This window comes from Bradyrhizobium sp. LTSP885 (assembly GCF_000938305.1).
In the GTDB taxonomy this organism is placed as follows: domain Bacteria; phylum Pseudomonadota; class Alphaproteobacteria; order Rhizobiales; family Xanthobacteraceae; genus Bradyrhizobium.
This window is the reverse complement of record NZ_JYMT01000031.1, coordinates 57,672-173,014: the sequence shown is the minus strand read 5'-3', so window position 1 is coordinate 173,014 and position 115,343 is coordinate 57,672. Positions and strand designations below refer to the sequence as shown.

Here is a 115,343-nt window from a genome sequence, read left to right as displayed (position 1 = left end):
GCAAGGCCGTGGTGGTGATCTCGTCGTATCTGCCGGAGATCCTGGCCGTGTCCGACCGCATCCTGGTCGCCCGCACCGGCCGCATCGTCGCCGAATTCGACGCCGCTGATGCGACGCAGGACAAGATTTTATACGCGGCGGTGCACTGATCTCTCCCCTCGTCATTCCGGGCTCGCGCCAAGAGGCGCGCCCCGGAATGACGAGGGGATAGCCCTGTGCCGCTGATTGTCAGTCGCCGCTGGTCGCCTTGAGGCACTTCTCGCCGGTGATCAATCCGCCAGCGCCGCCCGCAGCGCGGCGTTGAATTCCGCCGGGCGCGTCAGGAACGGCGCGTGGCCGGCGCCCTCGATCCATGCCACCGGGTGCGTGCAGCCCGGGATGTGCGCGGCGAGGTACGTGCTGGCGGCCGGCAGGCATATGCTGTCGTCGGCGCCCGCGATCACTGCCGTCGGCGTTGTGATCCTGGGCAGCAGGTCGATCAGGCTGCGCGGTCCCGAACTGGCAAAGGCGGCGAGCGCGATCGCCGGCGAGGTGGCGGCCGCGATCCCGGTGACGAGGCGCGTCGCCTCGGCATCTTCAGGCGCGATCATGCCTGAGAAGGCGGCGCAGCCGTGCGCGAAATCGCTGCTCAGGAGCTGGCCGAGCTGCATCGCCGCTTCGACCGGCAGAGCGTGCGGGAAGCTCTCGCTTGCCAGCAATTGCGGCGTGGTGTCGACCAGCATAAGACGCGCGAGCGTCTGCTGATATGTCGCGGCGAAAGTTTGTGCGATGGCGCCGCCCATCGACCAACCGACCAACGTGACATTCTTCAGGCCGAGTTGCGCGATGAGTTCAGCGAGATCGGCGGCGTGATCCTCGAAGCTGATGTCCGGTGTGCTTGTGGTGGATTGGCCGAAGCCGCGCAGGTCCACGCACACCACGCGATAGTCGCCCGCGAAGGCCGTGGCCTGATGCTGCCACACCGCGTGGCTCATCATGATGCCATGGACGAACAGCAGCGCCGAGCGGTCGCCGCCGCTGTCGGTCAGGAAGATATTGTTGCCGGCAATCTCGAGCATGGTGACCTCTCCCCGAAGGATGAACGAGAGGTCACTACCATCGTCGGTGATATCTGGTATTGCAGCTTCGGCGCAGGCGATTGAACGTTCGGATCACGTCAACGCGCTGCGCCGGAAGGCCGCGGGCGATGCCCCGGTCAGCGCGCGAAAGTGCCGATGGAAGTGGCTCTGGTCGGCGAAACCGAGCTCCAGCGCGAGATCGGCAAAGCTCACGGGCCTTGGCAGCTTCAACCGCTGTTTGGCGATCGCGATGCGATAGTCGATCAAATAGGCATGCGGCGCCTTGCCGAACGCGGCACGGAAACGCCGGGTGAACTGCGCGCGGCTGAGGCCGGTGAGGCCGGCCAGTTCGTCGAGCCCGATCGTCCGGTAATATTCCTGATGGATCAGGTCGATCGCGCGCTCGAGCGCGGGGCCACGATGGTTCGTCGCGGCCGGCAGCGGCAGCGCCGCGCCGAATTCCCGCATGATCCGGTGCGACAGCGCGGTCCCCAGCGCCTCGACATAGAGCGGGCCATTGAGCTCACCATTGGCGAGCTCGAGGGCGAACAGGCGCACCAGCGCCTGCAGCTCGGGCGAGGTGAACTGAAAGTCGTCGCGCAGATCGCTCCGCGCATTCGCGCCGTCCTGCCCGACATTGCGCGCGAACAGGTCCTCATCGATCATCAGGTGGATCGCGCAGGGGCGGCCTTCGCCGAACAGCCAGCGATTGTCCGCACCTGCCGGAATGAAGCTGAGCTCGCCGGTGCGCAACCGCGTCCGCGTCGTGCGGTCGGCGCATTCGTGATGAAACTCACCGTCGAGCGCCCTGGTGTGATAGACCAGAAGATGCGCGTTCATGCCGGCGCAGTTGATGTCGCTCGGCGGCAGGTCCGGATAGTCCTCGACACGCAGGCCGCGCCAGCCGAAGCCGCCGGAATGCGCCGCGCACGTCACCGGCACCATCGCCATGCGCTGCTCCGGATTCAGCAGGTGGCTTCCGCCCGAGCTCAGTCCCGTCATGGTTGTCTCTGCGCAAAGGTCGTCCCGGCGGCAGCACTCTCGCTTGCGGCGGCGACGGAGGCAAGGGGCCGCATCCGCACCATCGGGCGCCAATCACTGATTTGCCCGACGGTGCCACAAACTCGGTGTCGTCCCGGCCTTGAGCCGGGACCCATAACCACCGATGGTTATCGTTACGCAACGCTGGGGCCACAGCCCGCTCCAACAACGCAATCCTGTGGTTATGGGTCCCGGCTTTTCGCCGGGACGACGGTTGTGGGTGAGGCATCTCCACCCTTGACAATTGTTTTAAGTATAAAATAATATCCGGCATCGGCTCGCCGGGAAATGCGCCGTCCGAGCCAAGGGCCCCGGCAGCCAATAACGGGAGATCGCCATGCGTATCGTTTGCATCGGAGGCGGGCCGGCCGGGCTTTATTTCGGCATCCTGATGAAGATGCTGGACCCCGCGCACGAGATTTCCGTGGTCGAGCGCAACCGGCCCTACGACACGTTCGGTTTCGGTGTGGTGTTCTCGGATGCGACCATGGACAACATGCGCAAATGGGATCCGGTCACCGCGGATACGATCGAGCAGGCCTTCAACCATTGGGACGACATCGAGGTTCTGATCAAGGGCCGGCGGATGCGCACGTCGGGCCACGGTTTTGTCGGCATCGGCCGCAAGAAGCTGCTCAATATCCTGCAGGCGCGCGCCGAGGAACTCGGCGTCGAGCTGGTCTTCGAGCGCGACGTTGAGTCCGACCTGGATTTCCCCGATGCCGACCTGATTGTCGCCGCTGACGGCGTCAACTCGAAGATCCGCACCAAATATGCGGAAGAATTCCGGCCGGACATGCTGATGCGGCCGAACCGCTATATCTGGCTAGGGACCAACCGGCCGTTCGACGCCTTCACCTTCGACTTCCGCAAGACCGAGCATGGCTGGTTCCAGGCGCATATCTACAAGTTCGAGGAGGGCGCGGCGACCTTCATCGTCGAGACCACCGAAGAGGCCTATCTCGCCCACGGCCTCGACCGGATGGACCCGGACGCCTCGATCGACTTCTGCGAAAAAGTGTTTTCTGAAATCCTCGAGGGGCATTCACTGGTCTCCAACGCGCGCCATCTGCGCGGCTCGGCCTGGCTGTCCTTCCCGCGGCTGATCTGCGGCAAATGGACCGCGTTCAATGGCAACAGCCATGTCGTGCTGATGGGCGACGCCGCGCACACCGCGCATTTTGCGATCGGCTCGGGGACAAAACTGGCGCTGGAAGATGCGATCGAACTGACCAACCAGTTCAAGATACATGGCGCGAGCAAGGGGAGCATTCCCACCGTTCTCGCCGCCTATGAAGAGCTGCGCCGGGTCGATGTGGCGCGGATCCAGAACGCGGCGCGCAACGCGATGGAATGGTTCGAAGTGGTCGGCTCGCGCTATGCCGATACGCTGGAGCCGGAACAGTTCATGTATTCGCTGCTGACGCGCTCGCAGCGCATCAGCCACGAAAATCTGCGGCTGCGCGACAAGACCTGGCTCGAAGGCTATGAGCGCTGGTTTGCCGGGCAAAGCGGATTGCCTGAGACCAACGACCGGGTCACGCCGCCGATGTTGACGCCGTTCCGGATTCGCGGGCTGGCGCTGCATAACCGCATCATCGTTTCGCCGATGGCGATGTATTCGGCCGAGGATGGCGTGCCGACCGATTTCCATCTGGTGCATTTCGGCTCACGTGCGCTCGGCGGGGCCGGGCTGCTGTTCACCGAGATGACCTGCGTCTCGCCGGAGGCGCGGATCACGCCCGGCTGCTGCGGCCTGTGGAACGACGCGCAGGCATCAGCCTACAAGCGGATCGTCGATTTCGTGCACGGCAATTCGCAAGCGCGGATCGCGATCCAGCTCGGCCATGCCGGCCGCAAGGGCTCGACGCGAGTGGCCTGGGAGGGCATGGACGAGCCGCTGCCTGACGGTAACTGGCCGCTGGTGTCGGCTTCAGCCGTTCCCTATCTGCCCGACGGCCAGGTGCCGGAGCCGATGACCCGCGCCGAGATGGATGAGGTGCGCGAGCAATTCGTCGCGGCCGCCAGGCGCGCGGCGAAGGCCGGCTTCGATCTCCTGGAGCTGCACTGCGCTCACGGCTATCTGCTGTCGAGCTTCCTCTCGCCGCTGACCAACCACCGTACCGATGACTATGGCGGATCGATCGAGAACCGGGCGCGCTATCCGCTGGAGCTGTTCCGCGCCATCCGCGCGGTGTGGCCCGAGGACAGGCCGATGTCGGTCCGGCTGTCCTGTCACGACTGGGCGGAGGGCGGCAACACGCCCGAGGATGCGCTCGCCTTCGCAAAACTGTTCAAGGACGCCGGTGCCGACCTGATCGACTGCTCATCGGGGCAGGTTTGGGCCGACGACCATCCGGTCTATGGCCGGCTGTATCAGACGCCGTTCTCCGACAAGATCCGCAACGAGGTCGGCATCGCCACCATCGCGGTTGGCGCGATCTCGGAGGCCGATCACGCCAATTCGATCATCGCCGCCGGCCGCGCCGATCTCTGCGCCATCGCCCGGCCGCATCTCGCCGATCCAGCCTGGACCTTGCATGAGGCCGCGAAGATCGGCGTCAAGTCGATCGTCTGGCCGAAGCAGTATCTGTCGGGCAAGCCGCAATACGAGGCCAATCTCCAACGCGCCGCGGGAGCGAAGCCATGACGCGGTTCTGGCCTAACGCCCATGCTCTTGTGACCGGCGCTGGTTCCGGCATCGGCGCCGCAACGGCGATCGCGCTGGCAAAGGCGGGCGTGCGTGTCAGCATCGCCGGGCGCCGGATCGAGGCGCTGAAGAGCACCGCCGCATTGCTCGGGGACCGCGCGGGCGCCATCGTCGCGATCGATGTGACCGACGAAGCTGCGGTGGCCGCAGGCGTTACACGGATCGAATCCGAGGCAGGCCCGATCGATATTCTCGTCAACAATGCCGGCAAGGCCGCGAGCGCGCCGTTTGACAAGACCAATGCGGCGCTGTGGGCGGACATGCTTGCAAGCAACCTTTCCAGCGTGTTCCTGGTGACGCATGCGGTGCTGCCGGGCATGGCGCAGCGCGGACGGGGGCGCGTCATCAACGTCGCCTCGACCGCGGGCCTCACCGGCTACGCCTACGTCTCGGCCTATGTCGCGGCAAAGCACGGCGTGGTCGGCCTGACGCGCTCGCTGGCGCTGGAATATGCCCGGCGTGGCGTCACCGTGAATGCGGTGTGTCCGGGTTATACCGATACTCCGCTGGTGGCGGATGCCGCCGCCAACATCGTCGCCAAGACCGGGCGCAGCGAAGACGAGGCGCGCGCGGCGCTGGCCAAGGTCAATCCGATGCAGCGGCTGGTGACGCCGGAGGAGGTGGCCGACGCCATCCTCTGGCTTGCGTCCGAAAGCGCATCGTCAATCAACGGACAAGCCGTCGCTGTTGCCGGCGGCGAAGTCCTCACCGGGTGAAGGAAACATCATGTCCGAGATGAAAGCAAAGCTCCGGCCGTTCAAGGATTATCCCGGAAAGCATTTTCGCTGGGCGACCGACGACAGCGGCCGCGTCGCGACCATCACGCTGAACCGCCCGGACAAAAAGAACCCGCTGACCTTCGAGTCCTACGAGGAGCTGCGCGACCTCTTCACCAATCTCAGGTCCGCGTCCGATGTCCGCACGATCGTGCTGACCGGCGCCGACGGCAATTTCTGCTCCGGCGGCGACGTATTCGAGATCATCGAGCCGCTGACGCGGATGGCGATGCCGGACCTGCTCGCCTTTACCCGCATGACCGGCGAGGTGGTGCGCGCGATGCGCAAATGTCCGCAGATCATCGTCGCGGCGATCGACGGCATTTGTGCCGGCGCCGGCGCGATGCTGGCGCTGGCCTCCGACCTTCGCCTGGCGACACCGCAGGCCAAGACCGCGTTCCTGTTCACCCGCGTCGGTCTGGCCGGGGCCGACATGGGCGCCTGCGGCTTGCTGCCGCGCGTGATCGGGCAGGGCCGTGCTGCCGACCTGCTCTACACCGGCCGCGCCATGAGCGCCGAGGAAGGTTTCTCGTGGGGCTTCCACAATCGCCTTGTGCCGGCGGCCGAACTTTCGAGTGCAGCGCATGAGTTGGCACGCTCGCTCGCTGATGGTCCCTGGTTCGCGCATGGGATGACGAAAACCATGTTCAACCAGGAATGGGCGATGGGCGTCGACGAGATGATCGAGTCCGAAGCGCAGGCGCAGGCGATCTGCATGGTCACGGGTGATTTCCGCCGCGCCTTCGAGGCGTTCGCCGCCAAGCAGAAACCAGTCTTCGAGGGCAATTGAGATGAGCGAGATCCTGCAACCGGACGGATGGGCGAAGCCGAGCGGCTACGCCAACGGTGTGGCCGCGCGCGGCAAATCCATCTTCATCGCAGGCCAGATCGGCTGGAACGGGCAATGCGTGTTTGAGAGCGACGATCTGGTCGCGCAGATCGGGCAGACCCTGCGCAACATCGCCGCGGTTGCTGCCGCCGGTGGCGCCGGGCCTGAGCACATCGTGTCGATGACCTGGTTCCTGCTCGACCGCAAGGAATACTCAGCGCGGCTGAGGGAGATCGGCGGCGTCTATCGCGACGTGATGGGCCGGTGCTTTCCGGCGATGACGGCGATCCAGGTGTCGGGCCTGATCGAGGACCGCGCCAAGGTGGAAATCCAGGCGATCGCGGTGGTGCCGGATTGATGGGGCAGTTACTATTGCCGTTGCCAGACCCGTCATCCTGAGGTGCGAGCTCTTGCGAGCCTCGAAGGATCGACGGCCACCAGCCGGGCCGTCGATCCTTCGAGACGCCGCTACGCGGCTCCTCAGGATGACGGACAAAGAGGGAAAGGTGCTGAGCCGATGTTAAGCCTAAGCCCAAACAGCGCAGGCCGGTCCGAGGCCGGAGCGCCAAAGGCGCTTGCGGCGGGGCAAGGGGCCATGCGACCTTAGGCCCACGTGTAAAAACGTCCTGTTGTCAGTGGAGTAAGGGACGATGAAGGCGATTATCGTCGGAGGCGGAGTAGGAGGCCTCACCACCGCGCTGATGCTGCGCGCACGCGGCATCAGTTGCGAACTGTACGAGCAATCCGACACCATCCGTGAGCTCGGCGTCGGCATCAACACGCTGCCGCATGCGATCCGCGAACTGGCGGGGCTTGGCCTGCTGGACAAGCTCGACGAGGTCGCGATCCGCACCTCGGAGCTGTTCTATCTGACGCGCCATGGCCAGCAGGTCTGGCACGAGAAGCGCGGGCTCGATGCCGGCCATGACGTTCCACAATTCTCCATCCATCGCGGCCGGCTGCAGGGCGTGATCCACCAGGTGGTGATCGACCGTCTCGGCGCGGACGCGATCCGCACCGGCTGCCGGCTCGGTTCGTTCACGCAGGACGAAGGCGGCGTCTCGGCCTATTTCTTCGATCGCAGTGGCGCGCATGTGCACACCGCGCGCGGCGATATTCTCATCGGTGCCGACGGCATTCACTCCAAGGTGCGGCAGACGCTGTTTCCGGGCGAGGGCGGGCCGTGCTGGAACGGGTTGATGCTGTGGCGCGGTGCCACCGATTGGCCGGCGTTCCTGACCGGGCGCTCGATGATCATCGCCGGCGGACTGAATGCGAAGGCGGTGATCTATCCGATCGCGCCGGGGTCGAGCCCGGCGAGTCGCCTCACCAATTGGGCGGTGCTGGTGCGGATCGGCGACGGCTCGTCGCCACCGCCGCGCCGCGAGGGCTGGTCTGTCCTCGGCCGGCGCGAGGAGATGATGCCCTATGTCACTGGCTTCACGATCCCGCAGGTCGATTTCGCCGGGTTGATCGGGGCTACGCCGGAGTTCTGGGAGTATCCGTGCTGCGACCGCGACGCCTTGCCCTATTGGTCGAGCGGCCGCGTCACGCTGCTCGGTGACGCCGCGCATCCGATGTATCCGGTGGGCTCGAATGGCGCGTCGCAGGCCATTCTCGATGCGCGATGCCTGGCAGATGCGCTGGCGCGGTCGGAACATCCGCGCCAGGCGCTGGTCGCCTATGAGCGGCAGCGCCTGCCGATGACTGCCGACATCGTTGCCTCCAATCGCCGCGGCGGACCTGAAGGCGTGATCGATGCGGTCGAGCAGCTCGCACCGCAAGGCTTCACCGACGTCGATACCATCCTGAATTACGATGCGCGTGAGGCGATTGTGCGCGGCTACGCGGCGAAGGCCGGCTTTGCCGCGCGCGTGGTCGCACGGCAGTAACCGAACGAAGGCAATTACGCCGGAGGCGGGGGCAGGAAGTGGATGTTGTGTTCGGCGGCGAGCCGCACCACGTCATCCGGGGTCTGCTCCTTCATGTTGTGGATCGCCCAGAACAGGTCGTAAAGCCTCCTGGTCGGCGACACCCAGAACAGCGTCTTCGCCGGCTGCTGCGACTTGTTGAAGATGCCGTGCGGCTTACCCATCGGCAGGCGCACAAGATCGCCGGGGGTGGCGGATTCATCGGCGCCATCGAGAAAGAAATCGAGCTTGCCCTCGAGGATATAGAGGTACTCGTCCTGGTCGGGATGGATATGCGGTGGAACGAAGGTGCCCGGCGGAAACGTCGCGTGCCACGAGAAGGAATGCTCGCTGCGGGTCTTCGGCACATAGGTCTGGCCGAGGATGTTCCAGGAAATGCCCTGGATGCCCTCATTGGCGCGCGTGATGCCGGCGATTTCGTCTTTCATGACCATGTTTCCTCCTCGATTCTGTTTGACGCGTTTTCTTCACGCGAACCGGTGCCCACTTCGCTTGAAAACGCTTTAAGTGGCTTACTTGGCGACGCAGTCCTTGGCGTAGCGGTCGCCGTAATCCGAAAACACCTTTTCGACGATCTCGGTCTGGTACTTGCCGTCCAGCCGCTTCGCGACCTTGGTGAGATAGAAATCCTGGATCGGATAGCCGTTGGCGCTGAATTTGAAGTTACCGCGCAGCGAGGTGAAATCCGCCTTCTTCAGCGCGGCCGCGACCGCCTCCTTGTTGGAGAGGTCGCCCTTCACCGCCTTGACCGCACTGTCGATCAGCAGCGCCGCGTCATAGGCCTGCATCGCGTAGGTGCCGGGCACGCCGTTATAGGCGGCCTCATAGGCCGCGACGAATTTCTTGCTTTGGGGATTGTCGAGGTTCGGCGCCCAGTTCGCGCCACCGAACATGCCGACCGCGGCGTCCTGCTGCGCGGGCAGGGTGGATTCGTCGACGGTGAAGGCGGACAGCACCGGCACGATGGCGCCGGCCTGCTTGTACTGCTTCACCAGATTGACGCCCATGCCGCCGGGCATGAAGGTGAACAGCGCGTCCGGCTTCAGCGAGGCGATCTTGGAGAGCTCGGGCTGGAAATCCAGCGTGCCCAACGGCGTGTAGGATTCTTCGACGATCTCGCCCTTGTAGTCGAGCTTGAAGCCGGCGGCGGAGTCGCGCCCGGCCTGGTAATTTGGCAGCAGGAGATAGACGCGCTTGTAGCCGCGGTCCTGCGCGACCTTGCCGAGGACCTCGTGGACCTGGTCGTTCTGGTACGACGTCACATAGAAGAACGGGTTGCATTCCTTGCCGGCGTAGCTCGACGGCCCGGCATTCGGGCTGATCAGGAAGGTCTTGTTCTCAGTGACCGGGCGGTGGATCGCCTGCAGGATGTTGGAGAAGATCGGGCCGACCACGAAGTCGACCTTGTCGCGCTCCAGCAGCCCGCGCACCTTGGTCACCGCGCCGTCCGGCTTGAGTTCGTCGTCGGCGTTGACGATTTCGACGTCGCGGCCGGCCATCTTGCCGCCGAGGTCCTTGATCGCGAGCGCAAAACCGTCACGCACCTGCTGACCAAGCGCCGCGGCCGGTCCCGACGTCGTGACGATCACGCCGATCTTGATCTTCTCCTGCGCGGCCGCCGGAGTGATCGCGACGCCAAGCACCGCCGCCAGTCCCGCAAACTTCGTCAATCGTTTCATGTGACTCCCCCAACCACCGCTATGTCCTGGGCTCAGCTTATTCTGACGACCGTGACCGCCGCAAGCGATGTGGCATTGCGTCAGGACGAAGCTTGCGCGCCGTGCAGGCGCCAGCCATGCAAGCGTCGCGCCAATTGCTTGAAGGTTAAAGAAACTGCCAAAACCGGTCCGCAACATTGCTTCGATTCGCAATTGTCCTTGCGGCGCGCCGCAAATTGCTTGAAGCTCAAAGCAATCAACCCGACCAGGGACAGCCGCAAAGGCGCGATTGCCGCATGATCCTCGATTCCGAAACCAAAGCCGTCGAACTGCCCGATGACCACGGCACCGAGCTGCGCCTGTGGCTCCGCCTCCTGACCTGCACCACGCTGATCGAAAGCGAGGTCCGCGGCCGGCTGCGCGAGCGTTTCGATGTCACGCTGCCGCGCTTCGACCTAATGGCGCAGCTCGACAAGGTGCAGGACGGCATGACGCTGTCGGACCTGTCGCGGCGGATGATGGTCTCCAACGGTAACGTCACTGGCCTGGTCGACCGCCTGGTTGAGTCAGGCCATCTCGATCGCCGCACCTCGGAAACCGACCGCCGCGTGCAATTCATCCGGTTGACCAAGCTCGGCCGCGCCGAGTTCCGCAAGATGGCCGCCGAGCACGAGAAATGGATCGCCGATATCTTCGGTGACCTTTCGCCGAAGGATATCCGCGAACTGATGAAGCTGCTGGCCAAGGCCAAGGGCTCGGCGCAGCGGTCCGCCAAGGCGAGGACGACTTAAGCAGATCTAGCGAGCGAGAGGATTTTCCGATTTCCACTCTTGCGCCAAATTATTTTAAGTATAAAATGATTTTCGATCGGAACGCTGCCGGGCGTCCTCGATATTGGTGTTCTCGATTTTGGTCTTGGCCTTTCTGGACGGAAAGCAAGGGGCAATCGAATGTCAGGTGAATTTCCCGGGCTTGGCCCATCGGGGCATGTCGACGATTTCGCACGGCGCAATCTGCCGCCGGCGGATCAATGGCCGCAGCTGCTGCTCGACCGGCCGGAATTCAGATATCCCGACTATCTCAACGCCGCGGTCGAACTGACCGATCGGATCGTCGAGCAGGGCATGGGCGATCGCATCGCGCTGATCGGCAACGGCCGCCAGCGCACCTACAAGGAATTGACCGACTGGTCGAACCGCCTGGCGCATGCGCTGGTGGAGAATTACGGCGTCAAGCCCGGTAACCGCGTGCTGATCCGCTCCGGCAACAATCCGGCGCTGGTGGCGGCGTGGCTTGCCGCGACCAAGGCCGGCGCGGTCGTCGTCAACACCATGCCAATGCTGCGTGCAGGTGAACTCGCAAAAATCATCGATAAGGCCGAAATCGCGCTGGCGCTGACCGACAGCCGCATCGCGGATGAACTGGTCGCTTGCGCCAAGACCAGCAAATTCCTCAAGCAGGTCGTCAATTTCGACGGCACCCAGAACCACGATGCGGAGCTTGATCGGATCGCGCTGAACAAGCCGGTGAAATTCGAGGCGGTGAAGACCGGCCGCGACGATGTCGCGCTGCTCGGCTTCACCTCGGGCACGACGGGCGAGCCGAAGGCGACGATGCATTTCCACCGCGACCTCCTGATCGTGGCGGACGGTTACGCCAAGGAAGTGCTCAAGGTGACGCCGGACGACGTCTTCGTCGGCTCGCCGCCGCTCGCCTTCACCTTCGGCCTCGGTGGTCTGGCAATCTTTCCGCTGCGCTATGGCGCGACTGCGACGTTGCTGGAAAACGCAGCGCCGAGCGAGATGATCAGGATCATCGAAACCCACAAGGCGACGATCTGCTTCACCGCGCCGACCGCCTATCGGGCGATGATGGCCGCGATGGACAAGGGCGCCGATCTGTCGTCGCTGCGGCTTGCGATCTCGGCGGGCGAGACGCTGCCGGCGCCGGTGTTCGAAAGCTGGACGGCGAAGACCGGCAAGCCGATCCTCGATGGCATCGGCAGCACCGAATTGCTGCACATCTTCATCACCAACCGGGTCGGCAGCGCCGTCGGCGGGACGACGGGGAATCCGGTCTCCGGCTATGAGGCCAGGATCGTCGATGAGGACATGAACGAGTTGCCGCCGGGCACGGTCGGCAGGCTGGCGGTCCGCGGTCCGACCGGCTGCCGCTATCTCGCCGACGCCAGGCAGGCGAACTATGTGCGCGATGGCTGGAATATCACCGGCGATGCCTTCGTCAGCGACGAGAACGGCCGGCTGTCGTTCGTCGCCCGCGCCGACGACATGATCATCTCGGCCGGCTACAACATCGCGGGGCCCGAGGTCGAGGCCGCGCTGCTCGGGCATCCCGACGTCGCGGAATGCGCTGTGATCGGTGCGCCTGATGTGGAGCGCGGGCAGGTCGTCTCGGCATTCGTCGTGCTGAAGCCGGGTGCGCGCAACGACGATGTCGAGGTCAAGCTGCTGCAGGATCACGTCAAGGCAACGATCGCGCCGTACAAATATCCTCGCGCGATCGCCTTCGTGGAAGCGCTGCCGAAGACGCAGACCGGAAAGATCCAGCGCTTCAGGTTGCGTGAGGCGAGTTGAGACCCTGGATCAGTGCGCGGCGCCACCGCCCGCGTTGCCTTTGGGCTTGCCCGTGAGCAGGATCGCGATCGCGGCGAAGACCAGCACGATGCCGATCACGGCGAAGGTGTCGCTAAAGCCAAGCACCAGCGCCTGGCGCTTGACGATGCCGCCAAGGGCTACGATCGCCTGTTGATGCGCGGTGGCGGGGTCGGAGATGCCGTGGCTGAGGAAGTAGTTGGTGATCTCGGTGATCCGGCTGCGCACCTCCTCGCGGCCGAGGTCGACGGACTGGCCGATGATGTTGGAGTGGAACTGCTCGCGCTTGGTGACGATGGTGGCGAGCAGCGCGGTGCCGATCGCGCCGCCGAGGTTACGCATCATGTTGGAGATGCCGGAGGCGGCCGCGGCATCCTGCGGTGCGACGCTGCCGAGGCTGACGGCGGACAGCGGCGCCAGCATCAGCGCCTGGCCGATGGCGCGGACGATGTTCGGGACGAAGAACTGGTCGCCGGAATAGTCGAGCGACATCGAGATGTTCATGAAGGATGAGACCGCGAACAGCATCATGCCGACGAAGGCGATGAAGCGGGCATCGAAGCGCTGCATCAGCTTCGGGACCAGCGGGATCAGGATCAACTGCGGCAGCCCGGTCCAGGCCAGCACCTGGCCGATCTGCTCGGCATTGTAGCGCTGCACCTGGCCGAGATAGGCGGGCAGCAGGTAGACCGAGCCGAACAGCGCGAAGCCGACGAACACCGCCGAGATGGTGCCGAAGCCGAAGCTGCGCTGGGCGAGCAGCCGGAGCCGGATCAGCGGCTTCTCGACGACCAGCTCGATCCAGATGAACAGGGTCAGGCTGACCGCGGCGATCACCGCGAGCCTGACGATGAAAGGCGAACCGAACCAGTCGTCCTTGTTGCCCTCTTCCAGCACCGACTGCAGCGCCGAGAGCCCGATCGCCATCGTCACGATGCCGAGCCAGTCGCCTTCGCGGAGCAGCTTGAGCTGCATCGGCTGCCGCTCGATCGTGAAATAGAGCGTCGCGACCATCACCGCGGTCGGGATCACGTTGACGAAGAAGATGGTCTGCCAGCCGTAGTTCTCGGTGAGGTAGCCGCCGATGGTGGGGCCGATGGCCGGGGCAAAGGTCACGGCCAGCGCGAACATCGCAAGTCCGATCGGCTGCTGCGGCTTCGGCAGCTTGGTGAACACCAGCGTGAAGGCCATCGGGATCAGCACGCCGCCGAAAAAGCCCTGCAGGCCGCGCATCGCGATCATCGATGGCAAATCGTGGGTGAAGGCACAGGCCACCGAGAAGATCGCAAACAGTGTGGCGTGGACCAGAATGATCTTGCGGAAGGAGAACACCCGGGTGAGGTAGTCGGTGAGCGGGATCACCACGATCTCGCCGATCAGGTACGACGTCGAGATCCAGGAGCCGTTGTCGACGCCGGTGCCGATGCCGCCCTCGATATTGAGCAGCGAGGCGTTGGTGATCTGGATGTTGAGGATCGCCATGAACGCGCCGATCATGGCCGCGAACACCGAAATCCAGACCACCGGGCTGGCGCGGTTCGGGTCGACTGCTACGGCGGTGGCGCGGGGCAAGGCGGCAGGGGATGAGAGGGCGATATCTGACATGGCATCACCTATTTGGCATTACCTATTTGAACGAGACGACAGCAACCTTCGGCGTGGTGTTGGAGCGCGGGGCGTCAGCCGGATGCGACAGCGTCGCGATGGTCGGGATCACGGACATGCCCGGCCGCAATTCGACGGGGGTGGCGTCGAGTGCGATCTTCACGGGAATGCGCTGCACCACCTTGGTGAAATTGCCGGTCGCGTTGTCCGGTGGCAGCAGCGCGAATTCCTGGCCGCTCGCCGGTGCAAGACTGTCGACATGACCGCGCACGACCTGGCCGGGGAACATATCGACCGCGATCTCCACCGACTGGCCCTTGCGGACGTCGGTCAGCTGGGTCTCCTTGAAATTGGCAATCACATAGGCCCCGGTGGCCGGCACCAGCGACATCAATTGCGTGCCGGCCTGCACGAACTGGCCGGTGCGCAGCGTGCGGTTGCCGACGACGCCGTCGATCGGCGCTGATATCGTGGTGTAGCCGAGATTGAGCTCGGCCTGGTGCTGCAGCGCGGACGACCGAGCAGCCGCCGCTTCGGCCTGGACGATGTCGGCCTTGAGCAATTCCACCTGGTGCAAAGCGGACGCGAGGTTCGCGGTGTCGCGCGCAACCGCGGCCTCGGCGCCGGCGTGACGCGACTGCGCCTGCTGCGCGTTCTGGACGCTGCCGAAGCCGGTGCCGGCGAGGTCGGTGTAGCGCTTGTTCTCCTGCGCGGCGAAGGTCTGCGTCGCATCGTCGACCGCGAGCGTCGCCCGGGCCGCCTCGATCACGGAGTGTTGCACGTCGAGCTGGGCGCGCTTGCTGGTGATCGCAGCCTCGGACGCGGCGACGTCGGCCTTGGCCTGATCGAGTGCGACCCTGAAATCGCGATCGTCGATCCGCGCCAGCACCTGGCCGGCGTGCACATGCTCGTTGTCGCCCGCCAGCACCTCACTGAGATAGCCGGACACTTTCGGCGCGATCGTCGTGTTGTCGGCTTTCACATAGGCGTCGTCGGTCGACACAAGAAAGCGGCCGACGGTCCAGTAATCCCAGCCGTACCAGGCAGCACCGGCCAGCGCCGCCACCGCGGCGCCGGCCAGAAGGAGGCGGCGAAGCTTGCCCTTCGCGTTCGTGGGAGGCGCGGCGGCGCTTTCCGGATTCGCGACCAATTGCTTGGCGGTGTCGGCTGGAACCTGGCTTTCGGCCTTGAATGACGTCGAATGATGGCTCATGGCGGCGCTCCCGGTTGCTGTATCCCGCTGTAAAACCTCGCCAATCTCGGTCGACGGCCACTCGGGATAATTAGGAAACTTGATATTTTCCAAAATAGCGCCTATGTTGGGACTGTCAATAGAATGACAGGCATCATTTAAAAGCATGGCTCGGAAGACAGCATGGGCGTGAAGGGCAAAGAGCAGTCCGGCGGGGACGACACTCCTGATACGGGACGGCGCGGTCGCGGTCGGCCACAGCTGCGTTCGGACGATGAGACGCGCGCCGTCATCTATGATGCTGCGCTGCAGGAGTTCGCGGCCCGCGGTTTCGCTGCGGCCAACATCGCCGACGTGGCCTGCCGCGCCGGCGTCTCGACCAAGACGCTCTACCGGCTTGTCCCAAACAAGATGGCGCTGTTCGAGGCCATGGTGACGGACCGGATGGACTGGTTCGTCTCCAAAGTGAATCTCGGCGCCTGCGACGGGCGCGATATCGAAGCCGCATTGCAGGCGGCGCTGTTGGCCTGCGCCGACCTCGTGCTCGATGGCGACGTCATCGCCATGCAACGCATCATCCTGGCCGAGAGCGACAAATTCCCTGCGGTCGCCGAGATGTTCTACGAGAAGGCGATGCGACGCAGCGTCAGCTCGCTGGCGGCGTGGCTGGGCATCCAGCAGAAGCGCGGACGGATCGTGCTCGACGACGCCGAGTCCGCGGCCGGCATGCTGCTCGGCATGCTCGTGTTCCAGCCGCAGCGCGATGTGTGGTACGGGCACAAGCCGCTGCCGCAGCACGATGAACTCGAAGCACGCGCCAAGAAATGTGCGGCGCTCTTCCTGTCGGGATGTGCGGTGCGTTCCGACCAGGTCACCAAGAGGAGCGAAGGCGCATAATGGCTGAACCGGCCACGACCTACACGATCGAGGCGGAGATCTCGCGCGACGACAAAACCAAATGCAAGGACGTGCTGACGCGCTGGATGACGGCGCTCAATCGCTACGACGCACCGGCCATGGACACGCTGATGCACTTCCCGCATGTGCGGATCGCCGGCGGCGCGGTCACCGTCTATCAGCAAGCCGGCAGCAATCCGATGGACCTGTTCGAGCGGCTGCGGAAGCAGGACGGCTGGCACCACAGCGCGTGGAATGAGACGAAGCTCGTCCAGTCCTCACCGGTGAAGGCGCACTATGCGCTCCGTTACACGCGCTATCGCGAGGATGGCTCCGTGATAGGCGTCTATGATTCCCTTTACGTGCTGAGCCAGCTTGGCGGCGCCTGGAAAATCCAGAGCCGATCGAGCTTCGGACCGTAGGCCAAGGCAGGAGCCGTCACTTGCCTGGTAGTGGCGCAGCAGGCTGGGCCAGGACCTGGCGGATCATCCGCGCCAGGTCGGATTTGCGATAGGGTTTTGGCAGCAGCGTCACGCCGGGATCGAGACGGCCGTGATGGAAGATCGCATCTTCGGTATAGCCTGACGTGAAGAGTACGCGCACCGAGGGGTGCTTCGCCAGAATCGCATCCGCCACCTGCCGGCCGTTCATGCCGCCGGACATGATGACATCAGTGAACAGCACGTCGCAAACAAATCCCTTGTCGACCGCAGCCAATGCCTCGGGGCCGTTGGCAGTGACCATCGTGTGATAGCCGAGCTGCGCAAGCTGCGCACTGACATAGTTGCGAACCAGCGAGTCGTCCTCGACGACCAGGATCGATTCGTTGCCGCCGCGGGCGTCGACGAGGGGAGGCGGCTCGACGTCAATGATGTCGCCGCTGCTGCGCGGCAGATAGAGCTTGATCGAGGTACCGTGACCCTCTTCGGAATAGATCTTGAGGTGCCCGTTGGACTGCTTGACGAAGCCGTAGACCATGCTGAGGCCAAGGCCGGTTCCCTTGCCGGTATCCTTGGTGGTGAAGAACGGCTCGAACACCTTTTCTCTGATGGCCTCGGGGATCCCGGCGCCGGTGTCGCTGACCGCGACCATGACATATTCACCCGGCCTCACATCCACATTGGCGGCGGCATAGGTCTCGTCGAGGATGACGTTGCTGGTCTCAAGCATCAGCTTGCCGCCATCGGGCATCGCGTCGCGCGCGTTGAGCGCGAGATTGAGCAGCGCCGTCGACAGGTGGTTGGGATCGATGAAGGCCGGCCATGCATCGCCCTCGAGCGACGTTTCGATTTCGATCTGCTCGCCGAGCGAGGGGCGCAGCAGCCGCGCGGTGTCCTGCACCAGCGTGTTGAGATCGGCCTCGCGCGGTTGCAGCGGCTGCTGTCGCGAGAAGGCAAGCAGGTGTTTTGTGACCTCGGCGCCGCGTGCGGCCGCATCGCCGATCATGTTGGTGACGGACGTCAAATTCGGATCGTGCGCGACCGCGTCGGCAAGGATGTCGATCAGGCCGGTGATAACAGTCAGGATATTGTTGAAGTCATGCGCGATGCCGCCGGTGAGGTATCCGACCGCTTCCATCTTCTGCACCTGGCGCAGCTTCTGCTCGGCTTCGAGCTGCTCCTTGGCGGCCTCGACCTCGCGGGCCCGCATGAAGATTTCGGCTTCCATCTGCTCGGTGCGCTCGCGCAGCCGGTCTGCCAGCCTGTCCTGTTCGGCGCCGCGCTGCTTCAGCTGGATGAATTCGGTGACGTCCTCGACCCGGTGGATGATGTAGCTGAACTGTCCGCCCGGTCCCAATACCGGTGAATTGCGCGGGCTCCAGAACCGCTCCTCGAAGCCGCCGCCCTCGGCTTCGGGCTTGCGGATGTCGTACTTCTGGACCGGCATCGTATCGGGCCGCCGGAACTGGACCACGCGTTCAAGCGAGGCCCGCAGGTTCCGCACCCCGTCGGCAGCCGGATCGTCGGGATTGTCAGGGAATATCTCGAACAGTCCGTGCCCGAGGATCGCGGCGCGCTCGGTCTTGGTGGCGCGCAGATAGGCGTCGCTCACCGCCACGATGCGAAAGTCGGGTGCCGTCAGCACCAGATAGAGCCCTGGAGCCGCCTCGAACAACGCCTTGAAGTCAGGCATGGGCGGGGTTGGGCTGTGCAGTTGATCCTCCTTCGCAGGAGCATGTCCGACGGCGCGTTGATCGTTGCCAAAAATGTGGCACGCGTCTTGACGAAGCGCAATGGTTGCCATGTATCAACGCGCGGTCTCGCAGGCTTTTCTCACACGATTTGGAAAGGTTAACGGCTACCCCGCGCGCAAGTTCTCCGCGAATGCCACTTTGCTATGGGCACACGCGACGACAACGGGCCAACCATGGCGTTCGGACCTTTCGGCGTCGCCATCTCGAGGCGAATCGCTTCCTACGACGTTCGCGTGAGGGTGACATAGAGTCGCGTCGATGGGTGGCCATCGAAGACCCGGTGTTGCTGTTTGTGTCTCCGTGTACATTCGATCGGGGGGAATTCCGGCACGTTATCCTGCGCAGCAACCGCGATGTGAGAACATGAGCGCCACGGCACGGCATGCGCGCAGAATTCGAGGCTCTCTAAGAGAGTCTCTAAGAGGGCTTCTATTAGAGAAATCTTCATCCCTCGCGTAAGCGTCCCGGCAACGGCACGTCAAACACAAAGGCGTGACAGGGACTCCGTTGCAATTGGGGTAGAGCGCGTTGAATCATCTACGTCTATTGCGGATCGCCGCGTCGGCGACCGCATCCGCGTTGGCATTGCTGCCGCATTCATCCTTGGCCCAGTCGACGACGTCGCCGCCGCAGTCAGGCGCGCAGGCGCTGCCGCCGGTGGTGGTTGCGTCTCCCGAGGCGCGGCGGCGGGCGACCACTGGACCGCAGCGGCGCGTTCAGCGGACCGCGCAGCCGGCCTCGTCGCGAAAACCTCCGCCGGTTCGCAATGTCGGCTTTGTCGAGAGCCCGCGCGGTCCGATCCAGGGCTATGTCGCGAACCGCAGTTCGTCTGGAACCAAGACCAACACGCCGATCATGGAGACGCCGCAGTCGGTGTCGGTGGTTGGCAGTGAGCAGATCCGCGATCAGAAGCCCGGCAAATTCGACGAAATCCTGCGCTACGCGCCGGGCGTGCTCGCCGGCACCTTCGGCGCCGACACCCGCAACGACTGGTTCCTGATCCGCGGCTTCAAGTCCGACGACGTCGGCCTCTTCCTCGACGGGCTCCAGCTTTTCTACACGTCCTACGCGAGCTGGAAGCTGCAGCCGTTCAATCTCGAGCGTGTCGAGGTGCTGCGCGGTCCTTCGGCGGTGCTGTATGGCGGCTCCAGCCCAAGCGGCATCGTCAACGCCATCAGCAAGATGCCGCCGGAGGAGCCGATCCGCTACATCGAGGCCGGCGTCAACAATTTCGGCAATGCCTATGTCGGCTTCGACATCGGTGGACCGGTCGCGACGCAGCCGCAGGACGGCAAGCTGTTCTACCGCGTGGTGGGGCAGGTCCAAAATGGCGGCACCCAGGTCGACTTCACGCCCAACAACAATTACGCCATTGCGCCATCGGTGACCTACAAGCCGGACATCGACACCACCTTCACGGTGCTCGCGTCCGCGTCGCGGAACGAGACGCGCGGCATCAATTTCCTGCCTTATGTCGGCACCGTCACCAACGCGCCATTCGGGCGGATTCCGACCAGCCTGTTCGTCGGCGATCCCTCGATCGACACCTTCACGCGCGAGCAGGAGATGCTCGGTTATCAGTTCGAGCGCAATCTCTCCGACAACGTCACCTTCCGCCAGAATGCCCGCTTCGCCCATGTCGACGTCACCTATCGGGGCCTGATCGGCAACGGCTACACCAACTTGGCCACCGGTGACCTCGGGCGCTACAATTGGTATGCGAAGGACACGGCCAATCAGGCCGATCTCGATAGTCAACTCGAATATCGCTTCGATACCGGCCCGGTCAAACACACGATGCTGTTCGGCGTCGACCTGAAGGATTACCGGATCGACGACTACCAGATCTTCCAGTTCGGCACGACGCCGTCGATCAACGCGTTCAATCCGGTTTATGGCTTGGGAAGCCTGCCGTTCACGACCACGCCTTTCCGCAATTTCGTGATCAAGCAGGAGCAGCTTGGCACCTACGTGCAGGACCAGATGAAGCTGGGCCGTTTCACGCTGGTCCTGAGTGGTCGCAACGATTGGGTGTCGACCAGCCAGGATGATCGGCCGAGCGGCGTCACGCTCACCAATCGCGAAGACAGCAAGTTCAGCGGCCGCGCCGGGTTGATCTACAATTTCGACAACGGCGTCGCGCCCTACGTCTCCTACGCGACGAGCTACAATCCGGTGATCGGCCTCAATGCTGCGAACCAGTTGTTGTTGCCCGAGACCGGGCAGCAGTCCGAGGTTGGCGTCAAGGTCCAGCCGAATGGCTTCGATGGCCATATCACCTTTGCCTGGTTCGACCTGAAACGTCAGAACGCGCTGACGACCGATCCGAACAACCCGCTGCTGCAGAACCAGACCGGCGAGGTCACCTCGCGCGGCTTCGAGGTTGAAGCGGTTGCGAATCCCTTGCCCGGGTTGAAGGTCATTGGCGCCCTCACGGCCTATAGTCTGTTCACCAGCAAGGATCTCAACCCGGCCCTGGTCGGGTTGACGCCGACCAACACGCCGCAGCAGATGGCATCGATCTGGGGCGACTACACCTTCCAGCAGGGTCCGCTGACCGGCTTCGGCTTCGGCGGCGGCGTGCGCTATATCGGCTCGTCCTTTGCCGACCAGGCGAACACGCTCGGGGTGCCATCGGTGGTGCTCGGCGACGCCGCTATCCATTACGAATGGCAGGGCTGGCGCGCGGCGCTGAACGTGATCAACATCGCCGACACCATCTATGTCGCGAGTTGCTCGGGGACGACGGCCTGCTTCTACGGCGATCGTCGTCGTGTCACCGCCAGCCTTGGCTACAAGTGGTGATGGGGAGGCAAAACTGATGGGGAGCGGCAGCTGAAGGCGCGGACCGTCAGGGTCTGGTCACTGGTCCATACCTGGACCAGCCTGATCTCGACCGTATTCCTGCTGTTGCTCTGCCTCACCGGGCTGCCGTTGATCTTCCATCATGAGATCGACGAGGCGCTCGGCTATGCGCCGCAGCCGGAGGCCGCGGGCGGACGGCCGCCGCTGCCGGCGCAGCAGATCGTGCAGGCCGCGCTCGCCGCCGATCCTGGGCGGGTGATGCAATACGTGTCGTGGGACAAGGACGAGCCCGGAATCGTCATGGCGTTCACCAACAATGCGGCAGACGGCAAGCCCGACGACACGACGGTGCGTGCCTTCGATGCGGTGACGGCGAAGCCGCTCGGACTGGTCGGCGTCGGTCCGATGCTGATCGTGCTGAAGCTGCACACCGACATGTTCGCGGGCCAAGCCGGCAAGCTGTTCCTCGGCGCGATGGGCCTTCTGTTCGCTGTCGCGATCGTCTCGGGCGTGGTGCTGTATTGGCCGTTCACCCGCCGGCTGCGCTTTGCCACCATCCGCAACCACTCCGCGCGCCGCGTCGCGTGGCTCGACTGGCACAATCTGATCGGCGTGGTGACGATCGTCTGGGCGCTGGTGGTCGGCCTCACCGGCGTGGTCAACACCTGGGCCGATCTGTTGCTGAATCAATGGAAGGCGACCGAGCTTGCCGAAATGGTGAAGCCCTATGCCGGCAAGCCGCCGCCGGTGCAGTTGGCGCCGCTGGATCGGGTGGTGATGCAGGCAAAGCAGGCCGCGCCAGGCATGGACGTGGCCTTCGTGGCCTATCCGGGAACGCCGTTCACCTCGTCGCATCATTATGCGGTCTTCATGCGCGGTGACACGCCGCTGACGTCGCGGCTCTTGAAGCCGGTGCTGCTCGATGGCGAGACCGGCGAGGTCTCTGACACAAGGGCGTTGCCGACCTATCTGCAGGCACTCTTGATTTCGCAGCCGCTGCATTTCGGAGACTATGGCGGTATCCCGCTCAAGATCATCTGGGCTGTTCTCGACGTGCTGACGATCATCGTGATCTGCAGCGGGCTCTATCTCTGGCTGGCGCGCCGGCGAAAGCGAGGACGCGTGGCGGCGACCAGCCAGGCCGTGTTCGCGCGATGAAGGCCGGCACCGACCGACCGCAGCGCTGGACCCACGTGTTTGGTGCGCCGATCGTCGCCGCCGTGCTGACGATGGGCGGCCTGCTTGCCGCGTTGCTGCTCGGCGATGTCGGCCGCTATTTCTCCTGGCTGACGGTCGCTTCGCCGGCGGCTATCGTCGCGTGGGCGTGGCTGCGCCTGCGGTTTCGCTAACGCGTGTTCGGCAGATAGCGCCAGCCCTCCTTGCCGAGGAAATCCAGCATGGCCTGCGCCGGAGGCAGCAGAACCTTGTCGGCGCGGCGGATCGCGTGCCACTGCCGGACGATGGGCAATCCTTTCACCTTGAGCACCACGAGACGGCCGTCCTCCAGTTCGTGAAACACGGTGTGCTGGGAGATGAAGGCGATGCCGAGCCCGGCCATGACAGCCTGCTTGATGGTCTCGTTGCTGTCCATCGCCATGCCGATCTTCGGCGTCAGCCCGACCCGCTGGAAGAACTGCTCCATCAGCATCCGGGTGCCGGATCCCTGTTCGCGGGTGATGAAGGTTTCGCCCGCAAGGTCGGATATTTCGACGTGCCGCCGTCGTGCCAGCCGGTGATCGGCCGCGGCGACGATGTAGTGCGGATGCCGGCCGAGCGGACGCATCTCGACCTCGACATCGGCCGGCGGCGCACCCATCACCGCGATATCGAGATCGTAGCCTCGCAGCGCGTCGCGGATCTCCTCGCGGTTGCCGATCCTGAGCATGACCTCGATCTTGGGGAAGCGGCGTGAGAACGCCGCGATCGCGAACGGCACGAAATACTTTGCCGTAGAGACCGCGCCCATCGAGACGCGGCCGCCGCTGCGGCCCGCGATCAGGTCGAGCGATTGCTCGCAATCCTTCAGCGCCGCCTCGATCCGCTCGACCAGTGCCAGCACGTGGGCGCCGGCATCCGTCAATGCCATGCCGTCGCCGGTGCGCTGGATCAACGGAAGCCCTGCGAGCGCCTGCAGATTGCGGAGCTGCAACGTCACCGCCGGCTGGGTGAGGTTGAGGCGATTGGCCGCCGAGGTAACCGAGCCGGCCTCGTGCACCGCGGACAGCGCGCGCAGCTGACGGATGGTGAGGTCCCGCGAGAAGTGGCCGGCCATCGAAAGCCCCATAAGAAATACTTTGGCGAGACCAAAGATAATGAAATTTCCCTAATTATGCAATTCGGGTGTTGATGCTGGCGACGGCGACTCCCGGTTGGGTCGTCGATCGAAGCCTCGGCAAAGAGGGCGTGATCAAAGGGAGAGGCCCGTGGACATTCGTCCTGCATTGCATGCCTATCTGGAATGGCCGACGCAGCACAACCCGATGCGTGCGGCGACCGTTGCGGTGGTCGAGGCGCTTGCCCGCGCGGCGGTGGAACTCGCGCGCATCATCGCCGCCGGTTCGCTTGCCGGCATCGGCGGTGAAAGCGGCGGGATCAATCCGGACGGCGACCGGCAGAAGACGATCGACATTGTTGCCGACCGCCTGATGCGCGAGGCGTTGCGGACCGCGCCGGTTGCCGCGGTGCTGTCCGAGGAGGCGGAACTGCCCGAGACGCTCGATCTCGATGCGCCGCTCTGTGTTGCGATCGATCCGCTCGATGGCTCGGCCAATCTCGAGAACAATATCTCGGTCGGCACGATCTTCTCGATCCGGCCGAAAGGGTACGACATCATCTCGACATTCTTCGAGCCCGGCACGGCGCAGTGTGCGGCCGGCTGCTTCATCTATGGCCCGCAGACCATCCTGGTGCTGGCGCTCGACCAGTGCGTCGATTGCTTCACGCTCGATCCGCGAGCGGGCGAATTCGTCCTGACCGGGCGAGACCTTCAGGTGCCGCCGGATACGCCGGAGTTCGCGATCAATGCCTCCAACCGCCGGCATTGGAGCGGCGCGGTGCGCGGCTACGTCGACGAGTGCCTTGCCGGCGTCAATGGTGAGCGCGGGCAGGATTTCAACATGCGCTGGATCGGCTCGCTGGTGGCCGAAGCCTATCGCATCCTGATCCGTGGCGGCGTGTTCCTGTATCCGGCGGATGCGCGCCAGGGTTATCGCGAAGGCCGGTTGCGGCTGCTGTACGAAGCCCATCCGATCGCGCTGATCATGGAATGGGCGGGCGGCGCGGCCTCGAATGGCCGGACGCGGATTCTCGAATTGTCGGCGCGCACACCGCATCAGCGCGTGCCACTGATCATGGGATCGATGCGCGCCGTGCGCGATGTCGATGCGATCCACCAGACCGTCGAGCCGTTGTTCGAGAGCAGCGATGCCCCGCTGTTCGCGCGGCGCGGCCTGTTCCGCTGAGAGGGAATCGTATGTCACGCCGACATCCCATCATATCGATCACGGGCTCTTCCGGCGCCGGTACGACGTCGGTGAAGAAGACGTTTGAGAACATCTTCCGCCGCGAGAACGTGGTTGCGGCCTATATCGAGGGCGATGCGTTTCATCGCTACGACCGCGCCGAGATGCGCAGCAAGATGTCGGAGAAGGCCGAGCGCGGCAACAAGCATTTCAGCCATTTCAGCCCCGAGACCAATCTGCTCGAGGAGCTCGAGCGGCTGTTCCGCGATTATGCCGAGACCGGCACCGGAACGACGCGGCACTATGTGCATGATGAGGAGGAGTCGCGGCTCTATGGCGCGAAGCCCGGCACCTTCACCGAATGGGAAGCGTTGCAAGACGCCTCCGATCTCCTGTTCTACGAAGGCCTGCACGGCGCCGTCGTCACCGACACGGTGAATGTCGCCCAGCATGCCGATCTCAAGATCGGCGTCGTGCCGGTGATCAATCTCGAATGGATCCAGAAGCTGCATCGCGACCGCAGCCATCGCGGCTATTCCACGGAGGCGGTGACCGACACCATCCTGCGGCGCATGCCCGATTACGTGAACTACATCTGTCCGCAGTTCAGCGAGACCGACATCAACTTCCAGCGCGTGCCGACCGTCGACACCTCGAACCCGTTCATCGCGCGCTGGATCCCGACCCCCGATGAATCGATGGTGGTGATCCGGCTGAAGAACCCGCGCGGCATCGATTTTCCGTATCTGCTGTCGATGATCCCGCACAGCTTCATGTCGCGTGCCAACTCGATCGTTGTTCATGGCGCGAAGCTCGACCTTGCGATGCAGCTGATCCTGACCCCGTTGATCCTGCAACTGATCGAACGAAAGAGGCGAACGATATGACCGCACTTGCGTCCCTGGCCAGCCGCACCGACGTCAGCCATGCCGAGATGGCCAATGCCATCCGCTTCCTCGTCATCGATGCCGTGGAGCAGGCGAAATCCGGCCATCCCGGCATGCCAATGGGCATGGCCGATGTCGCGACCGTTCTGTTCTCGCGTTTCCTGAAGTTCGATCCGGCCGATCCGGCCTGGCCAGACCGCGACCGCTTCGTGCTCTCGGCCGGCCACGGCTCGATGCTGCTCTACGCGCTGCTCCATCTGACCGGCTACGAGGCCATGACGCTCGATCAGCTCAAGGCGTTCAGGCAGTGGGGATCGACGACCCCCGGGCATCCCGAATACGGCCATACGCCGGGTGTGGAGACGACGACCGGGCCGCTCGGGCAGGGGATTGCAACCGCAGTCGGCATGGCGCTGGCCGAGCGGCTGATGAACGCGCGCTTCGGCGACGATCTCGTCGATCACTTCACCTACGTGATTGCCGGCGACGGCTGCCTGATGGAAGGTCTCAGCCACGAGGCGATCTCGCTTGCCGGTCATCTGCGGCTCAACCGGCTGATCGTGCTGTTCGACGACAACCGGATCTCGATCGACGGCGCGACCTCCTTGTCCTGCTCCGATGACCAGGCGGCGCGATTCAAGGCGAGCGGCTGGAACGTCTGCAGCATCGACGGCCACGATCCGCAAGCCATCACTGCGGCGATCAGGCAGGCGAAAACGAGCGATCGTCCGTCGCTGATCGCTTGCCGCACCGTGATCGGGTTCGGTGCGCCGAACCGGCAAGGCAGCGAGAAGGTCCATGGTGCGCCGCTCGGGGCTGACGAGGCCCAGAAGACCCGCGCTGCGCTGGGCTGGCCGTATCCGGTGTTCGAGGTGCCGGATCCAGTGCTCGCCGAGTGGCGCGAAATCGGTGCGCGCGGCCGCGACGCACGTCGCGCCTGGATCGAGCGCTCGCGACGGACGTGCAACGGCGAGCGATCTCCGTTCCATGATGCGCTGAACCGAAAACTGCCCTGTGCCTATGCCGAGGCGATGGCGAGGCTGAGGGAGCGTTTCGCGACCGAACGACCGAAGCTCGCGACCCGCCAGGCCTCGCAGCAGGTGATCGACGTCATCGCGGAAGCCTTGCCGAACCTGCTCGGCGGCTCGGCCGACCTCACGCACTCCAATCTCACGCTGGCAAAGACGCAAGTTCCGGTGCGGCCGGAATCGCTTAACGGCAGCTACATCCATTATGGCATTCGCGAGCACGGCATGGCGGCGGCGATGAACGGCATCGCCCTGCATGGCGGGTTCATCCCCTACGGCGGCACGTTCCTGACCTTCGCCGACTACAGCCGCCCCGCGATCCGGCTCGCGGCATTGATGGGCATTCGCGTGATCCACGTCATGACCCATGACTCGATTGGGCTCGGAGAGGACGGGCCGACGCATCAGCCGGTCGAGCATCTGGCTGCGCTGCGGGCGATCCCGAATCTGCTGGTGTTTCGTCCGGCCGATGCGGTCGAGACGGCGGAAGCCTGGGACTGCGCGCTCAAGAGCGAGACCGCGCCGTCGATCCTCTGCCTGTCGCGGCAGGCGCTGCCGACGTTCCGTGACGGCGCAACCCAGGTCAATCAGGTTGCGCTCGGCGCCTATGTCGTCATCGAGCCGGAGGGAGGGCGCGACGTCACGCTGGTCGCCAGCGGGTCCGAAGTGTCCATCGCGCTGGAGGCCGCACAAATGCTGGCCGAGGACGGCATACGGGCCGCGGTCGTCTCCGCGCCGTGCTTCGACCTGTTCCGCCAGCAACCACGCAACTATCGCGCCAGGGTGCTTGGCGCGGCCCCGCGCGTCGGCGTCGAGGCTGCGGTCGAAGGCGAATGGGCGCGCTGGCTCGGCGACGACGGCGAGTTCATTGGCATGACCGGCTTCGGCGCCTCGGCGCCGGCCGAAATTCTCTACCGCGAATTCGCCATCACGCCTGCGGCCGTCGCCGCGGCGGCGAAGCGTGTGACCCGTCGATCGATTTGAAAGGAGCAAGCAGTCATGGCGCGGATAAGTCTGAGGCAATTGCTGGATCATGCCGCCGAGCGCGGCTACGGCGTGCCGGCCTTCAACATCAACAACATGGAACAGGGCCTCGCCATCATGGAGGCGGCGGCGGCCTGCGATGCGCCCGTCATCATGCAGGCCTCGCGCGGTGCGCGCGCTTACACGGGCGACATCATGCTGGCGAAGATGATCGATGCGCTGGAGGAGATGTATCCGCAGATCCCGCTCTGCCTGCATCTCGACCATGGCAACGAGGAATCGAGCTGCGCTACCGCGATCCGATACGGCTTTACCTCGGTCATGATGGACGGCTCGCTCAAGGCCGACGCGAGGACCGCGGCGGATTATGACTACAACGTCGATATCACCCGCCGCGTCGCCGAGATGGCGCATTGGATCGGCGCATCGGTTGAAGGCGAGCTCGGTGTGCTCGGCTCGCTCGAGCATGGCGGCGGCGAGCAGGAGGACGGTCACGGCGCAGAAGGCCAGCTCAGCCAAGACCAGCTTCTGACCGATCCCGACCAGGCCGTCGACTTCGTCCGCGCGACCAAAGTCGATGCACTTGCGATCGCGATGGGCACCTCGCACGGCGCCTACAAGTTCACCCGCCGGCCCGACGGCGAGATCCTGGCGATGCGCGTCGTCGAAGAGATCCATGCCCGGCTGCCCAACACGCATCTGGTGATGCACGGCTCGTCGTCGGTGCCGCAGCCGTTGCAGGACATGTTCAACGCGTTCGGCGGCGAGATGCCGCAGACCTGGGGCGTGCCGGTCGAGGAGATCGTCCGCGGCATCAGGCACGGCGTGCGCAAGGTCAATATCGATACCGATTGCCGGCTCGCGATGGCCGCGGCCTTCCGCAAGGTTGCGACCCAGTCGAGGAGCGAGTTCGACCCGCGCAAATTCCTCAAGCCCGCGATGGATGCGCTGCGCGAGCTCTGCCGGGACCGGTTCGAGCAGTTCGGCACGGCCGGCAATGCCGGAAAGATCAAGGTGGTTCCGCTGTCGGAGATGGCGCGGCGTTACCGTGCCGGCGCGCTCGACCCACAGATTGGAAGCATAACTCAGGCCGCGTGAGCGACGCGGCGACGACATTCTCAGGAGGATCACATGAATATCCAGCAATCGATCACGGTGCGCGGCAAGGATCGCTACAAGTCCGGCGTGATGGAATACAAGCGGATGGGCTATTGGGAGCCGGATTATGAGCCCAAGGACACCGACGTCATCGCGCTGTTCCGCGTCACGCCGCAGGATGGCGTCGATCCGACCGAGGCCTGCGCCGCGGTCGCGGGCGAATCCTCGACCGCAACCTGGACTGTGGTGTGGACCGACCGCCTGACCGCCGCGGAAAAATATCGGGCGAAGTGCTATCGCGTCGATCCGGTGCCGAATTCGCCGGGCAGCTACTTTGCTTATATCGCCTACGACCTCGATCTGTTCGAGCCAGGCTCGATTGCGAACCTGACGGCGTCGATCATCGGCAACGTGTTCGGCTTCAAGCCGCTGAAGGCGCTGCGGCTCGAGGACATGCGGCTGCCGGTGGCCTATGTGAAGACGTTCCAGGGCCCGGCGACCGGCATCGTCGTCGAGCGCGAACGGCTCGACAAGTTCGGCCGTCCGTTGCTTGGCGCCACCGTGAAGCCGAAGCTCGGGCTGTCCGGCCGCAACTATGGCCGCGTCGTCTACGAGGCGCTGAAAGGTGGACTCGACTTCACCAAGGACGACGAGAACATCAACTCGCAGCCCTTCATGCATTGGCGCGAACGCTTTCTCTACTGCATGGAGGCGGTCAACCGTGCACAGGCCGCGACCGGCGAGATCAAGGGAACGTATCTCAATGTGACGGCGGCCACGATGGAGGACATGTATGAACGTGCCGAGTTTGCGCACGAGCTCGGCTCCTCCATCGTGATGATCGATCTCGTGATCGGCTACACCGCGATCCAGTCGATGGCGAAGTGGGCGCGCCGCAACAACATGATCCTGCATCTGCACCGCGCCGGTCATTCGACCTATACGCGGCAGCGCAGCCACGGCGTCTCGTTCCGCGTCATCGCGAAGTGGATGCGGCTGGCCGGCGTCGATCACATCCATGCCGGCACGGTGGTCGGCAAGCTCGAGGGCGATCCGAACACGACGCGCGGCTACTACGACATCTGCCGCGAGGACTTCAATCCGATGCAGCTCGAACATGGCGTGTTCTTCGATCAGAACTGGGCGAGCCTCAACAAGCTGATGCCAGTGGCTTCCGGCGGCATCCATGCCGGCCAGATGCACCAGCTGCTTGATCTCCTGGGCGAGGACGTCGTGCTGCAGTTCGGCGGCGGCACCATCGGCCATCCTCGCGGCATCCAGGCCGGCGCCATCGCCAACCGCGTCGCGCTGGAGGCCATGATCCTCGCCCGCAACGGAGGACGCGACTACGTCCATGAAGGGCCGGAAATCCTCGCGAAGGCCGCGCTGACCTGCACGCCGCTCCGCGAGGCGCTCGACGTTTGGAAGGACGTCACCTTCAACTACGAGTCGACTGACGCACCCGACTTCGTTCCAACGCCAAGCATGGCCGTCTGACAGGAGGTTCTCATGCGCATGACCCAAGGCTGCTTCTCGTTCCTCCCCGATCTCACCGACGAACAGATCGCGGCGCAGGTGCAATATTGCCTCGACAAGGGTTGGGCGGTGAACATCGAGTTCACCGACGATCCGCATCCCCGCAATACCTATTGGGAGATGTGGGGGCTGCCGATGTTCGACCTGCGCGATGCCGCAGGGATCATGAAGGAGCTCGCCGATTGCCGGCGCGTCTATGGTAACAGTTACATCCGGATTTCCGGTTTCGATTCCAGCTCTGGCTGGGAATCCGTCCGCATCTCCTTCATCGTCAATCGGCCGCAGGAAGAGCCTGGGTTCCGGCTCGACCGTCAGGAATCCGTCGGGCGCAACATCCGCTATTCGACACACGCCTATGCAGCCACGCGGCCGGAGGGTGAGCGCTACAGAGATCGTTGACCGCGTCCGGTTGAAGCCAGGCGGGTTGCTCCCTCGACCGCCTTGGTCCGGATGCACTTCTCCGTCGTCGCGGCCCCGCGGCGACGGAGCTTTTCGATTGTCGAGAGGACCATGATGAAACCGCAAGAGCAGCCCCGCGAAACTCCGGTTGAGACCGTCGACCTCCGGGATGAATTCGCCAACCTCGGCATCGGCGATGTGCTCGACCAGCTCGATTCCGAATTGATCGGGCTCAAGCCGGTGAAGACGCGGATCAGGGAGATCGCCTCGCTGCTGCTCGTCGAGCGTATCAGGCGGAAGATGGCGCTCGCCACGACATTTCCGACCCTGCATATGTCGTTCACCGGAAATCCCGGCACCGGCAAGACCACCGTTGCGCTGCGGATGGCCGGCATCCTGCACAAGCTCGGTTTCGTGCGCCGCGGTCACGTCATCAGCGTCACGCGCGACGATCTGGTCGGGCAATATATCGGCCACACCGCGCCGAAGACCAAGGAGATATTGAAGAAGGCGATGGGTGGCGTGCTGTTCATCGACGAGGCCTATTATCTCTACCGGCCCGAGAACGAGCGCGACTATGGCCAGGAGTCCATCGAGATCCTGCTGCAGGTGATGGAGTCCCAGCGCGAGGATCTGGTCGTGATCCTGGCCGGCTATGGCGACCGGATGGAAAAATTCTTCCAGAGCAACCCCGGCTTCCGGTCGCGCATCGCGCACCACATCGACTTCCCCGACTATCTGGATGCGGAGCTGCTTTGGATCGCCGAGCTGATGTTGCAGCAGCAGAATTATCGTTTCTCGCCGGAAGCACGCGAGGCCTTCATCCGTTACATCGCCGCGCGCAAGGCGCAGCCGCTATTCTCCAACGCCCGCTCGATCCGCAACGCGCTCGATCGTATCCGGCTGCGGCAGGCCAACCGGATCGTGGCGAAGCTCGACCGTACCCTCACCGCCGATGACGTGATGTCGATCGAAGCCGGCGATGTCCTGGCGAGCCGCGTGTTCGCAAAGGACACCGGCGCGACGGAGCAGGGGCGATGAACCAGGCGCTCGCGGCCACCCGAACGGCCGGGATGCGGGATATCATTGCGAGCGCCCGCGCGCTGATCTTCGATGTCGACGGCACCTTGGCTGAAACCGAGGAGGTGCATCGCCGCGCGTTCAACGAAGCGTTTGCCGAGGCTGGCCTTGGCTGGCATTGGGATCGAACAACCTACGGACGGTTGCTTCGCGTGGCCGGCGGCAAGGAGCGCATCCGCGCGTTCGACCAGCGCAGCGCTGCCCCGCTGCTGTCCTTCTCCGACATCGCTGACCTGCACCGGATCAAGACCTCGCGCTACGCCGCGCTGATCGCGACGGGCAACTGCCCGCTGCGGCCGGGCGTGGACGCGTGGCTCACAGGCGCACGCCGCCGCGGCCAGCGCCTGGCGATTGCCACGACGACGTCGCATGGCAATATCGATGCGCTGCTCTCGGTGGCGCTCGGCCCCGATTGGGCCGGCCTGTTCGAGACGATCGTGGCCGGCGACGATGTTCCGAGGAAGAAGCCGGCGCCGGACGTCTATGTCGAGGTGCTCTCGCGGCTGGCGCTCGGGCCGGGGGACTGCATCGCCATCGAGGATTCCGGCAACGGCCTGATGGCGGCGTCGCGGGCCGGCATTCCCGTGATCATCAGCCGAAGCGCGTATTTCAGCGACGATGATTGGACCGAAGCCCTGCTCGTCGTCGATGATCTCTCTGATATCGGCTATTGATACCTGCTCCCGCTGGCCGATCAGCGTCACCGAATGAACCCAATAGTCAAATAATATGACTAGTCGGGGCTCGTCATCCGTGGAATAGTAGGGGTGCGATCCACCAAGGGTCGCTGAAAAGGTGCCATTACGCCAGAAGCTCTGGTGGATGGCGCTTGCCAACAATGCCGGGAGACAGCGCCTCATGATCCCCCACGCCATTCCCGCGCCTCCTTCAACCCACGCCGTGACGCGCGGGTAACCCGACGGCATTTTCGGATCGGCACGGACAAAGGGTGCGGAGCGAGGATGACGCTGCTCATTGGCTCAATCGACATTCCGCGATTTCGGATCGTGACGCCGTCAGCGTGGACGCGACACCGCCGAAAATCTACGGCAGGCTTACCGGCGGTGGCCGACGACTGACACTGTCGACGGCAACGCTGGCTCAATTCAAAAAACAAAGGGAGTGAAGCATGTTCAAGTCGAAGACCACCTTGTTTGCGCTCGCGCTGGCCGGCCTCGCCGCGTCGGTGTCCGGTCGCGACGCCATGGCCCAGGGCAAGCCGACCATCGGGATCGCGATGCCGACCAAATCCTCGGCGCGCTGGATCGATGACGGCAACAACATGGTCAAGGTGTTGAAGGACCGCGGTTACGGCACCGACCTGCAATATGCCGAAGACGATATCCCGAACCAGCTCTCCCAGGTCGAGAACATGGTGACCAAGGGCGCCACGGTGCTTGTCATCGCGGCAATCGACGGCACCACACTGTCGGACGCGCTGAAGCAGGCCAAAGCCAAGGGCATCACCGTGATCGCCTATGACCGCTTGATCCGCAACACACCCGATGTCGACTACTACGCGACGTTCGACAATTTCCAGGTCGGCGTGCTGCAGGCGCAGTCGATCGAGAAAGCCCTCGGACTGAAGGAGGGCAAGGGGCCCTTCAACATCGAGCTGTTCGGCGGTTCGCCCGACGACAACAATGCCTATTTCTTCTACGACGGCGCGATGTCGGTGCTGAAACCCTACATTGACAGCGGCAAGCTCGTCGTCGGCAGCGGCCAGATGGGGATGGACAAGGTCGCGACCCTGCGCTGGGACGGCGCGACCGCGCAGGCACGGATGGACAATCTGCTCAGCGCGTTCTACGGCAAGAAGCGCGTTGACGCAGTGCTGTCGCCCTATGACGGCCTGTCGATCGGCATTATCTCGTCGCTGAAGGGCGTCGGCTACGGCAGCAAGGACCAGCCGATGCCTGTCGTCAGCGGGCAGGATGCCGAGGTTCCCTCGATCAAGGCGATGCTGCGCGGCGAGCAATATTCGACCATCTTCAAGGACACCCGCGACCTCGCCAAGGTGACGGCCGACATGGTCGACGCCGTGCTGAGCAAGAAGGAGGTCACCGTCAACGACACCAAGACCTACAACAACGGGGTCAAGGTGGTTCCGTCGTACCTGCTCAAGCCGGTCGTGGTGGACAAGACCAATTGGGAGAAAGTCCTGGTTGACAGCTGCTATTACAAGCGCGCGCAATTCGACTAGGGCATGATCCGGAAAAGTGGGCACCGGCTTTCCTTGCGACAAACGCGAAGCGTTTGCGCGGAGATCATGCTCAAATAGGCTTGGACCGGTGGACGATTTCGTCCGCCGGATCGAACTGCGTCGAGGGCGTTCGGTGCTGCGGGACGAGATCCGATGACGGCAATGCTTGATATGCGCGGCGTCAGCAAGAGCTTTGCGGGCGTGCAGGCGCTGCGCGACGTCAATTTCACCGTGGAAGCCGGGCAGATCCACGCGCTGGTCGGCGAAAACGGTGCCGGCAAGTCGACCCTGATGAAGGTGCTGAGCGGTGTGTATCCGGCCGGCAGCTACGAGGGCGCAATCGTCTTCGACGGCGAGGAGCGCCGGTTCCGCGACATCAATGGCTCCGAGGCACTCGGGATCATCATCATCCACCAGGAACTGGCGCTGATCCCACAGATGTCGATCGCCGAGAACATATTCCTGTCGCATCCGCCGTCGCGGTTCGGCGTCATCGATCGCGACGCGGTGTACCGGCGCTCCGCGGAGTTGCTGGCGCTGGTGGGGTTGCGTGAGTCGCCGGATACGCTGGTCACAGATCTTGGTGTCGGCAAGCAGCAACTCGTCGAGATCGCGAAGGCGTTGTCCAAGAAGGTACGGCTCCTGATCCTCGATGAGCCCACCGCGAGCCTCAACGAGGCCGACAGTGCGGCCCTGCTCGAGCGCCTGCTCGCATTCCGCGCGCAGGGCATTGCCTCGATCCTGATCTCGCACAAGCTGAACGAGGTCGCGCGCGTCGCCGACCGCATCACCGTGCTGCGCGACGGTCGCACCGTCGACAGCCTCGATTGCCTGACCGAGCAGGTCGAGGAAGACCGCATCATCCGCAGCATGGTCAACCGCGATCTCGCGCATCGCTTTCCCGAGCGGAAGGTCGAGATCGGCGAGCCCGTGATGACGGTGGAGAACTGGTCGGTGCATCATCCGCTCCATACCGAGCGGCAGGTGATCAAGAATGTCGACTTCACGGTGCGTCGCGGCGAGGTGGTCGGTATCGCCGGCCTGATGGGCGCCGGCCGGACCGAGTTTGCCATGAGCCTGTTCGGCCGGGCCTGGGGCTACAACATCTCCGGCAAGGTCCGCCTCGATGGCGGCGCGCCTGATCTTTCCAGCGTGCCGGCCGCGATCGATGCCGGCCTTGCCTATGTCACCGAGGACCGCAAACTGCTCGGGCTCATCCTGGCCGACGATGTCCGCAAGAACGTCACGTTGGCGAGCCTCGGCCAGATCTCGGAACGTGGTGTGATCGACGACGTCGTCGAGCTGAAGGCCGCCAGCAACTACCGCAACCGGATGCGGATCCGCTGCTCCGACGTCTATCAGGAGGCCGGCCAGCTCTCGGGCGGGAACCAGCAGAAGGTGGTGCTGTCGAAATGGCTGATGACCGACCCGAAGGTCCTGATGCTCGACGAGCCGACCCGCGGGATCGACGTCGGGGCGAAATACGAGATTTATTGTATCATCAACGAGCTGGCTGAGGCCGGCAAGGGCGTCGTGGTGATCTCGTCGGAAATGCCCGAGCTGCTCGGCATCTGCGACCGGATCTGCGTGATGAATGACGGTGCCTTCGTCGGCGAATTCGCACAGGCCGACGCAACGCAGGAGAAGATCATGCGCGCTATCATGCACAATGTCAGGATGTCCGGAAACGGCGCTCATGACGGTGCCGTGCGGGCAGGAGAGGCAGGGCCAAGAGAGGCAATGCAATGACCGACAAGACGGTTTCGCTTCCCGAGACGCCGCGGCATTCCGGGTTCATCAAGAACAATCTGCGCAGCTACGGCATGCTGCTGTCGCTGCTTGCGATCATGCTGTTCTTCCAGATCGTGACCGACGGCACCCTGCTGCAGCCGGTCAACCTCACCAACCTCGTGCTGCAGAACAGCTACATCGTGATCATGGCGCTCGGCATGCTGCTGGTGATCGTCACCGGGCACATTGATCTTTCGGTTGGCTCGGTCGCGGGCTTCGTCGGCGCAGTCGCGGCGGTGCTGATGGTGCGCTACCATGTTGACTATCCCTTCGCATTCGTCGTCTGCCTCGTGGTCGGTGCCGCGATCGGCGCGGCGCAGGGCTATTGGGTCGCCTATTTCAAAATTCCGTCCTTCATCGTCACGCTGGCGGGGATGCTGGTGTTCAAGGGCCTGGCGCTGGCGGTGTTGCAGGGACAGTCGGTCGGGCCGTTTCCGCCGACCTTCCAGAAATTGTCGTCCGGCTTCATCCCGGAATTGTTCCCGAATGCCGGTACGTTCTATCCGACGTCGCTCCTGATCGGCGTCGTGCTGGCATTCGCGCTGGTGCTGGCGAGCGCCAAGGGCCGGACGCGCGAGCAGGCACACGGCATCACGGTCGAGCCTTACGCTTTCTTCGTCGCCAAGAGCATCGCGCTGGCGGGCGCGGTGCTCTACTTCACTTATCTGATCGCCTCGCATCGCGGCCTGCCGAACGTACTCGTCATCATGACGATCCTGATTGCGGCCTACGGCTTCGTCACGCGGCGCACCGTGATCGGGCGGCAGATCTATGCGGTCGGCGGCAACGCCAAGGCCGCAAAACTGTCGGGTATCAAGACGGAGCGGCTGACCTTCTTTACCTTCGTCAACATGGGCGCGCTGGCGGCGCTGGCCGGGCTCGTCTTTGCCGCGCGGCTCAACACGGCGACGCCAAAAGCGGGCCTGGGCTTCGAGCTCGACGTGATCGCCGCCTGCTTCATCGGCGGCGCCTCGGCCTATGGCGGCGTCGGCCGGGTCGGCGGCGCGGTGGTCGGCGCCATGATCATGGGCGTCATGAACAACGGCATGTCGATCCTCGGTGTCGGCATCGATTATCAGCAAGTGATCAAGGGCCTCGTTTTGCTCGGCGCCGTCTGCATCGATGTCTACAACCAGCGCCGCTGACGGCCACGCGGTCATCTTTCTGCGGTAGGATGCCGGCGCAACGCAGGAGAATGCCGCGTGAAACTGTCCCATGCCGATGCGCTGAACATCGGAAATATCCTGGCCGAGGTCGGCCGCACCGAGATCATGCCGCGGTTCCGCCGTATCAGGGAGATCGAGGTCCGCACCAAGACCTCCGCCTTCGACGTGGTCACGGAAGCCGACGAAATTGCCGAGCAGGTGATATCGGCGGCGCTGTCGCGCGCCTTTCCGGGCGCCGTCATCATCGGCGAGGAGGGCACGGCGCGCGATCCGGCCGGGCTCGACCAGATCGGGACCGCGGAGTTGGCCTTCATCATCGATCCGATCGACGGGACCCGGAACTTCACCTCCAGCCTGCCGCTGTTCGGGACCATGGTCGCGGCGACCATGCGCGGCGAGATCGTGTTCGGCGCGATCCATGACCCCGTCTGCAACGATACGGCCTACGCGCTGCGCGGCGCGGGTGCCTGGATCGAGGCGGCGGACGGCAAGCGCTTCGACCTGAAGGTCGCGCCTGCCGCACCAATCAAGCAGATGGATGCCGTGATCGGCGTCAATTTTATTCCCGAACCACTGCGAGCTGTGGTGGCCGGCAATCTCTCGAAGCTCGGCATGAGCTCGTGGCTGCGCTGCGCCGCGCATGAATATCGGATGGCGGCGTCGGGACATTGCCACCTGCTGTTCTACAACAAGCTGATGCCGTGGGATCACGCCGCCGGCTGGCTGCTGCATCGCGAGGCCGGCGGCTACAGCGCGCATTTCGATGGATCACCCTACAAGCCCGTCAACCTGACGGGTGGGTTGCTCTGTGCGCCGGACGAAGAGAGCTGGCATGCCGCGAAGCAGGCGATCCTGACGCTGGGTGGATAGGTGTCCGCGCGGGACGACGTCGAGAATGGGTCTCGTTCACCTCAGGATGACGGGTTGCCCTGATTCAATTTTCAAACAGCGAGAGGATGTGATGACGAGGAGAGGCGCTTGCGACCGCGTCTATTCGCTGCCGACCTCGCCGGTGATGATATCGCCGAACAATTTCCAGCTTTCGCCTTCGAAACGCATCAGCTGCTCCTGCTCGATCGGACGGAAGTCAGTCGGGCTGGTATTGATCTTGATGCCGGGCAGGATCATCTTTGGCGCAAAGTTCTTCAAATTGGCCGCCTGCTTCATGACGTTCTCGCGCGTGAGATCGTCGCCGCACTGCTTGAGCGCCTGCGCCAGCGTCCCTGCGGCCACGTAGCCATAGACGTGATTGCCGTTGGTCTTGTCGCCGTCAGGGATGTACTTGTCCATGAAGGCGCGCCATTCCTTCGTTTCCGGGTCGTCGTTCCAGGTCGCATCGGTCGGGTCCTTCAGATAGGCGACCGAGATGATACCTTGCGAATTCTCGACGCCCGCGGCCCGCATCACCGAGGCGACCGAAGTTGCCGTGCTGGTCAGGAAGATGGTCGGCTTCCAGCCGATTTCCGCGACCTTCTTGATCGTCTGCGCCGCGCCCTTCGGTGCCGCCCAGGCGAACAGGATATCGGCGCCCGAGGCGCGCAGCGCCACGATCTGCGAATCCAGCGTCGGATCGGTTAGCTCGTAGGACTTGTCGGCGATGATCATGCTGCTCGCTTTGTCGCCGAGACCGTCGCGCATGCCCTTCAGCGCGTCCTTGCCGGCATCGTCGTTCTGCCAGAGCACCGCGATCTTGCCGTTCGGGAAATGGTCGAGAATGTACCTGGCGTAGATCCGTCCCTCGCTCTGGTAGTTCGGCTGCCAGCCCATCGTCCACGGAAAGTTCTTCGGGTCGCCGAAGCGCGTCGCACCTGAGGCAATGAAGAGGTGGGGGACCTTTTTCGCGTTGAGATATTTCTGGATCGCGACATTGGGCGCGGTGCCGAGCGGCTGGAACACCACGAAGACCTCGTCGCCCTCGACCAGCTTGCGCGCCTGTTCGACCGATTTCGGCGGCGAGAAGCCGTCATCATAGGAGATGAAGTTGATCTTGCGGCCGTTGATGCCGCCCTGTTCGTTGATCATCGCGAAATAGGCCGCCTCGGTTTTGCCGATGATGCCAAAGGCGGAGGCCGGCCCGCTATAGGGCATGATGTTGCCGATCTTGATCTCGGTGTCCGAAACGCCCGGGCCGTAATTCTTCTGCGCGTGCGCAGGCGACAGCGCGCCGATCGCAGCGACAACAGCTACACTCCACGCACGAAGGCAAAATCCGTTCAACATCCCCGAACCACTCCCTGCTTGTCCGCCCTCGTTGCGTCCGCCAAGCCCGGGTGAGGGGCCAGCGCGTTGACGTGCGGCGAAGATTGTCTTATGCGCTTCCATCTGGAAACGTTTCCAGATTAGCGCGTGTTCCGGCAAATGGCAATATTCCTGCGATCGGGAGAGAGTTGAGAAATGACTGGACTGGAGCAGGCAAGCCCGGTCGATCACGTCAGCGGCACAAGGCCGCCGACTGTCGCAGAATGCGATGCTGTCGTGGTCGGCGCCGGCTTCGGCGGGATCTATGCGATCTATCGGCTGCGACAACTCGGCCTGAAGGTGATCGGCATCGAGGCGGGAGCTGATGTCGGCGGCACCTGGTACTGGAACCGCTATCCGGGTGCGCGTTGCGACATCCCGAGCCTGTTCTATTCCTACACCTGGTCGCCGGAGCTGCGGCAGGAGTGGCGCTGGAGCGAGAAATACGCAGCGCAGCCGGAAATCCTTGATTATGCGCGGCGTGTCGCCGACCGGTTCGATCTGCGCGCTGCGATCCGCTTCGACACGCGCGTGACGACGGCGGACTGGGATGAGGCGAGCCGGAGCTGGACGCTGCGCACCGATCGCGGTGACAGCATCGTGGCGTCCTACTGCGTGATGGCGACCGGCAATCTCTCGGTCCCCAACAAGCCGAAGCTGCGGGGCCTGGAGCGTTTTGGTCGGCCGGTCTATCACACCGGCCAGTGGCCGCATGGCGAGATCGATTTTTCCGGACAGCGCGTCGCTGTGATCGGCACCGGCTCGTCGGGCGTGCAGACGATCCCGCTGATCGCGAAAGTGGCGAGCCGGCTGACCGTGTTTCAGCGTACGCCGAACTACTCGGTGCCGTCGCGCAACGCGCCGCTCTCGGACGCTGACGTGGCGGCCGCCGAACCCGTGATCGCGAAATACCGCGAGAGCCTCGAGACGCCGGAGTTCGGGCGGGTGCCCGCGAATGCGTTCGACGCGCCGGTGCCAGACAAGGACGTGCAATGGGCGCGCTATGAGGAGCTCTGGGAACAGGGCGGCGGCGGCATCCTCACCGCGTTCCCGAACATCCTCACCAATGAGGCCGTCAACGACGTCGCCTGCGAGTTCGTGCGTGACAAGATCCGCGGCATCGTCAAGGACGAGACCACCGCGGAGGCGCTGTCGCCGAAGGACTATCCGCTCGGCGTCAAGCGCATCTGCATCGATAGCGATTATTTCGCGACCTACAATCTGCCGCATGTCGAACTGGTCGATCTTCGCGAAGAACCGCTCGAGGCGGTCACGGAGACTGGCGTGGCGACCGCGACGCGCTCCTTTGCGCTGGACGCGTTGGTGCTGGCGACCGGATACGACGCGATGACCGGTGCGCTGGCCGCGATGGAGATTCGCGGGCGCGATGGCACCAGCCTCAAGACAGCCTGGGCCGATGGGCCCAGCGCCTATCTCGGCCTGATGGTGTCGGGCTTTCCCAATCTGTTCGTCGTCACCGGGCCTGGAAGCCCATCGGTGATCGGCAATGTGATCCACGCCTGCGAGAACCATGTCGAGTGGATCACGGCCTGCCTCGACAGCATGCGCGCCAAAGGATTGACCCGCATCGAGCCGGAGCACGACGCCGAACGCGGCTGGATGGCACATGTTGCCGACGCCGCGAGCCGCACGCTCTATCCGAAGGCCAACTCCTGGTATCAGGGCGCTAACATTGCCGGCAAGCCGCGGGTGTTCATGCCCTATGTCGGCCAGGGCTACCGGCATCGGATCGCACAAGTTGCGCAGCGCGGTTACGAGGGGTTTATCAGGCGTTGAGAGTTGGTCTCGCGGACGCGGTCTCTCCGTCATTTGCGAGCAGCGACAGCGACGAAACAATCCATAGCACCGCAGAGGAGGGATGGATTGCTTCGCTCCGCTCGCAATGACGTGGAAAGAGTCGATCCTGGTACCGTTTCCAGACGTGAGGTCGTGTCCGTCACGACTTCCGCCCGCGCGCCGTCGGTGGTGCTGCGCAGGAGTGGCGCAGGATGAATCGCGTCGGCAGGTAGATCGGCTCGCCGATAGCGGCCTTGTCGCCGTCGCGGATCTGCGCCAGCAGCAGCCGCGCGGCGATGCGGCCGACCTCGTTCATGTCCCAGCTCAGCGCCGAGATCGCGGGCGTCGCATGGCGGGCGAGATCGGTGTCGCCGCTGCACACGATCGACACGTCCTGCGGATAGCGCAGCCCCTTGCTCGTGACCGCCTCCAGCACTTCCGCCAGCATGCTGGTTCCGAGCGAGATGATCGCGGTCGGCGGCGTGGCCAGTTGCAGCAACTGGCAAACCGAGCTGAACGCCGTGTTGGCGCCTTGCATATGTGGGCGGATCAGGGCCGGATCGAGCTCGATCTTGGCGTCGAGATGCGCCTGCTGATAGCCGGCGAGCCGCTCGGCGCTCGGCATCACCGCGGCGCTTCCGGTCAGGAGTGCGATGCGACGATGGCCGAGCCCGATCAGATAGCGCGTCACCTCCAGCGCGCCGCCGCGGTGATCGACGCGAACCGCGGCGCTATCAGGCACCTCGCGGTCGACGGTGACGCAGGGCAGGTCGAGCGTCGCCAACCCCTTCATGAAATCCGTGTGGGAATTGTCGCCCGCGAACAGCAAGAGCCCATCCATCTGGCGGCGGCGCACCGCTGACAGGAACGCAGCTTCGCGCGCCTCCTCATGCTTGGTCGCGGCCAGCATCAGCAGGAAGCCGGCGCGCTGGAACTCCTCTTCGGCCGCACCCACCATGTCGGTGTAGTGCGGGTTGGAGAAGTCGGCCACCATGCAGCCGATCGTATTCGAGGCCCGCGAGCGCAGCGCCTGCGCGGCCTGGTCAGGCTCGAAGCCCAGGCGCTTCACCGCGCGCATGATGCGGGCGTGCAGTTCGGCGCTGGTGTAGATGCCGCCGTTGAGCGTGCGGCTGACGCTGCTGACCGACACGCCGGCCTCGGCGGCGACGTCACGAATCGTCGGTCGTGTCCGTCGCGTCCTGGTCATTGTTGTCTTCGCCTCGTCGATTGCCTTGTCGTTGAACCTAATCAGGCCCCGTCCCGAATCTCAAATGATTCCTGTTCATCCGGCGGACCGAAAGTGCCGCGGCGAATGCCGGGTCACGCGCCGGATCAGCCGGCGCAGCGTCGAAGGCTCGGCATAGCCGACCTCACGCGCGATCTGCTCGACCGAGAGGCGGGTGGTTTCGAGCAGCGATCGCGCCGCCTCGATCCTGATCCGTTGCACGAACTGGATCGGCGAGACGCCGCAGACCGCGGCGATCCGCCTGGCGAAGGTCCGCGGCGCCAGTCCGACCGCGGTAGCGACGTCCTCGATCGCGAAGTCACGCGCGATGTTGTTGCGCACCCACTTTTCCGCCTTGGCGACTTTGGGATCCTGGCTCGCCAGATAGTTGATCGCCATGAAAGGAGCCTGGGAACGCCGCTCGTCCAGTAGCAGGTAGTTGGCGCAACCCTTGGCGATACCTGGGCCGGCGAAGCGGGCGACCACCGCGAGCATCAGGTCCATCTGCGCCATCGCGGCACCTGCGGTTGCGATCGGCCAATCGGCCACCACCATCCGTTCGGTCATCAGGTTGACCTTCGGATAGCGCTGCCGGAACAGCGGCGCGAACCACCATGTCGTGGTCGCCCGCTTGCCATCGAGCAGTCCGGTCTCTGCCAGCAGGAAGCTGCTGGCACAGGAGGCGGCGAGCATGGTGCCATCCTCGAACGCGGCGGCGAGCATGTCGCGCGCGCGCCGGCATGCAGGACTGCTCAACTTCAGCTCCAGCTCATCGGCCGACGCCGATCCGAGGCCGGGCACGATCACGAGATCGACGCCTCGCGGGTGACCGCTGCGCCGCCTCGGGCCGTAACGCAGCGTCGTCACCTCGAAATGCGCGCGCTTCGTCGCGCCGATACGGTTGGCGGTGGCCAGCACGTCGTAAGTGATGGCGGCGCTGGACGCCAGGCAGCCGTCGATCTCGACAACGGCAACTTTGGTCATGTCAAAAAATACACGATTAATGTCATTTTTGACACTAGCAACTCGGCCGCCAAATCGCAACGATGGCAAGGAAGATGACAAGGAAGACGACGGGGAGTTACGCCGATGCCGAACCGGCCCATGACGCAGGACGATCCGCTGGAGGATTTTCAGCGCCGCGACATCACGCTCGATCGCGTCAGCAAGGCCGTCCATGTCGCTGGCGTTGGTCCTGCCGTTATCGTGATGGCGGAGATGCCGGGCATTAGCCCGCATGTCGCCCGCTTCGCCCGCTGGGTTCGCGATGCCGGGTTCACCGTCTACATGCCGTCGCTGTTCGGCCGCGACGGCGCAATTGCCGGCGCGGAGGAGGGGGCTGCGGTGTTTCAGCGCGCCTGCGTGAGCGCCGAGTTTCGCGCGATGGCCGCCAATCAATCCAGTCCCGTGACGCAGTGGCTGCGCTCGCTCGCACGATTTGCCCACGGCGAATGCGGCGGTCCCGGCGTCGGCGCCATCGGAATGTGCTTCACGGGGAATTTTGCGCTCACCATGATGCTGGAGCCGTCGATGCTGGCGCCGGTGCTGTCGCAGCCGTCATTGCCGCTGAACGATCCAGATGGCATCGAGATCGCGCCTGACGAGGTCAAGGCGGTCCGCGCGCGGCTGGAGCGCGAGGACCTGACCGTGCTGGCCTATCGCTTCGCCGGCGACAAATTCTGCATGGCGCAACGCTTCGCGGCCTATGCCGAGGCGCTCGGTGACCGTTTTATCGGGCGGGTGCTTCCTGACAGCGCGGCCAACCGCGATGTTCCGCCGTTCTTCCAGACCTTCGTCACGACGCCGCACAGCGTCGTCACCGCGCATCTGATCGACGAGGCCGGTCAGCCGACGATCGCGGCGCGCGATGAGATCCTGGCATTCTTCAAACGGAGGCTGTCAGCCGCGAAGGGATGAACGTCGGCCGCGTCAGGATTCGCCGCTCAGTCTTGCCGCGATCGCGCGATAGCCGCGCAGCCACATGTGATCGAGATCGAGGTCCAGCGGCAGCGGCTGCGAGGAGACCCGCGCGATCACCATTTCGTTGGCCGGATCGACATAGATCCACTGGCCGTGGATGCCGACTGCTGCAAACGGCGTCTCGCCGCGATCGATCGTGTACCATTTGCTGCGATAGTTGCCGCTCGGGAACACTTTTGTGAGGTCGCCGCGCGACCACGCTTCGGCATTGCCGTTGCGCCTGATGTCGTCGATCCACCAGTTCGGCGCCACCTGACGGCCGTTGCTGACGCCGTGATTGCGCATCATCTCGCCGAACCTGACGAGGTCGCGCAAGGTCGCGCAGATGCCGCCGGCAACGCGCGCGGCGCCGTGGGAATCGACCGCGATGTAGGCGTCGTGCTCGGCGCCCATCGGCTGCCAGAGATATTGCGACAGGATTTTGGCGTAGGAGATGCCGCAGGCCCGCTCATAGACCCAGCCGAGCACGTCGGTGTTGGTCGAGACGTAGTGGAAGGTGTGGCCGTGCGGCGTGCCATTTGGCCGCAACGTCTTGAGATAGTCGCGCAGATTGGTTGCGGGAACGCTGGGATCCGGCGGCTCCCAACCGGTCGAGCGCCGGTAGTTCATGACATCGCCGTCGCGTGCCATGTAGTCCTCGTCGAAGCGGATGCCGACGCTCATGTCGAGCAAATGCCGTACCGTGCAGCCGCCGCCATAGACCGATCCCTCCATCTCCGGGATGTAGCTCACGACAGGCGCGTCGGGATCGAGTTTGCCGAGATCGGCCAGGATGCCGCCGAGCGTGCCGGCGACCGACTTGCTGACCGAGAAGATCAAATGCGGCGTCTCAGGCGTCAGGCCGTGGGCATACCATTCGGACACGATCCGTCCGCGATGCGACACCACGATGCCGTCGGTATGGCTGGTGCGCAGCGCTTCGGCGACACTGACGGTCTCGCCGCGTGGATTCGCAAAGCTGACGTCCTCGAGATAGCCCGGTGCAAACGACAGTGGTGCTGGCTCCGGCGCCCGCGCGATGTTCGCGGTGGGTAGCAATTCGCGCACGTTGCGGAAGGCCCACTCGCTGAAGGGATGCTGGCGCCAGTTGGCGAGCGTGACTTGTTCGTTGGCCGCCGGAGGGAAGGCGGCCATGATGCGACGTGAATTCATTCGTGTTCCAGCCAAGGCGTTTGGGAGACGGATCAAAATCCAGTACGCGCCGCACGGCGCGCAATCAACCGGATGGTGGAGGTGGGCTGCGGGTACCTTCGGCGTAACCATTTTGGAATTGTGCGACGTCAGGTTCTGGCCCGTAAATTGCTTGACTACGCCGGGCGTCTGCCCCAGCGTGCGGAGCCATATGCGGCGCGCAGACGTCCGCCATCGGGGAACATCGAGAGGGTAGGTCATGATTGCGCTTTTGGGCCGCTCGGATCCGGCGACCACGCAGGCCATCCACTTCGCGAGGGGGATTCTCGAAGGCTCTGCGACCGCGTTTTACGAGGTCGATGGCAGCCTCAATCTCAACCGCTTTGTGCTCTCGAGCAATGTCCCGCCGAGTTTCCACGACCAGTACCTGGCCGGCATGAACCGGCTCGATCCCTTGCACCCGCGCTCCGCGACCAATCAGCCGATTGCCCGGCTGAGCGCCGCGCTCGACCAATGCGCCACGGCGGAGGCGGCGATGTACCGCAGCTTCGCCGGCCAATGCGGCGTCGCCGATATGATCGAGTTTTTCTTCCGCCGTAATGACCGGATCGTGGCCGGGATGAGCGTGCTGTGGTCGCCGGGGTGCAAGGTTCCCGACGGCAGCATGAACATTGCCGAGAAGATCCATGACTATCTCGAGTTCAACCTGACCAGCCGCCTGTCGCCCGCGGCCGACGAACCGCCGCGCTATGGCCTCACCGCGCGTGAGGTGGAGGTCGTCGAGTTGTTGTGCTGCGGCCGGACCAACCGCGAGATCGGCGAGTGCCTCAGCATTGGTCTTGCCACCGTGAAGACCCACCTGATCCACATCTTCGAGAAGCTCGGCGTCGAGACCCGTTCCGCCGTGGTGGCGCTGATGTCGCGGCGGCACTGAGGCTGCGCATCGCCTGAATTCCGAGGCGACGGGAGCTCTCTCCACGTCACTGCGAGCCAACGGGTCGCGCGAATGCGCGCCCGATGACAGGCTCCGCGACTTGTCCGCCGAAGCCTTGGCGAAGGCCGAAGCAATCCATTGCACCGCATATGCGCTGTCGTCCCTGCGAAAGCAGGGACCCATAACCACCGACGTTGATTGTTTCGCTACGCCGGAACGACGAGCCCCGTTCGCAACACAAGCCGCGGCGTATGGGTCCCTGCTTTCGCAGGGACGACAGTTTGGATGCAGTGGCGCGCAACGCCTGCCGTTCGCGCTGCGATGACGAAACATCATCCACCGGACGGTTGATTGCCCGTAAACCCGACATGCCGAACCTTTGTCTGAATATGCCGGCCTCGTCCGTGGTTCCGTGACGTGCGCCCGGCACCGTGCGCAAGGACGGTGCGCTTCGAGGCCCTCCCAGCGGGACGTTGATGCCGATGGACAAGACTTTCGCCGATACGATTTTCCGCAACGGCCGGATTTATACGTCGAACCGGCAGCAGCCCTGGGCCGCGAGCGCGGCCGTCAAGGCCGGCCGGTTCGTGGCGGTCGGCGAGGAGCGCGACGTCGCGCCGCTGATCGGCGAGGGTACCGTCACGATTGATCTCGGCGGGCGGATGGCGATGCCTGGTATCGTCGACATCCACAACCACATCATGATGGGCGGGCAGGCCGATCTCTACGAGCTGCGCTTCTCGTCCAGCGACAGCATCGCGAAGATCGCGGAAACCATCCACAAGGCGGCCTCAGCCGCCGCGCCGGGCGCCTGGATTGTTGGCGGCCAGTTCGGCAACAATCTGCTCGGTGATCTCAACACCGCGGAATCCTGCGCGCTGCTCGATGCGGCAAGCCTCGGCCATCCCGTGCTGCTGCGCGACGACAGCTATCACAACCGCTGGGCCAGCTCGGCGGCGCTGCGGCTCGCCGGTGTGCAGGCCGATTCGCCAAACCCGACCGACGGCGAGATTGCCCGCGACCTCAAGAGCGGCACACTGACCGGGATCATGATCGAGGCCGCATCGGGCCTCGTCGAGCGGGCGCTCGCGGCGTCCGGGCACTACACCGCCGAGATGGACCGCGCGGCGGTGGCGCGTTCGATCTCGCTACTGAACATTTATGGCGTCACCGCTTTCATCGATGCCGCCAGCATGCAGCCGATCATGGCCGCGCTGAAGGGGCTCGACGATCGCGGCGAGCTCACCGCGTGGGCGGTCTGCGCGATGCCGGTGGTCGAGTCCGGCTTCATGTTCGGCAAGGCTGGCGAGGAGCTGTTTGCGCTGCGCGAGCAGTATCGCGGCGCCCATGTGAAGCCGGATTATGTAAAAGTGTTCCTCGATGGCGTCCCCGGCGCCAAGACCGCGGCGTTCCACGAGCCGTATCTGGCCGATCCCGTGCGCGGCTGCTGCTTCCGCGGCTCGACCATGCTGACCGTGCCGGACTTGATCCGCTGGCTCGGGCGCTGCGAGAAGCTCGGGCTCGCCGCAAAAATCCATTGCGCCGGCGATGCTGCGGTGACGCAGGCGCTGGACGCCATCGACGTCGTGCGCAGCTTCAACGGCTCGACCGATCTGGTTCACCAGATCGCGCATGCGAGCTACATCACGCCCGATGACATCCCGCGCTTTGCCGAACTCGGCGTCGCCGCCGATTTGTCGCCGATCATCTGGTATCCGACCATCTTCCTCGAGGCGCACAAGGCCGCGATGGGCGACGAGCGCGCGCAGCGCTTCTGGCCGAACAAGGATCTGAAGGACGCCGGCGCGCTGATGGCCGGCGGTTCGGACTGGCCGGTGATCCCGATCCCCGATCCCTGGCAGGGCATCGAGGGTATGGTGACGCGGCAAAATCCGACCGGCGATTTTCCAGGCAAGTCGCTGTGGGCCGAGCAGGCGCTCGATCTGGCTACCGTGATCGACATCTACACCATCGATGCCGCGCGCGCCGCCGGGCTCGGCCAGACCGTCGGCTCGATCGAGGTCGGTAAATCGGCCGACCTGATTGTGGTCGACCAGATGATCTTCGACATCCCCGCAGACCAGCTCGCCGACACACGGGTCGAGATGACTTTCTTCGCTGGTCGCAAGGTCTACGAGCGGGGGTGAGCGATGGACACGGCGGATCATATCCCGGTCACGGTTCTCACCGGCTTCCTCGGCAGCGGCAAGACGACGGTGCTGAACCATCTGTTGCGCCAGCCCGCGCTCAACGGCGTTGTCGCCATCATCAATGAATTCGGCGAGGTGGCGCTCGACCATCTGCTGGTCGAGAGCAGCGAAGATCGGCTGGCGCTGCTCGACAATGGCTGTATCTGCTGCTCGGTGCGCGAGGATTTGATCGAGACGCTGGCCGATCTCGCCTCGCGCCGGGCCGCAGGGACCATTCCGCCGTTTCACCGCGTGCTGGTCGAAACCACGGGCCTCGCCGATCCCGTGCCGGTGCTGCACACGCTGATGACGGCGCCTGATATTGTCGACCGCTACCGGATCGATGGCGTGGTCGCGACCGTCGATGCGGTCAACGGCGCGCACACGCTTGATGCACACGCGGAGGCGGTCAGGCAGATCGCGGTCGCCGACCGGCTGCTTGTGACCAAGACCGATCTTGCCTCTGATGACGCGCTCGCGCAGCTCGAGGCGCGGCTGGCCGCGATCAATCCGATCGCGGTTCGCAGCCACGTGCGGAACGGGATGGTCGATCCGGCAAAAGTGCTCGACGCCGGACTGTTCGATCCGGCGGCGCGATCTGCGGATGTCGTGCGCTGGTTCGAGACGGCGTCGCAGGCCGCGAACGCGCCCCACGATCACGCGCATCATCATTGTGAAGACGAGCACTGCGATCATCACGGCCATCACGCGCACGATACGGGCGTGTCGTCCTACAGCCTGATCATCGACGAGCCGGTCCAGGGCGAAGCGTTCGCGCGCTGGCTCGAGTATGTCGCGGCGCTCAGGGGCGAGGACCTGCTGCGCTTCAAGGCGATCGTGAATATCGCCGAGCAGCCTGATGCACCAATGGTGGTGCATGGCGTCCAGCACGTCTTCCATCCGCCGATCACGCTTGCCGGCTGGCCGTCCGCGGATCGCTGCTCGCGGCTCGTCTTCATCGTGCGCGGCATTCCGCGCGACATCATCGAGAACACGTTGTGCAAGTTTGCGGCCGTCAACCGCAAAGCAATCCAGCGATCTGCCGCATGACCTGCGGCCGGGTGATTCTATCAGGGTTATTGAGGGAGAGGGACATGACTGAGACCAGGAACACCAAGACGTCTTCCAGCCGGCTCAACCGGCGCACATTGCTGAAAGCAGCCGGTGCCACCGGGCTTGCGTCCGCGATGAACGTGCCGCTGGTCAACATCGCGCGCGCGGCCGGCAACACCATCAAGATCGGCTGGGTCGGATGCCTCTCGGGCGTTCGCGCGCCATTCGCCGAGCCGGACACCTGGATCCACGAGCGCATCAAGGCCCGCCTCAAGGACGGGCTGAAGATCGGCGGCAAGACCTATCAGGTCGAACTCGTGTTCAAGGACAATCAATCCGATCCGAATCGCTCGTCGGTGGTCGCGAGCGAGCTGGTGCTGCGCGAGAAATGCGACCTGATCCTGATCGAGGACGGCGACGCGCAGGCCCCGGTGCAGGAGCTGTCCGATGCTCGCGGTATCCCTTCGATCTCGACCATGGTGCCGTGGCAGGGCTGGATGTTTCCGCGCAAGTCGACGCCGGACAAGGGTTTCCCCTACAGCTACCATTTCTTCTGGGGCGCCGACGACGTCGTGAAGAACTTCATGGGCATGTGGCAGTCGGTCGAGACCAACAAGAAGGTCGGCACATTCTATATCGACAATCCCGCGGGCCAGGCGTTCTCCGACCCGAAGGTCGGGCTGCCCGGCGGCATTGCGCAGGCGGGTTATCAGGAACTCTCCGCCGGCAAGTTCCAGATCGCGACCGATGATTTCACCAACCAGGTGTCGTCGTTCAAGAGCAACGGCGTCGATATCGTCTCCGGCTTTGCCTATGGCAATCACTGGGTGACGCTGTGGAACCAGGCGGCGCAGGCCGGCTTCAAGCCGCAGATCTGCACGGTGGCGGCGGCGTTCCTGTTCCCGAGCGCGGTGAATGCGCTCGGCGATCGCGGCGACGGCATGTCGACCGAGGTTTGGTGGACGCCGGCCTATCCGTTCAAATCGTCGCTGACCGGGCAGAGCGCCGCTGAACTGGCCGCGGAATGGGAGAAGACCACGGGCAAGCAATGGACCCAGCCGATCGGCTATGCTCACGCGTTGTGGGAGGTCGCGATCGCGGCGCTCCAAAATAGCGATCCGAAGGACAAGAACTCGCTGCGCGACGCCATTGCCAATCTCGACATGGAGACAGTCGTCGGGCCGGTGAAGTTCAAGGGAACACCGATCAAGAACGTCGCGGTGACCTCGCTGGCGGGCGGGCAGTGGCGCAAGGCCAAGGGCGGCAAGTCGAAATACGAGCTCTTGATCGTCCATAACGGCACAGCGCCGTTCATCCCCAAGCAGGCCGATCTCGCGCTGCTCTCCAAGCTGGGCTGAGATGGCACCGCTGCTGCGCGTCAACGGACTGTCCAAGCGCTTCGGCGAGATCGTCGTCGCCGACGCCGTCAGCTTCAAGCTGGCGCGCGGAGAGTGCCTCGGCGTAATCGGTCCGAACGGCGCGGGCAAGAGCTCGCTGTTGAACCTGATCGTCGGCCTCGTCACGGCCGACGGCGGTTCGATCATGCTCGACGGCGCGGAGATCACCGGCCTGCCACCGCACCGCCGCGCACGCATGGGCCTAGGACGGGCGTTCCAGATCCCGCAGCCGTTCCCGCATCTGTCGGTCTACGAGAACGCGCTGGTGGCGGCATCCTACGGCGCGGGCTTGCATGGTGAGGCGGCGTCCTCCTGGACCATGGAGGTGCTGCAGCGGACCGGGCTCGAGGCCAAGGCGGACAAGCTTGCCGGCGCGTTGCCGCTGATCGACCGCAAGCGGCTCGAATTCGCCAAGGCGTTGGCCTCGAAGCCCGCCCTGATTCTGCTCGATGAGATCGCCGCGGGGCTGACCGAGCCCGAGGTCGAGCGTCTTGTTGCGATCATCCGGACGGTCAAGGCCGATCACGCGATCATCTGGATCGAGCACATTCCGCACGCGCTGCGGGCGGTGTCGGATCGTATCCTCGTGCTCAATTTCGGCCGCAAGGTCCTGGAGGGACCGCCGGCCGATGTCATGGACAGCGCCGTGGTGCGCGAAATCTACATGGGACTGAAGGCCGATGGCGTTGCTTGACGTGACTGGCCTGCAGATCTTCTACGGCGACCTCCAGGCCGTCTTCGACATGAATTTCACCGTCGGAAACGGCGAGGCGGTGGCGCTGGTCGGCGCCAACGGCGCGGGCAAATCCACCTTCCTGAAGGCGCTCGTCGGGTTGAATGAGGAGCGGTCGGGGACGGTGCATTTCGACGGCATCGACATCTCGCGCATGCCGGCCGAAGAGGTGTCGCGGCTCGGCCTCATCATGGTGCCGGAGGGGCGACTATTGTTCGACTCGCTGACCGTCGAGGAAAACCTGCTGATGGGCACCGTCAACCGGCGCTCCGGAAGCTGGACGTTGCGGCGCGTGTTCGACCTGCTTCCGATTCTGCAAGAGCGGCGGCGGATGGTGCCGGGGCAGCTCTCCGGCGGCCAGCAGCAGATGGCCGCGATCGGCCGCGCCCTGATGTCGAATCCGCGCCTTTTGCTATGCGACGAGATTTCGCTCGGGCTCGCCCCTGTCGTGGTCGAGCAGATCTATCGCTCGTTTGCGGATATTCGCGGCGAGGGCACCGCCGTGGTGCTGGTGGAGCAGGACGTCAAGCGTGCGCTCGCCGCATGCGAGCGAGTGTATTGCCTGCTGAAGGGCCGGGTCTCGCTGACCGGGCCGGCGCGCGAGATGCAACCCGAGCAACTGACACATGCCTATTTCGGCAATTAGCCAACACGGACCGGTGAGACATGATCTGGGTTGAGACGTTGATCAACGGAGCCTTGCTGGGCGGGCTCTATGCCCTGCTTGGCATTGGCCTGGCGCTGGTGTTCGGCGTCATGCGCGTCGTCAACATCGCGCATGGCGAATTCATGGTGCTGAGCGCGTTCTGCGCGGTATTGCTCGCCAATCTGTGTCCGTCGGTGCCGCCGCTGTTGATGCTGATCCCGGTGATCGCGTTGTCCTTTGCGGTCGGCTGGATCTATCAGGCCGTCATCGTCAACCGCGTCATCAAGTCGCCGGATCCACTCGCGCCGCTACTGCTGACTTTCGGCGTCTCGGTGATCCTGCGCAATGTGATGGTCGAGGTGTTCGGCGCCGACGTGCGCAGCCTTCAGGTCGGCGAACTCTCGCGCGCCAGCCTCGAGATTGCCGGACTGAACATCGGCATCATGCCGTTGCTCACGTTGGTGCTGGCGGCGCTGCTGTTCATGGCGCTGCAGCTCATCCTGCGTCATACCGAATTCGGACGGATCGTGCGGGCGACCGCCGACCGACGCGATATCGTCCGGCTGTCCGGGGTCAAGCCCGACCGGGTCTACAATTATGTCATGGGCCTGTCGCTCGCGCTGGGTGCGATCGGCGGCGTGCTGCTGGCGGTGCGATCGAGCTTCACGCCGTTCTCAGGTGCGGAGCGGCTGTTGATCGCGTTCGAGGTCGTCGTGCTCGGCGGCCTCGGCTCGTTCTGGGGCGCGCTGCTCGGCGGCATTGCGCTCGGCATGGCGCAACTGATCGGCCTGAAGATCGACCCGAACGCCGGGCTGCTCTATGCGCATTTGCTGTTCTTCATCATGCTGCTGATCAGGCCGTCCGGCCTGGTGTCGAGCAAGGGTTGAGACCGATGCCGACACGGACGATCCTCGCAGCATCCGGCCTGGTTCTGGCAGCCGTGATAGCCGGCGCCCCCTTCGTGCTGAACGAGGGCATTTTGCGGCTCGCGACGGAATGCCTGCTGCTGCTCACGATGGCGCAGATGTGGAATTTGCTGGCGGGCTATGCCGGCCTGGTCTCGCTCGGCCACCAGGTCTTCATCGCCTTCGGCGCCTATGCGCTGTTCCTGACCTCGGGCTGGCTCGAGGTCACCCCGATCTGGGTGCTGCCGGTGGCGCCGGTCGTTGCCGCTGTCGTCGCCGCCATCATCGCGGTTCCGCTGTTCCGGCTGCGCGAGGCCTATTTCTCGATCGCGATGTGGGTGTTCGCCGAGATCATCGGCGCGTTCACGATGAAGTCGCAGGCCGTCGGTGGCACGTCGGGGTTGCCGCTGCCGACCAGCAAGCTGATCGATTTCGACTGGTTCGAACCGACCATGTTCTGGCTGGCCGGCGCCTTGACGCTCGGAACCATCGCGGCGCTGTACAAACTGATGATTTCGAGCTTCGGGCTCGGGCTGATGAGCGTGCGCGACAATGATCTGGCCGCGATGAGCGTCGGCGTTGACGTCCGGCACAACCGCTTCGTCGCCTTCGTGCTGTCGGCGGCGGGGTGTGGCCTTGCCGGCGCGCTCAGCTTCATGGGCAATCTCTACATCGCGCCGCTCGCGGCATTCGACGTCAACTGGTCGGTCTACATGATGTTCATCGTTATCATCGGCGGCATCGGAACGCTCGAAGGGCCGATCCTCGGCGTCATCATCTTCTTCGGCCTGCGCGAACTGATGACCGGGCCACTCGGGCTCTCCGGCGGCTGGTATCTGGTCGGGCTCGGCGTCATCGCGGTCATCGTCATGATGGTGGCTCCGCGGGGCATCTGGCCGGCACTGCGCGATCGCCTCGGCATCCGCCTGCTCGACGTGCAGCGTACCTCGCCGCGTCCAGCCGTAGTCTTGCCGAGCGCATCGCAACAGATTGCGGGCTAGGCGGGGGGCTACTTGGCGCCGCCTTTGCCTGTATGCTCGCGGCAACAGCTTGAGGAGTGGGCGGAATGGCTCTGGTATACCGACGTGGCGGATGGGCATTGACCGGTCTGGTCGTCGCGGCGCTGGCTGCGCCGTTACCGGCGCGGGCCGAGCACAGGATGTGGCCGCATGTCGCGGCGATGCACCCAATGGATGGGCTGACTGCGGACGAAATCAATTCCGTCACGGATATCCTCCGCAGTGCCGGGAAGTTCGACGGCACGACGCGCGTCGTCTCGATGGCGCTGGACGAGGACCCCAAGGACGAGGTGCGGGCGTGGCAGCCTGGACAACCGTTCGCGCGGCGTGCGGTTGCGACGCTGCTTCGCGATCAGCATCTCTACGAGGCGCGGATTGATCTCGCCGCACGCAACTTGCTTGGCTGGAACGAGGTCAAGGACAAGCAGGCCGCACTGACGATCGACGAACTGATATCGGCGGGCGACCTTCCGAAGCAGGACTCGCGCTGGATCGCCGCGATGGCCAAGCGAGGCATCACCGATTTCAGCAATGTCGTGTGCCTGCCGCTGACGGTTGGCCCGGTGACCGATCCGACGTTGCAAGGGCATCGCCTGCTCAACGTTCCCTGCCTCGACGCGTCGGGAGCGGCCAACAATCTGTGGGGAAAGCCGATCGAGAACCTGATGGCAGAGGTGGACCTCACGACCAAATCGGTGCTGTCGGTGACCGATCTCGGCGTGGTGCCGCCGCCGCCATCGACGCCGTCACACGCCTATGGCGATTCAGGGAAGTATCGCAAGCCGCCGAAGCCGATCGAGATCTCGGCGCCGCAAGGCAGCAATGTCAAGGTGGAGGGTGGGCAAGTGCACTGGGACAACTGGTCGTTCCATGTGCGCCTCGAGCCGCGCCTCGGCGCGGTGCTGTCGCTGATCCGCTACGACGACCACGGCACGCCGCGCGACATCGCCTACCAGATGTCGGCGAGCGAGATGTTCGTGCCCTACATGGATCCGGCACTGACCTGGTCGTTCCGCGCCTATATGGACATCGGCGAATACGGCTTTGGGGTGCTGTCTAGCGAGTTGCGGCCCGGTGAGGATTGCCCGGATGGTGCGCATTACCTCGATCTGACGATCTCGGACACCAAGGGTATGCCGGCCGTTTCCAAGGGCGCGGTGTGCATTTTCGAGCGCCCCACCGGCGACCCGATCTGGCGTCACAGCGAGCTGTTCAACAACACGTCAGAGGTACGGCCGAACAATGAGCTCGTGGTGCGGATGGCGCCGGTGGTTGGCAATTACGACTATCTCGTCGACTATGTGTTCGACCGCGCCGGAAACATCGACGTGCGACTCGGAGCTTACGGCATCGACGCCACCAAGGGCGTTGCGAGCCGGACCTTGAGCGATCCGACGGCTGCGCAGGATACCGCCTACGGTACGCTGGTCGACGAGCGGCTGCTGGCGGTCAACCACGATCACTACATGACGTTCCGGATCGACATGGATGTCGACGGCGCCTCGAACCGGCTGGTCGAGGATCGCTTCAGCGTCCGCCGGATCGATGAGGGTCAGCGCAAGAGCCTCTGGCAAGTTGAGACGAGCCCGGTCGCGACCGAGGGGCCGATCACCTTGCCGCTGAACGCGGCCCAGTTCAGGGTCGAGAGCGCCGATAAAACCAACAAGCAGGGTTATCGCACCAGCTACCAATTGATGCCCGGCCATTCCGACGTCTCGCTGCTCGCCAAGGACGATCCGATCCAGCTGCGCGCCGGGTTCAGTGCCTACACGCTCTGGGCCTCGGCCTACGCGAGGGACGAGAAATACGCCGCGGGCCTCTATCCCAACGAAAATGCTGAAGTCGATGGCCTGCCGAGATGGACCGCCGCGAGGCGGCCGATCGAGGATCGCGATCTCGTGCTGTGGTACACGGTCGGCTTCCGCCATGTGCCGCGCGCCGAGGACTGGCCGGTCATGCCGGGCCTCTGGCACGGTTTTCGATTGCGCCCGTTCAACTTCTTCGATCGCAATCCGGCGCTCGACGTGCCGCCGGTGGTCGATGCCAAGGATGCGAAATGACCCGCCGCTTGTCTCGCTTCGGTGCGGTGGCCTGCGTTCTCATGGCGATGCTGCCGGCCGCGCGTGGCGCGACGGCTTCTCCTGATACCAGCGACGCCGACACGTCCTTGCTCTACCTCAGCTCAGCCGACTGGCAGAAGCAGCTGGCGCCGCGCAAGATTGCGCTCGCGGCCGACTTTATGCGGATATTTTGCACCGACCAGACCATGACGCCGGCGTCGCTGGCCGACTGTCTCGACCGCGACACGGCCCATGGTGCTCTGTTCGAGCGCGCCATCGCCTGCGCGAGCGCGATTTCAGCCGGCCGCTGAGAGGCCGGCATCGATGCCTTCGGCGATCCTGGTCACATCGGCTGCGGTGAGGATCAGCGGCGGCGACAGGATGATGGTGTTGCCGGAGGCCCGCAACATCACGCCGGCCTCATAGGCGGCGTCGGCGACCTTGGCCATCGTCTTCTTGTCAGCCGGCTTCTTGCTGTCGCGATCGGCCACCAGCTCGAGCGCGGCCATCAGCCCCTTGCTCCTGACGTCGCCGACCAGCGGATGGCTGGCCTTGAGCTGCTCGAGCGCACCGGCGAGATCGATGCCGCGTGCGGCGGCGTTCTCGTCGAGCTTGAGACGGCGGGTCTCGGCCAGCGCCGCAAGGCCCGCGGCACAGCCGACCGGATGGCCCGAATAGGTGTAGCCATGCCCGATCGAGCCGAACGACGTCGTGTCCGCCTCGAAGGTTTCTGCCACCTCCTCTCCGATCAGCGTCGCGCCGAGCGGGAAATAGCCCGACGTGATTGCTTTCGCCATCGTCATCATGTCGGGCTTCACGCCCCACAGACGCGAGCCCGACCATGCGCCGGTGCGGCCAAACCCGGTGACGACCTCGTCCGCGATCATCAGGATGCCGTGGCGGTCGCAGATCTCGCGCGCCAGCGTCATGAAATTGTCCGGCGGCACGATCACGCCGCCAGCGCCGAGCACCGGCTCCATGATGAAGGCGGCGATGGTGTCACCGCCCTGGAACGCGATCTCGTCCTCCATGGCAGCTGCGCACAATTGCGCGAGCTTGGCGGGATCGGTCTCGTTGAAGGGATTGCGGTAGGTCGATGGCGCGGGGATGTGGAACACGCCCGGCAGCAGCGGCTCGTAGTTGCGGCGGAAGTTGGCGTTGCCATTGACCGAGGCGCCGCCGAAATGCGTGCCGTGATAGCCCTTCTTCAGCGACAGGAATTTGGTGCGGTCGGCCTGGCCCTTGATCTTCCAGTATTGCCGCGCGAGCCGCAGCGCGGTCTCGACCGAGTCGGAACCACCCGAGGTGAAGAAGGCGCGGACCATGCCTTCCGGCTTGAACCATTCGGTGAGCTCATAGGCGAGCTCGATCGACGGGCCGGTCGAGGTGCCGCGAAAGCTGGAATAATAGGGCAATGCGCTGAGTTGGTCCGAGATCGCCTTCTTGATCGGATCGCAGCTATAGCCGAGATTGACGTTCCAGAGGCCGCCGACCGCATCGATCACGGTGTTGCCGTCGATATCGGTGACGTGGACGCCTTCGCCCTTCATCACGATCCGCGGCGGCTGCGCCCGCATCTCGGCGGGATGGGCCATCGGGTGCCAGATCGGCTTGGCGTTGTTCTCGATCAGGAAGTTTCTGTCGCGCATGATCGCTCTCTGTCCGGCTCAGTCGAATTGCAGTCCGAAGTGGCGCAAGGCCTCACGGTACGACGCGGCGGGCGTCCGCACATCGAACAGCACCGTGCGCATGCCGCACGCGGCGGCGCCCGCAATGTTGCGGCGCTGGTCATCGACGAAGACGCAGTCGTCCGCATCCAACGCCAGTGCCTCGAGCACGCCCTGGTAGGCGCGCGGATCGGGCTTGAGGATTTTGGTATGGGTCGCGTCCACGATCGTCTCGAACCGTGCGAGGACGGGAAGGCGGGTGCGGAAATCCGCGCCGTAAAACAAATCGAGCTCGTTGGAGAGGATGGCGAGCCTGACGCCGGCGTCCGCCGCGATCCGGATCGCGCGCTCCGCCTCGGGACGGATCACCGTGTCAGGCTCGGCGCCGCGCGCGCGCTTCACGAAGGTCTCCATGTCGGGCCAGTCTTCGCCGAGCATGCGCCCGACCTCGCGGCTGCGCGTCAGCCAGTAATCGCGCTCGGAGATCTCGCCATGCTGCATGGCGGTCCAGAGCGGATCGCTGTCGGGCGCGAACGGGCCAAGCCATTTCAGCGTGCAGGGGGCGAGCCCCAGCGCGCGTTCCGTCAGGTCGTGGGTCTCGAACAGGGTCTTCGAGATGACCCCGCCGAAATCCAGCACCAGTGCCTGGGCGATTGGATTGCTCACGCCGCAACCGTGATCCGGCCGGCCGGTACGATGCCGGCCTCGACCCAGCGGTCGAAGATGCCGAGCACCGTCTCATTGAAGAGCGTACTGTTGATGTGGTCCTTGATCTCGTGCAGCTCGACCGGCGGCGCGATCGCCGACCGCATTGCATCGACGAAGGCGGCCAGCGCATCGGGATCGTGCAGTGCTTCGCCCGCGCGGTCCCATTGCTGGATGCCGCCGGTGGGCAGCACGAAGGCGACGGGCGCCCTGGCCTGCGACAGCTTGTCGGCGATCGCGCGGGCGATCCGGCGGCGATCGACGGCCTTGGATGTCGCCGATGCCAGCAGGCGGTTATGCGCGTGGAAGGGACGGTCGCTCAATTCGTTCGGTACCGGCAGCCACGCTGGAAAGTCGATCATGTCGATGGCGCCAGGGGCGACGATCTGCGGAATGCCGGCTCTGCCGGCATTCTCCAACCGATCGGCACCCGAATTTACCACCGAGCCGGTCAGTTGGTTGGCGACCTCCTGCAGGCTGAGATCCAGCACCGCGGCGAAACCGCCTTGGGCCGCGATCGACTCCATCGCACGGCCGCCCATGCCCGTGGTGTGGAAGACTACAACCTCGTAGCCGCGCTTTTCCAACTGCGGCTTGAGCTCGACCATGTAGCGCAGGCAGCTCTTGCCGAGCGAGGTGATCGCGACCACCGGCCGCTCGTTGCGCGGCCTGATCGCGCTCTTCGCCGCGCCGACGATCGCACCGCAGGCCTGCGACAGCACCGCCGTGCAGGTGCCGTTGAGGCCGTAAAGCCCACCGGCCCACAGGATCATCATCAGATCGGCCGCGACACGGTGCGGCGGGATCAGATGTGAGAATGCGACCGTCGAGACGATCAGCTTCGGCAGGCCGAGCGGCAGCGCCTGCGCAACATCGAGCGCCAGATCGGTTCCCATGGTGCCGCCGATTGCGATCACGCCATCGATAGCGTCGCGGTCTGCGAGGTCGCGCGCGAGGTTGGCGGCTCCGACGGCCATCAGGGACATCGCCGAATTCTCGTCGCCGCTGGATGCGATCACATCGACCGTCGTGTGTGCGGCGGCCGCTACCGCATGCTTGTCATGCGCGGGCCGGTAGGGCGGGTCGCCGAGCACGCTGATGTCCATCATGATCGTGGTGCCGCCGGCCCTGCCGATGCACTCGGTCATGAATGTGAGTTCGTCGGCCTTGGTGTCGCCGGTGCCGATCAGGAGGATTCGGGGCTGCGTGATCTCGGACATTGCGCGTCGGGGCTCGCCGGTGGGCTGGGAGAGGATTGGAACGAACGACTGATAGCACCGAGCAGAGAGAGCGTTCGGCCATCGTGAGATTCACGCTATGGGGACGGCGTCCGCGACGACATCAACCTATCGGTGGATTGCTGCCAAGGCCTTGAACTGGCTGAAATTGCGGATGTTAGCGACCCCGTCGGTGTCAGCTCCGCCACCACCACGATTGTCTCACATGCAGCAAGTCCAGATCGATCGGTTGAGGTCATCAGCCGTTCCGGCCCAGCAGCTTTTTATCGGCGGCCGGCCGACGGCAGCGATCGGCGAGGCGCGGCTTGACGTCGTCTCGCCGATCGACGGTAAGGCGCTGACGACGATCGCCGATGGCGATGCGGCCGATATCGATCTTGCGGTGACGCGGGCACGGCAGGTGTTCGAGCAGGGAAGCTGGTCGCGCGCGGCGCCGGCACAACGCAAGAAGGTGCTGCTGCGGTTCGCCGAGCTGATCGAGCAGCACGCGCTGGAGATCGCGGTGCTTGGCGTGCGCGACAACGGCACCGAGATCGGCATGGCCTACAAGGCCGAGCCGCTGTCGGCGGCCGGAGCCATCCGCTACTACGCCGAGGCGATCGACAAGGTCTATGGCGAGATCGCGCCGACCGGTGGTGATGTCCTTGGCCTCGTGCATCGCGAGCCGCTCGGTGTCGTCGGCGTGATCGTGCCCTGGAATTTCCCGCTGATGATCGGGGCGTGGAAAATTGGTCCCGCGCTCGCCGCCGGAAACTCCGTCGTGGTGAAGCCGCCGGAACTGGCGTCGCTGACATTGCTGCGGCTCGCCGAATTGGCGAGTGAGGCAGGGTTGCCGGATGGCGTGCTCAATGTCGTGACCGGCCGTGGCGCGTCGGCCGGCGAGGCGCTCGCGCTTCACATGGATGTCGACGTGCTCGCCTTCACTGGTTCCGGCGCGGTCGGCCGGCTGCTGCTAGAATGCTCGGCGCGATCGAACCTGAAACGCGTCCATCTTGAGCTTGGTGGAAAATCGCCCAACATCGTGTTTGCCGATGTGCCCGACATCAAGCAGGCGGCAAAAGTGTCGGCGAACGGCATCTTCCGCAATTCCGGTCAGGTCTGCGTCGCCGGCTCGCGGCTGCTCGTGCAGTCCTCGATTTATGACCGCTTCATGGACGAGCTGCTTGACGCCACTGCGAAGCTCAGGGTCGGCGACCCGCTCGAGCTGACGTCGGATATCGGCGCGATCTCGAGCCCGGCGCAGTTGCGCAAGAATCTGGACGCTGTTGCGCGCGCGGAGGAGCAGGGCGCGCAGCGGCTGGTTGGCGGTGAACAGATCCGCGCCGGGAGCGGCGGCAATTTCATGTCGCCTGCGATCCTCGCAGAGGTCACACCGTCGATGGAGCTGTGGCGTGAGGAGGTGTTCGGTCCCGTGCTCGCCGTCACGCGCTTCGACAACGAGGAGGACGCAATCGCGCTTGCCAATGCGACGCCTTATGGTCTGGCATCCGCGGTGTGGACCAGCCGGCTGGCGACGGCGCATCGCATGGTGCGCGCGATTCATGCCGGGGTCGTGCACGTCAACACCTATGGCGGCGCCGACATCACGGTGCCGCTCGGCGGCTTCAAGCAATCCGGCTTCGGGCGGGACAAATCGCTCCACGCGCTCGACGCCTACACCGACCTCAAGACCGCCTGGATCGCGCTATGACAACAGCAACCGCCGAGCGCCAGGGCGTTCTGAACCGACTGATCGAGACCGAGCAGGAGCGCTTCCTGGCGCTGCATCCGCGTTCGGCGGAAGCCTGGCAGGAAGGCAAGCAGCATTTCCTCTATGGCGGTCCGTCGCACTGGATGCGGCGCTGGGCCGGTGGATTCCCGGTCTATGTCGACGAGGCCAGTGGGGCGCATATCCGGGATATCGACGGCCGCGACTACGTCGATTTCTGCCTCGGTGATACCGGCGGCATGTGTGGACACGCGCCCGAGGCGGTGACCGACGCTGTGCTGCGCCAGCTCAAGCGCGGCGCGACGACGATGCTGCCGACCGAGGATAGTCTCTGGGTCGGCGCCGAGCTCTCCCGTCGCTTCGGCCCAAAATATTGGACGCTGACGACTTCGGCGACCGACGCCAACCGCGCTGCGATCCGGATCGCGCGCATGATCACCGGCCGCCGCAAGGTGCTGGTGTTCTCCGGCTGCTACCACGGTGGCGTCGAGGAGGCCCATGTCGAAATCCGCGACGGTCGCGTCGGCCTGCGCAACATGATCCATCCGAACGGCATCGATCATGACGCGGTCTCACGGGTCGTCGAGTTCAATGATGTCGCCGCGCTTGAGGCGGCGCTGGCGCATGGCGACGTCGCCTGCGTGCTGGCCGAGCCGCTGATGACGAATTTCGGCATGATCCCGGTCGCTACAGGATTTCACCAAGCGTTGCGTGACCTGACCCGCCGTGCCGGCACAATCCTGATCATCGACGAGACCCACACGCTGTCCTGCGGACCGGGCGGTTACAGCGGGGATAACGGGCTCGAATCCGACATCTTCGTCGCCGGCAAGGCAATCGCCGGCGGTATTCCCGCGGGTATCTTCGGCCTGAGCCAGGAGATCGCCGAGCGGCTCTGGACGCTCGTTCCCCATGTCAATCCGCGCGAGCGGCAGTCCGCCCATCTTGGGTTTGGTGGCACGCTCGCTGGCAATGCGCTGACGGTTACGACCATGCGTGCGGTGCTGGAGAAGGTTCTGACGCCGGCGAATTACGAACGCATGATCGCCACCGCAACGCGGCTCGCAAGCGATATCAGCCGACTGATCGAGGCGAATCGTCTGCCCTGGCATGTCACGCAGATCGGCGCGCGGGCCGAGATCATGTTCATGCGCGAGCCGCCGCGCAGCGGTGCGGACGTGATCGCGGGACGCCAGCCCGACCTCGAAACCCTGCTGCATGCGTTCTACATGAACGAGGGCATTCTGGTGACGCCGTTCCACACCATGCTGCTGATGTGTCCGGCAACCTCGGCGACCGATGTGGAACGACACACCGCCGTATTTACGCAGTTCATCGATCTGCTGCGACGGGCCGGAGTGATCTGATGCCGCATCCGCCGTTCGATCTCGCCGGGAGAGTAGCCATCGTCACAGGCGGGGGCAGGGGCATCGGCGCCGCCATCGTCACGCGGCTCGCGCGGGCTGGCGCGACCGTGGTGATTGCCAACCGGACGCTGGATATCGCCGAAGCGCTGGTGCGGGAGCTGGCGGCTGAGGGCCTCGCCGTGCATTGCGTGCCCTTCGACAAACTCGACCGCGCGAGCCTGCGTCTCATGATCGACGAGGTCGCCGGGCAACATGGCCGGCTCGACATCGTCGTGCACAATGCCGGCGGCTGCCCGTGGTCGTCGCTGGATGACCTCGACGAGGCGAAGCTTGACGACACGTTGGCGCTGAACCTGAATGCGAGTTTCTGGCTGGCGCAGGCCGCGATCCCGCACATGCGTGCTATCGGCTTCGGGCGGATCCTTGTGACCTCGTCCGTCTCTGCCCGCGTTGCGATGGGCGGCGGCGCGCATTACTCGGCGGCGAAGGCCGGCGCCAATGCATTCATTCGCGGCGCGGCGTTTGAGCTGGCGCGCGACGGCATCACGGTCAACGGCGTCGAGGCCGGCTTTATCGAAAAGCCGGGCCGCGGCACCATGAGCGAGCCTGCGAACAAGGCGAAGCTCGAGCGCTTCATTCCGGTCGGGCACATGGGCAACGCCGACGATATCGCCTGCGCGATGCTCTATCTTGCCTCCGCCGAGGCCAAATATGTCACCGGGCAAACCATCGTCGTGGATGGCGGTTCGACGCTGCCGGAGACCGGATTTGCCGTCGAACGGCAATGGGGACTGTAGATGTCGCGGCTCGATGGAAAGACCGCGCTGGTCACCGGAGCTGCGACCGGTATCGGCCGCGCGACCGCGTTGCTGCTGGCCCGCAACGGCGCGCACGTTGTGCTGTTTGGCCTTGGCGAAGCCGAGCTTGAGGCGGCTGCGGCGGAAGCCGGCGGGCACGCGATCCATGGTGACGTGACCAAGTCGGCCGACATCGCCAAGGCGGTCGTGGCCTGCGGCGCGCGGCTCGACATCCTCGTCAATGCCGCCGGCCTGATCATCCCCGATCAACCCTCGACGGTCACCGACGAAGTCTGGGCGAAGACCCTTGATGTCAACCTGACCGGGACTATGCGCGTCTGTCGCGCGTCCCTGCCGCTGCTCAGGCAGCGCGGCGGCGCGATCGTGAATATCGCTTCCGTTGCCGCGTTCAACGCCAGCCCGGATGGCGCAAGCTATGCGGCAAGCAAGGCGGCCGTCGTCGCCTACACCCGTTCGCTGGCCTACGCCCATGGCGCCGACGGTATCCGCGCCAATGCGGTGGCGCCCGGTTGGGTGCGGACGCCGATGAGCGCCTACGAGATGGGATTGCTCGCCGAGCAGAACGGCACGACGCCGGAGGCGGAATTCCAGGCAGTCGAGCGGCGGATCGCGCTGGGCCGGATGGCCGAGCCCGCGGAGATCGCCGCCTGTTGCCTGTTCCTCGTCTCGGACGAGGCGTCGTTCGTAACCGGCGCCGTTCTTGTTGCCGACGGCGGCGGCCGATCTCCGACGCAAAATCGCGCCGTCTAGCGGCGGCTCCTGTTCGGCCGGCTCGGCCTGTTCTCGCAATAAACCTCGCGCCGGATTAACGGCTCCGTCTTTGACGCGGCGTTCCGTGCGCCTGAATCCGCGCGCCTCAACTCCACCCTTTGGCCAGTCACCCGCAGTTTGCGGGCGCGATCCCCCATTGACAGGGTGGTTAATCTGATAGAATTATAACACAGTAAGTTGCAATAATAACAAAATGTCACCATCGTAGCAGCGGTGGGACAGGCGGGAGGAGAATTTGGAGCCGTCTGGTTCGGTTGCAGCACAGCCCCGGCCGCCGACGCCGCTTGTGATGGTCAACGCCATCAACAAGCGCTTTGGCGGCGTGCGTGCGCTGCGCGACGTGAACCTCGAGGTGCGGGCCGGCGAGGTGCACGCGCTGCTCGGCGAGAACGGCGCGGGAAAATCAACGCTGATCAAGATCCTCAGCGGCGTGCATGCCTATGACAGCGGCACGATCGAGATCGCGGGCCGGCCGGTGGCGTTCGACAGCCCGGCAAAGTCGCGCGAGGCGGGGATTGCCGTCGTCTACCAGGATTTGAGTCTCGTTGAATCGCTGAGCGTTGCCGACAATCTGTTGCTCGGCCGCGAGCCGCGCGGCCGTTTCGGCTTTGTCAGGAAGCGTGAGTTGATGGCGCAAGCGAGCGCGTTCCTCACTCAGCTCGGCATTCCCCTCGATATCAAGGCCACCGTTGGCTCATTGCCCTTCGCCTACCGCCAGATGACGGAGATCGCGAAGGCGCTGATGGGCGAGGTGCGGCTGCTGATCCTCGATGAGCCGACGTCGTCGCTGACGTCAGACGAAGTGCGAATCCTGTTCGATGCGATCGGCAAGGTGACGCGCCGCGGCGTCGGCGTGATCTATGTGACCCACCGGCTGAATGAAGTGTTCGAGATCTCGCAGCGTGTCACCGTGCTCCGTGATGGCGCAAATGCCGGCACCTTCGTCACTGCCGATACCGATATGAAACGCTTGGTGAATGCGATCGTTGGATCGGACCGACTGGCGCCGGCTGCGGTTCGGGCCCAGCCGCAGGCTCCGCGCTCGGTCGATGCGTCGCCGGTTCTCTCCCTGTCTGATGTCTCTAATGACCGGCTGCACGCGGTCGAGCTATCCGTCCTGAAGGGCGAGATCCACGGTCTGGCCGGGTTGATCGGAAGCGGGCGCACCGAGATTCTGGAGACCGTTTTCGGCCTCCGATCGGTCGAGAGCGGCACATTCGAGATCGACGGACGGCGATGGTCGCCGAGGAACCCGGCTGACGCGATCGATCAGGGCATCGCGCTGGTGCCCGAAGATCGTCACGTGCAAGGCCTGGTGCTGGACCATTCGATCGAGCGCAACGTCACGCTGTCGCGGCTTCCCTATTTCTCGCGCTGGGGCTGGATGCAGCAAGGCGCCGCCACCAGGCGCGCGGAAACTGCGATCGGCAAGCTCGCGGTGAAGGCGCAGGGCGCGTCGAGCCTGGTCAGGACGCTCTCCGGCGGCAACCAGCAGAAGGTCGTGTTCGGAAAATGGAACGATCCGAGACCGCGTGTGCTGCTGCTGGACGAGCCCACCGTCGGCGTCGACGTCGGCGCGCGTGAGGAAATCTACGGCGTGATCCGCCAGGCCGTCCGCGATGGCACCGGTGTCTTCCTCGTCTCGTCCGACCTCGTCGAGCTGATCGAGCTCTGCGACCGCATCTCCGTGATCGTCGATGGCCGCGTCGCGAGAGTTCTGGTGCGCGGCGAGATCGATGACGCCGAGGAACTCCACCATCTGCTTCAAATGCTCCAGGCGTCCGGCCAAAGCGCAGCAAAGGACGCATTGCAAGAGTTGCCAGCATGACCGAACTGACCGCGCCCAATGTCGTCGCCTCGCCGACATCATCCGACCGTCGCCGCAAGCTGCTGCAGAACCTGCTGCGCGGCGAGCGGCCCTATATGCTCTACATCGCCTTCGTGATCCTGCTTGTCGTGTTCAGCCTGTCGTCGCCGTGGTTTCTGTCGGTCGATAATTTTCTGAACATCGGCCGGCAGACCACGCTGGTATCGATCATTGCGGTCGGCATGACCTTCGTCATCATCGCGCGCCAGATCGATCTTTCGGTCGCCTCGACACTGGCGCTGTCGGGCATGGCCGCCGCGCTCGCGATGAGCCAGGTCAACAACAGCTGGGTCGTGGGCGCCGTGGCCGGGCTCGGCACCGGCGCACTGGTCGGATTGCTCAACGGCATCCTGACCACGCAGCTCTCGATCCCGTCCTTCCTGGTGACGCTGGGTACGCTGAGCATGGCGCGGGGGCTGGCGATGATGGTCACCAACACCAAGCCGGTGATCATCACCAATGAGACATATTTCGCGATCTTCGGCGAAGGCACGTTCCTTGGTATGCCTGTGCCGATTGCCTGGACGCTTGCCGCGATGATCGTCGGCATCCTGCTGCTACACTACAACGTGTTCGGCCGGCGGATCTATGCGGTCGGCGGCAATCCGACCGCGGCGCTGTATTCCGGCATCAACACCAAGTGGGTGACGACGGCAGCCTTTGTCCTGACCGGAACGCTGGCCGGTCTTGCGGCGCTGGTGCTGTCGGCACGCTCGCATGCGGCGCGGCCTGACGTCGTCCAAGGCATGGAGCTCGACGTCATCGCCGCTGTCATCCTCGGCGGCTGCAGCCTGTTCGGCGGGCGCGGCTACATCCTGGGGACGCTCTTCGGCAGCCTGATCATCGGCACGCTCAACAACGGTCTCGTGCTGCTCGGCGTCAGCTCGCCGATGCAACTCGTGATCAAGGGCGCGATCATCGTTGCCGCGGTTGCCTTCACGAAACGCTAATCGAGATCAGTAGGGGCAAGGTTGCCGGCCTCGGTCAATCGGCGACCAAAACGGGAGGAACAACAAATGAAGCCAATCTTGCGACAAACCTTGCCGCTGGCCGCGCTGATTGCGGCGACAGCGGTCTTTATCGCTCCCTCGGCCCGCGCCGAGGTGCCCGCCACCTGCGTCAAGGGCGTCGATCTCGCGACGCTTGGACCGAAATCGATTGTCGGTCAGGGACCCCATGGCGAAAAGGCCGCCTCGCCGGAGGTGGTCGCACTTTCGGACGCCGATGCCGCCAAGATCAAGGAGAAGCATCTCAAGGTCGGCATCTCCATGCAGACCGTCAACCTCGACTGGGCACAGCTCCAGATCCAGGGCATCACCGATACGCTGAAGAAGTACGGCGTGACGGTGACGGGCGTCGCATCCGCCGAGTATCAGGTCGACAAGCAGATCGCCGATATCGAGAACACGATCCAGCAGCATCCGGACGGCATCATCTCGATCCCGGTCGATTTCACCGCGACTGCGCCGACCTACAAGAAGATCGCCAAGGCCGGCATCAAGCTTGTCTTGATGGACAGCATCCCGACCGGTCTGAAGCATCCCGAGGAATATGCGACGATGGTTTCCGCGGACAGCCAGGGTAACGGCCAGATCGCCGCGCAGATCCTTGCCTCCTGCGTTGCGCAGGGCGGCACCATCGGCCTGGTCAATTTCGGCGTAGACTATTTCAGCACCAACGAGCGCACCAAGGGCGTGCGCGAGTGGATGACGAAGAACCGGCCCGATATCAAGATGAAGCAGGTCGATTTCACGGATCCGCCGAAAGTCTCGCAGATCGCAGGCGATTTCCTCACCGGTAATCCCGATATCAAGGGATTGTACGCGGTGTGGGACCAGCCGGCGCTGGACACGCTGAGCTCGATGCGGGCGCAGGGCATCGACATTCCCGTCACGACGGTCGATCTCGGCCTGCAATCGGCGATCGAGATCGCCAAGGGCGGTCCGTTGAAGGCGACCGGCTCGCAGCGTCCCTATGACCAGGGCGTCGCGGAAGCGCTGGCGATGATGAACGCACTTCTCGGCAAGGAAACGCCAGGCTGGATCGGTGTGCAGTCGCTGCCGGTAACGCAGTCGAACGTGCTGGAGTCCTACAAGACCGTGTTCAAGAAGGAGCCGCCGGCCGAGCTGGTGGATGCCTGCAACAAGGCGAAGCCGGCCTGCAACTGAACTCCCTCCGGCGATGCGCGGTCTTTCGAGGCCGCGCATCGTTCAGCAAGCCTGGTCCGGGCGTGCCAGCCCCCGTCCGGATCAGGTTGCGCTGCTCACATACTCGACGGGCAGACTGCGGAAGTGCTTGCGCATGTCTGACGTCGCCGCGCCGCCGACGATGATCCGCGAGAACGCGCCGATATCTCCGAAGAACGCCGGCTTGAGACTGCCGAGCTTGCTGGCGTCGACCACCAGGACGCTTTCCATCGCGGTCGCGATGACGGCCTGCTTGATCGCAACCTCGTGAAAGTTGGAGCAGCTCGCGCCGCGGGTCCAGTGCACGCCGCCAGCGGATATGAAGGCCTTGTTGACGCCGAGGCGCCGCAGATAGGACAGGCCGTCGTCAGATGAGAACGACTGTGATGACGGATGGTAGAGCCCGCCCATCAGCATCACCTGCGTGGCCGGCCGTCGCGTCACGATCGACGCCACGTTCATCGAATAGCAGATCACCGAGAGCGGCATATCCTCAGGCAAACAGTCCGCCAGCGATTGCATCGTGGTGCCGCAGTCGATGAAGATCGTGTCGCCTTCCCCAATCGAGGCGGCCGCGGACCGGCAGGCAAGACGCTTGTCCTGGGTATGCTGGTCGATCTCCTGCTCGAACGCGTACTTGATTCCGGTCGGTGATGCCGCGTTGACGACATAACCGCCGAGCAAAGCGAGCGCGGCTTCCGGGCCGGCAAGATCACGCCGCACCGTCATTTCGGAAACCTTGAGCAGCTCGGCGGCGTCCTTGAGGTGCAGCGCGCCGCTGCCCTCGACGGCGCGGCGCAGCCGCTGCAGGCGTTGGACGCGGGTCTCGCTTGGTCGTGCGTTCGGTGTTTCAACCATTTTGCTCACCGCGCCTGCTTATCCGGTTGACAATGATCTTACAATGTTGTGAGTTTATCAACGGCAATATGTTATAATAATAACATTGAGCCCAAAGAGACAATCCGGTGTCTTGCGATGCGTGCGTCGGAAGGCAGCAAACTCCGGCTGGGAGGATCACATGTTGCAATCGACACATTCAGTCTATCCGGCGCTCGCGTCGATTCGCTAGGACGGGTGGCGTTTCGATGACGCAGAGTGTCTTGATACCGAATCCATCGGCCGTGCCGGTGCAACTTCATGCCCGCGACACCCATCCGGTCTCGCGTAACAGCGGCCGCGCGCTCGAGATGGATTGGGTCGACGAGATCAGGATCAATCTGTCGGCCGCCGAGCGACGGGTTGCGAGCTTGCCGGGCCGGCGAACCGTCAAGAAGGATGCGCAGGCGGCGTGGCTTCTGAAAGCGCTCACTTGCATCGATCTGACGACGCTCAACGGCGACGACACCACCGAGCGGGTAAAGCGTCTCTGCGCCAAGGCGAAGACCCCAGTGCGCGCTGACATTCTCGAAGCGCTCGGCTTTGCCGCGCGTCGGCTGCACACCGGTGCGATCTGCGTCTATCACCGCTTCGTTGCAACCGCAGTCGAAGCGCTCGATGGATCCGGCATTCCGGTTGCCGCGGTCTCGACCGGATTTCCAGCGGGCCTGATACCTCACGACCTCAAGCTCAAGGAGATCGAGGCGTCCGTCAGGGACGGCGCGCAGGAGATCGACATCGTCATCACCCGCGAGCATGCGCTGACCGGCGATTGGCGCGCGCTTTACGCCGAGGTCAGGGATTTTCGTGCGGCCTGCGGCAACGCGCATCTGAAAACGATTCTGGCCACCGGCGATCTCAAGACGCTGCGCAACGTCGCCAAGGCATCGATGGTCTGCATGATGGCTGGTGCCGACTTCATCAAGACCTCCACCGGCAAGGAGGGCGTCAATGCGACGCTGCCGGTGACGCTGGCGATGCTGCGGATGATCAGGGTGTATCAGGAGCGCACCGGCTACCAGATCGGCTTCAAGCCGGCCGGCGGGATATCGACGGCAAAGGACGTGCTCAACTATCAATTCCTGATGAAGGAGGAATTGGGACGCGACTGGCTCGAGCCGGACCTGTTCCGGATCGGCGCCTCGAGCCTGCTCGCCGACATCGAGCGCCAGCTCGAGCATCATGTCACCGGCCGCTACTCGGCCTTCAACCGCCACCCTGTGGGATGAGACTCCGGTGATGAGCGTCGCAGATTATTTTGAAACGATGGAGTACGGTCCCGCTCTCGAAGCGGACGGCGAGGCACGCGCCTGGCTGAAGCAGCACGGCGCCGTGTTCGGGCACTTCATCGGCGGCAAGTTCGCAGCACCGCATTCCGGTAAGCACCTCACGACAAGCGAGCCGGCGACCGGCAAGGCGCTGGCCAAGATCGCGCAGGGCTCTTCCGCGGATGTGGATGCGGCCGTGAGCGCCGCGCGCATTGCGCAGCCGCTGTGGGCAAAGCTCGGCGGTCATGGCCGCGCGCGTCATCTCTACGCACTGGCGCGGATGCTGCAGCGTCACGCGCGGTTGTTTGCGGTGCTGGAAGCGATCGACAACGGCAAGCCGATCCGAGAGACCCGCGATCTCGACGTGCCGTTGGCCGCGCGGCATTTCCTGTATCACGCCGGCTGGGCGCAATTGCAGGAGCGCGAATTCGCCGATCAGGTGCCGATCGGCGTGATCGGGCAGATCATCCCGTGGAATTTCCCGCTGCTGATGCTGGCATGGAAGATCGCGCCGGCGCTTGCGGCAGGCAACACCGTGGTGCTGAAGCCGGCCGAATACACCTCGCTCACCGCGTTGCTGTTCGCCGAGCTTGCCGCGGAGGCAGGTTTGTCGCCGGGCGTGTTGAATGTGCTCACGGGCGATGGTGCGACCGGGGCGCTGCTGGTTGAGAATCAAGGCGTCGACAAGATCGCCTTCACGGGATCGACCGAGGTCGGGCGGTTGATCCGGCAGTCGACCGCAGGCACCGGCAAGTCGCTGACGCTCGAACTCGGCGGCAAATCGCCGTTCATCGTGTTCGACGATGCCGACATCGACGGTGCCGTGGAAGGCGTGGTCGATGCCATCTGGTTCAACCAGGGCCAGGTCTGCTGCGCCGGCTCGCGCCTGCTGCTGCAGGAGGGGATCGCCGAGACCTTCCGCAGACGCCTGATCCGCCGCATGGAAACGCTGCGCGTCGGCCCGCCGCTCGACAAGGCGATCGACATGGGTGCGGTGGTTGCACCGGTGCAGCTCGAACGGATCAAGGCGCTGGTCGAAATCGGAGTGGAGGAGGGCGCCGAGAAATACCAGGCGCCCGGCGCGATCCCGACGGAGGGATGCTTCTACCCGCCGACCTTGCTCTGGAACGTGCACCCGTCGTCGACGGTGGCGATCGAGGAGATCTTTGGCCCCGTGGCGGTGGCGATGACGTTTCGTACGCCTGACGAGGCCGTGATGCTCGCCAATAATACACGTTATGGGCTTGCCGCCAGCGTGTGGAGCGAGACGATCGGGCTGGCGCTGGATATCGCGCCGAAATTGCTGGCCGGTGTGGTCTGGATCAACGCGACCAATCTGTTCGATGCGAGCGTCGGCTTTGGCGGCTATCGCGAGTCCGGGTTCGGCCGCGAGGGTGGCCGTGAAGGCATGTACGAATATCTCAAGCCCAAGGCATGGAGCGGGCGCAAGGCGCGGGCGAAGGCATTGTCGCCGCCGGCTGCCACCTCCGACAGCGCCGGATTCGGCGTGCCGCCAATCGACCGGACAGCAAAACTGTTCGTCGGTGGCAAGCAGGTGCGTCCCGACGGCAATTATTCGCGGGCCGTGCTGTCGCCAAAGGGCCGGCATCTCGGCGAGGCCGGCGAAGGCAACCGCAAGGACATCCGCAATGCCGTGGCCGCCGCGCGATCTGCCGAGGCATGGGCGCGGGCGACGGCGCATAATCGCGCCCAAATCCTCTATTACCTTGCCGAGAATCTCTCCGTGCGAGGTGACGAGTTCGCCCGGCGCATCGCCGAGATGACGGGTGTCTCGGGTGCCAAGTCACGCGCGGAGGTCGATGCGAGTATCGAACGGCTGTTCAGCTATGGGGCCTGGGCCGACAAATTCGAGGGGAGCGTGCATGCGCCACCATTGCGCGGCGTGGCGCTTGCGATGCATGAGCCGATCGGCGTGGTCGGTGTTGCCTGTCCCGACGAGGCGCCGCTGCTTGGCTTGGTCAGCCTGGTCGCGCCGTTGATTGCGATGGGCAACCGGGTGGTGGCCGTACCGAGCGAGAAGCATCCGCTCGCTGCGACCGATTTCTACCAGGTGCTGGAGACGTCGGACGTGCCGGCAGGCGTCGTCAATATCGTCACCGGCGGCCGCGACGATCTTGTGAAGGTCCTTGCCGAGCATGACGATGTCGACGCACTCTGGGCTTTCGGCTCGCAGGAGGCTTCGGCGGTCGCGGAACGGCTGTCGATCGGCAATCTCAAGCGCACATTGGTTGATCATGGCCTGCTACTGGATTGGTACGACAAGTCTGCGAGTGAAGGCCCGATCCTGCTCCGCCATGCCGTGCAGGTGAAGAACATCTGGATCCCCTATGGAGACTAGAGCCGTCATCTTGGGGTGATACCGATTGGGATCTGGACCGTCAGAGTCCGGGCGATTTTTGAAGACAAGGGAGGGACGCAACATGCTCAAGAGCATCAACCCGCTGCTCAATGCCGACGTGCTCTATGCCTTGCGGGCGATGGGGCACGGGGATCGCCTGGTCGTCTGCGATACCAATTTTCCGGCCGACTCGATCGCGCGCCAGACGGTGCTTGGCCGGTTGCTGCGCATCGACAATGTCAGCACCGCGAAGGCGATCGAGGCCATTCTCTCGGTCCTGCCGCTCGATACCTTCATCGATGACGCTGCCGTTCGCATGGAGATCGTCGGCCAGCCGCAGGAAGTGCCGCCGGTCCAGCGCGAGGTGCAAACCGCGATCGATCACGCGGAGGGACGATCCTGGCCGCTGGTCGGCGTCGAACGCCACGCCTTCTATGAAAAGGCCAAGACGGCCTATTGCGTGATCGCAACCGGCGAGCGCCGCTTCTACGGCTGCTTCCTGTTCTCCAAGGGCGTCATCGCGCCGGACGGAGAGTGACGACCATGAGTAAAAGTGGCGTCGCCGTCCTTGGCGTCTTCGTCGTCGATCTGGCCTTCCGTGCCGGCAAAATGCCTGCGATCGGCGAGACGATTGCCGGATCGGGATTCGCGATGGGCCCCGGCGGCAAGGGATCGAACCAGGCCGTGGCCGCCGCGCGCGCGGGTGCCAGCGTGACCTTCATCTCCCGGATCGGCAGCGATGCCTTTGGCGAGCTTGCGATCAAGACATGGGAAGCCGAGGGGATCCGGCCGCGCGTCGCCAGGACCACGGAGGCGCCGACCGGTGCGGCGTTCATCTATGTTCACGAGACGCGGGGTGACAACGCGATCATTGTGGTGCCTGGGGCAGCCGGAGGTATCAGCCCGGGTGACATCGACGCAGCGGCGGACTCCATTCGCACCAGCCGCGTGTTCGTGACTCAGCTCGAGCAGCCGGTCGATGCCGCGGTGCGAGGGCTCGAGATCGCGCGCGCCGCTGGCAGCATCAGGGTGTTCAACCCCGCGCCGGCGATCAAGTTCGATTCTGGCCTGTTTGCGCTCTGCGACTATGTCGTCCCCAATGAGACCGAGGCCGAGTCGTTGACCGGGATCGCCGTGAGCGATCTTGCGGGCGCCCGCCGCGCCGGCGACGCGCTATTGGCCAAGGGGGCCGGGACGGCGCTGATCACGCTCGGCGAGCGCGGGGCGCTGTTCCATACGCGGGATCGCTCGCTGCATGTGCCGCCGTTTGCCGCCGGCAAGGTGGTCGAAACAACAGGCGCGGGCGACGCATTCGTCGGCGGTTTTGCAGCCGCGCTGGCCGACGGCGCGGACCCGCTCGAGGCAGCGCGCTTCGGTTCGGCGACGGCGGGGATTTCGGTGACGCGGCCCGGGACCGCCCTTTCCATGCCGCGTCGCGCGGAGATCGAGGCGCTCTTGAGGGAGCAATCCGCTCCATGATGCGGAATGATCCGATCAAGCATGTCTTCATCTGGCCGGCGGTGCTCGTCGTGCTGGCGATCTCGATCTTTCCGCTGATCTATTCGTTGACCACAAGCTTCCTCAGCTATCGCCTGATTCCCCCGATCCCACCCCGGGTCGTCTGGTTCGGAAATTACGTATCGCTGCTGCAGGAGCCGCGCTTCTGGAATGCGATCTACACGACGACGCTGATCGCCTTCATCGCCGTTGGGTTGCAATACGTCATCGGATTCGCCGTAGCCCTGGCGCTCAACGCGCGGGTGCCGGGCGAGCGGCTGTTTCGCGTCGCATTGCTATTGCCCATGCTGCTCGCTCCGGTGGCCGTCGCGCTGGTGGCGCGCATGATCTTCAACCCGACCATGGGACCGCTCAACCAGCTTCTGGGCAAGTTCGGTCTGGTCAACCTGCCGTTCCTCACCAATGGTCATTGGGCGCTCGGCTGCATCATCGCGGTCGAAATCTGGCAATGGACGCCGTTCGTGGTTCTGATGATGCTCGCCGGCCTGCAGACGCTGCCGGAAGATGTCTACGAGGCCGCAGAGCTCGAGAATGCCAGCGCCTGGCAGCAATTCTGGGGGATCACGTTTCCGATGCTGCTGCCGATCTCGGCTGCGGTCGTCTTCATCCGGCTGATCGAGAGCTACAAGATCATGGACACCGTCTTCGTGATGACGGGCGGCGGACCGGGTGTGGACACGGAGACCCTGACGTTGTTCGCCTATCAGGAGGGCTTCAAGAAGTTCAATCTCGGCTACACATCGGCGCTCAGCTTTCTGTTCCTGATTGCGATCACGATTATCGGCGTGACGTATCTGGCGCTGCTGCGGCCGCATCTGGAGAAGCTCCGATGAGTGGCCGCGGCTTGACCGGACTGTCGCCTTGGGGCCGCCGCCTGGTGACCGCTGCCTGTCTCGTCTGGTGCCTGATCAGCATATTTCCGCTCTATTGGGTGATCGTGACGGCGTTCAAGACGCCGCCAGGCGTCGTCGGCGGCCCGACCTATCTGCCGTTCATCGACTTCACGCCGACCTTGCAGCCCTTCATCGATCTCTATCAGGGGATCCGCGGCGCATTCTTCCACACGTTCCTGAACTCAACCATCGTAGGGCTGTCGGCGGCGGCCATCGCGACCGCGATCGGTGCAATGGCGGCCTATGCGCTGGTGCGCTTCGAATTCAGGGTGCGCCTGGGGGCGGGCCTCGCCTTCTTCCTGCTTGCACTCGGTGGCTACCTGCTGTTCAACATCACTTTCGGATTCACCCGGCCGCAAGCGTTGCTGCTCGCGTTCCCCGTCGCGCTCGCGGCTGCGATCCTCGCCAACCGCCTGCCTTTGCCGGGGCCGATCCTCGGCAATGAGGACATCCTGTTCTGGTTCGTCAGCCAGCGCATGTTCCCGCCGATCGTCACGGCGTTCGCGCTGTATCTGCTCTACAGCGAGATCGGCCGCCTCGGTTTCCAGCTGATCGACAGCTTTGTCGGACTGACGCTGTGCTACGTCGCGTTCTCGTTGCCGATCGTGGTCTGGCTGATGCGGGATTTCTTCGAGGCGGTGCCGATCGAGGTCGAAGAGGCGGCGATGGTCGACAATGTGCCGAGCTGGCGCATCTTCCTCGGCATCGTGGTGCCGATGTCCATGAACGGCCTGCTGGCGACCTTCATGATCACGCTGGCCTTTGTCTGGAATGAGTTTCTGTTTGCGCTGTTCCTGACCAATTCCAAATGGCAGACGCTGCCAATTCTGGTGGCGGGACAAAACAGCCAGCGCGGTGACGAATGGTGGGCGATTTCGGCCGCGGCCCTCGTTGCCATCGTTCCCATGATGATCATGGCAGGCCTGCTCAGCCGGATGATGCGGTCAGGCCTGCTGCTCGGAGCCATCAAGTAAGAAAACGTTGAAAGGGAGGACTAGACCATGCTGCGACGAACGTTCCTGATGCTTGCCACCTCGCTCGCGACAGCCTGTGCCGCGAGCCAGGCCAACGCTGCCTGCAGTCCGGACTATACCGGCGTCACGCTCACGGTGGCGTCGCAGACCGGGCCGTATATTGCATCCGCGCTCAAGCTCGGCGCCGACGAATGGACGAAGAAGACCTGCGGCAAGGTCAACGTCGTCGAATTTCCCTGGTCGGAACTCTATCCGAAGATCGCGACGTCGCTCACGCAGTCCGATGCGACGTTCGATCTGGTCAGCTTCGCGCCGGCCTGGCTGCCGGATTTCGTGCCCTATCTCAGCGAAATGCCGAAGGAGATGCAGTCCGGCAAGGATTGGGACGATATCGAGCCCGCTTATCGCGAACGCCTGATGGTGTGGGAAGGCAAGATCTATTCGCAGTCGATGGACGGCGACGTCCACACCTACACCTACCGCATGGACCTGTTCAACGATCCCAAGGAGAAGGACGCCTTCAAGGCCAAATATGGCTACGACCTCGCACCGCCGAAGACCTGGAAACAGTATCTCGACATCGCCGAGTTCTTCCAGCGTCCGGACAAGGGACTGTGGGGAACGGCGGAAGCCTTCCGTCGCGGCGGCCAGCAGTTCTGGTTCTTCTTCAGCCATGCAGCGGCCTATACCAACAACCCGAACTATCCGGGCGCGATGTTCTTCGACCCCGAGACGATGGACGCCCAGATCAACAATCCGGGCTGGGTGAAGGGATTGGAAGAATACATCCGGGCATCGAAGCTCGGACCGCCCAATGCGCTGAACTTCTCGTTCGGCGAAGTGAACGCAGCCGTAGCTGGCGGCCAGGTTGCGGAGTCGATCGGCTGGGGCGACACCGGTGTCATCGCAGCCGATCCCAAGCAGTCGAAGATCTCGGGCAAGGTCGGCTCGGCGATGCTGCCCGGTTCGGATGCGATCTGGAATGCGAAGACCAAGACATGGGACAAATTCCCGTCCGTCCTGCCGGGCCCGTTCATGGCGTTCGGCGGCTGGCAGGTTGCCGTGCCGAAAGCCGGCAAGAACCAGCAGGCGGCCTGGGACTTCGTCAAGACCCTGACCAGTCCGGAAGTCTCCGGCCAGGCGGCGATCACCGGCGGCAGCGGCGTCAATCCCTACCGCAAATCGCACACCGAAAATCTTGAGCTGTGGAGCAAGATATTCACGCCTCAAGAGGCCAAGGAATATCTTGGCGCACAGGCCGACTCCATCAATGCCAAGAACGTCGCGCTCGACATGCGTCTGCCCGGCTATTTTTCCTACACCGAGGTCGTGGAGATCGAGCTCGGCAAGGCGGTTGCCGGCCAGACCACGCCGCAGGCGGCGCTCGATGCGGTGGCGAAGGAGTGGAACCGGCTGACCGACGAGTTCGGCCGTGCCAAGCAGCTCGCCGCCTATCGCGCGGCGATGGGCCTGCCGGCCAAGAACTAGCATATTATCGAAGACTCACCGGATGACGCGGGAGCGTCATCCGGTGCTTGATGGCCTCTGGCCAGGGACGGAACGGGATTTTATGGCGCACGTCGAGATCGAGAACGTCAGCAAGGCATACGGGCCCTACAAGATCATCGAGGGGCTCGATCTCAACGTGGCCGACGAAGAGTTCGTCGTGCTTGTCGGCCCGTCCGGCTGCGGCAAGACGACGACGTTGCGGATGATCGCCGGACTGGAGGGCGTCAGCAGCGGGACGATCCGGATCGGCGACCGCGACGTGACGGAGCTGCGGCCGGGCCTGCGCAATTGCGCGATGGTGTTCCAGAACTACGCGCTTTATCCGCATATGACGGTCGGCGAAAACATCGGCTATGGCATGAAGGTGCGAGGTGAATCGCGCGCCACGATCGAGAAGGCCGTCAAGGACGTGGCGAAGATTCTCGACCTCGAGCCATATCTGGAACGCCGCCCCAAGCAGCTGTCGGGCGGTCAGCGCCAGCGTGTGGCGATCGGCCGTGCCATCGTGCGCAGTCCTGACGTTTTCCTTTTCGACGAGCCGTTGTCCAATCTAGACGCCAAGCTCCGGATCGAGATGCGTACCGAGATCAAAGCGTTGCATCGCCGGCTCGCCAAGACGATCGTTTATGTGACGCACGATCAGGTCGAGGCCATGACCATGGCCGACCGCGTTGTGGTGATGAACCGCGGCCGGATCGAGCAGGCGGCCGATCCGATCACGATCTACGAGAAGCCCAGCAATCTCTTCGTCGCGGGCTTCATTGGCGCGCCCAGCATGAATTTCATCCATGGCGAGATTGCCGCCCGCGACGGCGCGTTGGTCTTCACCGAACCATCGGGCGCGGTGTTGACGTTGCCGAAGTCGCGCGAGGCCATCTATGCAGGCTGCGTCGGCAAACCGGTGGTGCTTGGTATGCGGCCGGATCATGTCCTGCACCAGGGCGCGCCTGCGGGCAGCTCCGTCCGCATGATCGTAAAGGACGTCGAGCCGCTCGGCCCGCATACGCTGGTGATCGGCAGCGTCGGCGGCTTTCCGTTCACCGCGCAGATGCCGGTCGGCGTTGCTGCGCAACCGGATCTACCCTTTGACGTGAGCCTCGATCTCGAGCGCGCGCATCTGTTCGACCGTGCGTCAGGACAGGCCATCCGCGCCGCCTGATTTCTAGGCCGGTTATCCCGACGTCTGGCCTACCGGCGCTGAATCATTTGGCCCGCGCTTGCGCCTTCGCATGCACCGGCGAGGATTGTCGCGCGCCCGGACCCAGATGCACGTGGACGGCCTTGGCCGACAGCGGCTCGCCGCATTCCGAGCAGACCATGACGGGGTCGAACATCTTCTTGCAGTTCTTGTGTTCATGGAGCATCGGCCGGCCACGCGAGTCGACCATGTGGATGTTGCCCCAGTGCACGATCGACATGATGATCGGATAGAGATCAAGGCCCTTCTGCGTCAGGATATATTCGTAGCGCTTCGGCGCTTCCTGATAGGGAATCTTGCGCAGCACGCCGAAGCGCACCAGCTTCTTCAGCCGGTCGGCGAGCAGATGGCGGGTGATCCCAAGCGACGCCTGGAATTCGTCGAATCTGCGAATGCGAAGGAAGCATTCGCGCAGGATCAAGAGGCTCCAGCGGTCACCAATCACCGCGACGGTGCGGGCCACCGAGCACGGCTCCTCCTCGAGAGCATCCCATTTCATCAACGTCTCCAGCGGTCTGCGACGACAATCCGGATATAATTCTAAATCAGAACTCACAATGTTTCAACAGGGTGCCATTGGCAAAGCCATTGGATGATAAATATCATATTGACAGTTCTAAAATAGAACTTATGGTCTCGACCACGATCAACCCGGCGGCAAACGGCCGCCGACAATCGAAGGGAAGGGCGTTCCATGGCTGCTCCGCTCAAGGTCGAATTCCACTTCGATTTCGGTAGTCCCAACGCCTATCTCGCCGAACTCGTGCTGCCGGAGATCGAACAGCGCACTGGCGTCAAGTTCGACTACGTTCCGGTGCTGCTCGGCGGCGTCTACAAGGCGACCGGCAATCTTTCGCCCGCCGAATCCTTGCGCGGGATCAGGAACAAGCCCGAATACAACGCGCTCGAGACCGAGCGCTTCCTGCGCCGCCACAACATCACGAAATTCAAGTCGAACCCGTTCTTCCCGGTCAACACGCTGACGCTGATGCGGGGCGTTGTCGCTGCGCAATTCGAGGGGCTGTTCGAGTCCTATTTCCGCGCCGCCTATCATCATATGTGGGTCGAGCCCAAGAAGATGGACGATCCGCAGGTGTTTCGCGATGCGTTCCTGTCCTCCGGACTCGATATCGACCGCATCATCGCCCGCGCGCAGCAGGATGAGGTGAAGAAGAAGCTGATCGAAAACACAGGCAATGCGGTGTCCCGAGGCTCGTTCGGATCGCCGACGTTCTATGTCGGCGATGAGATATTCTTCGGCAAAGACCGCGTGCGTGAGGTCGAGGAAGAGATCGTCGCACAGCTTGCTGCCGGGCGGCGCAAGACTGCCTGATCGGGAGATTCTCAAGAAATAATCAAGCCCCAAGGGCTGCCACAGGGAGGTTTCAGTGCAGGCGTCGACGCAGGTGACCGAAGGAAGTGTTGAAGGCTTACCGAGCCGCCTCCACGAGGTGATGGGTCGGCATGTCGAGGCGACGCCGGATCACCTGGCGCTGATCGACGACAAGACGAGCCTGACCTATCGCGAGCTCGATCGAACGGTCGGCCGCGTTGCCGAGGCGCTCCAGGCGTTGAGTATCCGCGCCGGGGATCGCATGGTGATCGTGAGCGAGAACTCCATTCCGCTCGCTTGTCTGTTGCTGGCGGCAAGCCGGCTGGACGTCTGGGCGATTGTGGTCAATCCGCGGTTGTCGCCGCGCGAGGTCGATCAGATCAAGGATCACAGCGGCGCTCGCCGCGTGTTCCTGACTGCTGATGTCTCGCCGGAGGCAGCCGCTCATACCGCCCGCTATGGCGCGACCGTGCAGGATGTCGGGCCGCTCCACGGCATCGGCGTCACGGCACAGAACGAGGATACCTTGGCGGAGCCGGTCGAGGCCGACAGCGCCAAACAGGTCGTCGTTCTCATCTATACGTCGGGCACCACGGGGACGCCGAAAGGCGTGATGCTGACCCACCGCAATCTGTTGTTCAGCGCTCGGGGGACTGCCGAGTTTCGCAAGATGACCCCGGATGATGTGCAGTATTGCGTGTTGCCGGTCTCGCACATTGTCGGCATCTCGCTGCTCACGATGACGCTGATGGTCGGCGCCACAGTGCGCCTGGTCGCGAAATATGATCCGGCCGCTCTCGTAAAGGCGATGGCGGACGAGGGCATCACCATTCTCAATGGGGTGCCTGCGACCTATCAGCGGCTGCTCGAATACCGGCGCAACGCCGGCCTGCCGAAGTTCGATCGCGGCAGGCTTCGTGTCATCTCGGTGGCCGGCGCGCCGCTCGACCTCGAGCTCAAGTCGCGGGTCGAGGAGGAGCTCGGCCTGCCGCTGCTCAATGGCTATGGCATCACCGAATGTTCGCCGGGAATCTCCGGGGTCCGGCCCGACGCGCCGAGAGCCGACCATGCGGTCGGGTCGGTCATGCCGGGTCTTGAAGCTAAGCTGGTCGGCCACGACGGCAAACCGGTTGGTGACGGCGAGGTCGGCGAGCTTCATGTTCGTGGCCCGAACGTGATGCTCGGCTATTACCGCGCCCCCGACTTGACCGCGAAGGCGATCGATCCTGACGGATGGTTCAACACCGGCGATCTGGCCCGTTTCGAGGATGACGCCCTCTATATCGTCGGGCGGACCAAGGAAATGATCATCCGCTCCGGATTCAATGTCTATCCCGCCGAGATCGAGGCGGTGCTGAGCACGCATGATGCCGTGGTGCAATGCGCCGTGGTCGGACGTCCGGTCGTGGGCAATGAGGAGGTCGTCGCCTTCGTGCAGCTGATCAAGGGATCGACCGCGACCGCGCAGGACCTGATGGCCCATGTTACCCCGCAACTCACCTCGTACAAGCGTCCGTCAGAGATTATCCTCATGGACGCTCTGCCCGCGACATCGACGGGCAAGCTCCTGAAGCACAAGCTGGCGGAGTCGCTGCGCACTCAATAGTGACGCATCGTCCGCAGAACGGTTCACTCAAGCAAAGGCCGGAGAACACCATGCAGAAGAGAAACAAGACGGTCGCCGTCATTGGTGCCGGCGATTTCATCGGCGGCGAGATCGCCAAGAAGTTCGCCTCCGAAGGCTTTACGGTATTTGCCGGCCGCCGCAACGGCGACAAGCTCGCGCCGCTGGTCAAGGACATCGAGGCGGTCGGCGGTGAAATCCACGCCCGCTCGCTCGATGCGCGCAAGGAAGAGGAGATCACCGCCTTCCTTAACGACGCCGACAAGCACGCGCCGCTTGAAGTGTGCATCTTCAACATCGGCGCCAACGTCAACTTCCCGATCCTCGAGACCACGGAGCGCGTGTTCCGCAAGGTCTGGGAGATGGCCTGCTATTCCGGCTTCCTGGCCGGGCGCGAGGCGACACGGCTGATGCTGCCGCGCGGTGGCGGCAACATCTTCTTCACAGGCGCCACCGCATCCTTGCGCGGCGGCAGCGGCTATGCCGCCTTTGCCAGCGCGAAGTTCGGGCTTCGCGCTGTGGCGCAGGCAATGGCGCGCGAACTTGGACCGAAGAACATCCATGTCGCGCACCTTATTATTGATTCCGGCGTCGACACCGAATGGGTGCGGCAGCGCCGCATCGAGGCGCTTGGCCCGGATGCGCTCGACAATCCGGACTTGCTGATGCCGCCGGCCTCGGTCGCCTCGTCCTACTGGCAACTCTACCAGCAGCCGAAGAGCGCCTGGACGTTCGAGTTGGAAATCCGGCCCTTCGGCGAGAAGTGGTAGGGAGCTGGTCCGATGGAGCTCGCGCTTTCCCCTGAAGATGCGGCGTTTCGCGACGAGGTCCGTGCCTTCATCAAGGACAACTATCCGGCGGAGATGCGCGTCCCCAATCCGGAGACCGACCTCTCCAAGGCGCAGATGCTGCTCTGGCATCGCATCCTCGCCAGGAAGGGCTGGATCGCGCCGCTGTGGCCGAAGGAGTATGGCGGGCCCGGCTGGTCGATCACCCGCCGCTTCATCTTCGAGCAGGAGACGACGCGCGCCGGCACGCTACCGCCTCTGGCGTTCAGCGTCACCATGGTCGGCCCCGTCATCTACACGTTTGGCAACGACGTGCAGAGGAAGACGTTCTTGCCGCGGATCCTGTCCGGCGAAGATTGGTGGTGCCAGGGCTATTCCGAGCCCGGCTCCGGCTCCGATCTCGCCACCGTTCGCACCAAGGCGGTGCGCGATGGCGATCACTATATCGTCAACGGTCACAAGACCTGGACCACGCTGGCGCAGCATGCCGACTGGATCTTCTGCCTGGTCCGGACCGATCCGGCGGTCAAGCCGCAGTCTGGCATCTCCTTCCTGCTGATCGACATGAAATCGCCCGGCGTCACCGTGCGCCCGATCATCACGATCGACGGTTCCCACGAGGTCAACGACGTCTTCTTCGAGGACGTCCGCGTGCCCGTCGAGAACCTGATCGGCGAGGAGAACAAGGGCTGGACTTACGCGAAATTCCTGCTCGGCAATGAGCGCACCAGCATGGCCGGAATCGGCCGCTCCACGCGGTACATTGCGCGGTTGAAGACAATCGTGAAGGCGGAGATCCTGGAGGACGATCCGGCACATCTGGAGTTCATCAGGGATATCGCCCGTGTCGAGCTCGACGTGCTGGCGCTGGAAGCGACCGAGCTTCGCGTCGTCGCCCAGATGGCCCGCGGCATCGATCCGGGGCCGGCAGCGTCGCTGTTCAAGATCCGCGGCACCGAGATATTCCAGGATATCACCGAGCTGACCCATCGCGCGATCGGCAATTATGGGCTCGCGATCCGCGAGCATCCCGTCAGCGCCAACCATTTCATGCCGGGCCCTGACTACGGCCACACGGCGTCGGAAAAATACCTGAATTCGCGCAAGCTCTCGATCTATGGCGGCTCGAACGAGATCCAGCGCAACATCATCGCCAAAGCGGTGCTTGGTCTCTAGCACGCGCGGCACGAGAGGATCGGATGGATATCCAGTTCACGGAAGAGCAGGAATTGTTGCGATCCAGCGTCCAGCGGCTGCTGCGCGATCGGTATGATTTTGATGCGCGCCGCAAGATCGTCGCGAGCGAAGAGGGTTTTAGCCGCAAGCAATGGGCAGCCTTCGCCGAGTTGGGCCTGCTTGCCGCACCGTTCACTGAAGCCGTCGGCGGGCTCGGCGGCGGTCCGCTGTCGACCATGATCATCATGCAGGAATTCGGCCGCCATCTCGTCGTCGAGCCATTCGTGGAAACGGTGGTCGTTGCCGGCGGCCTGATCGAGCAGGCAGGCTCCGACCAGCAGAAGCAGTCCTTCATCCCTGACATCGTCGCCGGAACGAAGCTCTGGGCGCTGGCCTGGACAGAAAAAGGCTCGCGCTTCGATCCCGCCACGGTCACCACCACCGCGCGTCGGGACGGCAACGACTATATCCTCACCGGCGAGAAGACAGCGGTGATATCAGCACCGTGGTCGGATTATCTGATCGTCTCCGCCCGCACCTCGGGCCATCGCCACGATCGCGGCGGCGTCAGCCTGTTCGTGGTCGATTGCCATGCTGCCAACCTCGATCTGCAAAGCTTCAGGACGATCGATGGCCGCCGCGCGGCCGAAATCAGCCTGCGCGAGGTTCGCGGGCAGCTCTTGGGCAAGGAAGGCGAGGGCGTAGGTGCGCTCGAATCTTGCCGCGACCGGGCCATCGGTGCGCTCTGCGCCGAAGCGGTCGGTGCGATGGGTGAATTGAACGCGGCGACGCTGGAATATTCCAAGACGCGAAAGCAGTTCGGCACCACGATCGGCAGCTTCCAGGTGCTGCAGCACCGGATGGTCGACATGTTCATCGCCCATCAGGAGGCGCTGTCCTTGATGCAGCATCTGAGCCTCAGTCTTGAGTCGACCGAGGCCGGCGTCTCCCGGCTTGCTTCCGGCGCCAAGTCCAGGATCGGCTATGCCGGCAAGTTCGTGGCCGACCAGGCCGTGCAGCTTCATGGCGGCATGGGCATGACCGACGAGCTCAATGTCGGCCACTACTTCAAGCGAATTTCCTCCATCAACATCCAGTTCGGCGATCCCGCCTACCACGTGCTGCGTTTTGCGCAGCTCGATACCGCCGCTTAAGGCAGAGAGGCCAGCATGACAACCGAAGCAGTCATCGTATCCACCGCGCGCACCGGCGTCGGCAAGGCCTATCGCGGCGCGCTCAACAACACTGACGGCCCGACCCTGGCCGGCCACGTCATGGCCGAGGCGGTCAAGCGCGCCGGCATCGCGCCTGGCGAGGTCGAGGACGTGGTGATGGGCTGCGCGATGCAGCAGGGCACCATGGTGATGAACGTCGCGCGCAAGGGCGCGATCCGCGCCGGACTGCCGGTCACAGTCGCCGGAACCACCATCGACCGGCAATGCGCCTCCGGCCTGCAGGCGATCGCGGTCGCCGCGCGCTCGGTGATGCATGACGGTGTCGAGATCGCGATCGGTGGCGGGATCGAGTCGATCAGCCTGGTTCAAAACGAGCACATGAACAGGTTCCATGCCGTCGACGATGAATTGATGGCGATGAAGCCGGAGATGTACATCTCGATGCTGGAGACGGCCGAAATCGTCGCCGAACGCTACAAGATCGGCCGCGACAAGCAGGACGAATACAGCCTGGAGTGCCAGCGCCGCGTCGGTGCCGCGTTGCAAGGCGGTCGCTTCAATGACGAGATCGTGCCGTTCGCGACCAAAATGGCCGTGCTCGACAAGGATACCAAAGAGGTCAGCTATCAGCAGGTGACGCTGACCAAGGACGAAGGTCCACGTCCCGACACCACGGCTGAGGGACTTGCGAAGATCAAGCCGGTGTTCGAGGGCAAGACGATCAGCGCCGGCAACGCCAGCCAGCTCTCGGACGGCGCCTCGGCCTGCGTGATCATGAGCGAGAAGATCGCCGCGCAAAAGGGCCTGAAGCCGCTCGGCATCTTCCGCGGCTTCGTCGCCGCCGGTGTCGAGCCGGACGAGATGGGTGTCGGCCCGGTCGCCGCGATCCCGCGGCTCCTGAAGCGCCACAACCTGCGGATTGACGACATCGATCTCTGGGAGCTCAATGAAGCCTACGCGGTGCAGGTGATCTATTGCCGTGACAAGCTCGGCATCGATCCCGACAGGCTGAACGTCAATGGTGGCTCGATCGCGATCGGCCATCCCTACGGCATGACCGGCGCGCGGCTGACCGGCCACCTCCTGATCGAGGGCCGGCGGCGCAAGGCAAAATACGGCGTGGTGACCATGTGCATCGGTGGCGGCATGGGCGCGGCGGGCCTGTTCGAAATCGTCCATTGATCGGAAACGCAGGAGAGACTCGTGAAGACAGCGATCACTGAACTGTTCGGCATCCAGCATCCGATCATCCAGGGCGGCATGCATTATGTCGGCTTCGCCGAACTCGCGGCGGCGGTATCAAACGCCGGTGGACTCGGCATCATCACCGGACTGACGCAGAAGACGCCCGAACTGCTGGCGAAGGAGATCGCGCGGTGCCGCGACATGACCGACAAGCCGTTCGGTGTGAATCTCACCTTCCTGCCGAGCTTTACCGCGCCGCCCTATCCCGAGTACATCGCGGCCATCAAGGAGGGCGGCGTCAAGGCCGTCGAGACCGCGGGCCGCAGCCCGGAGCAGTATATGCCGGCGCTGAAGGCGGCCGGCATCAAGGTGATTCACAAATGCACCTCCGTGCGGCATTCGCTGAAGGCCGAAAGGATCGGCTGCGATGCGGTCAGCGTCGACGGCTTCGAATGCGGCGGCCATCCCGGCGAGGACGATATCCCGAACATGATCCTGCTGCCGCGCGCGGCGGACGAGTTGAAGATCCCGTTCGTGGCCTCCGGGGGCATGGCGGATGCGCGCAGTCTGGTCGCAGCACTCGCGATGGGCGCGGCGGGCATGAACATGGGCACCCGCTTCATTGCCACAAAGGAAGCGCCGGTTCATCCCAATGTGAAGCAGGCGCTGGTCGATGCGAACGAGCTTGACACTCGTTTGGTGATGCGCGCGCTGCGCAACACTGAGCGCGTTCTGAAGAACAAGGGCGTCGACCAGCTGCTCGAGATCGAGCGGGAGAAGGGCGCCACCTTGAAGATCGAGGACATCCTCGATCAGGTCGCCGGGGTCTACCCCAAGGTGATGCTGGACGGCGAGATGGATGCCGGCGCGTGGAGCTGCGGCATGGTGGTCGGCCTGATCCACGATATCCCGACGGTCAAGGAACTGGTCGACCGCATCATGGCGGAGGCCGAGCAGATCATCCGGCAGCGGCTGACCGGCTTCCTCGACGGCACCTTCGAGACCAAACCGGCCCGCGCGGTCGCCTGACGGAGAGTGCGCCATCGAACTTTTCCAAACCGCCGGCGCGATTGGCTGGATCATTCAAGGGCACATCGAGGGAGTGAAGCGCATGGGCATCGCGGGCAGCCATCAATACCCCACCATGGAATCCGTGATCTACGGCAAGCCGGCGGCCGACGCGCTGCGCGAGGAGGCCGAACGGCTGGGCGCCAAACGCGTCTATTTGATCGCCAGCCGCACGCTGAACACAACAACCGATGAGGTCGAAAAGATCCGCAAGGCGCTCGGCGAGCGCCATGCCGTGACCTTCGATGGCGTGCCGCAGCACACGACCCGGAACGTGGTGACCCAGATTGCAAGGCAGGCGAAGGAAGCCAAGGCCGATCTGGTGGTCGCCATCGGCGGCGGCTCGGTGGTCGATGCAGCAAAAATCGTGTTGATGTGCATGGAGCACGAGATCTTTGAATCGGCGGGGCTCGATGGCTTCGAGACCACGCTGGAGCGCCGCTTCGGGCAATTCCGGACGCCAAAGGTGCGGATGATCGCCATCCCGAGTACGCTTTCCGGCGGCGAGTATAATTCCGGTGCGCTGGTCACCGACACCAGCCGCAAGCTGAAGCAGATTTTCAATCACCCGATGATGATGCCGCGCAGTATCATCCTCGATCCTGCGATCACCAGATATACGCCGGAGAAACTCTGGCTGGGCTCCGGTACGCGCGCGATGGATCACGGCATCGAGGCGATCTGCTCCAGCCGTCCCAACGTGCTGGTCGATGCGGTATGTCAGCAGGGATTGCGCTACCTGCATGACGGCCTGCTGCGCACCAGGGACAATCCTGACGATGAGGCGGCACGGTTGAATTGCCAGTTGGGTTCCTGGCTGTCGGCCTTCGGATTGCAGTCGCGGGTACCGATGGGCGCGAGCCACGCCATCGGCCATGTGCTCGGCGGCACTTGCGACGTGCCGCATTATTTCTGTACGGCCGTGATGATGCCGAGCGTGCTTCGCTACAACCGCCCCGCCACCGAAGCCGCCCAAAAATCGATCGCCGCCGCGCTCGGTGCACCGGAGCGCGACGCCAGCGAGGCGTTCGCCGCGTTCATCGCGGAGCTCGGTCTGCCGCGACGGCTCGCCGACGTCGGCGTTGCCGAGGACCGCTTTGAACTGATCGGCAAAAACGCAATGTTGTCGATCTTTACGCGGGCCAACCCGCAGCCGATCCGTGAATCTGGCGACATCGTCAAGATTCTCAAGCTGGCCGCTTGAGGCGCGCCGTATCCGGAGTGTTCCACGATGGCTGACTTGCGCATATTCGCTTATCTGCCGAATCCGCGCGTGTGGAAGGCGACCATCGCTGCCCGGTTCTGCGGCGTAGACGTCGAGGTCAGAGGCGCCTCCGGCAAGGAATTGCGGGACTGGTTGTGGGATTACGACGCGCGCCCGCTCGCCGAAGGGGAGCGTCAATCGCTGTCGGGCCTCGCGCGGACCGGGCGCGTCGGATTGACCGGCGCACAACTCTTCAAGACCGATGCCTTTCTTGAAGCGCAGCCGTTCGGCAACGTGCCCGCCGCGTTCGGACCGGATGGAACCATCGGGATCTTCGAGTCGAACAGCATCATGCGTGCGGTGGCGCGGCTGGGCGAGGCGGCATATCGGCTTTACGGACGTGACGCCTACGAGGCGTCCCGCATCGATAGCTTCCTGGATGTCAGCCTGGTGTTTGCGCGGGATTCGCAGATCTACCTGCTCGCGCTCTCGGACGGTTCGGTCGACGCGGCGATTCACGCCCGGGCCAAGCAGGCCTTCGCGATCTATGCCTCGGGACTGGAGCAGGCGCTGTCGCCGCGGCGCGAGGTGCTGGTGGGAGACCAGCTCTCGCTCGCCGACATCTGCTTTGCGGCAGAGCTAGCTCTGTTCATGAACGAGCATGCGCGGGCCGCGCAGCTGAAGGAACGCGGCCTGGACAAGATCTTGCACGCCGGCATTGAGAACGATTATCCGCTGATGTTCGCCCATTTTTCCCGGCTGGTCGCGCACGAACATTTCAAGCCAGACCTCAAGCCATATATCGAGAAATTGTTGTCAAAGGCGGCCGCCTGATCGTCAGGACAGCCCTCTCAACCCGGAAGATTGATCGCATGAGCGCGCAGGTTTGCCTGATCACTGGTGTCGGACCCGGCACGGGCTCGGCACTCGCGAGAAGATTTTCCGAGGGCGGTTATCGCGTCGCCATGCTCGCCAGAAACGAGGAGCGGCTGGCCGCGCTCGAAAAGGAGCTGCCGAACGCCAAGGGCTATCGATGCGATGTGTCTGACGCCGCGCAAATCGAGACGGTCGCGTCCGCCGTCGAGCGCGATCTCGGCAGCCCCGGCGTCGTGATTCACAATGCTGTCGGCGGCGGATTCGGCACGTTCCGGGAGATCGATCCTGCGATGCTTAATCGCAACTTCCAGGTCAACACGATGGGGCTGTTGCACCTGGCCCGGCGATTTGCACCGGCGATGGCGAGCGCAGGCAAGGGTGTCATCGTTGCGACCGGCAACACGTCGGCGCTGCGCGGCAAGGCCGGCTTCGCCGGATTTGCGCCGACCAAGGCGGCGCAACGGATCCTGGCGGAAGCGATGGCGCGCGACCTGGGGCCGCAAGGCGTTCACGTCGCCTATGTCGTCATAGATGCCGTGATCGATCTGGAATGGACGCGGAAGCGGTGGCCGGAGCGGCCGGACGACTTCTTCATCAAGCCGAAGGCGATCGCGAACGAGATCTGGCACGTCGTTCATCAGGAACGCAGCGCCTGGTCATTCAATGTCGAGCTGCGACCGTTCGGAGAGAACTGGTAGTCGCAGCGTTCTCGCTGGTGAAGCTGCAGAACGCGCTATTGGACGCGTCTCGCGACCGGCTTTGCCGCCGCTGCGCTATGCCATTCCCACTGGGACGACCGAGGTGTCGACAGAAGTCCGCTCAGAAAGGGCGTGGTCTTCGGCTGAACCCGCGACCCGTCGATCACCTCGAGCTGGCCGCAGCGGTTGAGCGTGTGCAGTTTCCGTCCGGTCCACGCCGGCCCAGGCTTGAGCAGGTGTCGAACGACTTGCCTGAACGTCGTCGGAGACAGTTCGAGAACTTCCGCAAGTCCGAGTGCCGCGCCATATCCGTTGGAGCAGTCCTGGACAGGCCGCCACAGCTTTCCATTGATGGTCACGAAGTTGCCGGCCGGCCGTGCACTTGCGCGATCGATCAGTACCGGATTGCTCGCGTGGGGCAGCCAGGGGCCGAATAGATTCTCGGCGTAAAATATCGCCAATGTATCGGAATAACCGCCGGTCCCGTCACGCCAGGCTCCGAACAGATAGTATAGGCCGTTGTGCTGCGTGATGGTCACGTCGGCGAGTTCGAACCCCGAGAACAGCGTGCAGTGACGCTCCCATTTGTCTGGAAACCGAATGCATTTGTAGATGGCGACGTCCCGCTGCGCAGTGCTCTCCGGGATCATCCAGAGTTCGCCATTGTCTTCGATCAGAAATGGGTAGGACAGATGCCAGGGCTCCTCCAGCACGGGTTGGACGTTTCCAACCGGCCCGTTGCAGTCGAATTCGACTGCGGAAATGATGCCCTTGCCGACCCGGTGGTCGAGCTCTTCAAAGAAGACGAAGGTTCTTCCCTGCCATTTGACCGGGAAGGGATCGGCGTAGAAGCGGTATCCGGGATCTCTCAGCACTTTCCAGTCCGGCCCGGATAAATCACCGGTCCGCCAGACATCTGCGGTTTCGCTGTAGCGCCATCCGACGTGCCAATGCGGCGCGTAGCAGCAGAGGCGATAGATTTCCTTCGCGATCGAAGCGGCCAGGCCGTGCGCGACATATGCGGCGGAACCTCGCGCGGTGCCGCCGCTGGCCGCCGGCGTCAGCTGCGGTAGTATCCTTGGTGCTCCCGACAGAATTGCGGTCAGCATGGTCAGGGTTCGCGTCATGACCGCTTCGAGCGCACCGCTCAGGCCGGTTGCAATCTCTCCGGACGGATGACCGCGGTCGATGACCGTACCGTCGAGCTCATTGACGATTTCGACAACCGGCAAGTCACCGGCGCGAATGGCCGCGAGCGCGGCGTTTTCTCCTGCCGCCCCGTTGAACAGCGGACGGAGATAGAGCCGGGCGGAACAGTCCGTATTTCGTTCGGCGCGCGTAAAATCGACGATCACGTCGGCGGCGCCTGCGGGAGCCTGTGAGTGCTCCGGGATGTCCTTCAGCCGGTCGGCACCGCCGCTTTGGCCGTGGCGCAGCACCATCCGTTCAAGTTCGAACAGCGCCTCCAGGCCCGCAGGCCGAGGCTCCGCCGTCGGGATCCACGTGATTCGAATCGGAACATCCTTGCCGTTGACGGGCAGCGTCTCGCGGCACATCCAGAGCCGGGCAGGCTCACGTTCGCAGCGAAACTCGATGATCATGTCCGGCCCATCTGTTTAACGCCCGCTCGCCTGCGCGGCCTCGCTGAGGATGTGGACGTATTCCTCCACCATGGTATCTACCGAATAGCGCGACCTCAGACCTCTGGCGCTTTGTCGCAGCTCGTCGGCCAGGGTCGTATCCGTCAGGATTCTGGATACCGCGGCTGACAGTTCGGCATCATCCGAGGCATCGACGAAGAGAGCGGTGGGCTTTCCTTCGAATGACAATACCTCCCGCAGAACCGGGAGATCGGTCACGACGCAAGGAACGCCCGCGCTTGCGGCTTCGACGGCGGCAAGACCGAAGGTTTCGGCCTGCGAGGGGAACACGAACACGTCCAGGCAGGCCAGAAAGTCCGCCATCCGCCGCGGTGGAATCTCGCCGATGAAGTGCAATCTGTCGGATACTTTCAGCTCATCTGCGAGGTGCCTTAGCCGTTCCTCGTCCGCCCCCTGTCCGGCGAGCGCGAGGTGCCACAACGGATCGCGGACCAACAGACGGATCGCCGCATCAAGCCGCTTGTGGGGGTGCAATCTTGCCGCGCAACCGAGCAGTACGCGATCCGGCGGCAGCTCGAACTGTTGCCGCGCAATCTCCTTCGGCAGGCTGTGCGATTTGTCGTCGAACCCGTGCGGGACATGCTTCATTCGCGATCGATAAGGCGCTGGATACCGCGCATATTCGCGCTCCATGGCCTGCGAATTCAACGTGATGCATTTGAAGAAGCCGAGGCTGCCCATGATAATGTCGGCGGCACGGACCGGCCAACTCATGGACATCGCCGAAGACACCTGGTTGGCGATAACAGGGGCGGGACTGACGAAGCGAGACACACCGCCACCGATGACATTGCCGAAATGCTGAAACGTCAGGACGACATCGGGTCTGAAGTTTCCCAAATGGCCGGCGAGCTTTCGCAGCATCCGCAGCAGTGCCAACGGACTTCCTGGACGGCTTGGCGCGCAATAAAACGTATTGGGTGGCTCGTCGAAAGAGTCCGACTTGCGGAAGAAGAACAGATTGGAGACGTCATAGCCGCGCGCGGTCAGGCCGGCGCCGAGCAACCTTGATATCTCCTGAGCGCCGGCGTTCTCTGCCTGGGTCTGCACCAGGATGACGCGCAGTTTAGGCTTGATCTGGTTCGGCCGGTCCTGTGGCGCCGTCGACGACGGGAGCCGTGCCGCGTGAGATTCTGTGGCTAGCGTGTAACGGAGCACGGATTCCTCACCCGCTGAAGGAGGGGATTCGTGTCCTTCATTTTTGCGCTTGTACTTATCACGCGAGGAGCGCTCGTACATCGCGTGGTGCGTGTTGAGGTTACTGCCCATTTAGTGCAACCGGACGTTTCTTGGACGACGAAAGTCATTGTCTCATGAACAGGGTACAGGCGGCTCGTTAACTAATTGGTTACGGCCCTGCAAAGAGAGGGTAACTGCCAATTAACCATAGATATTTACGCTGGAGCAGGCACTGAACTGTGTCTGCCAGTCGTTGAATTCGAGTCAGAACCCATGTTGTTCGGTGGCCGCGCAGGCCCGAGAAGGTCCGGTCCGACGGAACCCGCGGCGTCGTGGGAGGTTCCCGCTGTGCCAACCGGTCAGCGCACTGCCGAATCCGTCAAGGGAACACTGACCCTCTCAGGCACGGTTTCTTTCCTGCGCGACAACGGCCGACGGATTTTGGCGCTCGCGTCGCTGATCTTCGCGATCGGTATCATCGTCCTGTTGCTGATTCCGGCTCGATACGCGGCGACAGCGCTGGTCGTCGTCGACCCGCGCGAGCAGCGCGTGACGACGGACCAGGACGTGTTGCCGGGGATCGGCCAGGATGCCGCGGCACTTCAGAGCGTTGTCGAGATCGCCAAATCCGATGGGTTTCTCCGGCCGCTGATCGAGCAACTCAAGGTCGCCGAGGATGACGACATCGCCGGCGGCAAAACCGATACCGAACGCCTGCTCGAGCGATTTCGCAACCGGCTCGATATTTCCCGGCGTGGATTGACCTATGTTATCGCCATCAAGTTCACGTCCAACAATCCGCAGCGCGCCGCGTTCTACGCCAACGCTGTGGCCGAGTCATTCGTTGCCGGCCAGCGTGGCACCCGCAGCGTCGCAACCGATGAAGCGGCCGATTGGCTCAAGAGCCGGCTCAAGAGCATGAACGACCGGTTGAGGGCATCTGAGGATGCCGTTGCGGCCTTCAGACTCGAGCACCGGATCGTGAATGCCGGCAAGGATGCAACGACGCAGCAGTTGCGTGTCACCGACCTGACGCAGCAAGTCTCCGCCGCTCGTGCGCGTATCGAGGAGGCAAGGGCACGTTATGAGCAGGCGCAGCGCGACCTGAAGACGAATGTCGACGGACCGGTCAAGCAGGATCTCCTGAGCACGTTGCGAGCCCAGCGCTCGGCGCTCAACGACCAGATCGCGCAGAAGCGCGCGGTGCTTGGCGACCGCCACCCCGACCTCGTCATGTCGTACAGCCAGTTGAACGATCTCAACCGGCAGATCGAGCTCGAGCGGAAGAAGAACATCGAAACCGCGAAGTCGGAATACGAGGCCCAGCGCGAGCAGCAGAAATCGCTGGAAGACCAGTTGAAGGCGGCTGAGTCACAAATACTGGTCGACGGTCAGGCACTGGTCAAACTGCAGGAACTGCAGCGCGACGCGGATGCCAACAAGAATATCTACGAACAGTTTCTGTCACGGTACAAGACAACCGATGAGCAGCGCCTTCTGCAAAGCTCGCAGACCAAGGTCGCGTCGTCAGCCACTCCACCGGTTCGCTCGACCCTCCCGCCGCTTCCTTTGCTCCTTGTCGCGCTCGCGATCGCCTCAATGCTGATATCGACCGCTATTGTTGCCATACCCGGCATCGCGTGGAGTCCAGCCAAGGTCGGTCCGGAGCTTCGTGATACGGATTCGCCTTCGCTGCAGCCCGAGTCGCCGCCGGATTTGCCGGTCCTGGCCCGCATTCCCAACCTGACGTCACCGGGTTCCGTCAGAAGCGTCTGGCAGAATCCGATTCCCGCAGCGGCGGAGCCAGATTTGAGTCCGCATCTGCGCCCGCTGATCGAGAAGATCGAGCGGATCCCGGGACCTCATGGCAAGGTCGTGCTGCTGATGTCGGTTGAGGCCGGTGCAGGCGGCAGCACCGTTGCCCGCTCGCTGAATCGGTCGATCGTGAAGAACGGAATGCTCAGTGTCCTGATCGAGCTGGAATCGAGGGCCGCTGATGCCACGCCTGCGGCGCAAGGCGCCGGGACCATCAAGGCAGACCTTCATTCTATCGATGAACTGCTGAGGGCCAGCAGGAAAACACATCCGTTGCCCGCCGACGATATTCGTTCTGAATTTGATCTGATCATCGTCGACGCGTCATCCCTTGACGCGCAACCGGACGCGGCGGCGCTGGCCGGCCTTGCCGATCTGGTCATCCTTGTGGTTCGCGATGGCATGGCGCAGCCGTCCGCGCTACACAAGGCAAGGACGGCGCTGGCGAAGTTCGGTGCCGCTCCGGTGATGTTCATCGTCAATCGGGTACCGGCCAATTCCGCCGTTCGTGGTTCTCGAGGCGAAGTGCTGGGATTGGCGAGTTGAACTCGCTTACTCCTTCGATTCCGTGGCACGAACGGCGTAAGCGCCGGCCTTAGGCGACAGGAGGCGAGAGAGCGCCAGAATTGATGGGTCAACGCCGGCACGCCGGCGGCAAAGCACGTTGAGTGCGATGGTCGCGAGTGTCAGCGAAGCGGTGGCCGAAATGGCGGCGCCGAGCACGCCCAGCCAGGGGATCAGAACGAGAAACCCGACCAGCCGCAACACCACGTTCGCCGCGATCACGGGAACATACTCGCCCTCATGGCCGGTGAGCTGCAATATGGCTGCAGCCGGGCCGCCCGCCGCCTGAATGGCCGTCCCGAGCGCGAGCACGATCAGCACCCACTGCTGCGCGGCGAAATGCGGCCCGAACAGGCCGAGAAGATAGGGCGCGCCGATCCAGACAAGGACGAGCCCGCCGAGGACGCAAAGCGCGGTTACCTCCGCCATGAGCTGCAGCGTGTGCTCGAATTCCCGGTGATTCTTGCTGAAGTAGAGCGAGGGGAGCCGGCGCGCCCCGAACGTATACAGGGCGGCCGAGAGCATGGCGAAGATGTTCGCAAGACGCGAAGCCGCGAAATAGACTCCGGCGGTTGCCGGATCGAGCATCCAGTAGACGAGGATGACGTCGAAATACTGGTTTGCCGCTTCAAGAATGGAGGCAAGCCAGAAGCGGAGCGCACTCGACCTCCAGCGGGACGTCTCGGTGCGGGCCGATACGCTGCGCAGATTCGGAAGCACGCGCGCGATCGAAACGACCTGTACGACCAGGCCGAGGGCCATGGCGACCGTCATCGCAGTGAAAAGCTCGGCGGGATCGAGCTGCCGGTGACCGAACAGCACCGCGATCAAGAACAGGACAACTGCGACCCGCCAGAACAGCTCCCGATTGCCTTCTCCCATCAGAATACTGACCAGCGATCGCGCGATCTGGCTGCCGAGCATGAGGCCGGCGTTCACGGCCGTGAACGCAGCGACCGATACGATCAGGAGCCACCACTCGCCGCGAATGCCCGCGATCGCTGCGATCGCTGCGATCGAAATCAGCATGGCGACTGCGCAGATCTTCAGGCTGGAAAACAGCACACCCTTGGTGAGGTCGGCCTGACCTCGCACCTGGTACTCGTTGAGAAACCGAACAAGAAGCAGCTCCTGGCCGACCAGGCCGACGACGGAAGCGATCTGGGCAATGGACAGCCAGGTCGCAAAATCTCCAAACGCCTCAGGCGACATTGCTCGCGCAGCCAACGAGAACAGCACGAACGCAAGCCCGCCGCTGCCGACCTTGAGAAGAATGGTCCCGGCAACGCCGCGCGTCACATCACGCCGCATCAATTGGATAATGGAGCCAAGCATGAAACGAGGGAACTCTCTCTAGGTTAGTGCAGTCCGTTCGGGTGCCGGATTCGTTCGCGTCGGAAATGTTAATGATCCGTTGCTAAGATTTCGTTCGTCCTGGCCGGCTCCGGTTCCGCGAAAATGTGAATCAGCCGAACTTGCCGCCTTGCTCCAATCTGGAGCGGCGCCGTCCTCGCTGTCCCCAAACGGGGCAGGCGCGGACTTTTCCTCGCCATCGGCGTGACCGCGTGACCAAGGCTTGTGGAAGCTGCATCTGCGCATCAACAGCACGTTCGCGTTGGAGTGGTGCTCCGAGAATGGTCTTGAGCCATCGATCCGGCAGTCATCAACCACCCATTCTGCCGCCGGGCGACCGGAAAACGGATTTTCATAACATTGATACTGCAAGGCATGTGCCGGGATGTCGCCGGTTGGGTTCCGGTTGCTGCGGTTAACCTCAATTCCGGAATGAACCGTGCCGGCTCGGGGAAGCGCACAACAGGCAAGAATATTGCAGTTCCGGTGCCAGTGGCCGTCGGAGTGGACAGCATGATCGTCAACGAAAGCGTGACAAGACCGGTTGCGGCAAGCGAGCCTCAAGCAATCGAAGCCGATATCGCCATCGTCGGCGGCGGATTGGCGGGCTCATTGGCAGGGGCCGTGCTCGCGCGGGCAGGGTACCGGGTTGTCGTGATCGAGAAGCGTGCGATCCAGCCGAACGAATTTCGCGTCGAGAAGATTGCCGGTCAGCAGGTCGAAATTCTTCGCCGGTTGGGCTTCATCGGCGAAGTCGAGGCCGTCGCGTCTTCGTATGACCGTGTGCTCAACATCAGAGATGGCAAGCTGGTCGATATCAGTATCGGCCAGGCGTACGGGCTTCCCTATGCCGATCTCGTTGCCATGGCCCGACGCCTGATGCCCGATCCTTCCAGCTTCCTGGTCGATCAGGTGATTGGGATAGACAGCAGCGATGACCGTCAACATCTGGTGCTGGCTTCCGGAAGGCGTGTCATTTCGCGCCTGGTCGTCCTGGCGACGGGCATGGCGGGAGCTCTTGGCTACAATCTTGGAATGAAGCGTCGGGTGCTCGCCGCGCGTCATTCGGTGACATTCGGTTTCACGATCGCACGTCCGGATAACGCGCCGTTCGATTTCGAGGCGTTGACCTGCTACGGCGAACGGACCACCGATGGCGTCGATTATCTCAGTCTGTTTCCCGTGCCGGCCGGCATGCGGGCAAACCTGTTCATGTTCCGTGATCCGACCGATCCGATCATGCGTGAGCTGCGCCGGGACACGAAATCGACGCTGCTTCGCCTGATGCCCGGATTGCGGCCTTATCTCGATGATTTCAGAATTGTCGATCGCGTGCAGAACTGGGTGATGGACCTGTCCGTGGTCGAAGGACATCTGCAGCCGGGGGTCGTGCTGATCGGTGACGCGTTTCAAACCAACTGTCCCGCCGCCGGAACCGGCGTGAGCCGCCTGCTGGTGGATGTCGAGCGTCTTTGCACGCATTATGCGCCACGCTGGCTCGAAACCGAAGGCATGGGTATCGAAAAGATATCCCAGTTCTATTCCGATCGAGACAAAATCGCAGCCGACCAGCGCTCGCTGCGCATGGCGCGCTTTCGTCGCGCCCTGACATCGAGCAACGACGTGGAGTGGACGGTCCGACGCAGGCTGCACTTCCTGCGGCGCAGCGTCACTTACCGGGTAGACCGGATTCATCCGGGATGGATCGCGCGCTTTCGTGGTGCGCTCAGATAGAAGGAGTTAGCTCGCTCGAGCCGGGCGGCTAACGCGCATCGGTTGAGGTACGTGTCGGCGGAAGCCTGACGTCGGCCATTCGCTTGGCAGCCTGCTTGATCCAGGGCGCCTGTTTCAGCGCAAACAAGGCGACCGAGCCCGCCGCGCTGCCGGCTTGCGTCACGCTCGACATCGGCGTGGGTTGCGCGCCGAACTGCTTCTTGTACGGCTCATCGCCGATGGTGAAATCCAGGACCTGATCTCCGCGTTCGATGCAATCCCTGGCAACCCGCTCAAACATCAGCGCGCCGATCGACTGGCTCTTGTACCCCGCGATATCGAACGCGGTCATGACGACGAGGAGGCTGTCACGGTGGCATAGCCCCAGCACGGCCGCGATCACTTCGCCGTCCATCTTCATGGCATAGAGCCGAACAAAGGATCCGAGACCGCGGAGCGCCACGCCGGAATAGAAGTCGAAATACGCCGGACGCTGCAGCAGATCGCCGTCACCTTGTGCCTCAAAACGCGGGCCGCGAAACTTCTTCATCACCTCCATTGCCTCGAGGATGGAGGTGCTGTCGGCACAACATGAAAACGTCAACGCGCCCCTCTTTTCAATCTGGCGCCATTTCTTTGCGAGTTCTTTCTGATAGGACCGTCCCAGCGCATTGGCCTGCCATTGCTCGAACGGCGAGACCAGGACCGTCGCGTAGGCATTGGTATCCATGAAGCCACGGCGCGGCGCGCCGAGAAGGCTCTCGATCGGCATCCTCGCGTCGAGCAGTTTGGGTATCCGCAACAGATCGAACGGTTTGACGAGCCGTCGAAGATTCAGACAGGCATCCTCATCCTGCAGCAGATCAGCAAATGTTTTGGCAGTACAGACGGGCGCCAGGTAGTCGGACACTCGGAGATCCGCGAATTCTATCGTCCGCATCGGTCCGCGCCGGATCCGCAGCAAGGGCAGCACGGCTGCGAGCGCCCCGGTTGCGCGATAGCGAACGACGACGACCAGCGGCTTCGCCGCCGCCGATGGAGCGAGTTTGCGGTATAGGCCGTCCAGCCACAGCGGATGCTGGAACGCGGTGGCGTCCGAGCCATCGAACAGTTCCGCGTATTCCTGTGACAAAAAATCGAATGCGTCGTCGATGCTGACATCGAACGCGTCATTATTCTTGTTCATTTGAAACCAACAACCGGGCAGTTTCGGAGCGCCGGTCAAGCCGGCGCGGCACTCTTGTAGCAGAGGTGGGCCGGTTGCGGCAGCGGCGGAATGCGATTTGGATTAACGCATTTCCTCCAATGCTTCACGAATCCCTAGACTCCCGCGTCGAGCCGAGACGGGTTGCCGTGGGCACCGGCCTGACATGTCGTTCGAATTGAATTCGACAGGGGTGTACCGACGTCGCGATGGTTAAGGAACTCTTACAGCCGCAAGCTAAATGTTGCGGCAAGAACCGACGCCGGATCTGGACCGGATATTGCAATTTGGAATGCGTAACATTGGAATTCTGGTGAACATGTTGAGCCATCGTCAAAAAGCCCGCGTTTCCGACCCGATTTCGCTGCCGGGAGGCGACGGCGCACGCATTCGGCGTCTCGATTCCGACACGGCTGTTCCACCTGTCCGGATTTACGACACATCGCCTGGCACGCCTTCGGCATCAGCGACGGAGACCACCGCACCGTCGTCAACGCCGGTTGGTGCCGCCGACATCCACGAACGTCGCGCCAATCCTCTCGGCAGAGCCGCCACCGCCGGGGTTCCCCGGGCGACCGTAGGCGGGCTGCGGCTCGCCGTGCTCGATCTCGAGCAGACGGCGGACTTCATGATCGACGTGGTGCATCCGTGCCGGCGGATCGGTCGGCCGCTCTACTTGACCTCGGCCAATGGCGAGGTGCTGTCGCGCTGCTCGACCGAGCCGCGGACCGACCGGCTGTTTCGCGCCGCCGATCTGATCAACGCCGATGGCCAGCCGCTGGTCACGATGTCGAAGCTCAAATTGCTGGAGCCGCTTCCAGAACGTGTCGCGACCACTGACCTGTTCCACATCGTGGCGCGCAAGGCGCAAGCCGTCGGGCTGACCTTCTACATGTTTGGCGCCGATGAGGGTGAAAACGAAGCTGCGGTCGCCAATGTCCGCAGCCTGTATCCGAAGCTGAAGATCGTCGGCCATTCGCATGGCTATCTCCGTGGCGAGGCGCTGCGGTCCAAGGTGGATGAAATCAACGCGCTGGCGCCGGATTATCTCTGGGTCGCGCTTGGCGTGCCCTACGAGCAGGCCTTCGTCGAGGAGTTCATGCCGCGGCTCTGCAATGTCGGCGTCATCAAGACCTCGGGAGGATTGTTCAACTTCCTGTCGGGCAGCCGGCCGCGCGCGCCGAACTGGATGCAGAACATCGGACTGGAATGGGCCTGGCGCATTTGGCTCGAACCGCGCCGGTTGTTCTGGCGCTACCTGACCACAAATCCGCGTGCCCTCTATCTGCTGTTCAACCGGACCCGGCCCTCGCTGACCAAGCGGGACTGAGCGCCGCGTGGGGTTGAGTGCGAGGTGCGCACCCCGGTCCAACTGGCCGGAGTTGTCAGTAAGATCAAACCGTGCTTCACGAAGCTCGTTCAATGACCAGAACACAGACCGAGACGGATTGGAGCGCCATTGACGGCGCGACCTCGCCATCGCGCGGGATCGAGACGCAACGCGTCGCAAAGGCTCTCATCAATTGCTCCATCACCATCAACGTGATCATGTCGATGGGGACCTTCAACGCCGCGCTGCTTCCGGTGGAACAGACCTATCTGCAGCAAGCCGTTGCCATGTTGATGTGGGGCTTGCTGATCTACGCAAGCGCGTTTGTGCGTCCCGGGCTGCGGCTGGCCTTCAACCCTGACTCGATCGCAATCGTTGCATTCTACGTCCTTGCCACGATTTCCGTGCTCTGGACCAACCTCGGTCTTGCCGCGATCATGAAAGCTGCGGCGCTTGCGGTAACGACCTTCGGCGCGTTCTGCCTTATCACCCGCGCCGATATCGATGACATCGTCAAATCGACCACGCGAGGCCTGTTTGTACTGGTTGCCGCATCGGCTCTTTGTGCAGTTTTCCTGCCCGATATCGGGGTCGACCAGAGCTGGATGCACAATGGCCAATGGCAAGGCGTCTTCGAATCTAAACAAACGCTGGGCTTTGCCGGGGCGTATCTGATGTTCTTTTCGTGTTATCGAAAGCTAACCGGACAGGGCTGGTTGGCCTTTCTCTTTACCTTCCTGCTCGCCTCGGCCTGCGTCATCGCGTCGGAATCGCGAGGCGCTGGCGCCCTGGCATTGGTCGCTTGCTGCCTGCTCTTCACGTCCCTGTGGTCGATCAGGTGCATGAAGGTCTATGCGGTGTTGCCCGTCGTCATGTGCGTCATGGCCGGCCTCCTGATCCTGTATTTTTACGCGACCGGATACGACGCGATTCATCTGTTTGACGCGACGATCGACTTCACCGAGAGAACCTACATCTGGCAGTACGCAATCGGCCATTTCGACGATGCGCCCTTGCTCGGCTTCGGAATCAACGGATTCTGGACGAACCCGGCGATCTACGATTATTTCGAACAGAACCATGGTTGGGTGCTCGATAACTACCACAATGGTTACATCGCCATTCTCGTCGAAACGGGGTTTCTGGGTTATCTCATCTTCACGGCAAGCGTCGTTCTCTTTTCGAACAAGGTGCTCTACCTGATTTCCGCCCGGGCAATTGACCGTGCCCACTGTGCCCTCATCATAGGGTTTGTCTTTCTTGTCTGTCAGACGAATTTTACCGAGACGACATTTCTCCGGTCGACGATGTTTACGTCGGTGCTGTTCGTCGCCTTCTTCCTCGCGGTCTGCAGGCCGGTGCCGTCGGCAGGTCGTGAGTTGGAGCCGCAATGAAGACGGTCCGCGCACACTGGCCAAGAGCGCTCAATCTGGTTCTGACGTTCCTCCTTGCCGTGCTGGTCTCTCCGGTTCAGGGGGCTGAGCCGCGCCCGTCCCGGGACGTGGCGGCATTGGGACGTGGCATCAACATTCTCGGATACGACGGCATTTGGGAAGGCGCCGCGAATGCGCCGTTCCGCCTCGACAACCTGACCGCAATCCGGAATGCCGGATTCTCGCATGTCAGGATCAATCTCTTCGGCTTCAAGTTCATGAATGCCGAGAACGTTCTGGACGAAGCCGTTCTGAAGCGCCTCGATGCGATTATCGAGGCGGCTCTCGCGCGGCGCCTCACTCCGATCCTCGATGAGCATGATACGGATCTGTGCCAACGCGATGTTCCAGGGTGCACGGAGAAGCTCACATCGTTCTGGAGGCAGGTCGCGTCACGCTATGCGGGGAAATATCCTGCGCTGGTGTTTGAGATTCTTAATGAGCCGGGAGGGCATATGACCTCGGCTGAGTGGAATTCACTGCTCAGTGAATGTCTTGGTATCATCCGGAACACGAATCCCGAACGGCCTGTCATTGTCGCCGCGCTCAACACAGAGGTTGCATCGATCGACGATCTGACGTTGCCGACCGACGACAGAAGGCTCATCGTGACATTTCACTACTACGCGCCGATACGGTTTACCCATCAGGGCGCGCCGTGGTCTTCGACGTTCTCGAAGATCGGGCCACTGGATTGGGGCACGCCGGAGGATGAGGCGAAAGTGATCGCTGATTTCAGCAGAATTCGCCTCTGGTCGGAACGGGAGAAGCGCCCGATTTACCTTGGTGAGTTCGGGGTTTACGAGCGTGCTCCAGCTGACAGCCGTCTAAGATACCTGTCGTTCGTGGCGCGTTGCGCCGACAAATTTGGCTGGGCGTCGGCCTACTGGCAGTTCGACCATGATTTCGCAGCTTTCGACAGTGCCCGTCAAACGTGGAAGCGCGACGTCCTGCAAGCGCTAGTTCCTTTGCGCTGAGGCTGTTGTTGAGTCCGCGCGGGGGCGTCGAGGGTCAGGAGAAAGCCATGCGCTATCTCTTTCTTGGGCGCCATCTGAAGTAGATTTGGCAGCCGGGTATGCTCTCTCTACGGGAGACGGATGGCTCGTCTAAAGGCGATGGGCAGTTTGTGAAGCGCTGCGGGCGTGACCTGATCGTTGCCTATATTTCGTTCGGTTGCATCATTTTCGTCACCGACATTGGTTGCCTCAGTCCTTGTCTCGTGGCAGATGACATGCAATTCTGTGCTGCCGGCAATCCTGTTCGAGAGCAACAAGAACAACAATCACTCTCGTCCCTCCTGCGATGTTGAGGGCTAGATCATGTCGAACCTTAAGCAAACAACCTCTGCCCCGTGGCGGATCGGGGTGTTGTTTTCGCGGACCGGCTTCATGTCGGTCATCGAAGAAACCCAATATCAGGGCACGCAGCTTGCGATCGAGGAGGTCAATGGCGCGGGCGGGGTCTGTGGCCGCGAGCTGGTTCCTGTCGCCTACGACCCGGGTTCGGATTCGGTCGCGTATGGCCACTACGCCAAGCGGCTGATGATCGAGGATCAGGTCAGTACGATCTTCGGCTGCTACACCTCGTCCAGCCGCAAGGCCGTGCTGCCGGTCGTCGAGCGCCTGAACGGCCTGCTCTGGTATCCGACGCTCTACGAAGGTTTCGAGGCCTCGCCAAACGTCATCTACACCGGTGCATCGCCCAACCAGAACAGCCTCGCGCTGTGCCGCTACCTGATGGATACATTTGGGACACGGTTCTACTTCGTCGGGTCGGACTATATCTATCCGCGGGAGTCCAACCGCGTGATGCGCGAATTGCTCAAGGCCAATGCGGGTTCTGTGGTCGGCGAGCGCTACGTCAATGTCCATGCGCGCTGGCAGGATTTCCTGCCGATCATTCAGGACATCAAGCGAGTCAAGCCCGACGTGATCTTTTCGACCGTCGTCGGAGAAGGCACATCCTTTCTCTATCAGGCCTATGCGAATGTCGGGCTCGATCCGAAGCAGATGCCGATCGCGAGCCTGACCACGACCGAAGCCGAAATCGCGGCCATGGGATTCGACGTCGGCGAGGGGCACATCACGGCGGCATCCTACTTTCAGGGTATCGAGGGCAGCGCCAACAACGCGTTCGTGCAGCGCTTCAAGAAGCGATTCGGCTCTGATATCTCGACCAACATGTGCGCCGAGGCCTCCTATTTTCAGCTGCATCTTTTTGCGAAAGCGCTCGAGCAGGTCAATACGCTCGATACGGAAATCCTTCGCTCAATGGTGTTCGGCAGCAGCTTCGACGCGCCCCAGGGCGCGGTCACCGTCAACCCGACGTCGGGCCACACCGACCTGTGGAGCCGCATTGGCTGTGCCAACCACCATGGACAGTTCGATGTTGTCAGCCAGTCGAAAGCGCCGGTGCATGCGGACCCGTTCCTGATCGGGTATGGTCGCGCAACGCAAACAGGAAGCGTCCAATGAACGAAATGTCGCGTAAACCGTCCGTCAACCGGGACCTCGGCGGACGCAAGTCCATGGTGCAGGAGCTCGCTGATCTGTCGGCTGTCGTGGTCGCCCCGGTCGACGATCAGGTCGGCATGTTGCTCCGCGAATTGCAGCGGTTCAGGATGCGCGTTCGGCAGGTCTGGCCAATGCCGGAAAGCGTACCTGCCGATGCGGACGTGGTGTACTGCGAGTATTCGCCGGATCTGGCGCGCCGCCTGCCGTGGATTCCCGGCGACGCGCGTTCGGCGCTGGTCGTCATCCTGCCGGCGACGGAACCCGTGCACGCCGACGCGCTGTGTCACGCGACACCGAACGCGATCCTGTCGCGACCGTTCACGCCTAACGCGGTGCTGTCCAGCCTCGTGCTGGCACGCAGCCAGTTCGGCTACGAGCGGCGGCTTCGCAGCAAGATCGAAAAGCTCGATGACAATCTGCGCTCGATGCGCACGGTGGAGCGTGCCAAGGCCATCCTGATGGCGACGCGGCAGATGCCGGAAACCGAAGCCTATGGTTTTATCCGGCGGCAAGCGATGGATCGCCGGGTGTCGGCGAGTGCAGTCGCCGCGGCGATTGTTGACTCGTTTGAATTGCTTGGTTACGATCATCAACAGTAAGCCCCAATAGCGGGGCCGGCGGCGACAGAGCCGCCTACGACATAACCGGCAACAAAGCCCTCCCAATGCTCGCGTCAGCGCGCATCGGGAGGGCTTTTTGCTTTTCTGATCCTGGAGGACTAACGGATGAGCATATCGAGGCGGACTTTGCTGAGGAATACGGCAGCGCTTGGCGCTTTTGCCGGCGCCGGACTGCCGCACATCTGGAACAAGAACGCCGATCTCACTTATGCCGCCGGCGGTGACATCAAGGTCGGCGTACTGTTCTCGCTGACCGGCGGTCTCTCGATCATCGAAAAATCGCTGCACGATGCCACCATGATGGCGATCAGCGAGATCAACGCCGCCGGTGGCGTCAAAGGGATGAAGATCTCCGCGATCGCCGAGGACGGCGCGTCCGATCCGAAGACCTACAACGAAAAGGCATCGAAACTCGTCATCCAGGACAAGGTGCCGACCGTGTTTGGCTCCTACACGTCGGCGAGCCGCAAGGCGGTGCTGCCGGTGTTCGAGAAGCGCAACAATCTCTATTTTTATCCGACCTATTATGAGGGCTTCGAGTGTTCCAAGAACGTCGTCTACACCGGTGCCGTTCCGAACCAGCAGCTTTCCAACTTCATCCCGTGGATCATCAAGACGCTGGGTAAGAAGAAGTTCTTCATCGTCGGATCGAACTACATCTATCCGCGCGAGATGGCCAAGGTGTCGAAGATCCTGATCGAGAAGAACGGTGGCGAATGGATCGCTGACGAGTATCTCGAACTTGGCCACTCCGAGTGGGGCTCGATGGTCAACAAGATCAAGGGTTCCGGCTGCGATGTCGTGCTGTCTAACGTGGTCGGCGACTCCGTGGTGGCGTTCTACCGCGAATACAAGAACCAGGGCCTGACCCACGACAAGCTGCCGATCTGCGCAACCGTGACCTCCGAGATCGAAATTGCTGCGATGGGCGCTGAATATGCCGTCGGCAGCTACACCTCGTTCCCGTACTTCCAGGCGATCGACACCGACCGTAACAAGGCCTTCGTCGAGCGTTACCGCGCCTTCGTCAAGGACCCGAAGGCCGTGACCCATCACGCGCTGGAATCGTCCTACTTCCAGGTATTCCTCTGGAAACAGGCGGTCGAGAAGGCTGCCGAGATCACGCCGGCTGCGATCCGCGATGCGGTGAAAGGGCAGGAGTTCGACGCCCCGAACGGCCACGTCAAGATCGATCCGGATAACCTCCACACCTACCTGACGCCCCGCATCGCGCAGTGGCTCCCCGATGGGCAAGGCAAGATCATCGACGCCTACAAGGAGCCGACGATCCCGTTGCCCTATGTCGCCTATGGCGAGACCCCGACCAACCTGTTCTGCACAGGCAAGGGGCTCGATACGGTCAAGCTGAAAACCTGACGGCGGCAAAGATCATCCACCGCGCCATCTCCCGCGCGGTGGATGACGGGACGACATCATGCTCGAAGTCCTATTCATCGGTTTAAGCCTGGGGTCGATCCTCCTTCTGGTCGCCCTTGGTCTTGCGATTACCTATGGTGCCATGGGCGTCATCAACATGGCGCATGGCGAGATGGTCATGGTCGGCGCCTATGTCACGGTGCTCTCGGGCATCTGGCTCGGCACCAACATCTTCGTCGCCATTCCGCTGGCGTTCATTGTCACGGCTCTGCTCGGACTCCTGATCGAGCGCGTGGTGGTACGCAAGCTGTACGGCCGCCTGCTCGACACGTTGCTGGCGACGTGGGGGATCGCGATCCTGATCCAGCAGGCGGTGCGGCTCGAATTCGGCCTGTCCTTCCTCGGCATCCACGTTCAGGGCCTCGGCCCCGGCCTGCAGAACGTCAGCGTACCGTCGTTCCTGCAGGGTACGTTTTCGATCCTCGGCGCCGACATCAACCGCTACCGCACCTTCATCATTCTGGTCACCGCGATCCTTGCGCTCATGACGTGGTTTATCATCTACCGAACTGCGATCGGCATGCAGGTGCGCGCGATCATCCGAAATCCGAAGATGGCAGCGGCCTGCGGCATCGATGTAAGCCGCGTCAACGCGCTGACCTTTGCGTTCGGCTCGGGGCTTGCCGGCGTTGCCGGCGTCATGATGTCCGGCTTCAAGACAGTGTTTCCCGACATGGGCACGTCGATGGTGGTTGACGGCTTCCTGGTGGTCGTCATGGGCGGCGTCGGCAGTCTGCTCGGATCGGTGCTCTCCGCCGGCATCCTCGGCGAGATCAACGGGCTGGTCGCCGCGGCGACCAACGACATCCTGGCGCGTGCCGTGGTCTTCGGCGTCGTCATCGCCATCATCGTACTCAGGCCGAAGGGCCTGTTCGCCCTGAAAGGCCGGTGATGACGCTAACACCGAGGCGCCGTATCGACTGGGCGATCTACGCTACGTTCGTCGTTCTGTTGATGATCCTGCCGCTTGTCATGGATGCGTTCTGGCTCAATCGCGCCGCCAAATATCTCGTGTACGGGATAGTCGGCGTCGCGGTGGCGCTGTCCTGGGGCTATGCCGGCATTCTCAATCTGGGGCAGGGGCTGTTCTTCGGTGCCGGCGCCTACATGCTCGCGATGTCGCTGAAGCTTGCGAGCCCCACCAGTCTGCAGCAGGGCTCCGACAAGCCGGTGCCCGATTTCATGCTGTGGAATGCCGAGCCGGGCGCGCGAACCGAACTGTGCTGTATCACCAAGGCGTCCTTCCTCTGGCTGCCGTTCCAGAGCCAGTGGTTCGGCGTAGCGATGGGCCTCATCCTTCCGGTGCTGCTTGCGCTGCTCCTTGGCACCATCGTGTTCCGCAAGCGGATCTCCGGCGTGTTCGTGTCCATCATCACGCTGGCGCTGGTACTGCTCGTGCGTCTTGTTGTGATCGATGCCCAGCCGGTCACCAACGGTTTCAATGGCCTGACGGACCTCGGCTGGTTCAAGGTCGCGGGCTTTGAATTCGACCCCTATATCGTTCCCACCTATTACCTCGTCGCGGTATCGCTCAGCCTCGTGCTTATCGGCGCACGGCTCCTGATCGACACCCGCGCAGGCCTGATCCTGCAGGCGGTGCGGGACGATCAGAACCGGGCGCGCTACCTCGGCTTCGACGTGACAGCCTACCAGACCTTCTTCTTCGCGGTCTCGGCGGCGATCACGGGGTTTGCCGGCATGCTCTACGTGATCGTGTCGGAGTTCGCCTCGCCGACCTTCATGGACCTCTCCTTCTCCATCACCATGGTGGTTTGGGCCGCGGTTGGCGGACGCTCCTCGATTCTCGGCGCCTGCATTGGCGCGATCCTGATCAACACCATCTCCGCGACTGTCAGCGAAACCGAAGGATTCGCCGAAGCCTGGAAAGCCATCATCGGTCTGATCTTCGTGCTGGTCGTGCTTTACCTGCCCCGGGGCCTCGGCGGCCTCGCCCACGACCTGGTCGATCGTGTGCTGGCGTGGAAGTCCAGGACTTCACCCAACCCGACGCGGGTGGGCGATACGTCCTCGCAGTTGGCGGAGTAGGCGATGGGACAGGTAGCCCTCACGGTCGATGGACTTGGCGTCGATTTCGAAGGTTTCAAGGCCGTCAATGGCGTGACCATGACGATCGACGAAGGCGAATTGCGCGTGTTGCTCGGTGCCAATGGCGCCGGCAAGACCACGCTGATGGATCTGATTTCTGGCAAGACCAAATCGACCTCCGGTCGCGTATTCCTGCACGATACCGACATCACCAACTGGGAAGAGCACAAGATCGCGCGTGCGGGAATCGGCCGCAAGTTCCAGATTCCGAGCGTGTTCAAGGAGCTTACGGTTCGCCGCAATCTCGAGGTCGCGAGCTGCAGGAATCCGGGGGTGTTCGCCAACCTGCGCTTCGGCTTCGGTGCGGAAGCCGAACGCATCGTTGACGAGGTGATCGAGCTGGTCGGTCTGACCGAGGAGGCCGACCATGTTGCAGCCTATCTCAGCCATGGCCAGACTCAGTGGCTCGAGCTCGGGCTGCTGATTACCCAGAACCCCAAGATCATCCTGCTTGATGAGCCGACCGCCGGGATGACGCAGGCCGAGACGCACAAGACCTCGCTGATCGTCAACAACCTCAGGGGCCGCCACACCATCGTGGTGGTTGAGCACGACATGGCCTTCGTGCGCGAAATCGCCGAGCGGATCACGGTTCTGCATCTCGGACAGGTATTGGCTGAGGGCAATGTCGAGGAGATCGAGAAGAATCCAAAGGTCCGTGAGGCCTATCTGGGATCGAAGGGGATTTCCTGATGCTGGCCTTCGCGCATGTCGACAGCTTCTATGACCGCAGCCACATCCTTCACGACGTCTGTCTCGACGTGCCTGAAGGCAGGATCACCGCGGTGCTCGGTCGTAACGGCACCGGTAAGACGACGCTGCTCAAGACGTTGATGGGCTTGACCGACCGCATGAGGGGCGAGATCCGCCTTGATGCGATGGATCTCGGCAAGCTGCCGACGTTCCGGCGCGCGCGGGCCGGTATCGCCTATGTGCCGCAGGGGCGCGAGATCATCCCGGATTTCTCGATTCGCGAGAACATCCTGATGGGCTCTTTCGCGCGGGCCGACGGCGGGCGCGAGATTCCGCCTCTGGTCGCCGAGCTGTTCCCGTATTTGATGAACAATCTCAACCGCAATGGTGGCGTGCTCTCCGGCGGCCAGCAGCAGCAGCTCGCGATTGCCCGGGCACTTGCCGCGGATCCGAAGATCGTCCTGCTCGACGAGCCGAACGAAGGCATCCAGCCGTCGATCGTCGAGGATATCGAGAACGTCATCATTCAGCTCAACCGCGATTTCGGGATCACCGTTATTCTGGTCGAGCAAAATGTCTCGTTTGTTCGCCGTGCAGCTCATCGCTTCGCCATGATGGAGAAGGGACGCGTCGTGGCATCGGGCGATATTGGCGAGCTCAGCGATGCGCTGGTTCATCGTCACATGGCGGTGTGACCAACGGCATCGAAGAGCAGTAAGTAGCGGTGCATGAGGAGTGGCACCGGGAGTTTGTGACGAAAAACAAGGAGAGCGATATGCTGCACGGTGATATTTCTTCCAGCAAGGACACGGTCGGCGTTGCCGTGGTCAATTACAAGATGCCGCGCCTGCACACCAAGGCCGAGGTGCTGGATAATGCGCGCAACATCGCCAAGATGGTCGAGGGCATGAAGCTCGGCCTGCCGGGCATGGATCTCGTGATCTTCCCGGAATACTCGACCCATGGCATCATGTACGACTCCAAGGAGATGTACGAGACGGCGTCGTCGGTGCCGGGTGAGGAGACCCGCATCTTCGCCGACGCCTGCCGCAAGTCACGGGTCTGGGGCGTGTTCTCGCTGACCGGCGAGCGTCACGAGGAGCACCCCAACAAGGCGCCGTACAACACGCTGATCCTGATGAACGACAAGGGCGAGATCGTCCAGAAGTATCGCAAGATCATGCCCTGGGTGCCGATCGAGGGCTGGTATCCCGGCGATTGCACTTACGTCTCGGAAGGGCCGAAGGGCCTGAAGATCAGCCTGATCATCTGCGACGACGGCAACTATCCGGAGATCTGGCGTGACTGCGCAATGCGCGGCGCCGAGCTGATCGTCCGCTGCCAGGGCTACATGTATCCGGCCAAGGAGCAGCAGATCCAGATATCGAAGTCGATGGCGTGGGCAAACAACTGCTATGTGGCGGTTGCCAACGCCTCAGGCTTCGACGGTGTCTATTCCTACTTCGGCCACTCGGCGATCATCGGCTTCGACGGCCGGACGCTCGGCGAGTGCGGCACGGAGGACAACGGCATCCAGTATGCGCAGCTCTCGGTGTCGCTGATCCGCGACGCGCGCCGCAACATGCAATCGCAGAACCATCTCTTCAAGCTGGTGCATCGCGGCTACACCGGCCTGATCAACTCCGGCGAAGGGGATCGCGGCCATGCCGTCTGTCCCTACACATTCTACAAGAACTGGATCGCGGACCCCGAGGGCACGCGGGAAATGGTCGAGGCCATGACCCGTCCGACCGTCGGAACCGACGAATGTCCGATCGAGGGCATTCCGAACCAGAAGGTTGCACACCGCTGATCGGGAAGGGGCGACCTGCGCCGGCGCGTTGTTCCGCGTCGGCGCGGCTTGGATGTTTTCACACAGGGGGAATTGGGGATTACCATGAGCAGTGAAGCGAACAGCAATATCGTTCACCAGGCCGAGGGGCAGATCGAAGAGCTGCTCGGCCATGAGTTCGAGCACGAGCCGGTGCCGATCAGCGCCCGGCGCAGTGCGTTCTCGGTCACCATGGTGTGGCTGGGTTTTCCCATGATCATCACCGGTGCGATGACCGGATCGCTGCTGGTGCTGGGCATGGGCTTCAAGAACGCGCTCGCCGCGATGATCATCGGCAACGTGATCATGTTCGCCTATGTCGGCGCGCTCGGCCTGATCGGTTCAAGGCGCGGCATGAACTTCGCGCTGATCGCGAGCATCGTGTTCGGCAGGAAAGGCTATGTGCTGGCGTCCGGCCTGCTGTCGACCCTGCTGCTCGGCTGGTACGCGGTGCAGACCGGTATCACCGGGGCCCTGATCTCCTCGACCTATGGCCTGAACTACGTGGCGATGACCATCGTCGCGGGCGTGCTCTATATCGGCATCACCTTTGTCGGGGTGAGGGGATTGCACTGGATCGGGTTGGCGTCGGTGCCGCTATTCGTCGTGCTGGGAATCTGGGTCGCGGCCGACGCGGCTTCGACCACGACTACTTCCGCGGTGTTCGGCTATGCCGGCAATAATGGCGTCGCGACGATGTCGATGGGCGTCGGGCTCACGGTGGTGCTCGCGCTGTTCATCGACGCCGGTACGGTGACGGCGGACTTCAATCGCTGGGCGCCGAGTTCGCAGGCCTCGCTTGCCGCCACCTTTAGCGCATTTCCGTTCGCCAATCTGGTTGCGATGCTGGTGGGTGGCGTGATGACCGCCGCACTTGCCGTGCCGAACGCCAATCCGTTCGGGGTCGACAACATGTTCGGCTACATGAACGGCAAGCAGCTGACCTGGCTCAGCATCCTCGCGTTCATCTTCCTCTACGCCAATCTCGGCTCGGTCTGCTCGCACTGCCTGTACAACGCGGCGACCGGCTGGTCGCGCATCCTCGGCACCAACATGCGGTTGATGGCTGTCGTGCTCGGCGCCATCGGCATCGTCGTGGCGGCGGGCAACGTCTGGGCGTTTTTCATCCAGTGGCTGTCGCTGCTCGGCGTCCTGGTGCCGCCGATCGGGGCGATCATCCTGGTCGATCAATACCTGTTGCGCGCCAACGCGCGGGCGGACGTGGATTGGCGGGCGAAGCCCTTCATTGCCTGGGGCATCGGATCGCTATGTGCGCTTGCGGTTGAAAATCTGATGCCGGGGCTCTCCACTGCGATTTCGGCCGCGCTGGTCGCCGGCCTCGTTTATCTCGCGATCGCGCGGGTGGACAGCTCGACGGAGAAAGTGGCGAGGGCCGCATGAGCAGCTGCTGCGATCAAGCAAGAGGGATGCATCGATGAGCGTCGACTATCAGATCTATGATCTCGGGAATTTGGCCTTGCAGCGCGGCGCCACCATCCGCGACTGCAAGCTCGCTTGCAAGACCTTCGGTCAGCTCAATGCAGCCAAGGACAATGTGATCGTCTACCCGACCTGGTACTCCGGTCAGCACTACGACAATGAATGGCTGATCGGGCCGGGCATGGCGCTCGATCCCACAAAATACTTCATCATCATCCCCAATATGTTCGGCAACGGCCTGTCGTCGTCGCCGAGCAATACACCCGAGCCCTATAATGGGCCGCGCTTTCCGCAAGTGACGGCCACCGACAATGTCCGCGCCCAGCATCGGCTGGTTACCGAGAAATTCGGCATCAAGCACATCCGCCTTGTGGTGGGATGGTCGATGGGCGCGTTGCAAACCTTTCATTGGGGCGCGCTCTACCCTGATATGATGGACCTGCTGGCGCCATTCTGCGGTTCTGCGAAATGCTCGCGCCACAACTTCGTGTTCCTCGAAGGCGTCAAGGCGGCGCTGACCGCGGATGCGGCGTGGAAGGAGGGCTGGTACACCGAAAAGCCGGCGCGCGGCCTGCGCGCCGCCGCACGGGTCTATGCCGGTTGGGGCTTCTCGCAGGCGTTCTACCGCGAGCAGCTCGACATCAAGACGCTGGGCTATTCCTCGCTGGAGGATTTCCTGGTTGCCTTCTGGGAGGGCTTCTTCCTGCCAAAGGATCCCAACAACCTCCTGACCATGCTGTGGACCTGGCAGAACGGCGACATCAGCGACAACGAGATCTACAAGCGGGAGTTCAAGGCGGCGCTCGGCGCCATCAAGGCCAAGACCTACGTCATGCCGGGACAGACCGATCTCTATTTCCCGCCCGAGGACAGCAAGTTCGAGGTCGCGAACATGCCGAACGCAAAGTTCGAGCCGGTGCCGTCGATCTGGGGGCATTTCGCCGGCGGGCCGGGGACGAACCCGGTTGACGTCGCCTTCATCGATGCCAAGCTCAAGGAGCTGCTCGCATCGTGATGTCGATCGGTTGCGAATGGCTGCCTGCGCGATCAAGGGGGGCGTGAGCTTGTCCAACCCCGCTCTGCTGCTCGACCAATACCGCATCCCTGATGAGCCATACTACCGGCCGCTCAGGGATGAGGTCGAATTGTTCGGCGCGGCCTATGTCAGCCGTATGCCGGTGATGCTGAAGGGGCCCACCGGCTGTGGCAAGACTCGTTTCATCGAGTACATGGCTTGGCGGCTCGGGCGTCCGCTCATCACGGTGGCCTGTCACGAGGACATGACGGCGGCGGATCTGGTCGGACGCTGGCTGCTCGATGCCCAGGGAACGGTGTGGAGTGACGGGCCGCTCACCACGGCGGTCCGCCTTGGCGCAATTTGCTATCTGGATGAGATCGTGGAAGCACGTCAGGACACCACCGTCGTTATCCATCCGCTGACCGACGACCGTCGCGTGCTGCCGCTGGAAAAGCGCGGCGAGTTGATCCACGCCCATTCCGATTTCCAGCTCGTGATCTCCTACAATCCCGGCTACCAGAGCGCGATCAAGGATCTCAAGGAATCCACCAAGCAGCGCTTCGCGGCGCTCGATTTCGATTATCCCGACCATTCGGCGGAAACCGAGGTGGTATCGCGAGAGGCCAGCATCGATCCCAGGATTGCTGATCTGCTGGTGAAGATTGCGCAGCATAGCCGCAACCTGAAAGGGCAAGGGCTGGACGAGGGGGCATCGACCCGGATGCTGGTCAATGCCGGCCGGCTGATCGGGAACGGTATCAGCCTCGAAAAAGCCTGCGAGACCACGATCGTCGTTCCCCTGACCGATGATGCGGACACCAGGAACACGTTGCGGGATGTGATTTCGGCCTGTGCGTAAATGGAAGCTTCCTTGTGGCGGTCGCGCAAATCAGTTCGCTCGATAGTATCAGCTCCGGCCGCCGGCTTGCGGCGCTGTTGCGCGGCCACGACGATGTAGGTTCGGCCGTGCAGGCGGTGCGGGCTGCATTGCAGCGCCGGCCTGCGCCGTTCGATCGCATCGCGGCCTGGGACGAGACCGTGCACGGCCTGTTCGAGGCCAATCTCGGCGAGGTCGTGGTCCTGGGCTTTCTACGGCTGTCGGAGCAATGGCCGGCAGAGAGATCGGCCGAAGATCT

At 63.4% G+C, this 115,343-nt stretch carries 100 protein-coding genes (2 of these 100 cut by a window edge); 79 read left to right on the top strand and 21 right to left on the bottom strand.

Features of this window, described 5'->3' with window-relative positions:
- Nucleotides 1-149, top strand: partial view of a sugar ABC transporter ATP-binding protein gene (locus tag UP09_RS19420; RefSeq protein WP_044539862.1) — the 3' end only. 1,390 nt of this gene lie to the left of the window's left edge; only the last 149 of its 1,539 coding nucleotides appear in the window; the start codon falls outside the window, past its left edge; its stop codon occupies nt 147-149.
- Nucleotides 150-269: 120 nt separating this feature from the next.
- On the opposite strand, the gene UP09_RS19415 is transcribed toward UP09_RS19420, so the two are convergent.
- Nucleotides 270-1,058 (bottom strand): alpha/beta fold hydrolase, encoded by a 789-nt coding sequence (locus tag UP09_RS19415; protein ID WP_044539861.1) that lies wholly within the window; start codon nt 1,056-1,058, stop codon nt 270-272.
- Nucleotides 1,059-1,151: 93 nt separating this feature from the next.
- Nucleotides 1,152-2,060, bottom strand: coding sequence for an AraC family transcriptional regulator (locus UP09_RS36365; RefSeq protein ID WP_052833138.1), 909 nt, complete (start codon nt 2,058-2,060; stop codon nt 1,152-1,154).
- A 376-nt stretch (nt 2,061-2,436) separates the two neighbouring features.
- On the opposite strand from UP09_RS36365, the gene UP09_RS19405 reads away from it, so the two are divergent.
- The 5 genes from UP09_RS19405 to UP09_RS19385 all read left to right on the top strand — a co-directional run bounded on the left by UP09_RS19405 (nt 2,437) and on the right by UP09_RS19385 (nt 8,306).
- The gene (locus UP09_RS19405) at nt 2,437-4,749 is read left to right on the top strand and encodes a bifunctional salicylyl-CoA 5-hydroxylase/oxidoreductase (protein WP_044539860.1); all 2,313 of its coding nucleotides are present in this window, start codon (nt 2,437-2,439) and stop codon (nt 4,747-4,749) included.
- On the top strand, nt 4,746-5,525 hold the full coding sequence (locus tag UP09_RS19400) for an SDR family NAD(P)-dependent oxidoreductase (protein WP_044539859.1): 780 nt from the start codon (nt 4,746-4,748) through the stop codon (nt 5,523-5,525). Before UP09_RS19405 ends, UP09_RS19400 begins: the two co-directional genes overlap by 4 nt.
- 10 nt (nt 5,526-5,535) lie before the next feature.
- Nucleotides 5,536-6,375: an enoyl-CoA hydratase family protein gene (locus UP09_RS19395; RefSeq protein WP_044539858.1), complete on the top strand. Its 840-nt coding sequence runs from the start codon at nt 5,536-5,538 to the stop codon at nt 6,373-6,375.
- A gap of 1 nt (nt 6,376) precedes the next feature.
- Nucleotides 6,377-6,772 carry a RidA family protein gene (locus UP09_RS19390; protein ID WP_044539857.1) on the top strand — a complete coding sequence of 132 codons (396 nt, stop codon included), beginning with the start codon at nt 6,377-6,379 and terminating at the stop codon, nt 6,770-6,772.
- 292 nt (nt 6,773-7,064) lie between these two features.
- The gene (locus UP09_RS19385; RefSeq protein ID WP_044539856.1) at nt 7,065-8,306 is read left to right on the top strand and encodes a flavin-dependent oxidoreductase; all 1,242 of its coding nucleotides are present in this window, start codon (nt 7,065-7,067) and stop codon (nt 8,304-8,306) included.
- Nucleotides 8,307-8,320: 14 nt separating this feature from the next.
- Here the strand turns inward: UP09_RS19385 and UP09_RS19380 are convergent, their stop codons facing one another.
- Both UP09_RS19380 and UP09_RS19375 read right to left on the bottom strand, forming a co-directional pair.
- Nucleotides 8,321-8,773, bottom strand: a complete 453-nt coding sequence (locus UP09_RS19380) for a cupin domain-containing protein (RefSeq protein WP_044539961.1) — start codon at nt 8,771-8,773, stop codon at nt 8,321-8,323.
- An 84-nt stretch (nt 8,774-8,857) separates the two neighbouring features.
- Nucleotides 8,858-10,024, bottom strand: coding sequence for an ABC transporter substrate-binding protein (locus tag UP09_RS19375; RefSeq protein WP_044539855.1), 1,167 nt, complete (start codon nt 10,022-10,024; stop codon nt 8,858-8,860).
- Nucleotides 10,025-10,299: 275 nt separating this feature from the next.
- Between UP09_RS19375 and UP09_RS19370 the strand changes: the two genes are divergently transcribed.
- Together UP09_RS19370 and UP09_RS19365 are read left to right on the top strand one after the other, a co-directional pair.
- On the top strand, nt 10,300-10,794 hold the full coding sequence (locus UP09_RS19370; protein ID WP_044539854.1) for a MarR family winged helix-turn-helix transcriptional regulator: 495 nt from the start codon (nt 10,300-10,302) through the stop codon (nt 10,792-10,794).
- A gap of 159 nt (nt 10,795-10,953) precedes the next feature.
- Nucleotides 10,954-12,597: an AMP-binding protein gene (locus tag UP09_RS19365; RefSeq protein ID WP_044539853.1), complete on the top strand. Its 1,644-nt coding sequence runs from the start codon at nt 10,954-10,956 to the stop codon at nt 12,595-12,597.
- A gap of 9 nt (nt 12,598-12,606) precedes the next feature.
- On the opposite strand, the gene UP09_RS19360 is transcribed toward UP09_RS19365, so the two are convergent.
- Both UP09_RS19360 and UP09_RS19355 read right to left on the bottom strand, forming a co-directional pair.
- Entirely contained in the window at nt 12,607-14,220 is a 1,614-nt protein-coding gene (locus tag UP09_RS19360; protein WP_044539852.1) for a DHA2 family efflux MFS transporter permease subunit, read from the bottom strand.
- A gap of 22 nt (nt 14,221-14,242) precedes the next feature.
- Nucleotides 14,243-15,433, bottom strand: coding sequence for an HlyD family secretion protein (locus UP09_RS19355; protein ID WP_044539851.1), 1,191 nt, complete (start codon nt 15,431-15,433; stop codon nt 14,243-14,245).
- A 162-nt stretch (nt 15,434-15,595) separates the two neighbouring features.
- Between UP09_RS19355 and UP09_RS19350 the strand changes: the two genes are divergently transcribed.
- Together UP09_RS19350 and UP09_RS19345 are read left to right on the top strand one after the other, a co-directional pair.
- Nucleotides 15,596-16,309, top strand: a complete 714-nt coding sequence (locus UP09_RS19350) for a TetR/AcrR family transcriptional regulator (RefSeq protein ID WP_044539850.1) — start codon at nt 15,596-15,598, stop codon at nt 16,307-16,309.
- A complete protein-coding gene (locus tag UP09_RS19345) occupies nt 16,309-16,731 on the top strand; it encodes a DUF6841 family protein (RefSeq protein ID WP_044539849.1) in 423 nt (140 codons plus the stop codon). The genes UP09_RS19350 and UP09_RS19345 overlap by 1 nt, the downstream gene beginning before the upstream one ends.
- Before the next feature lie 16 nt (nt 16,732-16,747).
- Here the strand turns inward: UP09_RS19345 and UP09_RS19340 are convergent, their stop codons facing one another.
- Nucleotides 16,748-18,442, bottom strand: a complete 1,695-nt coding sequence (locus UP09_RS19340; RefSeq protein ID WP_156164672.1) for an ATP-binding protein — start codon at nt 18,440-18,442, stop codon at nt 16,748-16,750.
- 664 nt (nt 18,443-19,106) lie between these two features.
- On the opposite strand from UP09_RS19340, the gene UP09_RS19335 reads away from it, so the two are divergent.
- Genes UP09_RS19335 through UP09_RS19325 form a run of 3 tightly spaced genes read left to right on the top strand, consistent with a single transcriptional unit; the run spans nt 19,107 to nt 22,657 of the window.
- Nucleotides 19,107-21,308 (top strand): TonB-dependent siderophore receptor, encoded by a 2,202-nt coding sequence (locus UP09_RS19335; protein ID WP_502689064.1) that lies wholly within the window; start codon nt 19,107-19,109, stop codon nt 21,306-21,308.
- 30 nt (nt 21,309-21,338) lie between these two features.
- Nucleotides 21,339-22,466, top strand: coding sequence for a PepSY-associated TM helix domain-containing protein (locus tag UP09_RS19330; RefSeq protein WP_044539847.1), 1,128 nt, complete (start codon nt 21,339-21,341; stop codon nt 22,464-22,466).
- Nucleotides 22,463-22,657 carry a hypothetical protein gene (locus tag UP09_RS19325; RefSeq protein ID WP_044539846.1) on the top strand — a complete coding sequence of 65 codons (195 nt, stop codon included), beginning with the start codon at nt 22,463-22,465 and terminating at the stop codon, nt 22,655-22,657. Before UP09_RS19330 ends, UP09_RS19325 begins: the two co-directional genes overlap by 4 nt.
- Here UP09_RS19325 and UP09_RS19320 read toward each other — a convergent pair.
- On the bottom strand, nt 22,654-23,580 hold the full coding sequence (locus tag UP09_RS19320) for a LysR family transcriptional regulator (RefSeq protein ID WP_044539959.1): 927 nt from the start codon (nt 23,578-23,580) through the stop codon (nt 22,654-22,656). The genes UP09_RS19325 and UP09_RS19320 overlap by 4 nt on opposite strands.
- Nucleotides 23,581-23,788: 208 nt before the next feature.
- Here UP09_RS19320 and UP09_RS19315 point away from each other — a divergent pair, with 208 nt between their 5' ends.
- The 12 genes from UP09_RS19315 (at nt 23,789) to UP09_RS19260 (ending at nt 37,811) form a co-directional block, all read left to right on the top strand.
- Complete coding sequence (locus tag UP09_RS19315) at nt 23,789-24,769, top strand: class 1 fructose-bisphosphatase (protein WP_044539958.1); 981 nt, start codon at nt 23,789-23,791, stop codon at nt 24,767-24,769.
- An 11-nt stretch (nt 24,770-24,780) separates the two neighbouring features.
- Nucleotides 24,781-25,656, top strand: a complete 876-nt coding sequence (locus tag UP09_RS19310; protein WP_044539845.1) for a phosphoribulokinase — start codon at nt 24,781-24,783, stop codon at nt 25,654-25,656.
- The gene (tkt, locus tag UP09_RS19305) at nt 25,653-27,668 is read left to right on the top strand and encodes a transketolase (RefSeq protein WP_044539844.1); all 2,016 of its coding nucleotides are present in this window, start codon (nt 25,653-25,655) and stop codon (nt 27,666-27,668) included. The genes UP09_RS19310 and tkt overlap by 4 nt, the downstream gene beginning before the upstream one ends.
- 15 nt (nt 27,669-27,683) lie before the next feature.
- Nucleotides 27,684-28,766: a class II fructose-bisphosphate aldolase gene (fba, locus tag UP09_RS19300; RefSeq protein ID WP_044539843.1), complete on the top strand. Its 1,083-nt coding sequence runs from the start codon at nt 27,684-27,686 to the stop codon at nt 28,764-28,766.
- 33 nt (nt 28,767-28,799) lie between these two features.
- Complete coding sequence (locus UP09_RS19295) at nt 28,800-30,263, top strand: form I ribulose bisphosphate carboxylase large subunit (RefSeq protein WP_044539842.1); 1,464 nt, start codon at nt 28,800-28,802, stop codon at nt 30,261-30,263.
- Nucleotides 30,264-30,275: 12 nt separating this feature from the next.
- Entirely contained in the window at nt 30,276-30,701 is a 426-nt protein-coding gene (locus UP09_RS19290) for a ribulose bisphosphate carboxylase small subunit (RefSeq protein WP_044539841.1), read from the top strand.
- Nucleotides 30,702-30,812: 111 nt separating this feature from the next.
- The gene (cbbX, locus tag UP09_RS19285; protein ID WP_044539840.1) at nt 30,813-31,742 is read left to right on the top strand and encodes a CbbX protein; all 930 of its coding nucleotides are present in this window, start codon (nt 30,813-30,815) and stop codon (nt 31,740-31,742) included.
- Nucleotides 31,739-32,455 carry an HAD family hydrolase gene (locus UP09_RS19280; RefSeq protein WP_044539839.1) on the top strand — a complete coding sequence of 239 codons (717 nt, stop codon included), beginning with the start codon at nt 31,739-31,741 and terminating at the stop codon, nt 32,453-32,455. Before cbbX ends, UP09_RS19280 begins: the two co-directional genes overlap by 4 nt.
- A 455-nt stretch (nt 32,456-32,910) precedes the next feature.
- Nucleotides 32,911-33,984 (top strand): multiple monosaccharide ABC transporter substrate-binding protein, encoded by a 1,074-nt coding sequence (gene chvE, locus UP09_RS19275; RefSeq protein ID WP_044539838.1) that lies wholly within the window; start codon nt 32,911-32,913, stop codon nt 33,982-33,984.
- A 153-nt stretch (nt 33,985-34,137) separates the two neighbouring features.
- Nucleotides 34,138-35,733, top strand: a complete 1,596-nt coding sequence (mmsA, locus tag UP09_RS19270) for a multiple monosaccharide ABC transporter ATP-binding protein (protein WP_044539837.1) — start codon at nt 34,138-34,140, stop codon at nt 35,731-35,733.
- Complete coding sequence (gene mmsB, locus UP09_RS19265; RefSeq protein ID WP_044539836.1) at nt 35,730-36,920, top strand: multiple monosaccharide ABC transporter permease; 1,191 nt, start codon at nt 35,730-35,732, stop codon at nt 36,918-36,920. Before mmsA ends, mmsB begins: the two co-directional genes overlap by 4 nt.
- A gap of 57 nt (nt 36,921-36,977) precedes the next feature.
- A complete protein-coding gene (locus UP09_RS19260) occupies nt 36,978-37,811 on the top strand; it encodes an inositol monophosphatase family protein (protein WP_044539835.1) in 834 nt (277 codons plus the stop codon).
- A gap of 120 nt (nt 37,812-37,931) precedes the next feature.
- Here UP09_RS19260 and UP09_RS19255 read toward each other — a convergent pair whose 3' ends face one another.
- The gene (locus UP09_RS19255) at nt 37,932-39,161 is read right to left on the bottom strand and encodes an ABC transporter substrate-binding protein (protein ID WP_044539834.1); all 1,230 of its coding nucleotides are present in this window, start codon (nt 39,159-39,161) and stop codon (nt 37,932-37,934) included.
- Nucleotides 39,162-39,335: 174 nt separating this feature from the next.
- Between UP09_RS19255 and UP09_RS19250 the strand changes: the two genes are divergently transcribed.
- Nucleotides 39,336-40,976, top strand: coding sequence for a flavin-containing monooxygenase (locus UP09_RS19250; RefSeq protein WP_082070199.1), 1,641 nt, complete (start codon nt 39,336-39,338; stop codon nt 40,974-40,976).
- Nucleotides 40,977-41,136: 160 nt separating this feature from the next.
- Here the strand turns inward: UP09_RS19250 and UP09_RS19245 are convergent, their stop codons facing one another.
- Nucleotides 41,137-42,183 (bottom strand): LacI family DNA-binding transcriptional regulator, encoded by a 1,047-nt coding sequence (locus tag UP09_RS19245; protein WP_044539833.1) that lies wholly within the window; start codon nt 42,181-42,183, stop codon nt 41,137-41,139.
- A gap of 75 nt (nt 42,184-42,258) precedes the next feature.
- Nucleotides 42,259-43,185: a GlxA family transcriptional regulator gene (locus UP09_RS19240; RefSeq protein ID WP_044539832.1), complete on the bottom strand. Its 927-nt coding sequence runs from the start codon at nt 43,183-43,185 to the stop codon at nt 42,259-42,261.
- 105 nt (nt 43,186-43,290) lie between these two features.
- Between UP09_RS19240 and UP09_RS19235 the strand changes: the two genes are divergently transcribed.
- Nucleotides 43,291-44,118, top strand: a complete 828-nt coding sequence (locus UP09_RS19235; protein ID WP_044539831.1) for a dienelactone hydrolase family protein — start codon at nt 43,291-43,293, stop codon at nt 44,116-44,118.
- 12 nt (nt 44,119-44,130) lie between these two features.
- Here UP09_RS19235 and UP09_RS19230 read toward each other — a convergent pair whose 3' ends face one another.
- Nucleotides 44,131-45,333, bottom strand: a complete 1,203-nt coding sequence (locus UP09_RS19230) for a serine hydrolase domain-containing protein (RefSeq protein ID WP_044539830.1) — start codon at nt 45,331-45,333, stop codon at nt 44,131-44,133.
- 238 nt (nt 45,334-45,571) lie between these two features.
- Between UP09_RS19230 and UP09_RS19225 the strand changes: the two genes are divergently transcribed.
- From UP09_RS19225 to UP09_RS19180, 10 genes are all read left to right on the top strand, one after another.
- Entirely contained in the window at nt 45,572-46,246 is a 675-nt protein-coding gene (locus tag UP09_RS19225; protein WP_044539829.1) for a helix-turn-helix transcriptional regulator, read from the top strand.
- A gap of 482 nt (nt 46,247-46,728) precedes the next feature.
- Nucleotides 46,729-48,393 (top strand): amidohydrolase, encoded by a 1,665-nt coding sequence (locus UP09_RS19220; RefSeq protein ID WP_044539828.1) that lies wholly within the window; start codon nt 46,729-46,731, stop codon nt 48,391-48,393.
- A gap of 3 nt (nt 48,394-48,396) precedes the next feature.
- Nucleotides 48,397-49,485 (top strand): CobW family GTP-binding protein, encoded by a 1,089-nt coding sequence (locus tag UP09_RS19215; RefSeq protein ID WP_044539827.1) that lies wholly within the window; start codon nt 48,397-48,399, stop codon nt 49,483-49,485.
- Between the two features lie 44 nt (nt 49,486-49,529).
- Nucleotides 49,530-50,846 (top strand): ABC transporter substrate-binding protein, encoded by a 1,317-nt coding sequence (locus UP09_RS19210; RefSeq protein WP_044539826.1) that lies wholly within the window; start codon nt 49,530-49,532, stop codon nt 50,844-50,846.
- A 1-nt stretch (nt 50,847) separates the two neighbouring features.
- A complete protein-coding gene (locus UP09_RS19205; protein WP_044539825.1) occupies nt 50,848-51,579 on the top strand; it encodes an ABC transporter ATP-binding protein in 732 nt (243 codons plus the stop codon).
- Nucleotides 51,566-52,264 (top strand): ABC transporter ATP-binding protein, encoded by a 699-nt coding sequence (locus UP09_RS19200; protein WP_044539824.1) that lies wholly within the window; start codon nt 51,566-51,568, stop codon nt 52,262-52,264. The genes UP09_RS19205 and UP09_RS19200 overlap by 14 nt, the downstream gene beginning before the upstream one ends.
- Before the next feature lie 20 nt (nt 52,265-52,284).
- Nucleotides 52,285-53,151: a branched-chain amino acid ABC transporter permease gene (locus UP09_RS19195; RefSeq protein WP_044539823.1), complete on the top strand. Its 867-nt coding sequence runs from the start codon at nt 52,285-52,287 to the stop codon at nt 53,149-53,151.
- A 5-nt stretch (nt 53,152-53,156) separates the two neighbouring features.
- On the top strand, nt 53,157-54,170 hold the full coding sequence (locus UP09_RS19190; RefSeq protein WP_044539822.1) for a branched-chain amino acid ABC transporter permease: 1,014 nt from the start codon (nt 53,157-53,159) through the stop codon (nt 54,168-54,170).
- Nucleotides 54,171-54,235: 65 nt separating this feature from the next.
- Nucleotides 54,236-56,248, top strand: a complete 2,013-nt coding sequence (locus tag UP09_RS19185; RefSeq protein ID WP_082070198.1) for a copper amine oxidase — start codon at nt 54,236-54,238, stop codon at nt 56,246-56,248.
- Complete coding sequence (locus UP09_RS19180; protein WP_044539821.1) at nt 56,245-56,559, top strand: hypothetical protein; 315 nt, start codon at nt 56,245-56,247, stop codon at nt 56,557-56,559. The genes UP09_RS19185 and UP09_RS19180 overlap by 4 nt, the downstream gene beginning before the upstream one ends.
- Here UP09_RS19180 and UP09_RS19175 read toward each other — a convergent pair.
- Genes UP09_RS19175 through UP09_RS19165 form a run of 3 tightly spaced genes read right to left on the bottom strand, consistent with a single transcriptional unit; the run spans nt 56,545 to nt 59,840 of the window.
- Complete coding sequence (locus UP09_RS19175) at nt 56,545-57,897, bottom strand: aminotransferase class III-fold pyridoxal phosphate-dependent enzyme (protein WP_044539820.1); 1,353 nt, start codon at nt 57,895-57,897, stop codon at nt 56,545-56,547. The two genes, UP09_RS19180 and UP09_RS19175, sit on opposite strands and share 15 nt — an antisense overlap.
- 18 nt (nt 57,898-57,915) lie before the next feature.
- Entirely contained in the window at nt 57,916-58,569 is a 654-nt protein-coding gene (locus tag UP09_RS19170; protein ID WP_044539955.1) for an HAD family hydrolase, read from the bottom strand.
- Between the two features lie 8 nt (nt 58,570-58,577).
- On the bottom strand, nt 58,578-59,840 hold the full coding sequence (locus UP09_RS19165; RefSeq protein WP_044539819.1) for a Tm-1-like ATP-binding domain-containing protein: 1,263 nt from the start codon (nt 59,838-59,840) through the stop codon (nt 58,578-58,580).
- A 223-nt stretch (nt 59,841-60,063) separates the two neighbouring features.
- Between UP09_RS19165 and UP09_RS19160 the strand changes: the two genes are divergently transcribed.
- The 7 genes from UP09_RS19160 (at nt 60,064) to UP09_RS19130 (ending at nt 68,557) form a co-directional block, all read left to right on the top strand.
- Nucleotides 60,064-61,548: an aldehyde dehydrogenase gene (locus UP09_RS19160; RefSeq protein WP_082070197.1), complete on the top strand. Its 1,485-nt coding sequence runs from the start codon at nt 60,064-60,066 to the stop codon at nt 61,546-61,548.
- Entirely contained in the window at nt 61,545-62,933 is a 1,389-nt protein-coding gene (locus UP09_RS19155; protein ID WP_044539817.1) for a transaminase, read from the top strand. The genes UP09_RS19160 and UP09_RS19155 overlap by 4 nt, the downstream gene beginning before the upstream one ends.
- A complete protein-coding gene (locus UP09_RS19150; RefSeq protein ID WP_044539816.1) occupies nt 62,933-63,730 on the top strand; it encodes an SDR family oxidoreductase in 798 nt (265 codons plus the stop codon). Before UP09_RS19155 ends, UP09_RS19150 begins: the two co-directional genes overlap by 1 nt.
- Nucleotides 63,731-64,501, top strand: coding sequence for an SDR family NAD(P)-dependent oxidoreductase (locus UP09_RS19145; RefSeq protein WP_044539815.1), 771 nt, complete (start codon nt 63,731-63,733; stop codon nt 64,499-64,501).
- Between the two features lie 256 nt (nt 64,502-64,757).
- Entirely contained in the window at nt 64,758-66,350 is a 1,593-nt protein-coding gene (locus UP09_RS19140; protein WP_156164670.1) for a sugar ABC transporter ATP-binding protein, read from the top strand.
- Complete coding sequence (locus UP09_RS19135) at nt 66,347-67,339, top strand: ABC transporter permease (RefSeq protein WP_044539814.1); 993 nt, start codon at nt 66,347-66,349, stop codon at nt 67,337-67,339. The genes UP09_RS19140 and UP09_RS19135 overlap by 4 nt, the downstream gene beginning before the upstream one ends.
- 66 nt (nt 67,340-67,405) lie before the next feature.
- Nucleotides 67,406-68,557, top strand: coding sequence for a substrate-binding domain-containing protein (locus tag UP09_RS19130; protein WP_044539813.1), 1,152 nt, complete (start codon nt 67,406-67,408; stop codon nt 68,555-68,557).
- Nucleotides 68,558-68,638: 81 nt separating this feature from the next.
- On the opposite strand, the gene UP09_RS19125 is transcribed toward UP09_RS19130, so the two are convergent.
- Nucleotides 68,639-69,433, bottom strand: a complete 795-nt coding sequence (locus UP09_RS19125) for a DeoR/GlpR family DNA-binding transcription regulator (RefSeq protein WP_044539812.1) — start codon at nt 69,431-69,433, stop codon at nt 68,639-68,641.
- A gap of 329 nt (nt 69,434-69,762) precedes the next feature.
- Here UP09_RS19125 and deoC point away from each other — a divergent pair, with 329 nt between their 5' ends.
- The 8 genes from deoC (at nt 69,763) to UP09_RS19085 (ending at nt 79,131) form a co-directional block, all read left to right on the top strand.
- Nucleotides 69,763-70,680 (top strand): deoxyribose-phosphate aldolase, encoded by a 918-nt coding sequence (deoC, locus tag UP09_RS19120; protein ID WP_197082703.1) that lies wholly within the window; start codon nt 69,763-69,765, stop codon nt 70,678-70,680.
- 10 nt (nt 70,681-70,690) lie between these two features.
- Nucleotides 70,691-73,078, top strand: a complete 2,388-nt coding sequence (locus tag UP09_RS19115; protein WP_044539811.1) for an aldehyde dehydrogenase family protein — start codon at nt 70,691-70,693, stop codon at nt 73,076-73,078.
- A gap of 82 nt (nt 73,079-73,160) precedes the next feature.
- On the top strand, nt 73,161-73,616 hold the full coding sequence (locus UP09_RS19110) for an RbsD/FucU family protein (protein ID WP_044539810.1): 456 nt from the start codon (nt 73,161-73,163) through the stop codon (nt 73,614-73,616).
- A 5-nt stretch (nt 73,617-73,621) separates the two neighbouring features.
- The gene (rbsK, locus tag UP09_RS19105) at nt 73,622-74,557 is read left to right on the top strand and encodes a ribokinase (protein ID WP_044539952.1); all 936 of its coding nucleotides are present in this window, start codon (nt 73,622-73,624) and stop codon (nt 74,555-74,557) included.
- Nucleotides 74,554-75,429 carry a carbohydrate ABC transporter permease gene (locus UP09_RS19100; protein ID WP_044539809.1) on the top strand — a complete coding sequence of 292 codons (876 nt, stop codon included), beginning with the start codon at nt 74,554-74,556 and terminating at the stop codon, nt 75,427-75,429. Before rbsK ends, UP09_RS19100 begins: the two co-directional genes overlap by 4 nt.
- Nucleotides 75,426-76,463 (top strand): carbohydrate ABC transporter permease, encoded by a 1,038-nt coding sequence (locus UP09_RS19095; protein WP_044539808.1) that lies wholly within the window; start codon nt 75,426-75,428, stop codon nt 76,461-76,463. The genes UP09_RS19100 and UP09_RS19095 overlap by 4 nt, the downstream gene beginning before the upstream one ends.
- A 48-nt stretch (nt 76,464-76,511) precedes the next feature.
- Complete coding sequence (locus UP09_RS19090) at nt 76,512-77,951, top strand: extracellular solute-binding protein (RefSeq protein WP_197082702.1); 1,440 nt, start codon at nt 76,512-76,514, stop codon at nt 77,949-77,951.
- Between the two features lie 82 nt (nt 77,952-78,033).
- On the top strand, nt 78,034-79,131 hold the full coding sequence (locus UP09_RS19085; RefSeq protein ID WP_044539806.1) for an ABC transporter ATP-binding protein: 1,098 nt from the start codon (nt 78,034-78,036) through the stop codon (nt 79,129-79,131).
- Nucleotides 79,132-79,174: 43 nt separating this feature from the next.
- Here the strand turns inward: UP09_RS19085 and UP09_RS19080 are convergent, their stop codons facing one another.
- Nucleotides 79,175-79,669 carry a winged helix-turn-helix transcriptional regulator gene (locus tag UP09_RS19080; protein ID WP_044539805.1) on the bottom strand — a complete coding sequence of 165 codons (495 nt, stop codon included), beginning with the start codon at nt 79,667-79,669 and terminating at the stop codon, nt 79,175-79,177.
- A 195-nt stretch (nt 79,670-79,864) separates the two neighbouring features.
- Here UP09_RS19080 and UP09_RS19075 point away from each other — a divergent pair, with 195 nt between their 5' ends.
- The 10 genes from UP09_RS19075 (at nt 79,865) to UP09_RS19030 (ending at nt 90,297) form a co-directional block, all read left to right on the top strand.
- Nucleotides 79,865-80,503, top strand: a complete 639-nt coding sequence (locus UP09_RS19075) for a 2-hydroxychromene-2-carboxylate isomerase (protein ID WP_044539804.1) — start codon at nt 79,865-79,867, stop codon at nt 80,501-80,503.
- A gap of 55 nt (nt 80,504-80,558) precedes the next feature.
- The gene (locus tag UP09_RS19070) at nt 80,559-82,109 is read left to right on the top strand and encodes a class I adenylate-forming enzyme family protein (protein ID WP_044539803.1); all 1,551 of its coding nucleotides are present in this window, start codon (nt 80,559-80,561) and stop codon (nt 82,107-82,109) included.
- Nucleotides 82,110-82,159: 50 nt separating this feature from the next.
- Nucleotides 82,160-82,897: an SDR family oxidoreductase gene (locus UP09_RS19065; RefSeq protein ID WP_044539802.1), complete on the top strand. Its 738-nt coding sequence runs from the start codon at nt 82,160-82,162 to the stop codon at nt 82,895-82,897.
- Between the two features lie 12 nt (nt 82,898-82,909).
- A complete protein-coding gene (locus tag UP09_RS19060; RefSeq protein ID WP_044539801.1) occupies nt 82,910-84,091 on the top strand; it encodes an acyl-CoA dehydrogenase family protein in 1,182 nt (393 codons plus the stop codon).
- A gap of 23 nt (nt 84,092-84,114) precedes the next feature.
- Nucleotides 84,115-85,245: an acyl-CoA dehydrogenase family protein gene (locus tag UP09_RS19055; protein WP_044539800.1), complete on the top strand. Its 1,131-nt coding sequence runs from the start codon at nt 84,115-84,117 to the stop codon at nt 85,243-85,245.
- Between the two features lie 15 nt (nt 85,246-85,260).
- Nucleotides 85,261-86,448, top strand: a complete 1,188-nt coding sequence (locus tag UP09_RS19050; protein WP_044539799.1) for an acetyl-CoA C-acyltransferase — start codon at nt 85,261-85,263, stop codon at nt 86,446-86,448.
- A gap of 21 nt (nt 86,449-86,469) precedes the next feature.
- Nucleotides 86,470-87,480, top strand: coding sequence for an NAD(P)H-dependent flavin oxidoreductase (locus tag UP09_RS19045; RefSeq protein ID WP_044539798.1), 1,011 nt, complete (start codon nt 86,470-86,472; stop codon nt 87,478-87,480).
- 82 nt (nt 87,481-87,562) lie between these two features.
- Nucleotides 87,563-88,723, top strand: coding sequence for an iron-containing alcohol dehydrogenase (locus UP09_RS19040; protein ID WP_044539797.1), 1,161 nt, complete (start codon nt 87,563-87,565; stop codon nt 88,721-88,723).
- A 27-nt stretch (nt 88,724-88,750) separates the two neighbouring features.
- Nucleotides 88,751-89,557, top strand: coding sequence for a glutathione S-transferase family protein (locus tag UP09_RS19035; RefSeq protein WP_044539796.1), 807 nt, complete (start codon nt 88,751-88,753; stop codon nt 89,555-89,557).
- Between the two features lie 38 nt (nt 89,558-89,595).
- On the top strand, nt 89,596-90,297 hold the full coding sequence (locus UP09_RS19030; protein ID WP_044539795.1) for an SDR family NAD(P)-dependent oxidoreductase: 702 nt from the start codon (nt 89,596-89,598) through the stop codon (nt 90,295-90,297).
- A gap of 35 nt (nt 90,298-90,332) precedes the next feature.
- Here UP09_RS19030 and UP09_RS19025 read toward each other — a convergent pair whose 3' ends face one another.
- Nucleotides 90,333-91,898, bottom strand: a complete 1,566-nt coding sequence (locus UP09_RS19025) for a glucosamine inositolphosphorylceramide transferase family protein (RefSeq protein WP_044539794.1) — start codon at nt 91,896-91,898, stop codon at nt 90,333-90,335.
- 15 nt (nt 91,899-91,913) lie between these two features.
- On the bottom strand, nt 91,914-93,227 hold the full coding sequence (locus tag UP09_RS19020; RefSeq protein ID WP_245302060.1) for a glycosyltransferase family 4 protein: 1,314 nt from the start codon (nt 93,225-93,227) through the stop codon (nt 91,914-91,916).
- A 183-nt stretch (nt 93,228-93,410) separates the two neighbouring features.
- Between UP09_RS19020 and UP09_RS19015 the strand changes: the two genes are divergently transcribed.
- Nucleotides 93,411-95,498 carry a GumC family protein gene (locus tag UP09_RS19015; RefSeq protein WP_044539792.1) on the top strand — a complete coding sequence of 696 codons (2,088 nt, stop codon included), beginning with the start codon at nt 93,411-93,413 and terminating at the stop codon, nt 95,496-95,498.
- Nucleotides 95,499-95,504: 6 nt separating this feature from the next.
- Here UP09_RS19015 and UP09_RS19010 read toward each other — a convergent pair whose 3' ends face one another.
- The gene (locus tag UP09_RS19010; RefSeq protein ID WP_044539791.1) at nt 95,505-96,851 is read right to left on the bottom strand and encodes a lipopolysaccharide biosynthesis protein; all 1,347 of its coding nucleotides are present in this window, start codon (nt 96,849-96,851) and stop codon (nt 95,505-95,507) included.
- A gap of 531 nt (nt 96,852-97,382) precedes the next feature.
- Here UP09_RS19010 and UP09_RS19005 point away from each other — a divergent pair.
- Nucleotides 97,383-98,603, top strand: coding sequence for an FAD-dependent oxidoreductase (locus UP09_RS19005; RefSeq protein ID WP_044539951.1), 1,221 nt, complete (start codon nt 97,383-97,385; stop codon nt 98,601-98,603).
- Nucleotides 98,604-98,631: 28 nt separating this feature from the next.
- On the opposite strand, the gene UP09_RS19000 is transcribed toward UP09_RS19005, so the two are convergent.
- Complete coding sequence (locus UP09_RS19000; RefSeq protein ID WP_044539790.1) at nt 98,632-99,768, bottom strand: GNAT family N-acetyltransferase; 1,137 nt, start codon at nt 99,766-99,768, stop codon at nt 98,632-98,634.
- 532 nt (nt 99,769-100,300) lie between these two features.
- Here UP09_RS19000 and UP09_RS18995 point away from each other — a divergent pair.
- The 15 genes from UP09_RS18995 to UP09_RS18925 all read left to right on the top strand — a co-directional run.
- Complete coding sequence (locus UP09_RS18995; RefSeq protein WP_044539950.1) at nt 100,301-101,116, top strand: WecB/TagA/CpsF family glycosyltransferase; 816 nt, start codon at nt 100,301-100,303, stop codon at nt 101,114-101,116.
- 92 nt (nt 101,117-101,208) lie between these two features.
- Nucleotides 101,209-102,510 carry an O-antigen ligase family protein gene (locus UP09_RS18990; RefSeq protein ID WP_044539789.1) on the top strand — a complete coding sequence of 434 codons (1,302 nt, stop codon included), beginning with the start codon at nt 101,209-101,211 and terminating at the stop codon, nt 102,508-102,510.
- The gene (locus tag UP09_RS18985; protein ID WP_044539788.1) at nt 102,507-103,526 is read left to right on the top strand and encodes a glycoside hydrolase family 5 protein; all 1,020 of its coding nucleotides are present in this window, start codon (nt 102,507-102,509) and stop codon (nt 103,524-103,526) included. Before UP09_RS18990 ends, UP09_RS18985 begins: the two co-directional genes overlap by 4 nt.
- 342 nt (nt 103,527-103,868) lie before the next feature.
- Nucleotides 103,869-105,023, top strand: a complete 1,155-nt coding sequence (locus UP09_RS18980; protein ID WP_044539787.1) for a transporter substrate-binding domain-containing protein — start codon at nt 103,869-103,871, stop codon at nt 105,021-105,023.
- Nucleotides 105,020-105,661 (top strand): ANTAR domain-containing response regulator, encoded by a 642-nt coding sequence (locus UP09_RS18975; RefSeq protein ID WP_044539786.1) that lies wholly within the window; start codon nt 105,020-105,022, stop codon nt 105,659-105,661. The genes UP09_RS18980 and UP09_RS18975 overlap by 4 nt, the downstream gene beginning before the upstream one ends.
- 126 nt (nt 105,662-105,787) lie before the next feature.
- On the top strand, nt 105,788-107,059 hold the full coding sequence (locus UP09_RS18970; RefSeq protein WP_044539785.1) for an ABC transporter substrate-binding protein: 1,272 nt from the start codon (nt 105,788-105,790) through the stop codon (nt 107,057-107,059).
- Between the two features lie 58 nt (nt 107,060-107,117).
- Entirely contained in the window at nt 107,118-108,011 is an 894-nt protein-coding gene (gene urtB, locus UP09_RS18965; RefSeq protein WP_044539784.1) for an urea ABC transporter permease subunit UrtB, read from the top strand.
- 62 nt (nt 108,012-108,073) lie between these two features.
- Nucleotides 108,074-109,165: an urea ABC transporter permease subunit UrtC gene (urtC, locus tag UP09_RS18960; RefSeq protein ID WP_156164679.1), complete on the top strand. Its 1,092-nt coding sequence runs from the start codon at nt 108,074-108,076 to the stop codon at nt 109,163-109,165.
- A gap of 3 nt (nt 109,166-109,168) precedes the next feature.
- Nucleotides 109,169-109,918, top strand: a complete 750-nt coding sequence (gene urtD, locus UP09_RS18955; RefSeq protein ID WP_044539782.1) for an urea ABC transporter ATP-binding protein UrtD — start codon at nt 109,169-109,171, stop codon at nt 109,916-109,918.
- Nucleotides 109,918-110,613, top strand: a complete 696-nt coding sequence (urtE, locus tag UP09_RS18950; RefSeq protein WP_044539781.1) for an urea ABC transporter ATP-binding subunit UrtE — start codon at nt 109,918-109,920, stop codon at nt 110,611-110,613. Before urtD ends, urtE begins: the two co-directional genes overlap by 1 nt.
- 80 nt (nt 110,614-110,693) lie before the next feature.
- Nucleotides 110,694-111,731, top strand: a complete 1,038-nt coding sequence (locus UP09_RS18945) for an aliphatic amidase (protein WP_044539780.1) — start codon at nt 110,694-110,696, stop codon at nt 111,729-111,731.
- 84 nt (nt 111,732-111,815) lie between these two features.
- Complete coding sequence (locus UP09_RS18940; protein WP_044539779.1) at nt 111,816-113,150, top strand: purine-cytosine permease family protein; 1,335 nt, start codon at nt 111,816-111,818, stop codon at nt 113,148-113,150.
- 34 nt (nt 113,151-113,184) lie between these two features.
- Nucleotides 113,185-114,204, top strand: a complete 1,020-nt coding sequence (locus UP09_RS18935) for an alpha/beta fold hydrolase (RefSeq protein ID WP_044539778.1) — start codon at nt 113,185-113,187, stop codon at nt 114,202-114,204.
- A gap of 16 nt (nt 114,205-114,220) precedes the next feature.
- Complete coding sequence (locus tag UP09_RS18930; protein WP_044539777.1) at nt 114,221-115,066, top strand: CbbQ/NirQ/NorQ/GpvN family protein; 846 nt, start codon at nt 114,221-114,223, stop codon at nt 115,064-115,066.
- A gap of 14 nt (nt 115,067-115,080) precedes the next feature.
- Nucleotides 115,081-115,343 carry the 5' end (the start) of a nitric oxide reductase activation protein NorD gene (locus UP09_RS18925; RefSeq protein WP_052833135.1) on the top strand. The gene runs 2,029 nt beyond the window's last position, so the window shows 263 of its 2,292 coding nt (coding positions 1-263); its start codon is at nt 115,081-115,083; its stop codon lies beyond the right edge, outside the window.

Excerpts from the sequence above, each read along its gene's own strand:
- UP09_RS19415 (WP_044539861.1), bottom strand. The coding sequence starts at position 1,058 with ATGCTCGAGATTGCCGGCAACAATATCTTCCTGACCGACAGCGGCGGC.
- UP09_RS36365 (WP_052833138.1), bottom strand. The coding sequence starts at position 2,060 with ATGACGGGACTGAGCTCGGGCGGAAGCCACCTGCTGAATCCGGAGCAG.
- UP09_RS19405 (WP_044539860.1), top strand. The coding sequence starts at position 2,437 with ATGCGTATCGTTTGCATCGGAGGCGGGCCGGCCGGGCTTTATTTCGGC.
- UP09_RS19400 (WP_044539859.1), top strand. The coding sequence starts at position 4,746 with ATGACGCGGTTCTGGCCTAACGCCCATGCTCTTGTGACCGGCGCTGGT.
- UP09_RS19395 (WP_044539858.1), top strand. The coding sequence starts at position 5,536 with ATGTCCGAGATGAAAGCAAAGCTCCGGCCGTTCAAGGATTATCCCGGA.
- UP09_RS19390 (WP_044539857.1), top strand. The coding sequence starts at position 6,377 with ATGAGCGAGATCCTGCAACCGGACGGATGGGCGAAGCCGAGCGGCTAC.
- UP09_RS19385 (WP_044539856.1), top strand. The coding sequence starts at position 7,065 with ATGAAGGCGATTATCGTCGGAGGCGGAGTAGGAGGCCTCACCACCGCG.
- UP09_RS19380 (WP_044539961.1), bottom strand. The coding sequence starts at position 8,773 with ATGAAAGACGAAATCGCCGGCATCACGCGCGCCAATGAGGGCATCCAG.
- UP09_RS19375 (WP_044539855.1), bottom strand. The coding sequence starts at position 10,024 with ATGAAACGATTGACGAAGTTTGCGGGACTGGCGGCGGTGCTTGGCGTC.
- UP09_RS19370 (WP_044539854.1), top strand. The coding sequence starts at position 10,300 with ATGATCCTCGATTCCGAAACCAAAGCCGTCGAACTGCCCGATGACCAC.
- UP09_RS19365 (WP_044539853.1), top strand. The coding sequence starts at position 10,954 with ATGTCAGGTGAATTTCCCGGGCTTGGCCCATCGGGGCATGTCGACGAT.
- UP09_RS19360 (WP_044539852.1), bottom strand. The coding sequence starts at position 14,220 with ATGTCAGATATCGCCCTCTCATCCCCTGCCGCCTTGCCCCGCGCCACC.
- UP09_RS19355 (WP_044539851.1), bottom strand. The coding sequence starts at position 15,433 with ATGAGCCATCATTCGACGTCATTCAAGGCCGAAAGCCAGGTTCCAGCC.
- UP09_RS19350 (WP_044539850.1), top strand. The coding sequence starts at position 15,596 with ATGGGCGTGAAGGGCAAAGAGCAGTCCGGCGGGGACGACACTCCTGAT.
- UP09_RS19345 (WP_044539849.1), top strand. The coding sequence starts at position 16,309 with ATGGCTGAACCGGCCACGACCTACACGATCGAGGCGGAGATCTCGCGC.
- UP09_RS19340 (WP_156164672.1), bottom strand. The coding sequence starts at position 18,442 with ATGCCTGACTTCAAGGCGTTGTTCGAGGCGGCTCCAGGGCTCTATCTG.
- UP09_RS19325 (WP_044539846.1), top strand. The coding sequence starts at position 22,463 with ATGAAGGCCGGCACCGACCGACCGCAGCGCTGGACCCACGTGTTTGGT.
- UP09_RS19320 (WP_044539959.1), bottom strand. The coding sequence starts at position 23,580 with ATGGCCGGCCACTTCTCGCGGGACCTCACCATCCGTCAGCTGCGCGCG.
- UP09_RS19315 (WP_044539958.1), top strand. The coding sequence starts at position 23,789 with ATGCGTGCGGCGACCGTTGCGGTGGTCGAGGCGCTTGCCCGCGCGGCG.
- UP09_RS19310 (WP_044539845.1), top strand. The coding sequence starts at position 24,781 with ATGTCACGCCGACATCCCATCATATCGATCACGGGCTCTTCCGGCGCC.
- tkt (WP_044539844.1), top strand. The coding sequence starts at position 25,653 with ATGACCGCACTTGCGTCCCTGGCCAGCCGCACCGACGTCAGCCATGCC.
- fba (WP_044539843.1), top strand. The coding sequence starts at position 27,684 with ATGGCGCGGATAAGTCTGAGGCAATTGCTGGATCATGCCGCCGAGCGC.
- UP09_RS19295 (WP_044539842.1), top strand. The coding sequence starts at position 28,800 with ATGAATATCCAGCAATCGATCACGGTGCGCGGCAAGGATCGCTACAAG.
- UP09_RS19290 (WP_044539841.1), top strand. The coding sequence starts at position 30,276 with ATGCGCATGACCCAAGGCTGCTTCTCGTTCCTCCCCGATCTCACCGAC.
- cbbX (WP_044539840.1), top strand. The coding sequence starts at position 30,813 with ATGATGAAACCGCAAGAGCAGCCCCGCGAAACTCCGGTTGAGACCGTC.
- UP09_RS19280 (WP_044539839.1), top strand. The coding sequence starts at position 31,739 with ATGAACCAGGCGCTCGCGGCCACCCGAACGGCCGGGATGCGGGATATC.
- chvE (WP_044539838.1), top strand. The coding sequence starts at position 32,911 with ATGTTCAAGTCGAAGACCACCTTGTTTGCGCTCGCGCTGGCCGGCCTC.
- mmsA (WP_044539837.1), top strand. The coding sequence starts at position 34,138 with ATGACGGCAATGCTTGATATGCGCGGCGTCAGCAAGAGCTTTGCGGGC.
- mmsB (WP_044539836.1), top strand. The coding sequence starts at position 35,730 with ATGACCGACAAGACGGTTTCGCTTCCCGAGACGCCGCGGCATTCCGGG.
- UP09_RS19255 (WP_044539834.1), bottom strand. The coding sequence starts at position 39,161 with ATGTTGAACGGATTTTGCCTTCGTGCGTGGAGTGTAGCTGTTGTCGCT.
- UP09_RS19250 (WP_082070199.1), top strand. The coding sequence starts at position 39,336 with ATGACTGGACTGGAGCAGGCAAGCCCGGTCGATCACGTCAGCGGCACA.
- UP09_RS19245 (WP_044539833.1), bottom strand. The coding sequence starts at position 42,183 with ATGACCAGGACGCGACGGACACGACCGACGATTCGTGACGTCGCCGCC.
- UP09_RS19240 (WP_044539832.1), bottom strand. The coding sequence starts at position 43,185 with ATGACCAAAGTTGCCGTTGTCGAGATCGACGGCTGCCTGGCGTCCAGC.
- UP09_RS19235 (WP_044539831.1), top strand. The coding sequence starts at position 43,291 with ATGCCGAACCGGCCCATGACGCAGGACGATCCGCTGGAGGATTTTCAG.
- UP09_RS19230 (WP_044539830.1), bottom strand. The coding sequence starts at position 45,333 with ATGAATTCACGTCGCATCATGGCCGCCTTCCCTCCGGCGGCCAACGAA.
- UP09_RS19225 (WP_044539829.1), top strand. The coding sequence starts at position 45,572 with ATGATTGCGCTTTTGGGCCGCTCGGATCCGGCGACCACGCAGGCCATC.
- UP09_RS19220 (WP_044539828.1), top strand. The coding sequence starts at position 46,729 with ATGGACAAGACTTTCGCCGATACGATTTTCCGCAACGGCCGGATTTAT.
- UP09_RS19215 (WP_044539827.1), top strand. The coding sequence starts at position 48,397 with ATGGACACGGCGGATCATATCCCGGTCACGGTTCTCACCGGCTTCCTC.
- UP09_RS19210 (WP_044539826.1), top strand. The coding sequence starts at position 49,530 with ATGACTGAGACCAGGAACACCAAGACGTCTTCCAGCCGGCTCAACCGG.
- UP09_RS19205 (WP_044539825.1), top strand. The coding sequence starts at position 50,848 with ATGGCACCGCTGCTGCGCGTCAACGGACTGTCCAAGCGCTTCGGCGAG.
- UP09_RS19200 (WP_044539824.1), top strand. The coding sequence starts at position 51,566 with ATGGCGTTGCTTGACGTGACTGGCCTGCAGATCTTCTACGGCGACCTC.
- UP09_RS19195 (WP_044539823.1), top strand. The coding sequence starts at position 52,285 with ATGATCTGGGTTGAGACGTTGATCAACGGAGCCTTGCTGGGCGGGCTC.
- UP09_RS19190 (WP_044539822.1), top strand. The coding sequence starts at position 53,157 with ATGCCGACACGGACGATCCTCGCAGCATCCGGCCTGGTTCTGGCAGCC.
- UP09_RS19185 (WP_082070198.1), top strand. The coding sequence starts at position 54,236 with ATGGCTCTGGTATACCGACGTGGCGGATGGGCATTGACCGGTCTGGTC.
- UP09_RS19180 (WP_044539821.1), top strand. The coding sequence starts at position 56,245 with ATGACCCGCCGCTTGTCTCGCTTCGGTGCGGTGGCCTGCGTTCTCATG.
- UP09_RS19175 (WP_044539820.1), bottom strand. The coding sequence starts at position 57,897 with ATGCGCGACAGAAACTTCCTGATCGAGAACAACGCCAAGCCGATCTGG.
- UP09_RS19165 (WP_044539819.1), bottom strand. The coding sequence starts at position 59,840 with ATGTCCGAGATCACGCAGCCCCGAATCCTCCTGATCGGCACCGGCGAC.
- UP09_RS19160 (WP_082070197.1), top strand. The coding sequence starts at position 60,064 with ATGCAGCAAGTCCAGATCGATCGGTTGAGGTCATCAGCCGTTCCGGCC.
- UP09_RS19155 (WP_044539817.1), top strand. The coding sequence starts at position 61,545 with ATGACAACAGCAACCGCCGAGCGCCAGGGCGTTCTGAACCGACTGATC.
- UP09_RS19150 (WP_044539816.1), top strand. The coding sequence starts at position 62,933 with ATGCCGCATCCGCCGTTCGATCTCGCCGGGAGAGTAGCCATCGTCACA.
- UP09_RS19145 (WP_044539815.1), top strand. The coding sequence starts at position 63,731 with ATGTCGCGGCTCGATGGAAAGACCGCGCTGGTCACCGGAGCTGCGACC.
- UP09_RS19135 (WP_044539814.1), top strand. The coding sequence starts at position 66,347 with ATGACCGAACTGACCGCGCCCAATGTCGTCGCCTCGCCGACATCATCC.
- UP09_RS19130 (WP_044539813.1), top strand. The coding sequence starts at position 67,406 with ATGAAGCCAATCTTGCGACAAACCTTGCCGCTGGCCGCGCTGATTGCG.
- UP09_RS19125 (WP_044539812.1), bottom strand. The coding sequence starts at position 69,433 with ATGGTTGAAACACCGAACGCACGACCAAGCGAGACCCGCGTCCAACGC.
- deoC (WP_197082703.1), top strand. The coding sequence starts at position 69,763 with ATGGATTGGGTCGACGAGATCAGGATCAATCTGTCGGCCGCCGAGCGA.
- UP09_RS19115 (WP_044539811.1), top strand. The coding sequence starts at position 70,691 with ATGAGCGTCGCAGATTATTTTGAAACGATGGAGTACGGTCCCGCTCTC.
- UP09_RS19110 (WP_044539810.1), top strand. The coding sequence starts at position 73,161 with ATGCTCAAGAGCATCAACCCGCTGCTCAATGCCGACGTGCTCTATGCC.
- rbsK (WP_044539952.1), top strand. The coding sequence starts at position 73,622 with ATGAGTAAAAGTGGCGTCGCCGTCCTTGGCGTCTTCGTCGTCGATCTG.
- UP09_RS19100 (WP_044539809.1), top strand. The coding sequence starts at position 74,554 with ATGATGCGGAATGATCCGATCAAGCATGTCTTCATCTGGCCGGCGGTG.
- UP09_RS19095 (WP_044539808.1), top strand. The coding sequence starts at position 75,426 with ATGAGTGGCCGCGGCTTGACCGGACTGTCGCCTTGGGGCCGCCGCCTG.
- UP09_RS19090 (WP_197082702.1), top strand. The coding sequence starts at position 76,512 with ATGCTTGCCACCTCGCTCGCGACAGCCTGTGCCGCGAGCCAGGCCAAC.
- UP09_RS19085 (WP_044539806.1), top strand. The coding sequence starts at position 78,034 with ATGGCGCACGTCGAGATCGAGAACGTCAGCAAGGCATACGGGCCCTAC.
- UP09_RS19080 (WP_044539805.1), bottom strand. The coding sequence starts at position 79,669 with ATGAAATGGGATGCTCTCGAGGAGGAGCCGTGCTCGGTGGCCCGCACC.
- UP09_RS19075 (WP_044539804.1), top strand. The coding sequence starts at position 79,865 with ATGGCTGCTCCGCTCAAGGTCGAATTCCACTTCGATTTCGGTAGTCCC.
- UP09_RS19065 (WP_044539802.1), top strand. The coding sequence starts at position 82,160 with ATGCAGAAGAGAAACAAGACGGTCGCCGTCATTGGTGCCGGCGATTTC.
- UP09_RS19060 (WP_044539801.1), top strand. The coding sequence starts at position 82,910 with ATGGAGCTCGCGCTTTCCCCTGAAGATGCGGCGTTTCGCGACGAGGTC.
- UP09_RS19055 (WP_044539800.1), top strand. The coding sequence starts at position 84,115 with ATGGATATCCAGTTCACGGAAGAGCAGGAATTGTTGCGATCCAGCGTC.
- UP09_RS19050 (WP_044539799.1), top strand. The coding sequence starts at position 85,261 with ATGACAACCGAAGCAGTCATCGTATCCACCGCGCGCACCGGCGTCGGC.
- UP09_RS19040 (WP_044539797.1), top strand. The coding sequence starts at position 87,563 with ATGGGCATCGCGGGCAGCCATCAATACCCCACCATGGAATCCGTGATC.
- UP09_RS19035 (WP_044539796.1), top strand. The coding sequence starts at position 88,751 with ATGGCTGACTTGCGCATATTCGCTTATCTGCCGAATCCGCGCGTGTGG.
- UP09_RS19030 (WP_044539795.1), top strand. The coding sequence starts at position 89,596 with ATGAGCGCGCAGGTTTGCCTGATCACTGGTGTCGGACCCGGCACGGGC.
- UP09_RS19025 (WP_044539794.1), bottom strand. The coding sequence starts at position 91,898 with ATGATCATCGAGTTTCGCTGCGAACGTGAGCCTGCCCGGCTCTGGATG.
- UP09_RS19020 (WP_245302060.1), bottom strand. The coding sequence starts at position 93,227 with ATGGGCAGTAACCTCAACACGCACCACGCGATGTACGAGCGCTCCTCG.
- UP09_RS19015 (WP_044539792.1), top strand. The coding sequence starts at position 93,411 with ATGTTGTTCGGTGGCCGCGCAGGCCCGAGAAGGTCCGGTCCGACGGAA.
- UP09_RS19010 (WP_044539791.1), bottom strand. The coding sequence starts at position 96,851 with ATGCTTGGCTCCATTATCCAATTGATGCGGCGTGATGTGACGCGCGGC.
- UP09_RS19005 (WP_044539951.1), top strand. The coding sequence starts at position 97,383 with ATGATCGTCAACGAAAGCGTGACAAGACCGGTTGCGGCAAGCGAGCCT.
- UP09_RS19000 (WP_044539790.1), bottom strand. The coding sequence starts at position 99,768 with ATGAACAAGAATAATGACGCGTTCGATGTCAGCATCGACGACGCATTC.
- UP09_RS18990 (WP_044539789.1), top strand. The coding sequence starts at position 101,209 with ATGACCAGAACACAGACCGAGACGGATTGGAGCGCCATTGACGGCGCG.
- UP09_RS18985 (WP_044539788.1), top strand. The coding sequence starts at position 102,507 with ATGAAGACGGTCCGCGCACACTGGCCAAGAGCGCTCAATCTGGTTCTG.
- UP09_RS18980 (WP_044539787.1), top strand. The coding sequence starts at position 103,869 with ATGTCGAACCTTAAGCAAACAACCTCTGCCCCGTGGCGGATCGGGGTG.
- UP09_RS18975 (WP_044539786.1), top strand. The coding sequence starts at position 105,020 with ATGAACGAAATGTCGCGTAAACCGTCCGTCAACCGGGACCTCGGCGGA.
- UP09_RS18970 (WP_044539785.1), top strand. The coding sequence starts at position 105,788 with ATGAGCATATCGAGGCGGACTTTGCTGAGGAATACGGCAGCGCTTGGC.
- urtB (WP_044539784.1), top strand. The coding sequence starts at position 107,118 with ATGCTCGAAGTCCTATTCATCGGTTTAAGCCTGGGGTCGATCCTCCTT.
- urtC (WP_156164679.1), top strand. The coding sequence starts at position 108,074 with ATGATCCTGCCGCTTGTCATGGATGCGTTCTGGCTCAATCGCGCCGCC.
- urtD (WP_044539782.1), top strand. The coding sequence starts at position 109,169 with ATGGGACAGGTAGCCCTCACGGTCGATGGACTTGGCGTCGATTTCGAA.
- urtE (WP_044539781.1), top strand. The coding sequence starts at position 109,918 with ATGCTGGCCTTCGCGCATGTCGACAGCTTCTATGACCGCAGCCACATC.
- UP09_RS18945 (WP_044539780.1), top strand. The coding sequence starts at position 110,694 with ATGCTGCACGGTGATATTTCTTCCAGCAAGGACACGGTCGGCGTTGCC.
- UP09_RS18940 (WP_044539779.1), top strand. The coding sequence starts at position 111,816 with ATGAGCAGTGAAGCGAACAGCAATATCGTTCACCAGGCCGAGGGGCAG.
- UP09_RS18935 (WP_044539778.1), top strand. The coding sequence starts at position 113,185 with ATGAGCGTCGACTATCAGATCTATGATCTCGGGAATTTGGCCTTGCAG.
- UP09_RS18930 (WP_044539777.1), top strand. The coding sequence starts at position 114,221 with ATGGCTGCCTGCGCGATCAAGGGGGGCGTGAGCTTGTCCAACCCCGCT.